We start from the raw sequence: 98,070 nt of genomic DNA, 5'->3' as shown, positions 1-98,070 counted from the left end.
CCGGTTTCCCGATTGCAAACGTAGCCGTGGGGATGCCGCCCGGCATTTGGACGATGGAAAGCAGCGAGTCGATCCCTTGCAGCGCCTTGGATTCCACCGGCACGCCGAGCACCGGAATGTCGGTGATCGCGGCGGTCATCCCCGGCAAATGGGCGGCACCACCCGCTCCGGCGATGATACATTTCAGTCCCCGTCCGCGGGCCGACTCCGCATAGGAAACCAGCTGGTCCGGCGTCCGGTGCGCACTCACGACCTCCGCTTCCCAAGCGACCCCGAAGTCACGCAAGGTGCGGGCGGCGTGCTCCATCGTCGGCCAATCCGACGTGCTTCCCATGATGATCCCGACGACTGGCGCTGCGTTCATGGTGGCAGCGTGGCGGACTCGCCGCATGGCGTCAATACGCGCCTCATCACCGAATCCGGAGGTGTGTATGGGAAGATTCGCGGCTAAACTCCCGCCGTGAACCTCTCCAACCGTTTGGAACTCGAGCTGCGCGACGGCACGCCCGTGGTCGTCCGGCCATTGACGCCGGCGGACCGGGCAGGATTGGCGGAGGCCTATCGGCGACTTTCCCCGGAAGCGCGTTACCACCGGTTCTGGACGCATACGGGCGAGGAAATCGGCGACAAAATGCTGGACCGGGTGCTCGAACAAGATCCGCTGCAACACATGGCCTGGGCCATACTCGATCCCGCTCGCAAATTTCCCGGAGTCGGCGTGGCCAGTTGGTGGAGAAATCCGCAAAATCCGGACGAGGCGGAATTTTCGGTCACCGTCCTCGACAACGACCACGGCCGCGGCGTCGGCACCTTGTTGCTGGCCGTGACGTGGCTGAGCGCGTTCCACGTCGGCGTGAATGAATTCGTTGCCTACACTCTCACCGAAAACCGCCAGGCCGCCCAATGGATGCGCGATTGCGGTGCGGAGGGAAATTGGGACGGCTACAATCTGATTTTCCGCTGGGATCTGAACAACGTCAGCCACCTCCCCCACACCCCGGCATCCAGAGATCTCGCCGACTGGCTCGCCCGGCTGGCTCCGGAAATCCTCGGGTGAAAATCACCCTTCGTTGGCTGCGCTCCACTCCGAAACGGCCTTCGCGATTTCCTCGGGCGTGACATCGCGGATATGGGTGGCGAACGACCAACGGTAGCCAAATGGATCGGCGACGCGGGCGGTGCGATCACCCCAAAATTGGTCGGCAGGTTCCTGGAGGACGGTGGCTCCTTCGTAAATCGCCTTGGTGAAAGAGTCGTCAACATCGGCGACATAAATCATGAAAGCACCGCCCGTCCCGTCGGTCGGTGCGTACGAGCCCAACGCGGGAAACTCGTCGGAAATCATCATGCGGGAATTCCCGATCTGGAACTCGGCGTGCATGAGTTTTTCCGAAATCGGATCCTCTATCCGGAACAACTCGGTGGCATTGAGCGCCCGGGTGTAGAAATCAAGCGCCGCCCGACCGTCGGCGACGGTGAGCGATGGCGTAACGGAGTGATACCCTGCGGGAGTCATGGTCGCGGAGGAGAGGGAAACAGGTGAAACTTTCCACAAACCGGCGATTTCTCAACGTGATTTTCCCTCTGATTCCAGAGGAGCTTTATTCTACCAAACCGCGCCATCAGGTTCTGAGAGAAAAGCTCGCCGCAGGGCGTAAAGCGGGCGATCTTCCTGAAGATCGCCCATGCAAAACCCTCACGATGCGGAGCACCATGAACCCAGCCGGGGCGAGGCGGTTTCGTTTTTCCTTAAATCGCGGGTACTCATCGCCCGTCGTTGGTGGCGTGAGCGCGGCGAGGCGGTCGCCATCCACGGCCGGGGAAAGGAAAACCGCGAGGCACCGGTCGCGGGTGAGGCAAAGGCGCTGATATGGACTCAGACATCGTCCGCGGAATTTCCTCTCACGGCGGGAAAAGTGCAAAACCTCCGCGCGGCCTGCCGGCAACTCGACGGTGTGGAAATCCCAGCCGGAGAGATTTTTAGTTTTTGGAAACAGCTAGGACGGACCACGCGGAGCAAGGGATTTACCGAAGGACGGGAACTCCGCTCCGGCTGCCTGGTGCCGAATCTCGGCGGCGGACTCTGTCAGCTTTCCGGGCTGCTGCACGCGGCGGCCGTTTCTGCCAGACTGGAAGTCGTGGAACGGCACACTCATTCGCGGACCTTGCCCGGTGTTCCGCTGCCGCCGGAGCGCGATGCGACGGTGTTTTGGAACTACGTGGACCTGAGGTTCCGATCACCATCGAAGTGGCGGCTGGAAACACGGCTAACCGCCACAGAGCTGGTGGTTTCTATCCGGATGGCTGCGGATTCTCCGGTCGAAAGGATAAAATCGTTAGACAAAGCCTTGGGAAGTCCGGTTCGCGCCGCTGCTGATGGAGATTGCCTGACATGCGGAGTGACTTCCTGTTTCCGCCACCCATCGGCGAATCACGATCACGCGCCCGCTTCAAGTCACGGCGCTTGGCTGCTGGAAGGCATGTGGCCGGAGTTCAACGGATGGTGCCGCCTGCACACGCATCCCGGCGATCACTGGATGACACCGCTGGACGGACATCGTTGGAAAAGACGGAACTACTCCTGGGCTCCTCCCGAGGGCATCAAGCTCACACATGCCACGTGGGAAACCCTGCGACGTTCCTGGCAGCAACGGAAGCTCCCCGGCCAAGGGGCGATCCGCCAGCGATTCCTGCTGGAGAGCCAGCGGAAACTGGCGGAAAATTTCGCCCAGCGTCTTGATCCGCAGGCGCGGCATCTTGTCATTTCTCAAACCCTGCTGCCTCATCTCTGGCAGGCCGGGCATCTCGGCGGACGGACGTTCGACGTGCTGGTGAACCGCTGGCCGCTGGCCTCGCTCCAAACCCGGCTCGACACCGCCGCGGCCCGGCATCCGCAGTCGGGAACGCTGGCCGATTTCCGCGCGGATCCGGAGCTGGTGCTGGCAGAATCGCAGGCGCTGGCCGCGGCCGGCAGGATCGTCACGCCGCACCGGGCGATCGCCGCTTCGTTCGGATCACGGGCAATATTGTTAGACTGGGAGATGCCGGTTGGGAAAAAGCGAGGCACACGGCCGGACTCCGTGCGATGGTTTTTCCCCGCCTCCGCGCTGGGCCGGAAGGGAATTCACGAACTCGCCGAAGTCCTGCGCGAAACCGGCGGCGAGTTGCTCGTTCTCGGCCGCGCCCGCGAAAATGGAGCGGATCCATTGCGGGAAATTTCACACCGCCAGGCAACCATCGGCGAACTAACTGAATGCACCGCACTGGTGATCCCGGCATGGGTCGAACATGAACCCCGGCTCGCATTGCTCGCGCTTTCGCTCGGCATCCCGGTGATTGCCAGCCGCAGCTGCGGACTGGCTGCGCATCCGCTTCTAACCGAGGTGGATGAAGGTTCGGTAACCGCCCTGCTGGCCGCGATGAATGAATGCGTGGCCTCGGGAAAATCACCAGCCGTCACTTCAGCCCGAGACCAACAATCGGCGGCGGTGTGACGTGAAGAAAAATTCGGGCCTATCCCCTCTTCGCAGCCGCGGCTTTTCGAAAAATAATGACGACAGCTCCCGCGATGAAGGCGATGACCGCCCATTTTCCGAAGAACTGCCCAGCTTGATAGGCCTCCCCCTGTGATGACGAGGTGATTGGGGAGGTTGCGGAATCCGGCACCGGAGCTAACAGCCGGAAGCTGTTCATGGCGGTGGTGATCTCCGGATCCTTGGAGGGATCCAAGTTGCTGCTGAATCCCTGAACCGAATAACCCCAGTTGCCCGTAACACCCATCATCGAAACGGTGCCGACGTTGCCAGGCTGCACTGACGAATAGAAGTGGAAGCCGACGCCGTCTATCACTTGGTCGTGTTCGTTGGTGAAAGGGAGGTTTTTCGCAAGAGCGGCGTTCTTCGCCCCGCGAACCAAACCCGTCAAAGCGTTGGTAATCTCCTCGGGCGGGATTTTGAAAGCCATGAGCACCATGCCTTTCGCCCCATCCGTGGAGCGGACTAAGGCGAGGCACTGGGGGGGTGTTTCGCCCTTGGTCCAACCGGCTGGCAAATCGATGGAAAAATTCTGTTCCTCGAACGAGGCGGGTTCCGCCAGGGAGATCTGGCAGACGGCTAGCATGAAGACCGCTGTTAAAATTTTCATCGTGCTCCTACAGTGCCCCTCGGAAGAGTGGGCGGTCAAGCTCATCGGACCGCAGTCGGCTAACGAATCTCAACGTATTCACGCGACGTTGCTTGAGACGAGCACGCGTTCTTCCAACAGCTGGACAAAGTGTTTGACGTGGTGCGATGCGGAGTTGCGCTGCCAGACGGCCCACATGTGAAAATCCAGATTCGAGTGGTTGGAGACGAGCGGAACGATGACAATGTCCTGATTTGCGAGATCCAGCACGTGGGGCAGCAGCGAAATACCCTGGTCCGCGGCGATGAGCGTGACCATCGAGTCGAAGCCTTCGATTTTCCGGTGCTTGGTGGGCTTCGTTCCCTCGGCAGTGTAAATCTGGCAGATGGCCTCCCGGTGGCTGGATTTCCCGTCGCCGCCCAGGCAGAACAGGGTTTCCCATCGCAGGTCCTTGAGGGTGACCTCCTTCCTTTCAGCTAACGGATGCTGGCGGGAAACGGCGACGCCGAAGATCGAATGGATCACACAAAGGCTGCGCAAGCTGGGCATGTTCTGCACTTCATTGCCGTAGGCGAAACCGATGTCGATTTTTCCTAACGCCAACGCGTGAAGCTGCTCCGCGGGAAGCATTTCCACGAACTCGACTTCCACTCCGGGATATTTCTGATGGAAAATCTTCAGGGTCTTCGGCAGGAAATCGGTGGCGATGATGCCCACGCTGCCGATCCGCAATTTGCCACGATGACCGGACTGGGCTTCGTTCGCGCGTTCGATGGCGCTCTCGGCATCGCTCAGGAGTTTTTGCGCGTCTTCGAGGAAAATTTCACCCGCCTTGGTCAAAGAGACGCTAACAGTATCGCGGTCCAACAGCTTGACTGCGATCTCATCCTCGAGATCCTTGATCTGTTTGCTGAGCGCGGGACGGCTGACGTGCAACCGTTGGGAAGCCTTGCGAAAGCTCAATTCCTCCGCCACCGCCACAAAGTAACGCAAATGTCTGAGTTCCATTCCGGGCGGACTGGTAACGCAAAGTTACCAGTATGGAAACATCAAAGTCATTCCGGAATTCAATTTCCGGGCGATAGATAGCCGTCTCCGAACAAGCGTTTGAGCCTTTCCCGCCCTCCCACCATGCGTCCGATCCTATTTCTTCCGATGTCCGTCATTTGGCTGCTGCTTCCGGGCTGTGGCAAAAAAACCGCCACCGCGCCGCCGCAAATGCCGCCGGCAGCCGTCACTTTCGTTCCTGCGGAGTCCGAAACCGTCACGATCACCCGGGATTTGCCGGGCCGGATCGACGCGGTGCGGGTCGCTGAAATCCGTGCACGTGTGGCGGGGATCCTGCTGAAACGCGAATTCGTCGAAGGGGCCGAGGTGGAGGCGGGTGAGGTGCTTTTCCAAATCGATCCCGCACCGCTCGAAGCTGCCCGCAACAGCGCCGCAGCCAATCTCGCCCGCGCGGAAGCTGGTGCGAAACAGGCGGAAAACCAAGTCAGGCGCTATCGAGAACTGGTGGAGGTGAATGCCGTGAGCAAGCAAACCGCGGATGATTCCGAGTCCGCCGTGACGATCGCCGATGCCGAAGTCCGCGCCGCCACCGCCGCTCTGTCCACCGCCGAACTGAACCTTGGTTATGCAAGTGTCACCGCGCCGATCTCCGGCCGGATCGGCAAGGCGCAGGTGACCGAGGGCGCGCTCGTCGGCGAAGGCGACGCGACCCGGCTGGCGATCATCCAACAGCTCGATCCGATCTTTTTCGACTTCACCCAATCCAGCACGGATCTCCTCGCACTGAAAAAATCCGGGGCGGACCAAAGCAAGGTGAAGCTGCTTTTGGAAGACGGCAGCGAATACGAATTTCCGGGCAAGCTGCTTTTCTCCGAGGCATTCGTCGATGAAACAACCGGCATGGTTTCGCTGCGGGCGGAGTTTCCCAATCCGAAACGCGACCTGCTTCCCGGCATGTTCGCGCGGGCCCGGGTCGTTCAGGCGGTGCAACAAAACGCCATCACCATTCCCCAGCGCGCCGTCATCCGCGGCGCCGGCGGAGCGGGAAGCATTCTCGTCATCGATGATCAAAACGTGGCGCAGTCCCGCACGGTGCAAACCGGCGATCTGATCGGCGACAAATGGGTCGTCACCTCCGGACTCAAAGCCGGCGAGAAGGTCATCGTGGAAGGCGGATTGAAAGCCAAACCCGGCGCGCCGGTGGTGCCCGCTCCGTTTGATCCGGCAAAATCGGCCGAGGCTCCCGCTGCTCCTGACAAACACTAATTTCCCCACCTCATGGCCCGCTTTTTCATCGACCGCCCGGTTTTCGCCTGGGTGATCTCCATCCTCATCTGTCTTCTGGGCGGCATCGCCATCACCCAGTTGCCTGTCGCGCAGTATCCCAGCGTCGCACCGCCTTCGATTTCGATCACGGCGAACTACGCCGGCGCTTCCGCTGAAACGTTGAGCGATACGGTTACCTCCGTCATCGAGCAACAACTCAACGGCATCGACAATCTGTTATACATGTCGTCCGCCAGCGATGCGAACGGCACGGCGGTCATCACGCTCTATTTCAAGCCGGGCACCAATCCGGACGTGGCCCAGGTGCAGGTCCAGAACAAGGTTCAGCTCGCGACTCCGAGTCTGCCCCAGACCGTACAACAGCAAGGTGTGGTGGTGGCCAAGGCGACGCGGAATTTCATGATGTTCATCGCGCTTTCGACCGATGACGGCAGCATGGATGCCATCGGCCTTGGAAACTATCTGGCTTCCAACGTCCTCGACCCGATCCGCCGCGTGCAGGGTGTGGGCGAGGTCATTCAATTCGGCACGCAGTATGCCATGCGCGTCTGGTTGGATCCCGGCAAGCTGGTCAGTTACAGCCTGACACCGGGCGATATTTCCGCCGCCATCGCGGCGCAAAACACCCAAGTGCCGGTGGGCCAGATCGGGCAATTGCCTGCCGTCGAAGGCCAGCAGCTCAACATCATCCTTCAAGGGCGTGCCACCTTGCGCGAGGTTTCCCAGTTCGAAAACATTGTTCTCCGCGTCAATACCGACGGCTCGCGGGTTTATCTCCGTGATGTAGCCCGCGTCGAAATGGGCGGCCAGGATTACAGCATCAAGGCCCGCATCGACGGCAAACCGACCGCCGCCGCCGCAGTGAAACTCTCTCCCACCGCCAACGCGCTCGACACCGCCGCCGGCGTCCGCGCCGAGGTGGACCGCCTGAAGGAATTCTTCCCGCCCGGCGTGAAGGTGATCTATCCGCTCGATACCTCCACCTTCGTGAAAATTTCCGTCGAGGAAGTGCTCAAGACGCTGGTCGAGGCGATCATCCTGGTGTTCCTCGTGATGTATCTCTTCCTGCAGAATTTCCGCGCGACACTGATTCCGACGCTGGTGGTTCCCGTTGCTTTGTTAGGAACTTGCGGGATGATGTCCGCGTTCGGTTTCTCCATCAACGTGCTGACGATGTTCGGCATGGTGCTCGCCATCGGGATCCTGGTGGATGATGCGATCGTGGTCGTTGAAAACGTCGAACGGATCATGAGCGAGGAAGGCCTGCCGCCTAAGGAAGCGACGCGCAAGGCGATGAGCCAGATCACCGGCGCGCTGATCGGCATCTCGCTGGTGCTCACCGCGGTGTTCCTGCCGATGGCGTTCTTCGGTGGATCGGTGGGAACGATTTACCGCCAGTTCACAATGTCGATGGTGTCGTGCATGCTGTTCTCGATTTTCCTCGCGCTTTCAATGACACCGGCGCTCTGCGCGACGCTTCTGAAACAGGTGGACGCAGGTCATCACCACGAGAAGCGCGGCTTCTTCGGTTGGTTCAACCGGACCTTCGACAAGACCACCCGCCGCTATCAGAGTTGGGTCGGAGCCTTGATCAAACGGGCCGTTGTCGGCATGCTCGCGCTGGCCGCGGTGATCGCGGGAGTCGTCGTGCTCTACAAGGCGATGCCTTCGTCGTTCCTGCCGGAAGAGGATCAGGGATATTTCCTAACACTCATGTCGCTGCCGGTGGGCGCGACCGATGAGCGGACCGGCGAGGTGCTCAAAAAGGCCGAGGAATATTTCGCGAAACAACCGGAAATCGAACACTACTTCACGGTCGCGGGTTTCAGTTTCGCCGGTAAGGCGCAAAACTCCGGCCTCGCCTTCCTCCGCTTGAAACCATGGGAAGAACGCGCGGGCAAGGAACACAAGGTCCAGGCCGTCATCCAACGCGCGATGATGGGACTCGGCGGGATCAAGGACGCGATCGTCTTCCCGCTCAACCCTCCGGCCATTCCGGAGCTTGGAACCTCGTCCGGTTTCGACTTCTGGCTTCAGGACGTCGGCGGCGTCGGCCACGAAGTGCTCAACGCGGCGCAAGGCCAGCTCCTCGGCATGGCCGCGCAAAATCCCAAGCTCGTCCAAGTCCGTCCGCAAGGCCTCGCCGATGCGGCGCAGATGAAGATCGAGCTCGACCAGGACAAGGCCAGCGCGCTGGGAGTTTCTCTAGCAGACATCAACACGACGATGCAAACCGCGTTCGGCTCGTCCTATGTGAACAATTTCGTCAACGGCCCGCGCGTGCAGCGGGTGATCGTCCAGCTCGACGCGAAATTCCGGATGACTCCCGAGGACATCGGCAAGGTATTCGTTAGAAACAAATCCGGCGGCATGGTTCCATTGTCGTCAGTGACGAAAATCAGCTGGTCCTTCGGCTCGCCACAGCTCCAGCGCTACAACGGCATCCCGGCTATCAACATCGTGGGCGGCGCCGCACCGGGCCTGAGTTCCGGTGACGCGATGATCGAAATGGAGAAAATGGCGGCCAAACTCCCTCGCGGCATCGGCTACGAGTGGAGCGGCCAGTCGCTGGAAGAACGGATCTCCGGCAACCAGGCGCCGCTGCTTTACGGCGTTTCCATCCTCATCGTTTTCCTCTGCCTCGCGGCGCTCTACGAAAGCTGGTCGATCCCGATCGCCGTCATCATGGTCGTTCCGTTAGGGATCATCGGCGCGCTAGTCGCCGCCACTTTCCGGGAACTTCCCAACGACGTTTATTTCAAAGTCGGTCTTCTCACCACCGTCGGTCTCTCCACCAAGAACGCCATCCTGATCATCGAGTTCGCGCTCGATCTGATGAAGGAAGGACGCGGGCTGATGGAGTCCATCCTCGAAGCGGTGAGACTCCGGCTCCGTCCGATTCTCATGACCTCGATGGCCTTCGTCCTCGGCGTCGTACCGCTGGTCATCAGCACCGGCGCCGGCTCCGCCAGCCAGAACGCCATCGGCACGGGAGTCGCCGGCGGGATGGTCTCCGGAACCATCCTCGCCATCTTCCTCGTCCCTACGTTTTTCGTGGTCGTGGTCAAAATCGTCAACCGGATCACCGGAAAAAAATCCACCGCCGCCCCGGTTGCGGAAACCAAAGAAGGAGAAATCCACCATGCGTAAGTCATCCGCCGCCACCCTTGCCCTGACGTTTCTATCAGGTGCGTGCTCGCTCATCCCGCCGCTCGATTCCATCAACTCGCCGGTTTCCGCCAAGTTCCCGGGAAACACCGGAGGCGAGGTCTCGGCCGACATCGGGTGGCAGAAGTTTTTCACCGATCCGCGGCTGAGGAAACTCGTCCAAACCTCGCTGGACAACAATCGCGACCTGCGCATCGCCACGCTCAACGTCGAGCAATCGCGGGCCCAATATGCGATCTCGCGGGGCGACCTTTTTCCCACGATTTCCGGCAACGGAATCGCCGAACGCAAACGCGCGCTCGGCTCGCCGGATTCCAGTGGCGGGATGCTTGAATCCGGAAACTATGGGGTTTCCGTCGGCCTGGTTTCCTACGAGCTGGATCTCTTCGGCAAAGTCCGCAGCCTCAACAGCGCGGCGTTGGAAACTTATTTCGCCAGCGATGCCGCGCGCGTCGGAGCGCAGATCTCACTGGTCGCCGAAGTGGCTAACCAATATCTCGCACAGCGCGCGCTTGAGGAGCAGATCGCTCTCTCACAGCAGACCTACGACGGTTTCAATGTCGCCTATGACATCATCAAGAAGCGCTTCGACAGCGGCACCGTTTCCGAATTGGAACTCAGTTCGATGGAGGTTCAACGGCAAACCGCGAAAGTGGATCTCGCGACTTTCCGTCAACGGAGCCAGGAAATCACCAACTCGCTCGTCTTCCTGGCGGGCGGTTCGATACCTAACAATTTACCGGCCGGCCGGTCGCTTGATCAAGTGCTGGTCGCTCCGGTCAAAGCCGGTGTTTTGTCCGACCTCATGCGCCGCCGGCCGGACATTCGCGAGGCCGAGCACCAGCTTCGTGCCGCCAACGCCAACATCGGAGCCGCCCGCGCCGCGTTTTTCCCGAGTGTGAGCCTCACCTCCGATGCCGGAACGGCCAGTCGCAGCCTGTCCGGCCTTTTTGCCAACGGCACCGGCACCTGGTTGTTCTCGCCACAGATCAACGTCCCGATCTTCAGCGGCGGCATCAACAAGGCCGTTCTCGATTCCGCGGAGCTCAGCAAGCAAGTTGAAATCGCCAATTACGAGAAAGCCATCCAAACCGGTTTCCGCGAAGTGGCCGACAGCCTAGCAGCCCGGAGCGGTCTGGCCGAACGCATCACCGCGACCGAAGGCCTGGTGGCCGCCCAACAGAAGCGCACCAACCTCGCCACCGCCCGCTTCGAAAAGGGCGTGGACAGTTATTTCGAAGTGCTCACCGCCACTCTGGATCTTTTCGACGCCCGCCAGTCGCTCATCCGCCTCCGTCTCGCCCGCGAGATCAACGCGGTGAATCTCTACAAGGCGCTGGGTGGAGGCTGGTAAGGGAGAAACCCAAGGCGAGGCGATCTCCGAATCGCCGTGGTCCATGGAAAGCCGATGAAGTGAGAGATTCGCTTACCATCGACACTTCATGGGCCGAGGCGATTCGGAGATCGCCTCTCCTTGAGAAGAATGGATACCGTTCCCGGTGTCTCTATCTGTTATCCTCATTCCAAGCTTCGGGTTGTCTCCAAGAGATCGGCTCCAACGGACGGGCGTGGGACGCTCCTTGGATCGTTTCGATGCCCAACTTGCTGGTCGGGCGGATCTTCTGAATAGACTATCGATTCAGCTTGGAGATTTTCTCGATAGGAACCAGCTCTCCTGTGTCAAGGAAGTGCACTTGTTCTAACGGGGTCGCGGTCTCGAAAATGAACTTGCTGCCAACTTCGAGGTGCTTTTTCTCCATATCACGATGAAAGCAGCAAATTTCAAATCCGACGGGCAAAGCTCCTTTGTAGGCCTCCTCAACTCGGAAAACCGTAATTATTTCATTCGACCGCTCGACTTCATTAGAATGCTTGAATTCGCGTACTTGCATGAACCACGATTTCACCACTGATACCATGATGACGTTTTCTTTTTGACCAAAGTAACGCAAGGCATGGTCTTTCAACGTGGGTTCGACAGCTGCGGCTAGCGATCCCACTAATAAAGGGAATAGTATCGCATAAAATCTCATTCTCATGGCGCTCTGACATTTAAATCTTAGCCGGAAGATCTCTAATTAAGATTCGAGATCGTCTGGAAGATCGCGGTGATCATCAGATAGGCCATCGCGCCAATGAGGCCGGCCATGATGATGAGCACGGTGGGCATGACGAGGGCCATGATCCGCTGGAGATCCTTGTCGAGTTCCTTGTCATAGCGCTCGGCGGCGCGGCGCAGGGACATGTCGATTTTCCCGGTTTGCTCGCCGACGGAAATCATGTCGATGAGCAGCGGCGGGAAAGCACCGTTGCGGATGAGGGCCTTGGAAAACGAACGACCGTCGCCGACCTGGGCGATGACCTTGTCGAGCTCGACGCGGAGCGAGCGGTTCTGTGTGGCGTCGCGGGAAAGCTCGAGGGCGCGGAGCAGCGGAAGACCGTTGCCGACGAGGTTGGCCATGGTTTCGAGGAACTGGACGTAGAAACGGCTGGTGATGACAGGACCAATGAGCGGCAGCTTCAGCTTGACCCGGTCCCATGTGGGCTTGTTCGCCTCGTTGTCCTTCCAAGCCTTGAAGAAGATGAATCCTGCGATGAGGGTGAGGACCACGACGAGCCACCACTTGCTCAGGAAATCGGAAACGGCAATGAGGATGGCGGCACCTAACGGAACTTTGCCGCCAGGCGAGCTTTCGATCAGGGCGGTAAGCTGCGGGATGAGCGTGGTGACGAAAACGATGGAAACGCCGATGCCTGCCAGCACCAGGAAGGCCGGATAGATCATCGCGAGAATCAGGCGGGCCTGCAGCTCGGCGAGGGTCTTGAGATAGTGCGCCTGGCGCTTGAGAATGACGTCGAGAGCGCCGGATGCCTCACCGGCCGCGGCCAGCGAACAATACAGCGGTCCGAAGCTCGGGCTGACTTTCTTCAAAGCGACGGAGAAATTGACGCCGTCTCTAACGATCTGACGGATCTTGAAGGAAACGGCCTTGAGATTTCCCAGCTCTTGCCGATTTTCCATCGACTTGAGCGCCGGTTCCAACTGGAGGCCGGCACCTAACATATCGGAAAGCTCCTCGGTGAAGAGCACCACTTCCTGGCGCTTCAGCTTGATCGGCCCGTCCGGAATCGGAGTTTCCTTGGTATCGGCCTTGGACTTCGAGCGGTCGGCTTCCTCGGATTTCGCCTTCGAGTTGGCCGTCGTCTTCTTGGTGGCGGCGGCAACGGCGGTTTCCTTGAGATTGACCGGCTGCAGGCCCTTTCGATCCAACAACCGCAGCGCTTCCGGGCGGTCGGTGGCGTCGATTTCCCCGGTGGTGACGGAACCGTTGGCAGCTAGGGCTTTGTAGGCGAAGAGAGGCATCGTTGGTAAAACTGAAATGCTGAAAGCAGAAATTTACTCCGCGCCACCGATATCGGAGGAGGTGACGGAAATGACTTCCTCGATCGTCGTCTCGCCCTTCATCACCTTGTGCCAGCCGTACTCGCGCATCGGGATGTAGCCGTCGCGCACGGCTTGCGCGCGGAGGGCCACGGACTGGGCGCGGTGGGCGACGAGTTCCTGCATCGGTTGGGTGAGGATGATGACTTCGTAAATCGCGAAACGGCCGGTGAAACCGGTCATCCGGCAGCGGTCGCAGCCTTTCGGCGAATAACATTGGCCGGGAAGATGCAGCGGGATGCCGAGATCGCGCTTGTCCTGCTCGCTGACCTCGCGCGGAACCTTGCAGTTCGCACAGAGTTTTCTAACGAGACGTTGCGCGAGGAACGCGCGGACGGCGGCCGAAACGAGGAACGGCTCCACGCCCATATCGACGAGACGGCTGATGCCGCCCATGGCGTCGTTGGTGTGGAGGGTGGAGAAAACCAAGTGACCTGTGAGCGACGCGCGGATGGCGATTTCCGCAGTCTCAAGGTCCCGGATTTCCCCGATCATCACGATGTTCGGGTCGGCACGGAGAATGGAACGCAGCGCGGTGGCGAAAGTCAGGCCGATCTCGTTTTTCACGGCGATCTGCATGACGCCGGTGAGTTTGTTTTCCACCGGGTCTTCGACGGTGACGATGCGCCGCTCGGGGTGGTTCACTTCCGTTAGGAACGAGTAGAGACTTGTCGATTTACCCGATCCGGTCGGGCCGGTGATCAGGATGATGCCGTTGGGCAGATGCAGGATCGACTCAATCTTTTTCAAGACGAACGGCTCCATGCTGAGCTTCGCAATGTTGAATTTCTCCTGGTTGAGGAGACGCAGGGAAACGCTCTCGCCTTCGACGGTCGGCACGGTGGCAACCCGGACGTCGATCGTCGCGCCTTCGAACTGGAGGTTGATCCGTCCGTCCTGCGGCACGCGGCGCTCGGCGATGTCGAGGCGGGCCATGATTTTCAAACGGGCAATCACGGAGCTTTGCAGCGCCTTGATGTTTTCCGGCACGGCGATCTCGATCAGGCGGCCGTCGATGCGGTAACGGATGCGGAGGTTCGTGCTGAGCGGCTCGACGTGAATATCGGTCGCGCGCTGATCGAGCGCTTCGCGGATGATCTGGTTGACGAATTTGACGACGGAGGCTTCCTCGTCGTCGTCCTGGTCAATGACGTTGGCTTCGTCCTCGCCGCTTTCGATCTGATCGTAATCGAAATCGCGGCCTTCCAGGATCTGCTCGAACGTGTCGGCACCGACCCCGTAGAGTCGACGAAGCGCTTCGTAGAGGCGCTTGCGGGACGCCATGCACCAGTCGATGGGTAGCGTGAGCTCCTGCGCTGCGGCTTGGCGAGCAACGAGGTTAAAAGGATCGAACGTGCAGAGCTTCAGTCGCTTGTGGTCCCCTTCCCCGGTGATGGCGACGGGCAACAAGCGATGCCGCAAGGCGATCCGCGGCCCACAGGCTTCGCGCAACGGCAGCGGCACTTCCGGCATTGGAATACTCTCAAGCCATTCAATACCAAGATCATGCGCCAGTTCGGCCATGTATTTTTCCTCATCGACCACGTCGGCATCCAGCACGTCGTCGATCGGTGATCGCTGGCGTTGGACTGCGGCTCGCAGGACTTCGGTAAGCGCGGGGATGTCCTCGCAACCGGTGCGACGAGCGGGTTCAATCAAAAGCTGTGACATGAGTGGCGACTTCTTGTCCCTTAAAACCTCCCCGGGCGCAATCTTGTCTCTTGAATTTGTCCAAATCGGCTGTTTCCGGGGAAATGTAGGGGCGGATGGGAGAAATTACCCTCTCCTTTCCGAAATCAGACCAACCCTTCCGCCTACCGGGAAAATCAACCATCAGTCGCCACTTTACCCGCTTGATCCTTGAGAGCCGACGAGAAATAATCCCACTCCAGATCACCCAAACTCCGACAGTGTGGAGGGAACGAAATGCGTTGTTAGGTCCACAAAAGGAAAAGATCCGGATGCTCCCATTCAAACGATTCTACAACGTTTCAGCCGTAATCCTGAGTGTCCTTGTCGCGATCTCCGTGATTGGCAGCGTCGGCTCGGGTGAGTTTGGCGTCGGCATGGCGATTATCCCGCTGTCGATTGCAGCCTTGGCTCTCTTCCCGATATTCTGGAGAGGCGGCATCCTTGCGAATCCACGCCTGTCGATCAGCATTGCTGCCCTATTCACCATCGCAGCGGGGCTCATGGTCGCGTTGGGCTTCCTGAACTTTGTGCAGACACGTGGTGGCGGGGTCGCCAATCCCCACGGTTCGCCACTTGCCGACATGATCGCTCTCGCGTTTGGAGCGGCTGTCGGCTTTTGTCCGTGGCTACTTACCACTATCCGAGGCTTGCCTCACTGGAACAATCGCCACCCGGCCTAACAATTATCGGCGGGGAAGCGACAATAAGCACTTCAATCTCAAGGTCATTTAACTCCAAAACTGAATTGGGCTTGCCGGCACTTTCCACCTCCATCTCATCTCCAACCCGCTTCGCGGGCCAAATGAATTTCGCGGTCCATTCGTGTGGCGTCACGGGGATCTGACCCGAATTTTCCCGAAAATACCCGTGCGGTTCGGCCCGCAGCGTGCATCCTCTCCGACGTGTCGTATCTGGAAATCAAGAATCTCCACACCCATTTCACCCGCCGCAGCGGGACCATTTTCTCACCGTCCAAGCAGGTCGTCCGCGCCGTGGACGGGGTAAGTCTCAACCTAGAAAAAGGTGAAATCCTCGGTCTCGTCGGCGAATCGGGCTGCGGGAAATCGACGCTGTCGCGGACCATCATGCAGCTCATTCCGGCGACTTCCGGCTCGATTATCTTGAATGGCGAGGATCTTTCGCAGCTCTCAGGATCGGAAGTCCGCAAGCGGCGGCTCGATTTCCAGATGGTTTTCCAAGATCCCTACGCCTCGTTGAATCCGCGGATGACGATTTTTTCGACCCTCGCCGAGGCGGTGCGCCAGCGCCATCCGAAGCTCAAGGGCGACGCCCTCTTCAAACGCGTGGAAACCCTCATGGCCACCGTCGGCCTCGACGCAAGAGTCATGCGGAAATACCCGCACGAGTTTTCCGGCGGCCAACGCCAGCGCATCGCGATCGCCCGTGCGCTCGCCCCCGAGCCAAAGCTGATCATCGCGGACGAACCCGTCTCCGCACTCGATGTTTCCATCCAGTCGCAGATTCTGAACCTCATCACTTCGCTACAAAAAGACCTCGGCCTGACGATGATCTTCATCTCCCACGACCTCGGCGTCGTCCACTACATCGCCGACCGCATCGCCGTCATGTATCAGGGAAAAATCGTCGAGTCCGGCCCGGCGGGAAAAGTTTTCCACGAGCCGCAAGCGGATTACACGAAGCGTTTGTTAGAATCGATTCCGAAACTGGCGGCACACGGTTAAATCCGGCGCGGCTTCACTTTTCAAAAAATTCCGCCATGAAAAAGTCTGTTCTAACCACGGTCGAAACCCGCACCGCACGCCGCCGTGCGGAATGGAAAGTCGTGGTCGCCGACAGCTTCGCCGACGCGGAGGCCGATACACGGGCCTACTGGCGCGCGGCGACTCCCGCGGAACGACTGAATGCTCTCGAAACCCTGCGCGAACCCTTCTATGGCAAAGATCAAATTGGCGGCCGACTTCAGCGATTTCTTGAAGTTGTGCCTCTGAAAAATTTGGAAGAGCTGCCCTAACGAAATTCAAGCCCGCGGCTTGCTGTGAATCTTCAGGCCGTCAGCTTCCAGCTCGTTCCGAAGCCTTCGCAGAATCGCCACCGCGGTGGGTCCGTCGCCGTGGACACAGAGGGTTTCGACATTTCCGGACCCCGCGAGGCCGATGGCACGGGCGACCGCCTCATCCACATCCTTGATCACCGCGCCGGGCTCGTTTCTTGGCATCAGCGAACCGTTCGCCAGATACCGCCGGTCGGCGAAACCTTCGGGACAAATGGTCAGACCCACCGCCTGGCCGGCTTCGGCAAGTCGGCTGTTAGGCAGGGCGTAGAGCATTGCGCGGGGGGAAATTTTTGTGATTCCGGCGACCACGGCGGCGGCGAAAAGCGCGTCGCGGTCCGCCTGATTGTAGAGTGCGCCGTGCGGTTTCACATGATGCAGCGGAGCTCCGGCTGCCTCGGCCAGCTTTGCCAGTTTCTCGACCTGCCGCGCCACCAGATCGGTGACCCGGTCCAACGGAAACGACATCGCCCGCCGTCCGAAATGTTCGCGGTCTTCGTAGCCCGGATGCGCGCCGATCGCCACGCCGGAAGCCATCGCGAGATCAATCGTGCGGCGCATCGTTTCCTCGTCACCGGCATGCCCGCCGCAGGCGATGTTCGCCGAACTGACGAGGCCGAGCAAAGCCGCATCCTCGCCACCGCCTTCACCGAGGTCCGCATTCAGGTCAATCTCTCGCATCGCGTTCATTTTAACAGCTTCAATCCGGTCCGCAACCACTTGAAATCCCGTTCTTCCCGTTGGCGCAGCTTCCACGCCGTTTCTAACGTGATTTCACGAAATCTCAAGATCGTTCCGGGCCAGGCACGCGCTAATTTCGGCAAATCCACGGAAATCACGTGGCCGATCTGCGGGTAGCCGCCGATCGTCTGGCGTTCGGCCAGCAAAATGATCGGCTGACCGTCCGGCGGCACCTGCACCGAACCACACGCAACCGGCTGGGAAACCATTTCACGCGGTTCGGCAAGTTCCAGATCCGCCCCGGCGAGCCGCGCTCCCACCCGGTCGGAGTTGGGTGTTAGCTGGTAGGCAGTCTCGCGGAAACGCCGCAACGCCTCGGTGGAAAACCAATTTTCCTGCGCACCCTGCACGAACCTCAGTTCGATCTCGGATGCTTTGAAATTTTCCGCCCGTCCGGCAAACCAATCGCCACACGGCGGAACGGATCCCGGATTTCCCACCGTCAGCCGGTCGCCTGCCTTCAAGGTCCGCCCGCCGAATCCCGCCCGCACATCGGTCGCGGCGCTGCCGAGCACCGAGTCCACCCGGATCCCACCGGCGACTGATAGATAGGCGCGGACTCCGCCGGGGAGATTCGCAAAATCCACAGTTTCGCCATCGGCCACCCGACGCGGTTTGCCGCTGGATCCGGTGAGCGCGACAGTGGCGGCTCCATGGAATTTCAAAACCGGGCCGCGCACGCAAAGTTCCAAAGCGGCCGCGTCTTCGTCGTTTCCCACCAGCAGATTGGCAAGGCGCAAGGCGTGCCGATCCACCGCGCCGCCCGGAGAAACGCCGGACGATTCATGGCCCGGCCGTCCGAGATCCTGCACTGTTGTCAAACCTCCTGGCGAAATCACTTCGATCCAGGATGAACTTGTTAGCTCAACCGCCGGCAACGATCTTCCTACCTGCACCGGTTCAATTTTCGATACCGGCACGAAGCGCACCCGGTCACCCGGCTGGAGCATGGCCGGTCTCACAGCCAGCGGATCAAACAACGTCTCCCCCACCCTTCCCAACACGTGCCAGCCGCCCGGCGAGGTGAACGGATAGATCCCGGCCTGTCCGCCCGCCACCGCCACGGATCCCGCGGGCACCGCCAATCGCGGCGTTGATCGCCGGGGCACGTTCAGGCGCTCCGGCAAGCCTAGCAAATACGGAAACCCCGGCGAAAATCCGACCGCCGCCACCGTGTAAGCCGCACCGGAATGCAACGCGATCACCTCCTCCGTGGACAACCCGACCCTTTCCGCCACTTCTTCCAGATCCCGCCCCCATTCGCCGCCGTAGCAGACCGATATCCGCTTCTCCTCACCCGCCGGAAGTTGGTCTTTTACCGTCACCGACCCGATCCATTCCCGCACTTCCACGCCATCGGCCACGCCAAAATGCACCGCCACCGAGGCGAACGAAGGCACCACGTCCAATACTCCGGCAGGTCGGTTGCTCTTCAAGGCCTCCACCAATCCGGTCACCCGCGCCAGCGCCGTTTCACCGGATAGCCCGGGAAACTCCACCAACCATGCGGAATCGCCGAGCGGCTTAAGCGTCATGGACGGAGCTTGGCACGATCCCGCAGGCTTGCCAATCCCGGCGAATGGATGAACTTTAAGGGGGAAGGGACGGCTCGTCCCCTCGCATGGACGAGACGTCCATGCCCCCTATCAGTTCCGGATGAAACCGCTCGCCGTCATTTCCCTTCTCAGCCTGGGATCTCTCGCGTCGTGTGAGAAAAACAAAAAATCCGCGCCAGCCATGGTTGAAGCCACCGCCACTCCACTTCCCTCCGACGACCGCGCGGCCGTAGCCGCCGCCAAGGTCCGCCCCGGTCTTGAGCGTGATCTATCAGCAGTGGGCCTGCATTCCGGCGATCCCGTGTTCATCCGCGCGTTCAAGCAGGAAAATGAGTTCGAGCTCTTCGTCCGCAACCGCGCGACGGGAAAATTCGACCTGTTCCGCACCTATCCGATCGCCGCCGCGTCGGGGATTCTCGGGCCGAAGCTCGCCGAGGGCGACATGCAGGTGCCGGAGGGATTTTATTTCGTCCCGCCGGACGCGATGAAGCCGGACAGCCAGTTCCACCTCGCCTTCAACATCGGATATCCCAACGAATATGACCGGGCGCATGATCGCAACGGCACGTTCATCATGGTCCATGGCAACCGCGTTTCCATCGGCTGCCTTGCGATGACCGATGAGAAGATCGATGAAATCTACACGCTGTGCGATGCCGCGCATCACGGCGGCCAGCCGTTTTTCCGCGTCCACATTTTCCCTTTCCGCATGACTGACGAGCGGATGGAAAAATCCGCCGGCAGCGGCAATGAGGAGTTCTGGCTGAATCTCAAGGAAGGCTACGACCTGTTTGAGAAAACACACGTTCCACCGGAAGTCTCGGTGGTCGGTGGACGGTATCGGTTTCAGTGAACTACGTCTTCGTAGGTAGTTCAGCCCTTTAGGGCGTCTTCGGTACGCGGCGATGAAGACGCCCTAAAGGGCTGAGCTACGAACAATAGCGGAGTCCAATACGACAACCATCTAACTCCCCCAGCTCCAGCGCTCCGGGTGCCATAGGTAGCCTTCGCCGACCGGCAGCACGTGGCCGATTCCCGGCCATGGGACGTGGAATCCGTAACAACGCGTCCGCTCCGCCGCCGCTTGCGCGAAAACCCGTTTGCGCGTTTCGATTCCTAACATCGGATCGTGATCGAAGGCGATGAACCAGTTGGGATTGTGAAACATGAATCCGTGGTGGTGCGAAAGATCCACGAAGTGCAGCAGCGATTCGTTGCCCGACTTGATCCGGAAAATCGCGTGGCCCGCGGTGTGGCCTGGCGCTGCTTCGATGGTCACCGCGCCGTTGAAAAACTGACTGCCCGCCTTCACCGGTTGTGAGACGCCCTTTAGGATTTCGAACTGATTGCGGACCTCCTTGATCATGCCCGGCAGCTCGGCGCGGTTACGCTTCGTTTTCGAGAAATCCGGCTCGGCCGCGTGCCAGAAATCATATTCCTCCGGCAGATAATAGAACGCCGCGTTTGGAAACGCCGGTTTTCCACCCATCACAAATCCTGCGAGGTGGTCGGCGTGCGAGTGGCTAAGGAAACCGGCGGTCACTTGCTCCGGCGTGATCCCCGCCTGCCGCAAGCCGTCCTGCAACCAGCCGATGTTCGCCGAGTCCCGCTCGCCGAAACCGGCATCGAAGAGGACGATTTCCTTGCCGATCCGCACCACCAAGATATTGACGTAGAGTGGGATACCGTCCATCCGCTCGCCGTGGCCTGCCAGCCAGTCGGTCATTTCCGGATGCGCTTCCGGCGGCCACATCAGATCGATTCCGCGGAAAAGCATGTGCCCATCGCTGATCGACCACGCGTCGAACTCACCTATCTTGAATTGATAGACCAGCGCGTTGGCGTGGATTTTCGGTGCCGGTGCCGGTTTCGTATCCTCACCCAACGCCACGCCACTGGCAGCCGCCGCCGCGAAAATCCCGCTTAAAAACGACCGCCGTCCGAATCCCGGTGCTGAGTTTGACTCCATGATGCGCTCCATACGAACCAATCAAGGGCCAAGTTTCGCCGGATGCAATCCCCCAGTAAGTAGGGTCTGACTCCGGCTGACCCTGCGGGACGCCGGGCTTTCAGCATTTATTTACTGCGAACTGCCGATCAAGCGGTGAATCAGGAAATACGTCCGGCGGTTCACCTTTCCCGGCTTTTCATCCCATCCCCTTCCGCACAGGTCGGCCGAAATCCGACCCTCCTTATTTCACCGCTTCGACGGTGATCAACAAGCGCCGTTCAACCGCTAGGTCGTCGCTTTTGATACCGAAGTTCATGGTGCTTCCAGAGGGCATTTCGTCCCAAATGTTAGGAAATTGTCCGGGTTCGTCGCCGAACGCGTGGCTGGCAATATTGATGAGTTTCAAATTCTTCGAAGCCATGGCGGAAACGTTCAATCCCGGGAATTCCGGCCACGGTGTGTCTTGTTCGTTCAATGGCATTTCCACGGTTTTCAGCTTACGAATTTTTGCCCGGGGATCGTTCTTGATTTTGGCAGCCACCTTGGGATCAGACGGGGTCAAACCGATGACCAATCCATCGCCGGGAGGCCTGGGGGCTTTGAGCGGGATCTCGACGAGCACCGCATTGAGACGCAACTTTCCCTTCACTAGGGGTGATGGCAAGGCCTTGGGCGGGAGATTTTTTCCGTCCGGGATACGGCCACCGGATGTAGGAATGGACTCGTTTCGGCTGCCGCCATCCGGAGCCAATTTGCCGTTCCCCTCCAGCAGTCTTCCCTCGGCATTGATGAAGTCAACATGGGCGAAAACGGTCAGAAATTTTCCGGGTTCGATTTCCCCGAGGTCGGAGCAAACGGTGTAGCCGGAGGGAATTCGGCCGTTGATGGATCGTTTCACGGCTTTGATCGTTTCCGGATTTATGTTCTCCGGCGGCTTGGCATCGGTATCGATCAAAGGTTGGTAAATTCCAGGGACGAAGCGGTAGTCCACGCTTTGTTCCAGTTCCAACATCTCCGCGGTGGGCACGAGTTCGGGCGAATCCCCAGGAACCGGACGGGGGAACTCTTCAGGAAAGCGAGGGGTAAATGTCAACGAGATGCCGACGAAAGGAACTTCGGATTTCGGTCCCCTCCTGGCGATTTGCTGGCGGGTGCCAGGGATCTCCCGAATGATTTCAATGGTTGCCGGTTCACCGGATTGAGTCGTGACGCTCGGAGCCGTGCAAAGATAGGTGCCGCGGTTTTGAGCAAAACCTCCGCACCAAGGAGAAAGGTCTTGGGAAACTGGAAAAAGGCTTAGTAGCCCTTAGAAACCCTTAGGTGACGGGGACTAGAGCGGATTTGACGGCTAACGGGAATGTAAAAAGGTTTTGTGAAGAAACCGGGCTGAAATAGCCGAAGTGGAAGAGGTTTTGTTAACTTTTCGGACAGGTTGTCGGGAAAGCGGCCATTCAGCCGGTTTACGGGACGCCCGCTGGAAATGCCGCACGGTGCGGCATTTATCTGGCAGGATGAGTGCCCTGGTCACCGAAATTCATCCAAGTGCATCCATTGAATCGAGAAGCTTCAACAGATCCATACGCAGTTTTTCAGCCTTCGCGCAAGACTCCCGCATTCGTTCAATTTCGGTTCCGATCTCGTTGCCCAGAGAAATCAGAGCAGCAAGTCGTTCTTTGTAATTCATGTCCCCCAAGAGTTCGCGCACTTCTCGTTCTGTGTCGAAGGCGATTCGGAGTCTCATTTCCATCTTCTCAGTAACCACCCTCTTCCCCTCCCTAATCTCGTAAAAAAGGGAACGGGATATTCCGACGAAGCGGCACGCTTGCGCCGTTGTGTGACGAAATCGGACACAAAAATCAGAGAAAGTGTCCAAAAATACTCGCGTCCTGTCCGATTCGTCTTGCATCTGTGTCCGATATGTCCGATTTCTTGCGTGCGAGCATGGTCGCCGGAGTAGCCCGGACCCACAAGCCCAAAGCCTTACGGATACGTGAAACAGTCCCCCACATCGCAAAGCAAAAACGCCAACTGCCGCTTTCCAGGGAGTTTCGTGGCAGCACGGCAGCTAGGGATTACTCACAACCACCTCCGCAGGGTTCTAGCAGGTGAACGCGAAAGCAAATCCCTTATGAAGCGGTGGAACGATTGGCTGCAAGCCAACCCCGAATTTCTCCTGGCCAATCAGGCCAAAGCCGCCGCCGCGAATCCAGCGGTCTAACAAAAGAACCAGAACCAACAAACTATGAAATCTGCCATGCCAGTAGTTAGCGCCGATTCCCCCCCGAGTCGGTTTTATTGGACCCTCAACCGGATGGGATCATTCGGCACCCCCGAACAAATGGAAAAATGGGGCCTTGGCCCGGAAAGGGTGAAAGCTCCGCATGAGGGCCTAACATCCGGCCCGCCGCACCCCACTGCCAAGGAACTGATGCGGGAGCTGCGTCAGAAAGGGTGGTCACCCAAACGATTCTCTGATGGATCTGGGAACACTCTCGCCAGGGTGGAAGTTTCACCCACTGGATTCAACGTCGTTAATTTCCCGAGCTATTCGGCAGCGTGTGCGGATGACTCGCGGCGTGCGGCCGTTGCGAAAGTAGCAAAGGCCGCCGCCCCCGCGTGCGGGGAATATGAATACACCAAGCCCACCACCTCGCTCCGCGAACTGGCGGCAATGGTTGTGTTAGGGGCGGAGCTTCAGAACCCGAAATTCCGGGAGTCCACCGGGATCTCTGACGCAGTGGCTGCCAAACCCGCAAAAGTGCTAGAATTTGTCCTAATGAGGCTGGCCTATTGGGGCGGTGAGGAACCAAAGGCGCTTTGGTGGGCGCTGAAAGTCCCCAAAATCAGCCTTCTGACAAAGGCGGATAGGGGCCGCTTCACGGAACGGGTCGTGAGAATAGCCCTAATGGATGGGGACACCCTGGAGAGCTTTCTAGCGGCGTATGCGAAGGTTTATCAAACCAGCCGCGCTGGATCCTCCGAACCGTCGGCAACCCTTCCTGCTTTCCACCCTTCACGCCGCCCCCGCAAGCGCAGCACCGCAGCCGCCTAACATCAACCGTTCTCAACCAGCCAAACCATGAGCACACAAACACCTCAGTATTCCGCGCGCAAAAAGCGCCGCCTCGAACTCTTCCAGGCGATCACCTCAACCCTGATCGCAGGCCATAGCATGAACACCCTGAAAAGCATTTCAGGAATGTCGGTCTCGAAAGTATCCCACGCCGTGGGGGTTTCCAGAGAACAGGGGGAACAGTGGATGAACCTTAACGACATGTTCGTCAAAAGATTCGGCAGTAAGGAACTAGCCAAGTGGGATGACACGGAAAGTGTCACCCTGAAACCTTCGCTGTTAGTCGATTTTCTCTCTCAACCAGCCATCACCTCGTTAGTTGCGGAGATCCTAGCGATCTCCGCAACTAACATTCAACGCTGTATTGCCCGAACTTAAATCATGAAACACGAGATCCTGCCCTTTAATCCCGAAAACCTTGTGTCTGGACCGGAGGCTTCCACCCTGTCTCCCCTACAAGTCGCCGCCGCCGCCGCTAGTCTGGCGAACTTCGAAACGGCCCGCGCCGGACTGTCCCATTGGTCCGCCCAAGTTAAACTCTGCGCCCGTGCCACCCTTGCCGCCACTACCATGGCGGGCCTCCACCTCCGCGCTCTCCGGGTGTTCTGCTTCGGTGATCGGACCGTTGGACGGCCGAAAAGAATGCCGCAGAGTGTTACATTTTCCAATTGGGAAACCCTTTTGACCGATGTAGCCGGAATCAGCCGGGACACAGGCGAGCGCTGGATGAAGATCGCCGATGCGGTCGAGGCCATGGCCGCGAAGGAAGGCGTCGATGTTATTTCCATCTGCCAAACAGCGCCCTGGGATTGGACGCCGGAAGAGTCCGAGAAAATCGGCGACGCCGTTCACAAACTCACCCAGGACAAGACGCAGCGGCAGTTACTCCAAGCGGATTTCATTTCCGGTCTCGGATACGTCGAACCCGAGCGGATCAACGGTTCCAATAATCCGTTGGGACACAACGGTGGCAAGAAACAGCCCGAGGCCACTGCCGAGGCGAAGGTTGAAGCAAACCGGCTCCTCGCCCGCACCGCTCTTTTCGGCCACAATTCCGAAGATCACCGCCCGCGTCCCGGCTCTCCAGCTTTCTGGATGAATGCCCTGGTCGATGCGGACGGCAAAGGCGAACTCGCCAAGCATCCGTTAGCATCCCTTTCAAAGAAGGAACTTCGGGATCTCCGTGATCTGCTTTTCAAGCCGACAATGGACGCGTTCAACAAACTTTGCGACTGACATGCCAGGCATTCCAACACGAATTATGCTCTGCGAGCTGCTAGGAGTTCCAGAAGCCTTATCAGGGAAGGCCCTTGAAACCAAGATGGCTGCTTTCAAGGCCGATCTCGCCAATCTCAAAAGCCGTGCCGCAGAAGCCGATACCCTTGAAACGGAAAACGAAACGCTCAGGGCGGAAGCCGCCCGCGTCATGTGCGCCGCCCTCAATCATGACGGCTCCAGGGAACATGATGCCAAAGACCGCTTCTCGGCTATCCACATGAAAACGCTGGCCTTGGAACATCTGAAAGGCCGTCTCCACCAGCACCCCTTGGCGTCCTTACCCAAGGAGGAACTCAGGAACATCCATACTCTTTTGATCAAGCCATTCTTCGATGCCTGGGAAGCGCTCTGCGAGTAACTCCCCCGGTCTAGCCGACAATCTCACCTAACATAAAATAAAATGATCGCACGATCCTCCGCCATTATCCCACTCACACCCCTTGCCGATCACACCAACAAGGAAGGTTATTTCATCCTCGCCACCGGAGCTTTGGTTAGTTCCGCGACTGCCACGCTGCCGCTTGGCTGCATCAGCGAAGGATTCGATATCTACGGCAAAGACTCCGTCGCCCTGCCCAACTTCGGCGGGACCGTGAAGGTCAAGCTGGGTGCCACGCCCGGCGCTGTCATCGCCGGTTCCTCGCTGGTTCTCCAGGCGGACGGAACCACCAAACTCGACCCCGGCACAGGCACGGCCCGCATTCGCGTGGCCCGCGCCCTCGAAGCCGGTGTCGCCCAGGAACTCATTGAAGCCTATCTGGTCGATCCCGCCATTCTCGCCTAACAAATCACCCTTAAATCAACGCGCTAACACAAAAAGACAATGTCTGCATCATCCGCCAAACGAAACACTTTCCTCTCGACCTACGCGAGCGGACTGGCCCAGGACCGCAAGAATTCCCTGGCCAACTTCATCGCTCCCGTCGTCGCAGTCGGGGCCGCTTCCGGGCAATATAAGAAATACAACTCCAAGAATGATTTTCAGGTTCTGGACACCTCGCGTGCCATTGCCGGTCCCCGCAAGCGCATCGAATTCCTAGCAACGGACCCGTTTTTTAACTGTCTCCCGCAAGGGCTTGAAACCGGCCTTGACGATCACGAACGCAAGCTTGCGGGTGACGGCGTGCAGGCGCTTGAACAATCCAGAATCAAAAACCTCGTCGGGGCGGCTCTCACCTCGCACGAGAAAAAGGTTTTCGACATCGTGAAGGCTGCCAAGGCCGCGACCGGTGGCGTCGGTGTCTGGTCAAACGCCGCCATTGATCCGGTTGCCGAAATCGACGCGCAGATTCTCGACATTGCCACGGCAACCGGCCAAATGGCGAACCGGATCATCTTCGGGCTCGGTGCCTGGCAGGTGTTCCGAAATCACGCCCTGGTCAAAGCCCGCCAACCTGGAGCGGAAGTCGTCGGCGTCCAAGGCGACCAGGCGATGCGGATGGTGCTCAACCCGCAGATGGACTTCCGCATCGGCATCATGTCGGCGGACGCCACCAAGTTCGGCGCGGCCGCTAACAATGTCAACATCGTCGGCGCGGAGGTCTTCGTCTTCTACTCCTCTGAAGACCCGGACCAAATGGACGCGAGCTTCGCCAAGACCTTCGCAACCACCGGCAGCATGATCGACGGCGTGCGTGAATACCGCGAGGAAAACGCGGCATCCGACATCTTCTTCGTAGACTGGACGGAAGACATCCAAGTGGTCGCCACCGAGTGCGGACGCCGCATGACGATTTCCTGATTTGGTTCCGGTTCGTGCGGCGGGCGGAAACAACGCCCGCCGCATCACCGGAACCAACTCTAACCACCCTGTCTAATCATTATGATTGATCACCCTTATCTGCCAGGCAAAGCGATCATCCTTTCACGCCTGCCTGCGCAGGATTGGTTTACGGTGGAAGAGGCGGCCGAGTACTCCGGCTGGGGCCGTTCATTCATTCGCCTCCGTGTTTTGAGCGGCGAACTTCCCGCGCAGAAAAGCATGGGCACCGATTCCAGGCATCCTCGGAAACACCTCTATTATCGAATCCATGTCGATGATCTTGCCCTTTTCATTCTCAGCAACGGCAGCGGCAAATACTCCGAGGAGAAGCCGTTCCGCGATATCGTTTCGATTGTCCGGACATGGCCGCTCTGGATGATCCGAGAGCTCCAAAAATCGTTAAACCGGCTTTTCCCGGCTCAAGCCGCGAACCCAACTAACAAACCCGCGAATGGCGGGGATGAAACTTTATCGTAAATGTCACGCCCAAGAAACCAGAAGCGAGTGGGGAAAGGATTTGTTTCGCATGGAGTGCAGTCCTTTCTCTCCGTTGTTGGATGCGGCCCGGTTGGTTTCCCGGTGGCTCGCTTCTGGTTTCTTGGGCGTGGCGAAAATCCCGCAGAATCGCTCCAAACGCCTCCAGACCCATCACGGGGGCGGATAGCAGGGGGAAACCCTCGCACGGGGCAAACCACGCGTCGCACGGGACCCTCTCGCGGCAACCTTAGATTTTCAACACACCCTCTCAAACTCCATTTCCAGAAATCACCAATCCCACCAATATGAAAACCACCCTTTCTTGCACCGGCCGCTTCCGCGATCTATCCGCCTTCAACAAGACGCCGAAGCCTTGGACCCACATCGCCACTTTGGGTGAGTTCCCTGGCACCGTGGACATTCCCGCCGGTTATGATGTTCCTGGTTACGGGGTGGCGACTGAAGACATGTCCGTCGAGGGGCTGACCGTTTTTGACAAACCCGTGTTGGAAAGTCTGGTGAAAGGATTCCAAGGCGGCATTCTGATCGACGCTGATCACTTATCCCACGACATGGCCCAAAGCACGGAGGCCTTGGGATGGGGTCAGGCCATGCGCTACGGTGCGGACGGCAAGGAATTGGAGCTGGAAACCGAATGGACGCCGCCCGGCCGGGAAAAGATCACCACTCAGGTCTATCGCTATATCTCCCCCGAGTTCTCCGGCTCCGTGCGTTATGAAAGCGGAACCTTCAAATTCTACCCCGCAGCACTAACAGGCGCAGGGCTGACCAACCGCCCCAAGCTGAAAGTGCTCCGGCCCGTGAGTGCAAACCGCGATCCTAATCCAGCCAATCCTTCAAACAACAAGGCGCTGGCTCTGCTCTGTCGGATGTTAGGAGTTCCCGAAACCACTCCCGAGGCTGAGCTTGAAACGAAATCCACGGCATTATTGGCCGACATCGCCACCGCCAAGGGACTCGCCGCCTCGATGGAAGCGCAAGTGCAAGCACTTCGCGACGAAGCCTTGTCCCGCGATCTCGAAACCTACAAGGAAGTGATCGGAGATCCGGAAGCAGCGAAGCAGCTTTTGCAAGTCAACCGCGCCGCCGCCATTAAGATCTTCGACGGCATGCTCGTGAAGCGAGTCCCCTATACGCCGCCTGAGCGGGTCTTCCAAAAGAACCGCGCCACACCTCCGGACGGCAGAAAGTTTTTCGGTGACTCTGATAGAGACGAAACCCAGTGCAGAGCCCTCGTCGCTACCGTGCAGAACCGGGAAAAATGTAACTTTTCCACCGCGTGGGAAATCGCCAAGGCTGAGAAGCCGGAATTGTTTTAACCTCGAATCGACAACATCCAAAAAAAGTTAGTTATTATGAAATTTTTCCTTAAACTTTGGCTTGAGCTCTTTGAAATGTGCCGGACGCAACATGCCATTTCCATTCAATTGGCTCGGCTGACGAACCAGAGAATCAAGGCTCTTGAGTCCATCGTATGCCACCGACAAAGCGGTGACGATCAACTGTCGGAGATTTTGTTAGATATTGAAAAAGCGGATATCGGCGGCGGGATTGAAAAAGCTCTTGATATTTTCGGAGCCTGTCAGCAGGGGCTGGATACAGCCGTTGCCGAACTTCGGGAGATGATCGAAGCCATCTAACAAACATTTGCACGGTATGAGTGATGTGAATCTGGAAATCGGGATCAATACCACTGCGCAAACAGAGGGTGCGGACAAGGCTGTCGATGCACTCAATGAGGTGAAGGACACCGCCAAAAAGACCGGAGAGGAGGCACAGAGCGCGGATCCACAGCTTGAAAAGCTAATAAACATCCAACGCGCTGAGGTGGCTTCCAAGATCGCCGCTCAGTTAGGCGCGGTAGCGTCTCGTCTCATTGAGATCGGCTCGGAGACAAAGAAAAACGCACCCGCGCTTGGCGACTCAATGATTAAGGCGGGAGAGGGTGTTCAGGCTTTGAGTGGCAGCTTGGAGGGGGCCGCTCAGGGGCTGGCTGTCGGCGGCCCGTTCGGCGCGGCGGTGGGTGCAACCGTGGGATTGCTGGCCGGGCCATTCAAAAACGCGCTCACCGGGATGATCACTGATCTTGCGAACGCTGAGGCGGCGCAGAAACGAGCGGGCGAGGGAGTGAAGGAACTCGCGGACCTGCGGCAGAAACTGACCACCCAGCTTCACAACGAAAACCTTGCCGCCTTCTTTCGTGATGAGACGAAAGCGATTGACGCCCAGGTAGCGGCTCTCAAAGCGGACGCACGAGTTGCCGCCGCCCAGCGGAATGCTGAGGCATCCTTTGGGGATGCGTCTCGCGCCGTGAACGGAGTTTCTGGAAATGGGGAGACGGCGCTCCAGGCGGAGATGAACAAGAAGCTTCTCGATATTGAAGCCGAAGTGAAGACGACCGCCGAGGTCGCCGCCGCCGCCCTCCGTCAAAAGAATATCCTGGAGGCCGCTTTAAAGTCCTTGATAGAGCGGGAGGGCGAGGACGGTCCCGACATTGCCCAGGCCCAGTCAAAGGCTTCTCAGGCGGCTGATGCGGAGGCCCAGGCGGCGCGGGACCGGGATGAAATCGCACGTAAGGCGGAAGCCCTGAGGGCAGAAGCAAAGATTGCAGTTATCAAAACGCTCGGGGAGGAAAATCAGAAGTCGCAGGCCGAATTTAGGGCCGCCATCACCCAACAGGCAACCGCTGCGCGGGATACTGCCGGTGCTGAAATTGAAAAAAGCAAGGGGCAGGTTGACAGCAATCTGCGCGGTGGCTTCACCAAGCTCAATCAATACCTTAAGGACAACATCCCGGATGAAAATCAGGTCCAAGATATTTTCAACGCAATCAACCAGATGCGCACTTCGGAAAGCGCCTTTAAAGCAAACCTGGTGGATGCGTTTGGCGACATGGGGAGCAACACGCTCGATCTCGGGAAGGTTCTTGGCGGACTGAAGGAGGACCAAAAAAAGCAAAATGCAGAGCTGGTTCGCCTCCTAAACCAGATGACCGCGAACATGAACGCGCTCACATCTTTTTCCGAGCAGCAGACTAACGTCCAGCGGGCGTTGTCGCAGCGGATTGACGGAATGCGCTTCCGCTAAATCCATCCATCGAGGTGGCAGGGAACGGGGAAATTAACAAAACCTCTTCCGATTTTTTACAGAACGTTTTTGCCGGTTACGCCTCTCATGATCATTTGTTCCTGCGAGTTGCTCAGTAAGGATGTGATCGTGAAGCGGCCTTCTTTGGACATTGGTTCCGAAAATCCTGGTTTGGAGTCGGTGATAATAAATTTTGTTCCGATTTTGATCCTACGGTTTGCCTTGGGAGGAGCGGCGGGTGGATCGGGTTGAACCGGTGTCGTGGCCGCAGGTGGCTGCGGAATCGAGGGGGTGGCGGGAATCCCATCGGACGGTGTTGGCGCAGGTTGTTGATCAACGACGGTGGATTCCGGAACCGTTGTGGAGTCGGCGACAGCTTCTTCCGCCTTGATCTTCACGCTGGAGATCATGGCGGCACACGCGATGAAAACGGCGGAGTTTAGAGCGATGAAGTTTTTGCCTGCGGGCTTTTCTGATTCGGTCGCCGCCCCTAACAGCAATGTGATGCGCTGCTTCAGTTTTCTCGCGTGAAGCCCCTTCGCCATCGTGACTGCGAGCGGCGGTTGCTTCGTGATCTTGCGGGCCATGGCGACAAGAAATTGCCCGTAGTCCACGCGGCGATCCGTATTTCCGGTGGCGTGCAGGTCGCAGAGTTGTTCGCGGGCGTCGGACCAGATAGAGGCGAGGCGGTGGGTGAGGGGATTCCACCAGTTCACGCATCGGATGACGGCAAACACGATCATCCAGCGCGAGTCACCGGCCTGCCAATGGGAGATTTCATGCCGTACGGCCCAGCGCAATTCTTCTTCCGATGCGGAAGTGAAGAGGAATTGCGGCAGGACGATTTTTGATCGAAAAAGTCCGGTAACACAGGGGCTGGCAGTGGCAGGGGAGATCAGGAAATCGTTTCTGCGGAGGATTTCCGGCGAAAGGGGGAGGAGGATTTTCCAGGCCGTATCGTCGGGGGGTGAGAGAGATTTCCGCCAGATTCGGAGTTTGAGCATGGCGCCCACTAACAATAAGAAGCCGGTGCCGGAACCAGCCGCCCACAGGTTGACGACTACGATGAGCGGATCCGGGAAAGTGAATTTTTCTGGAGCGACGCTTGCCTCTGCGAGTTTCGGAATTTGCCGGTCCATCGGCAGCGTGATGACTGTCCAGATGGGAAGGGTGGGGGACTGGGTTTGAATTTCAGGGATGGGAGTTATCACCCGTTGGGCGGGCCGCAGCGCGGTGAACCAAGGCAGCAAACCCACGGCCAACAACCCGGAGATGGCGATGACCGAGCGATAACGGGCCTGCCGAATCATCAGCAGCGCGAGGGTCGCTAAAACAGATAGGATCCCGGCATGTAATGCGACATTCAGGAAATAAGGCGTCGGGAAGTTCATGGCTGATTTCCTTTCCGGTGGGTTTCGATCAACTCATTCAACTCCGCCATTTCCTCATCGGTCAGGCCGCCGTCTTCGACAAGGCAGCGAATAAGCGACATCCCGGAGCCGCCGAAGAATCGTTGTTTGAGCTCGGTGAGGACTTTTCCGCGGCCGCCTTTTTCCGTGAGAGAGGAGCGGTAGAGCCGTGCCCGGCCCTGGTCATCGCTGAGCAGCCAGCCTTTGGTTTCCAGCCGCGTGAGCTGGGTTTGCAGGGTGCTGCGGGTGATCGGTTCGGCGCGGCCCTCGTTCACGGATGAAAGCAAATCACCGGTGGAAACCGGCTGTTTTTGCCAGATCAGGTCCATCAACGCCTGCTCGGCGGGCGACAATGGCGGGAGGGAGGATGCTTTTCCGGAACTCATGGAACCAGTTGATGACAAACGTCGTCATCGCCGTCAAGCGACAATCGCGACATTTGTCGTCAAAGCAGATCGACGATCAATTCGTGGGAAATACGACCTTCTCGCGGTCGTCGCCGTGGCCGAATTTGTCGCCGATGTCCTTGCTGGTGACGAAGAGCATCAGGGAAATGAGGGCGAGGGCGCAGATGGTCTGGAGGATTTCCAGCGGCTTGGCCTTGACCGGTCCGCCGAAGATTTTTTCGAGAATGGCGAGGACGATGTGGCCGCCGTCGAGGACGGGGAACGGCATCATGTTGAGCACGGCGAGGTTGACGTTGAAGAGCACCATGAAGGCGAGGATCCGCCGCCAGCCGTCTTCCATTTGAAGAAGTTGGTATTGGAGGGTCGCGATGCCGACCGGCCCGCTGAGGTGGCCGACGCCGATGCTGGAATCCTTGGCGACAACGCTGGTGATGGTGGTCCACATCATCCGCAAGCTGTCGGAGACCTGCTTGATCGGGCCGGGATGGATGATGCCTTTTTGCTGATAAGGCGGGCCGTCAAAGGCGAGTCCCAGCATGGGCGGGCTGTTGGCGGGAGAAATGGGAACCAGCGGGGTGGCGGTGATTTCCAGTGGTTTCCCGTCACGGGTGATGGCGATTGTGATGGGGTTCGCGCCGGTTTCCTTGACGAGCGCGACGGCTTGGTCGCGCTCTTCCACCGGATGGCCGTTCATGGAAACAACGAGGTCGCCTTCCTTGAAACCGGCTTTCGCTCCGGGACTGCCCTCGTAAACCGCGGCGATCACGACGTGCTCCGCCTCAGGCCTGATTCCGACCTGTCGCAAGCCACCGCGCTGGAACCACTTGGTCTTCTCGGTCTGAAACTCGGAGGTGAGCTTGATGGGAGCGGAGCTGCCGGGGCGCAGGACAGTGAACTCGATTTGCTTGCCCTTGCTGAGGATGATGCCCTCGGTGATGCTGTCGAGCGAGCCGGCGAAGCCATTCACCGGGTTGCCGTTGATGGCCAGAATCTTGTCACCGGACTGGATCCCGGCTTTGGCGGCGGGGCTGTCCTTGTCGACGCCGCCAATGACCTGGGTGGGGATAAAGTCGGCGGGTTTGCCCACTTCGTAAACGACGACCGCCGAGAGCAGCGCGAGCAGCATGGAAAACAACGGCCCGGCGAAGGCGACGATGATCTTGTCGAGTGGAGTGATGGGAGACAGTGTCTTGCCGTCCTTCGACCCGCCTTCGAGGGCTTCCATGGGTGCCATTTGCGGCAGGGCGACAAAGCCGCCGGCCGGAATCCAGCCAAGTCCGTACTGGACGCCGCCGATGGTTTTTTTCCAAATCGGCGAGCCGAACCAGATTTGAAAGCGGTCAATCTGCAAGCCACGCCACTTGGCGGCGAGGAAATGGCCGAGTTCGTGGACGAAAATGATGATGTTGAACCCCATCACGACGGCGAAGATCAACAGGATGACTTGGAGAATGCTGGAAACGGTGGACATGGGTGGGGCAAGAACTGCGGAAATCTAGCGTCTCCTTACCTTCGGGCAAGTTCATTAAATTTTCCAAAAAGAACCATCCGCGCATCTTCCGCTCCCACGGGCGGTGGATTCAAGGCACCGTCGTGACGCGCAATCTTGAGTAAAGTCCCGGCGATGCGGCGAGCGGTGGATCGATCACATAAACTCCGACCCGTTCCATGCCGCCGGGCAGCGCCTCGCGGCGGTTGCTCCATGCGACGACTGCGGGACCTGACATCCAGGTGCTGAGATCGCTTGAAATCTCTACGCTGTAACGCATGCCGGACGCGGTGTAGCTGGTGCCGATGTTGCCGGTGCCACCGGCGATCTGCTCGAATACAAACTCCGGCGGGGCGGCTCCTGCGGGGCGGTTGAGCGCGAGTTCCGGACGATCCGCGCCGGAGGTGGGATCGGTGCCCAATGCGAACTCCAGCAACGAGGAGAGCCCGTCCGCATCCGGATCGGGATCCGTGATGAACGTGGAGGCGAAGTATTGCATTTCCCAGGCATCCGGCAGCAGGTCGCCATCGAGATCCGGAGTGGAGGACGGGGAACCGGTGACGAACGCGGCGGAAACTTTTTGGTTGTCGAAGGAAGCGCCCACCCAGTCCGCGGAACGGGCGACAGGGGAAAGGCGGACTTCGTCGATCGAGCCGGCAAAGTAGTTGGCGGTGGTGTTTTCACTGCGGCCGATAAAGGCCTTATTGGTTTGGCCGGTGCGGAGGATTCCCGCGAGCGCGCTGGACGCCTTGAGGACTCCATCCACATACATTTTCACCGTGGCTCCGTCCCATGTGCCACACAGATGGTGAAATTGATTGTCGCTGACGGCGTCCGGCGAGGTGACGGTTCCGTTAGCGGAGGCATTGAAAGGAAGAAACTCGGGCTTCCCCGCATTGAGCCGGAACTGCCAGACGCGGTTGGTCCCGCCGCTGGTCTGATCCTTGCTGAAAATGGAGGGCGTGCCCGTGCTAACGGAAGTTTTCACCCATGCCTCGATGGAGAGGAGCGAGGGATTCAACGCGGTGCCGTTGTTGATCGCGACATTGGAGGCCGTGCCGTTCAAGGCCGCGGCTCCAGGGATGATGCCGGATGCGGCGGACGTGACGGAAGTGGCCGCCGCGCTAAGGGTGTTAGGAGACGAGTCCGTTGAAAACCCAAGAGCATTGTCGAGATGCCAGACACCATTGAAAGCGGACCAAGTGGGCGACGTCGCGGTTGCGGATTGCCCGGTTTTTCCCCACCAGACACGCAGCTTAGTGCCTTGGGAGAGCTGCGGCAGTTTCACCCACACCAAGGAAACACCGAGCGTGTCCCAGGTCTCGACTTCGTGCGGGATGACCGTTCCATCAAGCGACGAAAACCGCAGATCACCATACGGCGGAGATAACAGGCCGGCGTAAGTGAACCCGGGGATCAAAGCAGGGGAGAGCCGGAGCAGCACGGGAAAATTTGTTAGCGTGCTGGTGCCGGAATACCCGGTGATCTCGATCACGGCGGAACGCGCCCAAGATGATAGATCGCCGGAGGCATCCAGAGTCCCGCTGGCGGATGCCCATTCCGTGCCATGAACCGTGGAGACCTTGAAACGAAACTGGAGGGCTCCTGCGGGCAGCCCATCGATAGTGACGCTTTGGCTTCCCGCAGCCTTGGAACCAAGTGAAATCGAACGATCCCATGAAGCGGGGTTGGTGCCGCCATCGGATGCTCCGCAGTAGAAGACCACATCGCCCGAGGACAACGCGGCATCGCCGGGATCCAGACTGATCTGGAAAATTCCGCGTCCGCCGTAGGAACGGCTCGCCGCGGCTTGGCTGATAAAAGGAGCCAGCGACGGCAGCGTGCCTGCGGCCGAAGCCCATGCGGTGCCGTAGGTATTGGAAGCGCGGAACCGATAGAAGACCGCGTCCGAAGAGGTGGCTGGAACGGTGATTTCCAAAGGTCCGGCCGGTTGCGGTCCGAGCGGCACGGCGTGCTCCCAGTTGGATGTGATTTCTCCGCCATCGGCGTTTCCCCAATAGAGTGCGACATCCGTGGTGGCGGAAACAGGAATCGTTAGGTTTCCACGGAAGGTGATGGCCGTGCCCGCGCCGCGTGTCGATGCTCCGTTGGTAACCACGGGCGCGCCGTTTCCAGTCGTGAACGACCAAACGCGGCCTTTCGTGATGGTGGAGGAAGAACTAACGGAATCCACCCGCCAATAGTAGGTGGTGGATGGGGCGAGGGTTCCGCTGGCTCGGGTGGCCGTGCTCTGGCGGCCGAGATATACCGGAGACGCAGTGGTGGCGGCGGCGACGGTTCCTGCGTTTGTTCCCAGATAGACATCATGTTGGGCGGCTTCCTGACCGGCGGTCCACGAGAGGTCGGTGCCCGGAGTTGGAATCGTGACCCCAGTCAACGGCACGGGAAGCACTGCGGCGCGTGAAACGTGGTAATCGAGAACGTGGAGTGGCGTGGGACCGGTGCCGGAGATGTTGGTTTCCTGGGCATAGACGGAAATAATGCGGTCCGCCTCCCAGCGGGCGGTATCGTTGATGATGTTGACCGTGTTCGCCTTGCCCGAAGGTAGCGCGCCGGAGAGCGCGAGCTGCGCCCAGTCGTTCCAACTGTTAGCCGGCGATGCCTCGGGATCCGCCGCGGGATTGGCGGCGGCGATGCGGATGTTCGTCGCGTCTCCGTAGATGAGAAAGAGGCGGCCGTCGTCATCGACGGAGAGCTTGGCCCGCGTTCCGGTGAACGAGGTTTCGTTTTTCCGCCAGACGCCGTCGGTCCCGCGCCAGAAGTGGACGAAGCGGGAGGCCGATGTTAGGTCGGTGGAAAACGTTGTCTGATCGGGAGCGCTTGAAGGAAGGAGCCAGGCGACAACATGAACACGTCCCTGGCGGTCCACCGTCATGGCGCTGTTGTTGATGTAGTTGCGCTTCTGAGGAACAGACCAGCCGATAATGCCGGGTGAGTTTACGGAGATAAAGCTCGTCCCGGTGACGGCCACCGTGTTGCCGAGCTGGTTTTTCCAAGTGCGTCCGACATCGTCGCTGTAGGCGTAGAGCACGTCGTGATTGCTCGCTGCGTCCGGTGTCTCGCGCCAGCACCACGTCGCATGGAGGCGGCCGTTGGAATCGAAAATGGTGTTGTCGAAATAAGCGTTGCGGTCCACGCCGGTAGTTAGAGTGCCGGTGTAGGAACCGGTCCGGGTGGTGTATTGGCCCGGACGCGACCATGCGTGAGTGGTGCCGTCATATTCGTAAAGCACCTCGTCGCCGCCGCCCGAACTACCGAAGCGGTGGGTGAAGAGAAGTTTTCCGTTAGGAGTGGGGATGAAACGCGGATACGTCACCTGGGACATCGTCGCGCTTCCGGCGATCAGGTGGTCGGTCACTGCACCGAACTGCGCGGCGGTCCATGCGGTGGTCGTGGGATTGTCCGCCAGGCCAGAGACGGACGCGCGGTAGTGGAGATTGTTGACGTGATGGTCGAACGAGAGGTGGATCGTGCCGTCGCCGGCACAGATCCCCAGGACCACATCGTTGTGGGAGTCTACTGTGCTAAAGGTGTAGTCGCCGAGGACTAGGGTTTGCCAAGCCCCGCTGGGAAGCGGACGGCGCGCGATGGCTACTTTGCCGGTACTGTCGGAAAAATTTCCCTGATAGTAGGCCGCGTATTGCCAGCCCTTGTAGGTGGTCACGCCGTCCTGCTGGAAGCTGACGCCGTGCACCGTGGCGACGGAATAGGAAGCGGTCGGAAAATTGTGGGCCAGGGGATCAATGATCGAATCGTTCACCAAAGTGCCGGGAGCGGCACGAGCGACCGAGCCGGTCAACGCGACGGCGAGCAGAGACAGTATCAGGGATTTTCGAAACATGGAGAGATGATGACGCGGAGCCGCCTCCCGCGGTGGATTCCACGGGAGGCGGCGCTTTTCTTAGGTTAATTTCGCCCGATCAGGGCATCACGAGGAGCACTCGATAAAACCCCTTGCCGGAAAGCGGCGAAGGATCGGTGTAGCTGTTGAGTCCGGCAACGCCGGGCTGGGTGGAAACATTGGACCATGATCCATTCGCGAGTGTGGCGGAGCGTTGGACGACGAAGTTCAAACCGGCGACACCCTGCCACTGGATGGTGCTGCCCGCAACACCGGCCTTGAAGAGCGCGACACCGCTCTTCGGATCGAGGTTGAGCAGGTATTCGGCGCGGTTGCTGGTGCCGTCGTGGTCGTAGTCATCGGTGCCGGACTGGCCGAGATTCCCGAAATTCGCGGTTTCCCAGGCATCGGGAAGGCTGTCGTTGTCGGCATCCGGATTTCCTCCACTGAAGACAAACGCCGTATCGGCACGGGCGATGTCGCTCACGCGGACCTGGTCGATGAGACCTTGGAACGCACCGCTCTCGCCGCCGACGTCCCGGGTCTCGTTGCCAATGCTGAGGTCCGACGGAGTAGCGGGCAGGTCACCGTTCATCTGCGCCGAACCGATGAGGTTGGCCGCGCCCGCTGCGGAATCCACACGCGTCCAGTAGAACTTGATGTTTCCCGCGGTGGCCTGGTTTCCGTCATAGGTCACCGCGACGTGGAACCATTGGCCTTGGACGGGCATGTGGTCTCCTGTTGCGGGCGTTGCGAACTCGATGGTCTGTGGCTGCTGGCCGGCTGTTAGCGGATCGGTATCGATGTTGATGAAACTGACCCTCGGCTTGGTGTCGGTGTTGCCTTGTGCGCCGACGGGTGTGAGGGCGAATTGGAAGGTCCGGTTGGCATCCGTGGCGCCGGTGTCATCTTCCGCCGATAGAATCTGCATGCGTGCTCCTGCCAGAGTTGCCGTGGGATCGAAGTCCAGCCGGACAAGCGCCTCGTAGGAGAATGCTCCCGTGGTGCCCGCCAGTTTGGTGGTGACGTCGTCGGTGGTTAGGGCCGCCGGAGTTTTGGCGGCAAGGTAGGCACCGGCGGCGGTATTGAAACCGACGTTGGTGTTGAGCGCCGTGCCAAATCCCGAGAAGGAAGCGTTCGACAGAGTGGCACCGCCTCCCAAGGCAAGCATTGAAAGGTTGGACGGGCCATAAACCCGGTCCGTCACCGGAGTCGCCGTGTCATTGAGATCCCACAAGTGAAGGGTATTCGCATCGACGGCGTAAGGCACGCGGGTTTCTCCGGAATTTGGAGTGCCGTTGCCGTCGGTGTCATCCGGAGTGGATGCAGTTAGATTTGGATTCGATCCCGCCGTCTGCTCCTGGGCATTGGTAAAGGCGTCGCCATCGGCATTGCCGGCTCCGGTCTGGGAAGTGGTGTTGGTGAAATACTGGATTTCCCAGGCATCCACGAGACCGTCGCCGTCGAGATCGTAGGGGCGCACGTTGACGTTGTTGGGATCCGAGCCGGCGGTCTCCTCCGTCTCGTTGTTAGATCCGTCGCCGTCCGGATCGTCGAGACCGGTATAGCGGGCGATGATGGTGGACAGGTCGTTCGACGGAGTTTCACCCGGCTGGATGAAGAAATGAACCTCCCAGCCATCCGCCAGACCATCGGCATCGGTGTCCGGGGAGGAAAATTGGACGGTCGGATTCGTCTGGGTGGCTTGCTCATAGCTATTGGAGAAACCGTCGTTGTCCGGATCATCGTCGGCAGACTGTGAGGTGATGTTGGTAAAGTAGTGGACCTCCCATCCGTCGTTGAGTCCGTCGCCTGCTCCACCGTCATCGGTATCGGGCCAGCTCGTGCTGCTGTTAGGATCGGTGCCGGCGGCGTATTCGGCGGCATTGGTGTTGAAGTCGTTGTCAGGATCTCCGGCACCGTTTTGGAGAAGGTTGTTGAAATTGGTGATTTCCCAAGCATCCGGCAGTCCATCGGCATCGACATCCAGCGGCGTGGAGGCGGTGTTCACGGGATCGGATCCGGCGGCATACTCGGCGGCATTGTTATAGGTGTCGCCGTCGGGATCACTCGTGCCGCTGTAGCGCGCGAGGATGGCGGCCTTGTCGGTCACGGGATTTTCGCCGGGGAGGATGAAGTAGAGGATTTCCCATGAATCCTGGAGGCCGTCCGCATCGGTATCGTTGTTGACGAAAATGAAATCGGATGGGGCGCGCGCGACTTTGGAAACGCGGACCTCGTCGATCAGACCGCGAAGGCCCTCAGAGGACTTGGAATTTCCGCCCGTCGCGCGGGCTTCGTTTCCGATCACAAGCGGAGCGCTCACCGTTCCCAAAGTGGTCTCCGTGTAAGGCGGGGTGCCGATTTCATTCGCGGTGATCACGCTGGGATCAATTTTTGTCCAATAGAACTTCACGTCATTGGTGGCGCCATTGAAGACCAAGGCGACGTGAAACCACGTGTTAGGCGCGAACGCATGCACGCCCGTGGTGGGAATGCTGGCGAGGACCGCCGCTGTGGCCGTGCCGATAAAATTAAACTCAAGGCGCTTGTCAGTGGTTGAACCGTTGATGCGGAACTGGAAGCCGCGGGTTGCCAAGGAATTGTCCGTGCAGAAGATCTCATAGGTGGATGTGCCGATCGCGACCGGCAGGTTGATCATCGCCTCCAGCGTGAATGAACCGTCGGCCCCTGCCAGCGACGAATGGAGGATCGCATCCGCAGAGGCAGCGGCATCCGCCCCCATCTGGAAACCACCGCTGCTGTTGGCATCCACACCGAGGCCGAAATCCGCTGCAGAAATATTGGCGGAAGTTCCGAATCCGGCTAGACCTGCCGCACCCAGGATCGTGGTATTGACCGGCTGCGCAGCCGTCGCGTTATTGGCCGAAGGATCGCCGTCGAAGGCGATCGCCGGAAAGCCCGCGGAACCCGCATTGACCGCGGATGTCGAAGCCGCCGTTTCATTCAGGTGGTAAAGGTAAACGGTGTTGGCATCGGCCGTGTAGGGGCCTTTGATGTCGGCATTGCAAATGCCTGTGGTCAGCGCAACAAGGCACGCGACCCGTTGAGGGGTAATGATGGGTTTCATGAAGTGATGGAGTTTTCAGGAGTCCGCAGGATCGGGAACCTTAGTGGCACGTTTCCTACAAGCACCTCCGGGAGACAACTCCAAAGCACCTTACCTATATCAAAGGACGGTGCGTCATCACCCGCCCAAATACTTCACCGCCGCCTCCGTGCGCGTCCTCACGTGCAGCTTTCGATAGATGTTGTTCAGGTGGTAGCGCACCGTGACGATGCTGATGTCCAACTGCTCCGCCATTTCCTTATACAGCAGGCCTTTGATCAGGAGATCCAATACTTCAGTCTCCCGAGATGTTAGATCGTGATCCGGCGGAGCGGTTTGCTCGAACTTCTGAAAATGCTGGACCACCTTGCGGGCAATGGCGCTGGACATCGGAGAACCGCCCTCCAGCACGTCGGTCAGGGCTTCCAACAAGCGCAGCGGGACGTCGCGTTTCAAAAGATAGCCCGATGCTCCGGCCGCCAGCGCTTCATAGACGCGGTCCGCATTGTCATACACCGTCACCATCAGGAACTGCGTCGCGGGGAAGAGCGGCTTGAGCCGCCGCACGCATTCGATTCCGGAAATGCCGGGAAGCTGGATATCGACGATCACCACGTCCGGCGGCGCGGCCTCGATGGCCGGCATGGCGGTTTCCGCACGGGCATACGAACCGGCGACCTTCCATCCGCTGGCGGAGGCGAGCATGTCCCCGAACAAGCCGCGGAGTTCCGAATCATCTTCTATCAGGACGACCGTGTGTGGCGGGTTCATCGTTCGATTTTAGTGTTAGATAAATTCCGCACGGGACAGCACAGCGTGACCACCGTCCCCCGGCCGGGGGTTGATTCCACATGGCAGGAACCGCCAAGCTCGGCAAGGCGGGAATGAAGGTTCAGCAAGCCGTTGCCCTCGGCGGGCCGTGCGGCATCGAAGCCACGGCCGTCGTCCCGGACAATGGCGATCACCTCGCCAGCATCAGTGCGGATTTCGAAATGGAGCGCGCAAGGCCCCGCATGCTTGAGCACGTTGTGGAGCGACTCCTTGACCGCGAGCGAAAAGTGGTGCCGGAAATCCGACCGCAGTTGTCCGGGCGGAAAACCGGTAGGCACGTCGATCCGCAGGCGCACTCCGGTGTCGCGGAACATTTCCTGCGCCAGTCCAGTTAGATGCGATGCGAGCTGGTCGAGACTGTCGTTGGCCGGGTCCACCGCCCACACCAGTTCCTCCATGGCTCCCACCAACTCGCGCGAGGACGAACCCAGACGCAGAAGATGACGGCGCGCGGCCTCGCTGTCCCGCTCGTAGTCGCGATCTAACAAAGATACACTCATGATCAGGCTGGAAACCCGCGTCCCGAGATCGTCGTGGAGATCCATGGCGATGCGCGTCCGATCGCGCTCGAGCGTATGCTGCAAGCGCAATTTCGAGAGCCGGACCAAAGACCGGCGCCGGTAGGCCTGCAGAATCACCAGACCCGTCAGCCCCATCAAGACAGCCGCCGCCGCGGGACTGAACCACGGCATTTCCCAAATGGGACGGCGCACTGTCACCGCCAGTTCCATATCGGCCGCGCCGGGCTTAGGCTTTCCCGTTACTGCGATGGCCCGAAATTTATATTCCCCCGGCGGGACATTCTGATAGGTCGCGCGGTAGGAATTCCCACCAATCACGTTGTAGGATTCCTTCCAGCTCAGCAGCACGGTGGCTCCACCGGCCGGCAGCGAAGGAAGCGCCGCCACCGCGGTCCAGGAGGCGGACGCTTCCTGATTTCCGTCCACCAATCCGAGGGCCTTGCCCTCATTTCGCTGCACCACGCGCGCGATGGCCGGATCATCGCCCGCCCTCTTCCATCCTGTGGGCACGCCGCTCATGGTATCCAGCAAGACGCCTTCGTTGAAGTCGCCATTGGGCCATAGAGAACCCGCCGGCTGCGACGCAAGATTGACGGAGAGATTGCCGATAATGAACTGCCCGGTGGAATCAGGAGCTCCCGAGGAAAGCGTGATGCGCAGCGACTTCGCTCCGGACGGAACGAACAGCGGTTCGAGACGGGCACCAAGGCGAGACTCGTTAGGATCTCCTTCCCAACCCTGGCTCTGGCCTACGGCGGGGAAGGAAACGCTTGAAACCACCTCTCCGCCGACGTCCAGCGTCTCGCAAATCAGGACCATGCCTCTCGCCGCAGGTCGCCAGGAATCTTCGAACCCACCTAACAGGCAATTCACCGCCAATGTTTCCACAGGCGTTCCGGGCGGAAATCCATAATCAACATCGATGCGGTGCAGCCCCGGGCGGATCGTCAACGGACCGGAATTCGGGATCGTCTGCGGTACTCCGTCCACCAGCACCCGGTTGAGGCGGAGTTGGAAATCCTGCGGTTTGGAAACATCACGCCCCTTTTTCCCGGCAGCCAGGTTCCTCGCTTCCGGTGAAACGAAGAAAAAGTCAGCAGGTTCCCGCGCGATGCCGCTGATGCGCACCTCGTCGATGACTCCCGGAAATGGATTGCACTCCCGGTGCCCGTAAATGGTACGACCGGTATTTCCGATCACGAAATCGCCGAGATTTGTCGATAGATCGGACGCGAGCGTACCGCTTCCTAACAAGCATGCCGATTTCAACCCCGGAGCCACCTTCGTCCAGTAAAGCTTGAGGTTTCCCGGCGTGCCTTCGTTTCCATCATAGGACACCGCCACGTGAAACCAATCCTCCGTATTGATCGCATTGGGCCCGGTGAGCGGAATCGCCGCCAGCCCCCCGCCGCGTACGGTGTGCCCGGAAAACGGGATAAAGCTGAGAAAACCCGGCTTCTCGATGCGGAAATTGAAAACCCGCGTATCTCCCTCTCCGTCCATGCTCACGATGTCATTGGCGACTCCCGGAGCATCGGTGGGCAACACTTCAAACCTTACCAACGCCTCAATGGTGAAGGCTCCTTCACTGCCAGCGATGGGAAACGGCGGGGTCACATCGTCCTCCGGACCATCAGCCGATTTCGGCATCGCGTGGAGCAACGCGCCGGCATAGTCCGCTGTCAGGGGATTTCCACCGGTGTGATGATTGAACGAGACGGCACTCACCATGCCCGGCAGCGACGGCACACCGGCCGCCGCTCCGTTGAGAAGTCCTAACAAAGGTTTGGGGGAAAGCCCGCTGTCGGCGAAGGGCGGTGCTCCCTCATCCAGATGCCACAGATGCAGCGTATGTTCGTCGACGGTGTAGGGCTCCGCGGCCCGTACCTGTCGGTACATCATCGCAAAGGCGACCCCCATCGCGATCCATGGAATCCCGCGGCTCATGGAGCAAAGCCAGCCGGAAACTCCCGGAGGGCGGACAGCCACGACGGCGTTCTGAAGTTCGGATTCTGCATGAAGCGGGTTTTTGAAGGCCATAAAATCCTGCGCTGCATCCATGCCCCGGTCAACCCTTCCAACCCGCCGTGAGCCATACCTATCCTAAAAGACGGGTTCCAACTTCTTGCCGCATGAACACGCTCCTGCAAGGTTCCATCTGCTTTCGAAAGCATTTCCCTTTCCTCTATGAAACCCACGCCAACCTTTTTTCTACTCGCCGTCTTGGGAAGCCTCAGCAACTCGTTGTGCCGTGGTGCCACCGTCCTCGTTGATGATTTCTCAGACCTGACACTCACCGAATACACCCAGACAAGGATTCTCGATTCAACGTTCGCCAATGTGAACATTTCGTTTTCCGCCTCCACCGGGGCTCTTGGCGCATCCTATTCGGGAACCCCCAACGCGGCGGAACAGGTGGTGATTCTGCGAGACGACTACACTCTCGGGGTTGGAGAAACCCTAACGGTTGACGTTTCCCAAGCGACGAGCACCTCCGATCTCGATTTAGGCATCGTGGTGGCCACTACCAAATCCCCGACCGCCGTATCTTCCTTAGATCTGGATACCCGCGACACGATGCAATGGGCCTCCGTCTATATCCGGCCTAACCAAAATGCGGTGCGCTCCCTCTCCTACGACGGCACCACACTGGTAAGCGGAACCGGAGTCCTCACGGCTGATGAAACCACGGTGGCGAAACTCTGGATCAAGCGGGACTCGGCCAACACCTTCTCGCTCGGCTACATCAACACGTCCGCTACCAGCTTCACTTCGAAGACAGTGACCATGGGTTCCAGCAGCGTGGGTGCGGCGATCGGATTCTACGCCGATCTCCGTGTAGCCGGCGGAACGCTGGGCACCCTGGACAATCTCACCATTATCCCCGAGCCCTCGACTGCAATCCTCGCCGGTCTAACCGCCATCGGCCTCGGTTTCCGCCGCAAGCGCTAACACCGTCTCCACGAGAGAATCATCGGGCGTTCAGCGCAGGCCGACAGGCTTATCCAAAATCTCACGCATGACGAAGGCGCGGCGGACCTCGGCGGGATTTTTGAGACGGGCGCGGAGGGAGAGGGGAATCTCCTTGGAAGACTTGGCCTTGCCTTTGGAGGCGATGCGGGCGCGGGTGACGGCGGCTCCGCCGGTGGTGGTTGCTTTGTTATCGTGGAACTGTTGGAGATGCGCGACAAGGTCCTGCTGATGCTTGAGAAGCTTGGCGGTTTCGTCGGCCGCAGTCGCCACAGCCCCGGGAATCGCAGGATAGGAGGTGAAAACCGGCGGCGGCTGGGTGGGCCGTTGAGTCGGTATATTTGTCCGGGCAAGCGGCGGCGGAACAGACGGCGCGGGCCGCACCATTTTCTGATAGCTGCCATCCGGCTTGTCGCGTTCTCCGAAATCGGCGGCGGTTTCCTCTTCGGTGGCTTCCTTGGTCTTCGCTTCGAAGCGTGATTTCAAGATGGAACCCACCACCAGGGCGATGATGACGACGAATTTGAAATGTTCGAGAATCCAGTCCATGGCGGTGATTCCGGTGATTGAATAAGGGGATCAGGCGCCTTCCGTTTTCGAAATGTTAGTGCGCATTTGGGTGTCGGATTTCACATTTTCCATTTTGTAATAATCCATCACGCCGAGGTGGCCGCTGCGGAATGCTTCGGCAATGGCGAGCGGGACCTGGGCCTCGGCCTCGACGACCTTGGCTTTCATTTCCGCGACGCGGGCGATCATTTCCTGTTCAAGGGCAACAGCCGCGGCACGGCGGATTTCGGCCTCGGCTTGGGCGATGCTTTTGTTGGCCTCGGCCTGGGCTTCCTGAAGCTTGGCGCCGACGTTCTCGCCGACGTCCACATCGGCGATGTCGATGGAAAGGATTTCGAACGCGGTGCCGACATCAAGTCCACGGTGGAGGACGACTTTGGAAATGGAGTCCGGCGATTCGAGGACAACTTTGTAAGTTTCCGCCGAACCGATGGTGGTGACGATGCCCTCGCCGACGCGGGCGATGATGGTTTCCTCCTTCGCGCCGCCGACGAATCGGTCGAGATTGGTGCGGACGGTAACGCGAGCCTTCACTTTCACCTGGATGCCGTCCTTGGAAACGCCGTCGATGGTCGTGCGTCCGGATGCGGGGTTCGGGCAATCGATGACCTTGGGATCAACGGAAGTGCGGACCGCTTCAACAACGCTTTTTCCGGAGCCTTTGGTGGCGAGGTCGATCGCGCAGGTGCGGTTCCAATCGAGGACAATGCCGGCCTTCTGTGCGGCAATGAGGGCTTGGATGGACGGGATGACATTTCCGCCCGCGAGGTAGTGGGCTTCGATGTCGTCGATGGGGATTTCAATGCCGGCCTTTTTCGCGGTGATCCGGGCGTCCACCACCATGCCGTAGGGAACCTGGCGGAGACGCATGGCGACGAGATCGGTGAAACCGACATAAGCACCGGCCAGCCAGGCACGCAGCCAGACGCTGAAGAAGGAAATGATGATGCCGAAAAGCACAAGGCCGGCAATGGCGATGACAACGAGGATGATGGTGGGAAGCATGACGTGTTATTTTAGTTAGATTTTGGAACGCTGGGTGACGATGAGGCGGAAATTATCCGCGCCGATGATTTCAAGAATCGAGCCGACGGGAGCCTGGCCGGATTGGCAGAATGCTTCGTAGCGCTCGCCGTCCACGCGGACGTAGCCACTCGGTGAAAGCAGGGTGAGGGCCTCGGCGGATTTTCCGACCAACTCGACTGCTTCTTTACCAACCGCGGCGGTGACACCGGTGACTTGCGCGGTGAGGAAGGCCCGTTTGCCCCATTTGGTTTTCGGGAGATAGCTGAACTCGAAATACAGAACCAAGCCACCCAGGGTGAACGCGGTTATAACAGCGATAAGTCCGCCGATGCTTCCAAAGTCCATGAATGCGCGAACACAGCCGCCGAACATCAGGAGAGCGCCGAGGACGCCAAGCACACCACCGGGCACCACGACCTCGGCGGCGATCAGCAGGATGCCGACGGCAAAAAATAGAATCAGAGCGGTCATGATAGAACCTCCACTGTCAGCCCGAATTCCGCCACGCCGGTGACCTTCACCGGCGTGCCGACATTTGCGTATCCCACGGCGAGCTTCGCCTCGTAGCGCCTGCCGCCGATTTCCACCTGGCCACTCGGGAAGAGCGCGGTGGCGGCGATTCCGCTTTCTCCGATCAAACTGGCCGCAGCAGGTTCATCGACTCCGCCCCCGACCAGCGCGCGGGCCAATCCCGGTTCTCCGCCGACAACCGCATCCAAAACCATATGGCCCCAGAGCCCTCCGCGAGGAAGGAATCTGAGGAGGGCGAGGAACAACACCACCGCGAGGATGACGCCGCCCATCACGGTCGCCAAGGGCCGGAAAAACACGCCGCTCGCGAATGGAATCGGTTCACGCGGCCACAAATCAGTCATCGCCCACACCAGCGACACGAACATCAGCAGTGCTCCGGTTAGACCAAGTGCCAGCGTGCCTGGAAAGAGGACCAGCTCGATTGCGAGCAGGCTGACGCCGAGCATGAAAAACAACACCGGCTCGTGACCGGACAACCCGGCGACGAACTGGCTGAGGAAAACAACGCCTAACAAAACAATGCCGGTGATCCCGAAGACGCCGAATCCCGGTGTCTTGAATTCGATGAACAGCGCCAGCAGCCCCAAGGACATCAACACGGGAGTAATCGCAGTCAGATACTGGGCGGCCTGCTCCGACCAGGTGACTTCCAGCATTTTCACGGAGTAGTTGCCGTGGCCCTGGAGTTTGTCCAACAGATCGTCGAGATTGTCCGCGATGCCCGCCCCTAACAACGGCTGGGCGGGATCGCCGTAGGTTTTCATCGCTTCCAGCGCGGTGAGCGAAAGCAGCCGGCCCTTCTCCTTGATGACCTGGTCGCCGATCTTGAATTCGGAATCGCTGTCGATCATCGCGGAGATCACCTCGCCACGGTAGCCTTTGCCCTCGGAAATCGCACGCATCCGAGCGGTAAGGTAGCTGACAAGTTTTCCCTTCATCGTTTCCCCGATATCGCCGCCGTCGGAAAGGACGGGAGCGGCCGCGCCGATGACCCCGCCGGGGGCGAAATAGATTTCATCGGTGCCGGCGGAAATGATCGCCCCGGCGGACATCGCCTCGCGGTTGATGTAGGAAACGGTTTTGCCCGGGAATTTTTCCAGCGCCTTGAGGATTTCGAAAGTGACGTCGAGCTGGCCACCGGGCGTCTCGATGTCGAGCACAACGGTATCGACCTTTTCCTCGATGGCTTCCTTCAACCCGCGACGGATGATGTAGAGCACCGGCTTCGCGATTTCTTCGTGAATGGGAATCACCACGACTTTCGACCGGACCGGTTTTTCCACGATCTCGCCGGCCCATACGGAACCGCCGGATAGAAATCCCAGAACCGCCGCGAAGATGCCGGTAAAACCACGTATCACGAAAGCAACATGACCGGATCCCGATGGGCACGCAAGCCTGCCGTCGTTGGAACATCGGAGAAATTTTCCAACAGCCGACCGCTTAATTCCGATGCTGGTCGAGGAGCCAGCGGAACAGCGCCGGGTCATCATAGGTCCGGGTCCAGGAATCGTGTTCGACGCCGGGATAGTAGGTAGCCTTGGGTTTCCCTCCGGCCTTTTCCAGTGCGGAAATCATCTCCTGCGTGGTTCTCACCGGGACCACCGGATCGGCTTCGCCGTGAAATGCCCAAATCGGGACTTCCTTGTATGTCGCAGCGAGCGATGAATCACCACCACCGCAAATGGGGACCGCGGCGGCGATCTTGTCCGGAATACGGCCTAACACATCCCAGGTCGCGAAGCCGCCCATCGAGATGCCTGTCAGATAGAAGCGCTTGGAATCGACCGGCTGTGTGCGGGTGGTTTCATCCACCAATGCCAGCACGCCTTCCAGCAAGGGGTTCGGCTGACCTGCCGCGGACAGGCGCATTTTTTCCATGTCCACGGGAGTCCACCAGCGTTCTTTCGGGCATTGTGGTGCGATCAGGAAAACCGGTTGGTCGAGCTTGGCCATGCCCGTCAGAATCGAATGAACGCCGTGCTTGAGTTGCGCGGTATTGTCATCGCCGCGTTCGCCCGCACCGTGGAGAAAGAGGACGAGCGGATAGGTTTTGCCCGGCTCGATTTTCTCCGGCGCGCTCCATCGGTATTTGACGACGGTGCCGTCCTTGGCGGTGAACTCGCGGACTTCCAATTCCGCTCCCAGCGACAACAGGTTTCCCAACAACGAAACGACCAGAATTCCTAACGGATTTTTCATTGCGGGATGATTTTTAAAATCCGCGGGAGCCGGACGGATGCTCTGACTTCCCGCGGGTAAAGGTGAAAAACGATCAGGCCTGCTTGGCTTGGCCGCCGTTGCGGATGCTTTCGAAGGTTCCTTCGATGAGGGTCTTACCTTGTTCGCCGATGTTGTTATAGATCGTGGACATCGTCTGGATAGTGCTGGCGGCAGGGCCGGCGAAGGTGAACTCGCAGTTGACCACTTCGCATTTGTTCAGGGCGAACGCACCGTAGCCGAGAACGACGAAGCGGCAGTTGGTGAAGTTGCAGCCCTCGTATTCGTGGAAATCGAGGATTACTTCTTCGTTGGTGAAATTGTTGTTGGAGATTTTCATCAGTATTTTTATGGGTTGAAATGACGTTCGCTGTCTGGAACGCGGAGATTCAAGGGGTGTTGTCAAATTTGTGCAATGCGATAAACCGATGATTCTTGAAACAATGGCGACAATAGCGTCACCTACCGGCTGTCTAACCGAAAAACCTGTCCCGAAGTGTGGGGAAGCTGCTCATGAAGAAAGCGAACGAATCCGGCGACCGCGGCAGGAGTATTGAACCGGCCGAGATGATGGGAATCGAGAATTTCATCCCGTCGCTGTGGCGACACCAAGCGCGTCATCCGGGTTTCCAGAAACCCGGGCAGGATGGCATTCACCCGGATGTCGTGGGCTCCATGGCGACGGGCGAGTGATTCGGTGAGGCCCAGCAACGACGCTTTCGCCGCCGCATAGGCGGCTTGCCCAACCGGGGGATGAATCGCCGAATAGCTCGAAATGAAAACGATGTGGCCTTTTCCCTCCTCGATCATGCGGGGCAATACCGCATCCGCACAAAGCGCCGCGCCGTGGTAGTTCACGGCTAGCACTTCGTCCCAAGCATTTTCAGTCACCGCGAGCAGGCGACCGTCGCGGGTAATTCCGGCGGCACAGACCAAGAGGTCGACCGGACGGGATTTAAAAAATCCGCGAATGGCTTTGGAATCCGCGACATCGAGTTCGGAATGGCTCGGTGCGGAGATGTCCCACTCCGGCGTGGCAAACACATCGACGATCGCGCTGCCCAAGCCGCCGCTGCCTCCGGTGATGACCAAGTGATTCACGTCCCGGAAGATTGGCCCGGTTCAAATCCTCCCGACAAGCACGGGCATTTCGAAGAACTTCGGAAAAGGCTGGGAATAACATCCGAACGGCCGGGCGCAATCCCGATCGAAGCTGAAAATCCATGAGTCATTGAGAGGTCATACAGCTTGTTGCCCAACTTGTTCTTCCCGTGGAACCCGCATGGTGAAGCTGGGGAACAGCCCTTTTCCCGACTTATGCCCACTATGAAGAAGAAGATCTTATAGGTTCAAAAAACAAGAAATCATCAAGAGAAGAGCAAGCAAGGGGTAGAAATAGATAGGTCCCATAAGTCGCACGAGACCTATAGGACCTATCTGGATGAGCTTGGCTGTAAAGGCTCAGAGCAGCATCAGGGCGGGCTGTTCGATGAGTTTCTTGACCTCGTTGAGGAAAGCAGCGCCGACGGCTCCATCGACGACGCGGTGGTCGCAGGAGAGGCCGAGGTTCATCCGCATGCCGGGAACGATCTGGCCATTTTTCACGACGGGCTTTTCGATCGCGGCACCGACCGAAAGGATTGCGGCTTGTGGCGGGTTGACGATGGCGTCGAAGGATTCGATTCCCCAGGCACCGAGGTTGGACACAGTGATGGTTCCGCCGTCGAATTCATCAGGTTTGAGTTTCTTGTCCTTGGCGCGGACGGCGAAGTCTTTCACGGCGCGGGAAATAGCCAGGAGCGATTTGCTTTCCGCTTGTTTGATCACGGGGGTGACGAGTCCGTCTTCGACGGCGATGGCGACTGATAGTCCGACGTGTTTGAATTTCACGATGTGATCGCCGGCGAAGGAGGCGTTGACCGCAGGCACGGCTTCGGTGGCGTTGATGACAGCCTTGAGGATGAAATCGTTGACCGAGTATTTGTTGCCGTGGGTTTTCTCGGCTTGGGCGTTCACTTGCTGGCGGAGAGCCATCAGCGGAGCGGCATCCACTTCGACGTGAAGATAGAAGTGGGGAATCGTGGTCTTGGAAGTGAGCAGCCGGGAAGCGATGATCTTCCGCATTGAGCTCAGTTCGATGCGCTCGTCGCCTTCCTTTGCGACCGGGAGAATAGCTGGCGCTGCCGAGGCTGGGGCGGCTGCCGGTGTTGCGGCTTTGGATTTGATGGAGGCGGCGAGGGCTGCGGCGGCTGATGCTTCGGATGAGGGTGCGGTGCTGGTTTTTGCTGGCGAGCTGGCAGCGGCTTCGACATCACTTTTCACGATGCGGCCGGCAGGACCAGACCCGGCGAGACCTGCAAGGCTGACACCCGTTTCCGCGGCGATCTTGCGGGCGAGCGGGGAAGCCTTGATGCGATCGCCGTTTACCTCGGCGGTCGCGGCAGGCGTGCTAACAGGAGCGGCGGTCGCTGCCACCGGACTTGCGGGAGTGGCGACGGCGGCTTGAGCGGCTGGCGCTGCATCTCCGGAGTCGCCATCGAGAACAGCGAGGACCGAGCCGATGTTCGCTTTTTCCCCTTCCTTGATCAAAATCGAAGTGATCACGCCTTCATCGAAAGCTTCCATTTCCATGGTTGCCTTGTCGGTTTCGACTTCTGCGAGGATGTCGCCGATTTCGACGGTGTCGCCGACTTGTTTGTGCCATTTGATGAGGGTGCCCTCGGTCATGGTATCCGAGAGTTTAGGCATTTCGATGTTCACAGACATGATATTGATAGGGAATGGAGTCGCAGGGAGAATGGGAAAAAGTCAGGGTATTTCCAGCCTTTTTACCGGGAGAATTGGAAACAAAAAAGCGCGGGGAGCTTGAGACTCCTCCGCGCTTGGAAAAATGACGGGATGATCAACTTACGGGGTCACCACCACGGGGCCGAGTGGCAGCGGTTTCATGGTTGGAATCAGACCGATGTTCGGGCTGCCAACGGAGCCTTGGGCACTGGCCATCCGCATGGTGGATTCGGAAGTGCTGCCGCAGCAATCCTTCTTCGGGCAGTAGTAACGGGCGCAAATGCCGCATGGGATACGGACCTTTTTGGTCACTGTCTTGTAGCGGGGAACCTTCTTCTCAATGGTCTGGACCATTCCGCCCTTGCCGCTCTTCGAATCGCCAGGGGTGTAAACTTCCTCGGTGACGACATCATACGCGCAGGTTTTCACCTGATGGGTTTCGGTGCGGTAACCGGCACTTTGCGTCAGTGATCCGAACATCGAGCAGCATGAGGAAAAGCCGAGGGAGACGGCCACAAGTGAAACGAGAAGAAGGAGGTTTTTCATGTGAGGTAGTGGTTAGTGGAAGAGAGGGATTTAGGATTTTTTACATGCAGCAGCAGGAAGTCAAACTGAGAGCGAACGCAGCTGCGGCAATGATGGTTGTTAGACGAAGGAACATATCGAAGATGCTAGGAAGTGGGAAGACGATGGCAATAAAAAAGACGGTCTGGTTTTAATGATCGTCAAGTGGACGGTTATTCGGACCGGTTGGATTCAACGCATTGAAAGAACCTTTTCCACGATCCGCCTTGGATTTGGAAGTTGTTCATTTTCAATGTGTGGTGAGTAAATCGCGGGAGCATCGATGGTCGTGACCCGTTTGATTGGAGCATCCAGATAGTCGAAGGCATGTTCCTGGATGAGATGGGACACCATGGCGGATACACCACCGAAGCCTTTGGATTCGTCCACGAGAACCACACGATTGGTTTTCATCACGGTCTTGAGGATGGCTTCCTGGTCGAGCGGACGGATGGAGCGGAGGTCGAGAACTTCGGCATTGATGCCGTGCTCGCTCTGGAGGGTTTCCGCAGCGGCCAGTGCCTGGATGACGGAACGGCCGTGGGCGATGATGGAGATGTCCGAGCCTTCACGCTTGATATCGGCGAGTCCGAGGGGAACCACGTGATCGCCGGCGGCGGGATCCGGCACCTCTCCGGTCATGCCGTAGAGAAGGGTGTTTTCCATGACGTAAACCGGATCGTTGTCACGGATGGCCGCCTTGATGAGGCCCTTGGCATCGGAGGGTGTCGCAGGCACGCAAACCTTGAGACCCGGAAACGCGGCGAACAAACCTTCCGGAATGTGCGAGTGGGTGGCGCCAACTCCGGTTCCGCCGTTGGCGGGGCCACGGACCACGATGGGGCAGTTGGCAAGACCACCGGACATGTAGCGGACGCAGGCGGCGTTGTTGACGAGCTGGTCGAAAGCAACCGAATGGAAGGACCAGAACATCAACTCCATCACCGGGCGGACGCCGAGCATGGAGGCACCGATGCCCATGCCGATGAAGCCGGCTTCGGAGATGGGGGTGTCGACAATGCGTTTGTCGCCCCATTTTTGCCAAAGGCCTTCGGTCACCTTGTAGGCACCGTTGTATTGGGCGACTTCCTCGCCCATGACGACGACGTTCGGATCGCGGGCGAGTTCTTCATCGAGGCCTTCGCGGAGGGCTTCACGGTAGGTGAGGATGCGTGACATTGAAATGCGTGCGGGGAAAATGGATTGCAGGAAAAGGAGTGCTGGCGAGGGAATCAGTCGTTGAAGAAGTGACGGCCGATTTTTGAGGCGGGCGTGTTGTTATCGGTTTCCCAATAAACGTCGGTGCTGATGTCGGCGATCGTAGGAGCGGGCGACTCTTCCGCGAAATGGACGGCGTCGGCAGCTTCGGCATTCGCGTCCTGCTTGATCTTGGCAGCGGCGTCCTCGGTGAGAACCCCTTCGCCAATGAGGCGGCGGAGGAACACGGCGATGGGATCGTGGTTCTGCTTGTAGTTGGTGATTTCCTCGGGAGTCCGGTAGCCACCCTTGTGCTTGGAGTCGGCGACGCTGTGGCCGTAGTAGCGGTAGGTGTCGATTTCCAGAACGGTGGGGCGGCTCAGGTTGTGGGCTCGCTCGACAGCAATCTGGGTCTTGGCGCGGACCTCATAGATGTCGGATCCGTTTACCACGTCCCATTCCATGTCATAACCTTCCGCGCGTTGGGCGAGGCATCCACGGTAGGAGGAGGAACGCTTTTGGGATGTGCCCATCGAGTAGCCGTTGTTCTCGATGATATAGATAACCGGGATGTCGAAGAGAGCGGCGATGTTGAGGGATTCGTGGAAAGCACCCTGGTTCACGGCACCGTCGCCGAGGTAGCAAAGGCAGCAGCCTTTTTTGCCGAGGTATTTGACCCCGTAGGCAAGACCGAGGCCGAGCGGGGTCTGGCCGCCAACGATACCGTGGCCGCCCCAGTAGTTCTTGTCCGGAGCGAAGTAATGCATCGAACCGCCCTTGCCCTTCGAGCAGCCGGTTTGCTTGCCGTAGTTTTCCGCCATGCACTCCCGCATGCTCATGCCGGAGGCCAGGCCATGACCATGGTTGCGATAGGCCGTGATGACGTGATCATCCTCCCCGCAAAGGGAAATGGTACCGACCGCGACGGATTCCTGACCGATGTAGAGGTGGAGAAATCCACCCATTTTGCCAGCGGTGTAGTATTTGAGCGATGTCTGTTCGAAAGCCCGGATGCGGACCATCTGGGTGTAGAGCTCGATCTTCCGCTGTGGAGTCAGCGATTGGTTGATCGGCGAGCTGGCGAAATCAAGGCTGGAGGAACTGGCGCTGGTCATGATTGGCGTTGAGAGAGGAAAGAAAAAGGGGAGGGATCACTTGGCGAACACCGGGTCGGAAACCGCGGTCGTCGGCTTGGGCATGCGAAGTTGTGCAACGGCGAAGATTCCGGTGAAAAGAACATTGGCGACGGTCAGATTGCGGAGGAAGACCCAGGACGGAAGGACATCGCCGGGAGCGCCTGTCCAGAGCGACTGTGTGAGGCCGGTGAGGGTTTTCGCATAGCGTGGATCGGTGAGCCAGGCACCACTACAGGTGATGAAGTGGAAGGCAAGGGCGGCTGCTGCCGAGCCGAGCAGGAGGGTCGGGATACCGCGCTTGGAGAGGGATTTTCCCAGGAAGAAAGTGCCCACGATGGCGAGGCCGGTGGTGAGGAAATCGAGTGGGTTTGCCGTGTGGCCGAAACCGAGGGGAAAGGTCACCGCCCAAATCCCGAAAGGAATCGCGAATCCGCGCCAACCAGGGGCCAACAGGGCACCGCAAAAAAACAAGGCAAGCAGCGGTTGGAAATTTGGCAGGGATTCAGGGAACGCGCTGCCCACCATGCGAAAGGCAATGAGGAGCCCCACGATCAGGACGAGCGGCAGATAACGGTTCATGACGGGGGGAGAATTGTGGATTTTTTGAGGCGCGGCTAGACCAAAATCCAGCTTTGTAAAAGGTTTTTCATTTCCGAATGAACGTCATCCCGCTACCGTTTTGAAATGAATTGGGACACCCTGGTCGATGCGGCATGGCAGGCACGCGAAGCAGCCTACGCTCCATATTCAAATTTTGCGGTGGGAGCCGCCCTACTTGCCACCGACGGACGGGTCTTTACCGGCTGCAACGTGGAGAACATTTCCTACGGGCTGACCAACTGCGCGGAGCGGGTCGCCATTGGCGCGGCTGTGGCCGCCGGCGTTCGGGATTTTCTGGCTGTCGCCGTAGTGGCGGACACGGGTGTCCCGATTTCACCCTGCGGAGCCTGCCGTCAGGTGTTGGCGGAATTCAGGGTTCCCAGTGTGATGCTGGCCAACCGGACGGAGCGGCTGGAGTTCACCTTGGAAGAACTGCTTCCTCGGGCATCCTCAGGGATTCTGGATCGTCCGGAGTGAAAATGTTCCACGTGGAACATCAAAGTTTCCAAGCTTGAGCGTCCGTGGCGTTGGACTACATTGCGCGTCCCACGATGTTTCGATTTCCCAAGACCTATGATGTGATTGTAATCGGTGCCGGCCACGCCGGTGTCGAGGCCGCCATGGCCGCCGCCCGTCTCGGTGCCGAGGTAGCCATTCTCACCCAAAATCTGGATACCATCGGCCAGATGTCCTGCAACCCGGCCATCGGCGGACTCGCGAAAGGCCATATGGTCCGGGAGATCGACGCCCTCGGTGGCATCATGGGACTCAACACCGACGCCACCGGCATCCAGTGGCGCATGCTCAACGCCTCCAAAGGCCCGTCCGTCCGCGCCCCGCGTGCCCAGTGCGACAAGAAGGCCTACCAATTCCGCATGAAGCGCGAACTGGAAGCCATGCCTGGCGTCGAGATCCACCAGGGAAACGTCGCTGATATCCTTGTCGAAAATGACCGCGTCATCGGCATCGCCACCTCGCTCGGCATGGAAATCGCCGGAAAAACCGTGATTCTCAGCGCCGGCACCTTCATGGGGGGCCTCATGCACGTCGGCTTGAAGAATGAAAAGGGCGGACGGATGGGTGATGCCACCTCGATGGTTTCCGAATCCCTCAAACGCCTCGGCTTCGAGGTGGAGCGTTTCAAAACCGGCACGCCCTGCCGCCTCAACGCCCGTTCCATCGATTTTTCCAAATGCGAACGCCAGGACGGAGACACCCCGGTCCCCAAGTTCAGCTTCATGGCCGACACCCTCCAAAAGGGCGAAAACGACCTCTTCACCCTGAACCCATGGGGCGACCCGATGTTCCACGTGGAACAAATGCCCTGCTGGATCACCTACACCAACCCCCGCACCCACGAGATCATCGCGGGAAATCTGCACCAATCGCCGATGTATTGTGGTGTGATCGAAGGCGTCGGCCCACGCTACTGCCCGTCCATCGAGGACAAGGTCGTCCGCTTCGCCGAAAAGGACCGCCACCAAGTCTTCCTCGAACCGGAAGGCCGCCACACCCTCGAATACTACGTCAATGGCGTCTCCACCTCCTTGCCTTACGAGGTACAGCTCGATTTCCTCCGCTCCATCGTCGGTTTGGAGAAATGCGAAATTCTCCGGCCAGGCTACGCCGTGGAGTATGATTACTGTCCGCCGACCCAGCTCCGCCCGACGCTGGAAACCAAGAAAATCGAAGGTCTCTACTTCGCCGGCCAGATCAACGGCACCTCAGGCTACGAGGAAGCGGCAGGGCAGGGGCTCATCGCCGGGGCGAATGCCGCCCTCAAAGCCCTCGGCCGACCCGAGTTCATCCTCGGCCGCGACGAAGCCTACCTAGGCGTCATGGTCGATGACCTCGTCACCCGCGGCTGCACCGAGCCCTACCGCATGTTTACCAGCCGGGCCGAATACCGCCTGCTGCTCCGCCAAGACAATGCCGACCTTCGTCTCACGCCCCGAGCTGCAGCCATCGGCCTCGCCAGCGGGGAACGAGTCCGCCGGGTGGAGGAAAAGCTTGCTGCGCTGGAAAAGGCTGACCCCTTCGTCCGCCAGACCACCCATGAGGGCGTCAAACTCGACCAATGGTTCCGCCGGACTGAGAATTCATGGGAAACCCTGCCTGAGAACGTCCTCGAAATGTTCCACGTGGAACTTTGGCCGCTCATCGAGACAAATTTCAAATATGAAGGGCACCTCGGCCGCCAGCAGATGCAAATCAATCGCATGGCTCGCCAGGAAGGCAAACGCCTGCCCGCCGACCTCGACTACACCACCATCCGCGGTCTCAAAAAGGAAGCGCAGGTCCGTTTCTCCGAGATCCGACCCGCGACCCTCGGACAAGCCGGCCGCATCCCCGGGATCACTCCTGCAGACCTTGCAATGCTGGTGGTCTGGTTGGAGAAATTGGAACGCGAGGCGGTTTCCGAAACCCCGGTTCCCTAAAAGCGCCGCAGTTTCATCCCGTGACAGTCCGCGCAGGTTTCCACTCCCGGTAAGAACAGCCCATGACAGCGGGGGCAGTAGCTCACAGCCTCAGGCTCCGATGAACGATCCGGTGCCGTATCGAACTCCTCAATCTCGCGACCGCAGCGAGCGAGCGCACGGACGAGGGGAATTCGCAGTGCATTGGCACGTCGGTTGTCACCGGTGACGCCGGACATGGGATGCAATACGCGACGCACAAAACCACCGAGCCAAGGGTTGTCGAAATCACCTGACGACAGAATCAATCCCACCGGATGGGTCGTCCCCACGGCATGCACCGAGGCCATCTCCATGGCCCGCATCGCGTGAAAAGGAACGATCAACGCCAACAGCGCATCCGTCCGCAGTGCTGATCGTGCGCCGGGATACACCCGCTTCCCGAGCCACCACAAATGGCAACCTGTCCAAGCCATCACGCACCACAGCCACAGCGCTAGTACCAGCGTCGGCAGAGTGCCCAGTTTCACGTAGGCCAGTGGCAATCCTGCGAAAAACCCCAAAGCGAGAACCGGTCCGTAGATTCGCAAAGGACTGGATACCAATCGCCAACGCTTCCACTCGCGGGCTGCCCGGCTAGGAGAGAAAGCCAACCACATCGCCTGGCGGGCCGCTGCTTCCGGGGCTTCCCCGCGCTGCTTTGCCCGTCGCAGGATCTCGATGCAGCGCTTGGAGGTGATCCGAATTTTCCGGTTGCCGACGAGGAGATGATGGGTGTCCTCCTTCAGATCTTCCCAGCCGATGCCGTCCAGGATCTCAATCCGACCATCCGTTGTCTCCAGAAAAAGCCCATTTTCATCCGCGAACAGGGAAGGGGCTTGGCAAGGGGCGAGCCCGAAATCCGGAGGAAACGGCAGCATCGGCACCAACCCGATCTCGCGGGTAGCGATCAGACTGGTGGGATCCAGCGCCTTCCAACGATTTCCAAACCACCGCTTTCTCAGCGCGATCCCGCGCAACGGCAGCCACAGCGTGGATTCCCAAAAATAGAGCAGGATCGCCACCAAGGCGAACTCAACGAAGGCCGGCATTGATGGATCCGGATTAAATCGACTCCTTGGTCTTGCCGACGAAGATGCGCTTCAGGAAGGCGCCGATTGCAAGCACCCCGACGATGATGGGCTTCAACAGCTTGCCCAACAGCCCGGATTTCGCCGCGACCAATAGCCCGCCGCCCACGATCAGTCCCGTGAGACCATATTTCGCGATCTTGTCGCCGCTGGTGAACGAGGCGTAGGACTCTTCCTTTTTGTAGCTGAATCCCGTGAGCAGCTTCTGGTATTCCGTCACGACCGTAGGCAATTCCGCCTCGCTGCACACAAGCACCACATCCATCACCCCGCGGCGACCGAGAACCTTGGTCTTGTAGTTCACCACCTCACCACCCGACCCGCTGCGCAGGCGGATCGCCCATTCCAAATTGTGGGTCGTCGGGTTGTAAAACGGCGGAGTCTGCCACCCCAGAACCTCCAGAGTGGGCATGCCGCGCTCGGTGAGCTGCTTGTTTGCCTGCACCTGGCCTTCCTTCAACTGCTCCAGGATTTCGTTGGCATCGAGCTTGTCCTTCTCATCGTCCTTCACGTAGCCGATGTCATCGAACTCGAAAACCGCGAACCAATCCATGTTGAGCGGCGAAACGTAACCAAGCTCCGTGCCACTCGTCAGGTTGCCGAAAGCTTCCATCAGCTTGACTGTTCCTTGCGTTCCCGTAAATCGATAACCCGTTGGAACATTGAGGGTTGCGAGACTTCCAAGCGATCCCGCCCCCTCGGTTTTCCAGTCGATGCTTTTGACGAGTTTCACGAACTCGTCGTTCTTCGCTTCTTGCGCCGGAGTGGCTTCAGGCGCTTCGGCCGGTGCTTGGGCGACGGCGGAAAGACTCGCGGCAATGGCGAACGTGGCGCCACACAGGATGAAATGGAGTTTGGACAACATGGTTTCGGGCGCTTGTTAGTTTTTGAGGTGCGACCCGTTGGTTATGTCCGGTTTACTATCAAATGGCAAGAAGCAAGGGCTCATGCGGCGCATTTTCCGTCGCACTGGCTACGAGGTTGAAATCTGTCCGAGCGAACTTGCTCTACCTGTACTTCTATCAGGTCGATCTCCACGAAACGTGATTTCCCAGACCTCTAGTCATTTGTTTCGCCGTTCATCCGGCGCAGCGATTCGAGGTAGGCGTTTTTCGGTGCGTGTTTCACCGGAAGCTCTTCCGCATCCAGCATCGTCTTTACCCGTTGCTGGCTCTCGGCGATCAGGCTCTTGATCAACGACGCCTCGGGCAGGTTTTTCCAATATTTATTCGGCATCTCGGACCGCATCGCGTTCACTTTAAGCCGTGCGGGATTGAAGATGCTGCCGTAGTAGGCGCGCCACAGATCATCCAAAGCGTCTTCGTCCGGCGCGGTTTCCTTGGAGACTCCCGGCGTGAAATGCAGCGTGCCTCCATCCCAATGCGCGCACTCGTGCGGCGTGAGAATCGACCAGTCCATGCTGGCGAAACGTTTCACAAAAAACGGCGAACCCAACCGGATCGTCTGATAGACCGGCTCGAACCACGCGACAAACTGCTCGCGTCCCGTTTCCTCATCCACACCCACCCGCCGGAATCTAACGAAAGCGTGCATCTTGTGAATCTCCCGTCCCACCGCCTTGCACCATTGCTGGACGAGCCGCGTGTCCGGGTCGGTCGGAATTTCCAGCAGGCGTTTCTCTCCACCATGCGTGATCCGCCACGCGATGCGATACAGCACGCCCCACCTCCGCGGATCGGTGTGGGCCGCGGCGCTTTTTGCGATGTCAAAAAACACCGCCGGAACTTTCGGAGCTTTTCCCGGCACCGGTGAAACTTGGGTATTATCACCAAACAACGAAACCTCCGCCGCATCATCACACCAAAGGACGTCGCCGGGATTCACCGCCGCGGCCAGCAATCCCCGGGCGGCATCGCGCCAGGATTCGAAGGTCGGCTGGATGGGGATGCTGCGCATGCGAGTGTCAAATCTCCCCGCTGATCACGGAGGCGGTGTCCGCCTGGGTGGGCGCGGGATTGTCGAAGTCGAGTTCGAGCTGTTTCGGCGGCGGCAGGAAACGCTGGCGGAGCGAGTCGCTGTCGAGCCCTAACAAGGTGGGCGTGTGGTCGGCGGCGATGATGAATGGCAGGACCTTCTTCATCGAGAGACGCAACAGCACCAGATCGGCGAGACGCAGCCGGGTGAAACGCCGGGCTCCGAGGATGCGTTCCACATTTCTAACACCGAGACCGGGAATGCGCAGCAGTTGCTCGCGGCTGGCGCGGTTCACGTCCACCGGGAAGGTGTCGCGGTTTCGCAAGGCCCACGCGAGCTTCGGATCGAGCGCAAGGTCAAGATTGGGCGCGGTGGGATCGGTGATTTCATCCACCTTGAACCCGTAGAAACGCAGCAGCCAATCCGCCTGATAGAGCCGATGCTCGCGGACGAGCGGTGGAGGCTTGAGCGGCAGGAGGGACGATGGTTCCGGGATGGGGGAAAACCCGGAATAATAGACGCGGCGGAGTTTGAACCCGGTGTAGAGCGTGTCCGCGCGCTGGAGGATCACCGAGTCCGTGGAGTCATCCGCGCCTACGATCATCTGGGTGCTCTGCCCGGTCGCGAAGGGCGGTGGTTTGACGGAGCTGCTGGAATTTTTCTTTTCCTCGAAGCGTTCGTCGATCTTCGTGCGGATATGGGCCATCGCATCCTGGGTGCGGGCGAGATTTTTCTCCGGCGCGAGCGTGGCGAGGCTTTTTTCGCTCGGCAGCTCGATGTTGATGCTGATGCGGTCCGCATAGCGCCCGGCCAACTCGATGAGCGCGGGCGAGGCTTCGGGAATCGTCTTAAGGTGGATGTAGCCGCGGAAATGGTGGACTTCCCGCAGCGTGCGCGCCACCGCGATGACCATCTCCATGGTATGATCCGCGCTGCGGATGATGCCGCTGCTGAGGAAGAGCCCCTCGATGTAGTTCCGCTTGTAGAAATCCAGCGTGATCTGGACGACCTCCTCCGGCGTGAATCGCGCGCGTTGCACGTTGCTGGAGCGGCGGTTGATGCAGTAGTGGCAATCGTAGATACAACCGTTAGTGAGTAACACCTTGAGCAGGGAAACGCAGCGGCCGTCCGGCGTGTAGGAGTGGCAGATACCCATGCCGCCGGTGGAGCCCACGCCTTTTCCGCCGAGCGAATCCTTGCGCGCCGCGCCGCTGCTGGCGCAGGAAGCATCGTATTTCGCGGCGTCCGCGAGGATTTCGAGTTTGCGGATGAGTTCCATCAGAGGGTGGCGAGAAAGAATTCGGCAGCGCGGCGGTGGGCGGCTTGTTTGGCGGGTGGCATTTTCATCCAGGTCCGCGCCATCATGGACAACCGCGGGTTTGTTAGGAAAAACTCCGCGTGATCCGCGATGAAGGTCCAGAACAGGCCATCCCAGATTTCGCACCACCAACCCTTCGATTCATCGGACATTTTCAGAACGTAGTTGGAGCCGGAGAGATAGGGTTTGGTGGTGAAAGTGCCGCCATCGGCGAACTGGGACATGCCGTAAATGTTAGGCACCATCACCCAGTCATAAGCGTCGATGAAAAGTTCCATGAACCAGCGGTAAACATCGTCGGGCCGGATCCGGCAGAGCAGCATGAAATTTCCGAGAACCATCAGCCGTTCGATGTGGTGGCACCATCCGTCCGCAAGCAGTTGGCGGATCACGCGGTCCACCGGCGGGATGCCGGTGGTTCCGTCATAAAACGACGCGGGCATCGGCCGGTCGAAGTTCCAGAAGTTCCGCGTGCGGATGGCGGGACCGCGGTGCTGATAGATCCCGCGCATGAACTCGCGCCAGCCGATCACCTGCCGGATGAAGCCTTCCAGCGAGTTGAGCGGAACGTGGTCGCGGCGGTCGAGGACCCGGCGGATCACGTCCTGCGGATCGAGCAGGCCGATGTTGAGCATAGGCGTGATGGCCGAGTGATAGAGGGTGGCGTGTTCGGTGGAGATCGCGTCTTCGTAGAGGCCGAAATTCTCGAGACGCTCGTCGAGAAACCGCTCGAACCACGCCGAGGCATCCGCCCGGGTGACCGGCCAGCGGAACGCCGTCGCGGTCCCGTGGCTGTTAGGAAAGCGGCGTTTCACATACTCCGCGGCCTCGCGGGTGAAACGGTTGGGGCTGGAAACCGGCTCCGGCGGCGGGACGTGGCGCTTCGGGAGTTTGGCGCGGTTTTCCGGATCGAAAGACCACTTGCCGCCCTCGGGCGTGCCATCGGGAGCGATGAGAATTTCCATGCGTTTGCGCTGGGCCTCGTAAAACCGCGCCATGAACGGCTTTTTCGGCCGCCCGGTGTGGTGGTGGAGGAAATCCGACGGAGTGAGGAAATTCGGCGATTCATGGACGATCAACCCGATGCCCCGGCTCGCGGCGAAGCGGCGGATGCGCGTCATCAACACGTCATCCACCGGATCCGCGAGGTGCAACGCACGCACGGTCTCCGGCACGACGGATTCTAGCAGATCAGTGCTGGAAATTTCCGATGTCTCGGGCGCATCGATGTAGCGGACTTGATGACCGTATTCCGCCAACTCGGCTTCATAGGCTTTCATCGAGGCGCGGTGCAGCATCCGTTTTTTCACGTGAACCGACAGCGGCCAGCGCGGGTCGTTGCCGAAAACGAGCGGGTCTTCGATCAGCAACACCAACCGCCCCGGTTGGACGGCCGGGTGGGGGTGAAACAACTGGTTCGGATAGACGAGAGCGGCTTCCATGATCCTGCTAGAAGGTGCGGACCGATGACAGCCCGCCGTCCGGGCGGAGGATCTGGCCGGTCATGAATTTCGATTCTTCGGAAAGCAGGAAAGCGGCGAGTTTCGCGATATCCTCGGGATCGCCGATTTGTTGGAGCGGGTGACGTTTCGCCGCGGCCTCGCGTTTCGCATCGGTATTCAGCAAGTTTTCCGCGAGTGGGGTGGCGGTCAGCGAGGGGGCGATCACATTCACGCGGATCTTCGAAGCGAGTTCGGCGGCGAGGGAAAGCGCGAGACCCTCGACCGCGCCTTTCGCGGCGGAAATCGAGGCATGGAACGACATGCCCTGCGCCACGGCCACCGTGGAAAAAAGCACTACCGAGGCGCTCGGCGCGGCATTCATGGCGGGCAACGCGGCTTGGATCGCATGGACCGCTCCCAGGCAGTTCACCTGATAGTCATGCAGGAAATCCGCAGCCGTTAGGCGGTGGAACGGTTTCAGGGTGATGCTGCCGGGAAAGTAGATCAGCCCGTCGAGCACCTCGGGAAGATCCAGCGACCCCGGGGACAAAGCATCGAATGGCTGCACGGAAATTCCCATCCCGGCGAGCGGCCCGGCCGTCCGGGCGGCGGCGGTGATGCTGTGCCCGGCGGAAACCAGCAGGCGCGCGGTGGCCGCGCCGATCCCTGAATTTCCGCCGATGAGGAGATAGCTTCTTGGCATCCCGGAATCTGGGTGGCAATCCTCCCCGGTCAAGGTGGTGATTTTCTCTCCCAAGGAAATGCGGGGCCAGTGCCCCGTAGCACTACTCCTCACCAGCCGAACTCGGGGATCTGGCGGGATTTGTAGAGGTGCTCGTTGTTGAATTGGAACGAGTAGTAGGCGGATTTCCCGTTCGGCGCGGTGAGCAGGATCGGCTGGGTGGCGAAGGCGGGGTCTTCGTTGCCGGAGCCGTAGGTCTGGATTTTTTGGCCCATGACGGTGACGAATTCCTGATCCTCCGTCCGGACCCGCGGGTTGTCCTGGCCGTGATAGAAAACCTCCACCACATCCTTCGGCGAGCCGTCCTTCACATAGCCGACGCGGCTGTAACCGGTGACATCGAGGAACGGCTTGCCATCGCCCTGCACATGCCAGCCCGGAGTGATCACGCGCGGCAGCGTGGCGGACTGCGCTTCCTTTTCCCGCTCTATCACAAGGTCCTTGCGGGCGGCGGCCGGGTCCGGTGCCACGCAGGAAACGATGCAAAGGCCTAACGCGGCGGAGAGAACTAACAGTGGCGTGTTTTTCATGATGGGCTGTTTCGTTAGGAGTTCAAGCTTCAGCATGTCTTCCATGTGCTGCTTGCGAAGAACAAGCTAAAGCTTGGACTCCTCAGTTAGTTGGCGACGATGTTGAAGATCTTGCCGGGGATGAAGACGATCTTGCGGATGGTCTTGCCTTCGAGATGTTCGCTCACCTTGCTGCTGGCGAAGGCGGCGGCTTTCGCGCCTTCCTCGTCGATGTCCTTGGACACCATCAGGCGGTCGCGGAGTTTTCCGTTCACCTGCACGACGAGTTCGATCTCGCTTCTAACGAGCGCGGCTTCGTCGTAGGCGGGCCAGTTGGATTCGGAGAGCTGGGGAGCGCGGCGACCGGTGATCGCCGCCACGCGGGCGTTGATCTCTTCCGCAAGGTGCGGGGCGAAGGGATTGAGCACGGTGAGGAATTCCGTGAACTCCTTCAACGGCACGACCGCCGCCTGGGTGAAGGCGTTGGTGCAGATCATCATCTGCGAGATCGCTGTGTTGAAGCTGAGTTTCTCGATGTCCTCGCCGACTTTCTTGATCGTCTCGTGGACGACGCGGAGCAGTTCCTTGTCGGTGCAGGGGAAGTCCTGGATCTTGCTGGAAATAGTGAGTTCACCGTTCTCCTGCTCGTCGAAAGCGACACGCCAGACGCGGGCGAGGAATCGGGAAACGCCTTCAACACCTTTCATCTGCCACGGCTTTACCTGTTCGAGCGGGCCCATGAACATTTCATAAAGGCGCAGCGCGTCGGCTCCGTATTCGGAAACGACGTCGTCGGGGTTGACGACGTTGCCGCGGGATTTCGACATTTTCTGGCCGTCCTCACCGAGGATGAGGCCTTGATTGACCAGCTTCTGGAATGGCTCGGGCGTTCTAACGTGCCCGAGGTCGAAAAGGACCTTGTGCCAGAAGCGGGCGTACAACAGATGCAGCACGGCGTGTTCGGTGCCACCGACGTAGAGATCGACCATTCCCGATTGATGATTGTCGATTGATGATTGTTGATTGGAAGATGTCCAATACGCCTCGGCTTCAAGGGAGATGAAGCGGCCAGTGTTTCCGGGATCGCAATAACGCAGGTAATACCAGCACGAGCCGGCCCATTGCGGCATGGTGTTCGTTTCGCGCAGTGAGCCGTCCGGCAGCTCGACCCAAGCGGTGGCTTTGGTGAGAATCGGTTCGGGAGAGCCACTCGGTTTGTAGTCGTCGAGCGGCGGCGCGAGCAGCGGAAGTTCGCTTTCGGAAATGGCGAAGTGATGGCCGTCTTTCCAAGTGATGGGGAATGGTTCGCCCCAGTAACGCTGGCGGGAGAAAAGCCAGTCGCGGAGTTTGTATTGGATGCGGCGCTTGCCTTTGTTATTAGTTTCCAGCCAGTCGATCATCTTGGCTTTCGCTTCGGCGGTGGGGAGGCCGTCGAGGAAGCCGGAGTTGATGGCCGTGCCGTGATCCGGGAATGCAGTTGCGAAATTTGAAACCTGATTTTGATAGAACGTGATCGCTTGTTTCCTAAATCTCTCTTCTTTCTCAGCTTGGACGATCAACTCTGGGAAAGTCCAACTGAGTGACGGTTGAGTTTCATTCTCAATCACTTCTACTTCTAAGTGGCCTCCGTTCTGTTTGAGCCACTTCAGATCAGGGGTAACTACTGCCTTTTTCGGAAGCCCATATTGGATTGCAAACTCAAAGTCCCGCTCGTCATGCGCGGGCACTGCCATGATCGCGCCTGTGCCATAGCCCATCATCACATAGTCCGCGATCCACACCGGGATCTGCTCACCGTTCACCGGATTCGTCGCGTACGCACCGGTGAAGACGCCGGACTTGTCTTTGTTCAACTCGCCTCGATCCATGTCGGATTTCGAGGAACAGGCTTTCTGATAGGCTTCGACCGCGGCTTTTTGTTCGGCGGTGGTGATTTCCGGGACGAGCGGATGCTCGGGTGCGATGACCATGTAGGTCGCGCCGAAGAGGGTGTCGGGGCGGGTGGTGAAGACTTCGATCTGAGATTTGAAATTTGTAATCTCAAACTGGACGGAAGCGCCGTCCGAGCGGCCGATCCAGTTTTTCTGCAACAGCTTGATGCCTTCCGGCCAATCGAGCGTGTCCAGTTCGTCGATCAGACGTTGGGCGTATTTCGTGATCCGCAGCATCCATTGGCGCAGCGGGCGGCGTTCGACGGTGTGGCCTTTCGATTTCCACTCCTCGACTTCCTCGTTCGCTAGCACGGTGCCGAGGTCCGGCGACCACCAGACCGGCGTGTTCGCGACGTAGGCGAAACGCACTTCGTCGATCTGCTCGCGGGTCCAGCCCTTCGCTTCGAGTTCGGAAACGGGCTTCGCTTTTCCGGCCTCGTCGTCGTAGTAGGAGCCGTAAAGCTGGAGAAAAATCCACTGCGTCCATCGGACGTATTCCGGGTCGGTCGTGGCGATTTCGCGGTCCCAATCGTAGCCGAATCCGAGCGATTTCAACTGCCGCCGGAAATTCTCGATGTTCGCCGCCGTGGTGATCGCCGGATGCTGGCCGGTCTTGATCGCGTATTGCTCCGCCGGCAGACCGAAAGAGTCATAACCCATTGGATGCAGGACGTTGAAGCCTTTCATCCGCTTGTAACGACCGATGATGTCCGTGGCCGTGTAACCTTCCGGATGGCCGACGTGCAGGCCCGCGCCGCTGGGGTAGGGAAACATGTCGAGCACGTAGTATTTCGGCTTCGAGGCGTCGAAATCCGCATCGCCCGGACCGGGGGTGCGGAAGGTTTTTTCGGTCTCCCAGCGGGCTTGCCATTTGGGCTCGAAATCGCGGAAAGGGAATGGTTTGCGGGCGTCGGACATGGTCGGGAAAGGGGACGGAACGTGGCGAGTCTTGTTCACAATGAAAAGAAAAACCCTGAGCCCCCACCTTGACCCTCTGGCGGGAATTCCGCTTCAACTCCATCATTCCGCCATGAACGAGAACCCTCGCAACGACCACAAAGCTGACTCCGAGGGAGCCGCAAACAGGCCGGAGCATCTCAGATCCACTCCCGCCGCCACACGCAACGGCGTCTCCCTCCTCCCTAGCCGCGGAGAAAAAGAGACGGTGTCACACGTGCGGGAAATCTTGGAAGAAGACGGGATCTGACCGGAGCGTGATCTTCCTTTGACCCTATTTCTTAACCGCTTTTTTGCTACTTCTCCTGCGATTCGTCGGTTAGGTTGGATTTCATGAAAGTCCTGTTCCTCGTTCTGATGTGCCTGGCGACCATCCGCGCTTCCGAGATCAGCTGCGGGGAAATCGGCGGGGCGAAATTCACCATCGCCACCCCGGATTCCTGGCAGGGCAGGCTGGTGCTCATCGCGCACGGCTTTCGGCCGGAAAACGCGGCGCTCGGCGCGGATCTCGAGACCTCTGACGATTTCACCGCTCCGCTACTCAAGCAGGGCTGGGCCGTCGCCATCACCAGCTACCGCCGCAACGGATGGATCGTTGACGACGCCATCCTCGACCTCAAGGCGCTGCGCGATCACATCGCGGAAAAACACGGAGCTGTGAAGCGGTGCGTGGTCATGGGAAATTCGATGGGTGGCCTCATCGGCACGCTCATCGCCGAAGGCGCGATGGATGGCGTACAGGGCGTGGTCAACATCGGTGCCTATCTGGGCGAAGGGCAGGGGGAGGAATTCAACCACTCGCTCTCATGGAAGCCGAAAGTACCGATCCTGTTCCTAACAAATCAGGATGAGCTGGCACATCCGAAGCATTATCGCGGCAAGGCCGGACTGGAAATGACGGCGCTGTGGGAGGTGAGCCGCAACGGTCATTGCAACACGTCGGACGCCGAGAACCTGCAGGCCGTGCTTGCGGTGAACGATTGGATCGATGGAAAACCTCCGGAGAAGGAAAAGAACGGCACCATCGCGCCTCCGGATCGGCCAAGCACCGCGAAGAAGGACGATGACGGCTTGTCAGGAGACATTCGAAACGTCTCCGAGTCTTGGGGCAACATTTCGTCCGCGTTCGTCGCCGCGGATCTCCTCGCTCTTGGACTGAAGATTGGTGATGAGGCCGTTGTTTCCAATGGCTCCAACAAACTCGCCGTCAAAGTGGTCGGCTTCCGCAGCGATGCGGAGCAGGGCAAGGGCGCTCTCTATCTCACACCCAACGGCTGGATCGTCGTCACGATCAACAGCGGCAACGCCGCCAAGATCCTTGGTGTGAAAGGCGGCGACAGGGTGCGGCTTTCGAAGTGAAGGCCGTCAACCGCACTCTGCGCGGATCCAAGGCGAAACGGCCGCTATTTCACCGGGAAATGCAGTATGGTGACGAGTTCGTTCTCCGGAACGGCGGTCGGATCGTTCTCGTAAACCTCAAAGGCATCGATCTTCTTGTCCGGCGTGTAAACCTTCGCCCTGCCGTGCATCACTCCGGCGGCCCATGCATTTCCGAGAAAACGATAGGGGCCGGTGTGGCGGACTTGATAGACCTTGCACGCCGGGACCGCGCCCGAAACGAAATCATTGGATAGACCTGTGGGCGTGGTGGTGAACGGAAACGCCAGCGTGTAGTCGGTAGTGCCTTTGCCGAGATCCCATTTGTGGCAGATGCTGAAGGGTTTTCCGGATGGCTGGTGGCCGCTGGTTCCCAGCCATTGCGTTAGTTTCGCCATGTCCCGCTGCATGTTGGCCGCGATGTCGGCAATCGGGCAGCGGGTTTTCACGCCGACGTAGTGGAATCCTGGAAATGATTTCAAGCCGATGAAATCCAGCTTCGAGGGATTCGATCCGGTTTCGATGACCGCCTTCAGCATCATCAGCCCGCGCTGATAGTCGGCACCCACGTAGCCGGCCATCATCGACTTCATCCAGAACATGAAAAACGGCAGCGAACCTTCCATCGTCCAGGTCACCTCGGTGCCGCCATTTCTATCAGCGAAGAGGAATCGCGCTGAGTTCACCGATTTCCACGGCTTGAGAAACGTGAGCTGATAGTCGATGGTCTGGGGGTTCTCGCCGATGATTTTCATCTCGCCGCTGCCCGTGATCTTTCCATCCCACGCGTAGCTTTTTCCATCGGCGGAGTAGTCCATACGGCTGTCCGGCTCGGCGATCAGCCACGGCGACCATGCGGGCCATTGCTTGAAATCGCGGACGGAGTCGTAAACCCGCTTCACCGGTGATTCGACGAAAATGGATTTGTGGACCTGGAACTTTGGCATGATGATGGAGATTCCATTACCGGTCAGCCGGGGAAATGACGAGACAATTGGGCTTGATCCCGCATCTTTCCGGCAGAGGCCTTTTTCTGAGTCCGGTGGCCGGAATATCCGCTTTATTGCGTAAGTTGACGAAAGGAGAGCAACTTTTTTGCGCGACCCGAATTGATAGTCTGATGCCAATGATGACCCCCCTGAATCCAATCACCTTCTTTGCGATCGCGGCAGCTTCATGTCTCGCGGTTTCCTCCGCCGCACCGGCAGGCCCGGCGGGTATTTTCGTGATTGGCGACACGCACGCGGTTGTTGGTGAAGTTGCGAAGTTCGACCTGCCCCACGTGGCCGGCTATACGCTGCGGGTGCCGTGGACCGACATTGAGACATGGAATTCCTCCACGCAGGCGGTCGAATACAATTTCTCCCGCCTGGACACCACGCTCGAGGAGCTGCGTGCCCGCGGCAAGAGGATGACCTTGGAAATATTCATCAACAAGGCGCCGGACTATCTAATGGCTCTGCCGGGCATTACCACCTGGACCAACCCGAATCCCAACCAAGGTGGGGTCCAGCCGCTCCCTTGGGATACGCTCGCACTTGCTGCCTATCAGGCGATGATCACGGCATTGGCCAATCACACGGTCCCCGGCACGTCGTGGCGCGTTGCGGATCATCCCTCGCTCGAGTCGGTGGACTCGTCCATTGTCGGCCTTCAGGGACTGCGCGAATTATCAAACACACTGGTCAACCATCCGGGCTACACCCGCGCCCGTTTCAGTCAGGCGGTTGTCGATTCAGTCACGACCAGCCGTTCCGCGTTTTCCGGGAAATTCGGATTCTTTCCGATATTTGCGATGTCGGATAATGAAGCGGGCATTCCGTTGGATCAGGCGATCTTCGAACGGCTGCAGATGGAGTTCAATGTCCCAGGGAAACCAACCTTGGGTTACTTCCAGGAAACTTTGAGCGATGCCGGACCTCGGACTGATACTCTCGGTTTGCTCCTCCACACGGCATCGCCACAAACCTATGTCATGTTCCAAGCCCTGCGTCCGTGGACGCTTCGCGCCGGAGAGTCGTTGCCAGTGGAAATCGCCAGCGGCACCCCGGTTACCGGGATCAGGCATGCGTGGAGGAATTACCGCTCGACGTATGTCGAACTTTACGGAGCCGACATACTCGCGGCAGCGAATGCGGCCCCATTGCTGGCATGGAACCATTTCTTTCTCGCGGTGAAGAATGCAAGAGAGGGAAGGGACGTCCCGACGCTCGATCTTGCCGGGACCCAATCCCAGCGACTCATCTGGCAGAAGGATGGCCTGCTGGACTATCGCATTTGGAAATCGCCGGACCTGGCCGCGTGGACGCCGGTGCAGTCCACAGAAACCATGGATGGAGATGTATTGCTACCGTCGTCACCAGCGGAAGTTTCTCATTATTACCGCATGGAGATCCTCGAACCGGCGAACTCTATCAGTCCATGAGATGGCCGTCACGGTCGCCCGGTGGTGAATTTGAAGGATCCCGGTGTAAATGGGGTCGCGAGGTTTCAATTCGATGTTCCGGCGTTCGATTCCTTCATTCGATGCGTGCGGATTCTCCTGTCCGCGGCATCATTCCGCTGTGAGCCAGATGAGGGAAATCGCGGAGCGGGTGTTGTTTGCGGACACGCTTGAGGAAAAACTGCGGCTCGGGCCGACCGGTGCGGCCGACCATGCTCCGGGCCCGGCGATCGCCCTGCCGGATGCTCCGGGCCGGCCGCAGGAACTCCGAGTGCGGGGCGACGGCGTGCGCGTGGATTTCCCCGGCATCCACCGTTTGGACGATGATCGCGAACGCGGGGTGATGCTGCATTTCCTGGCGAACCACGAACTGTTAGCTGCCGAGCTGATGGCGCTGGTGTTGCTGCGTTTTCCGGATGCGCCGAAGGAATACCGGGCCGGAGTCTATGAAGCGATGCGTGAGGAGCAGGCGCACGCGCTGATGTATGTCCGCCGGATGAAGGAGTGCGGCATCGCGTTCGGCGAACTGCCGGTGAACGATCATTTCTGGCGGCTCGTCGCACCGATGGAAACACCGCTGGATTTCGTCACGCGGCTCAACCTAACATTCGAGCAGGCGAATCTGGATTTTTCTAAACACTATGCGGGGCTGTTCCGCCAGGTCGGCGATACCGCGACGGCGGCGGTGTTGGAAAAAATCCATCTCGACGAGATTGGCCATGTCGGCCACGGCTTGAAATGGTTCCGTCGTTGGAAAAAGCGGGGCGAGACCGATTGGCAGGGCTATCGCCGCTGTCTGCATTTTCCACTCACTCCCGCGCGGGCAAAGGGCCTCGCACCTTTCAATGCGGAAAGCCGCCGCCTTGCCGGATTGGATGACGATTTCATCCGCCATCTGGAAGTCTGCGAGCACTCGCGCGGGCGCACGCCGGTCGTTCATTGGTTCAACCCGAACGCCGAGTCCCACGCCCGCGCCGCGATGATCGGGAAACCGTGGCAGCCGGACAAGACAGCGTTCGCTCTTGAGAACGATCTGGAGGCACTGTTGTTAGGCTGCTGCCGTCGTGACGATGCGGTGCTGATGCGCCGCCCGCCGTCGATCGATCATCTCACGCGACTGAAAAATGCCGGCTATGAACTGCCCGAAATTCTAACCGTCGGCAGCCCGGCGGGTCGCAAGCTCGGCGGACTGCGGCCGTGGGCATGGTCGCCAGACGCGGTGGAACAACTCCGTCCTTACGCGGACGATGTTTCGCCGAACATGGATCAGCCATGGCGCGAGGCGTTGCCCTCGGAATGGTTCTCGAAGGAGATCGGCCTGCGTGTCGAACAGGCGCTCGGTCCGGTGTCGGAAACAGGCGTGCTGTTTCGCGATGCCGTCTCCATTCTAGCGGAAATTGACCACCACCTCACGACCGGCCAAGCTCTTCTCAAAGCCCCGATGTCCCACGCCGGCCGCGGGCACCTGCGGGTGAACGTCGCGGGCGATCCGGCGAAAACCCTCGGCTGGATCGACAACATTCTCGCCAGCCATGGTTCGGTCGTTGTCGAGCCATGGTTGGACCGGGTGCTGGATTTCTCCGCGCTCTACGAGATGAAGCCCGGCGGTGTGATTTCGCTTGTTGGCCTAACACGAATGGAAAACGATGCTGCGGGACGTTTCCTCGGCATCCGCGTCAGCCCGAAATGGGGGACGATGCTGGATCCGGAAATCGCCGCCTTCCTCTTCCGCGAGGCGGGCGTCATGGAGATCTATCAGGATAAAATTCCGAATCTCCTCCCCGATTTGCTTCCCGGCTATATTGGTCCGTTGTGTGTCGATGCCATGGTTCACCGCCGTGCGGACGGCTCGCTCGCGCTCAAGCCGGTGGTGGAAATGAACGTGCGTCTGTCGATGGGTCGCATCGCGTGGGAATGGATGAAACGCCGCCCCGGCAGCAGCGGTGGCAGCCTGCGCCTGCTGCGCCGGCAGGATCTAACATATGCGGATCTTGCCGTGCTGGCGTCGGGGTCCGGAATTTTTCTCAATGACCCCGCCAGCGCCATCACCTTTCTGGCTCACTGGCAGCCAACTGCGGCCGGAGATCACGGTGTCAGTGTGATGCGATAGAAACACTGCGTTCCGGTCGCGGATGGATCGGTGAAGGTCAGCGTCTGATTGTTGGTCGCCGGACTTTGTGGAGAGCCGACGTTGATCCAGTTGGCAGGCGAAAGCGAATTGGCACGCTGAAATTGATAGACGTGTCCGGGATAGCCTTGGATGGTCGCAGTGAAAGTCACGCCACTCCTCGACGCGCTGGTGCAACGGACGAGCGAACTATCGAGCACGACGCCGTGGTTCACAAAATTCGCGGGAAGCGATTGCCCGCCGGTGAGGAGGTCGAGCGTGCCGTTGTTGATGAACGCGCCATTGGCGTTGAGGGCCGCGCCGCCGGTGAGGCGCATGAGGCCGTTGTTGGTGACGTCGCCGGTGACGGTGAGCGGACCGGTGCAGTTCACGGTGCCGTTGTTAGTGAGGTCGCCCGCGACGGTGCCGACGCCTGTGAGCTGTCCGCCGGCTGCGACGATCATTTCCTCGGTGGTGAGAGTATTGCCGAGCTGGATGATGGCGCCGGCGAGCACCTCCGTGGTGCCGCTGCATGTCAGCGGGCCGGAGAGGATGACGCGGCCCTGTTGCGCGGTGAGCGTGCCGGTGTAGCTCGATGTGCCGCTGAGCGTCCAGGTGCCGGTACCGACTTTGACGATATACAGTCCGGTCTGGTCGCCGCCGCTGTCGATGTGGCCGGCAAAGACAGCGTCCGTGTTTCTTCCGCCGATGAGATAGGTGCTGGTGGAGGTCGCGGTGCTGCCGCTCTGGCGGCCTTGGAGGGTGGTGTTAGACCCGCCGCTGATGGCTCCGAATTCGACGGTGATGTCGCCATTGCGGTTGCAGAGCTTGGCGATGCCCGTGCCAAGGTCGAAGGCGGCGGTGGGGCTGCCGTAGGTGGCGTTGATGTTGCCGTTGAGCCGCAAGGTGCCGGCGCTGGTGCCCATGTTGATCGTGCCGAGGAAGCTGTCCATCGGACCCTGGATCGTTAAGAGGTTGGAGGGGATGGAGCAATTGATCACGGAATTCGCGTCGCCGGACATTCTGTTAGCGGTATTGCTGACCAAGCTTACGTTGCCACTGGTGGAAGCCACGACGCTGGTTCCGCTGAAAACGACGGAGTTCGGCACCGAGCGGGCGACACCCAAATGCAGCGTGCCGCCGTTCACATTTACCACGCCGGTGCCGAGTGGTGTGGCGACCGCGGTATCGAGCATGAGCGTGCCGGCCGTTAGCGTGGTTCCACCGGTGAAGGTGTGGATGCCGGTGCCGCCGATGGTGAGTGTGCCCGCGCCGGTTTTCGACAACATCGCGGCACCACCAAGCACGCCGCTGCCGGAGAAGGTGTAGGCGGTGGCGGAGTTCGAAACGGTGGCAAGGTAGGGAGCCAATGTTCCGGTTAGGTTGACGGTGCCAATGGCGGACGCGTCGGTGAAATTCACCGTGTCGAGGTTGTAGAAATTCGCGGAGGCCGCACCGAGGAGCCAGTTGTTAGCAGTGGTGTTGAGGTCCCAGATTCCGCTGCCGGCACCGGTCCAAGCCAGGGTGCCTGCGTCGTTTGCGACGACGAGGCGGATGTAGCTGGGATTTGAACCCGCCGAGGGACGGGATAGGCTGAATGTCTGGCGCGTGCCCGTTGGAAAATTGTGGGTCATCGTCACACTGCTCGCGGAGCTGTTGGTTGCGCCGATGACGAGATCGTAGGTGCCTGCCCCGAGCGGCCCGGTGAGGGGCAGGAATTGAAAATTGATCGCTCCGGTCAGCGCCAGCGTGCCGCTGCTCATCACGATTTTATCGCTCACGCCCGCAGGGGTGTTCGCCATGTCCATGTAGATCGTGGGGTTGTTGAGCGTGAGGCCGGCACCGACATTCATCACGACGGGAGCTGAAGCCGCCGCGCCCGGCGAAAGGATTCCGCCTGCGCTGTTCGCGACGGTGCCGGTGACGGCGTTCGCGGCGAGGGTCGCACCGCTGGCAATGGTGACCGCGGAACTCGGGAGCGTGCCGGGGACCAGAAGCTTTCCTTGATTCACCGCCGTGGTGCCGGTGAAGGTGTTCGTTCCTGTTAGCGTGAGCGCGCCGCTGCCGGTTTTAATGATGTTGGTTTTTGCTGAAGGACCGAAAGTGCCATCCTTGATGCTTCCGGAAAACGTCATGCTTCCGCCAAGCGCGCCGATCGAATAGGTGCTTGCGATGTCCACGCTCCCGGCACCGAGAAGCTGGGTGTTAGGACCACCGGCTAGCGAGCCCAGATCAATGGTCACATTGCCGTTGCGGTTGTAAAGTTTGCCCGATCCGGTGCCGAGGTCCCAGTCGGCGAGCGGGCTGCCGAGGCTGCCGAAGAGCCGCAGGTTGCTTGAAGTCGCACCGAGATTCACCCTGCCTGCGAAGGCCGAAGTGTTGCCGGTTAGCGTCCAGAGGGCGGTTGCGTTGACATTGGCTGTTCCGGTGCCTGACCACGCGGCTCCGTGATTGTGCTGAGTGGTGACACTGATCGTCGCCTCGCCGTCGATGGCGAGCGGGTTCGAAATAGTTAGATTGGCCGGTGGCGAAAAAACGAGAGTGCCGCTGGTGAGGGAGATGGGCGCGGAGCCCGCCGCAGTGATGCTTGGCAAGGTGAGCGTGCCTTCATCGAGATCGACGCTGGCAAAGCTGTTCGCGGTGGTGTTGGCGAGGGTGAGTGAACCGGAGCCGCTTTTCACCAGCGGCCCTGCAGTGAGCGCGCCCGTGCCGCCGAACGTATAGTTCTGTGCGGAAGCCACCGTGACCGCTCCGGCGACGAGAGTGCTCGTGAGATTGACTTGCGGTGAGGATGACCCGCCGTCGGCAAAGAGCGCGTTGTCGCCTGCGGCAAATGTCGCCGCCGCGGCGCCGTAATGCCAGAGGGCCGAGGAGGTGTCCCACGGATTGGTCGTGCCGTTGCCGACCCACGAGAGATCGTGCGGCAGGCCGGTCGAGGCGACGAGCACGTTGAACGTCTGGACCCACGAGGTGCCTGCCGAATCAGTCACGGTGAAGTCAAATTTCGCGCGGCCCGCAGTGTCCACCGTCGGCACGAAATGCATGAGTGCGTTGCCCGTGCCTGATAGAGTCACTGCTCCGCCGATCACATTGCTGACGGCAAATGTCGGCGACGCGGTGAAACCACCCGTGTAGGATCGCAGGTCCACGTCGATCGAGGTCGGCAAGAGGGCGGTGTTTTTCGACATCGTGGCGTGTGGCTCCGACATGAAGTGGAGATACTCGTCCATTCGCGTGTAGCCGGACGGGGAATTGTTAGGCAGAAAGGTCGTGCCGGTCACGATGGATCCGTTGTTAGCGAGTGCCGTGTTGTGGTCGATGCTGGCTGCATTCCACCCGAGCGCGGTTTCATAAGCGTTCGGCATGCCGTCGCGGTCGGTGTCTACGGGTGCCGATCCGGAAGCCAGTGTGCCGAGTCCGCCATTTCCCAAGCCGGTCTGATTCTCGTGGGTGTAGAGGTCGCCGATGGTGCCCGCCGTTTTCCCGGCGGGTCCGCTGCCCAACGTTTTGACTTGGCTGACAACCAGGGAATCCACCTCGTCGCGCGGGAGTGCTCCGGCGGTCGAGACGTTCTGTTTGTAAGCGGCGGCCGGGGTGAGCGTGGGAATGGTGCTGGTGGTTGGCGACCACGGCGAGGCAAGTGCGATCGCGCCACCCGGCATGCCGATCCCGCTGCCGTTCAGAGTTCCGTCCTTGTTCGTGTCTAGCAGGTTTCCGCTGACGTAGAAGCTTTGGTTGCTGGAGGTCTGGAAATACTCGTTGCCGCCATTCGCCGCGCGGATCCAGTAGTTGTTGATCACGTCATGTTTGAAGGCGGTTCCGCTGTGGGCGTTGTAGGAGGATTCGTAATCGTAGATGACGTTGTTGACGAAAATCGTGTGGACCTTCGCCATCGGTTGGCGTCCGTGGCCGTTGGCCCAGATGTTGCGGATCCAGGTCCATGTCCCCTCGACGCACTCGATGTGCCCGCCGAATTGCTGATAGGTCGGGTTGGCGACGATGGAATTTTGAACGGTGATGTCCTTGACGGGTTTCGTCTGCCAATTGTCGGAGGTCCCGCTGAGATTGTTCCAGTTCGCGAACTCCACCGAGATGTGGTCGAGGATGGTATTTTTGCCGTTGGTGAGGCTGAGGCCGTTGTCCTCGTTTGGCGAATCCGCGCCGGGGCGGAACCGCATGTGGCGGATGATGATGTTGCTGGAATCGTTGGTGGAGGAGGCGCGTCCTTTGATGCCGATCCCGCCGCCGGGCGCGGTCTGCCCGGCGAGGGTGATGTTGCTCTTGATGGATAGCTTGCTGGCCAGCGTGATATAACCGCCGACATCGAAAACCACGATGCGCCCCGCCGTGCCCACCGCATCACGGAGCGATCCGGTGCCGGAATCATTCAGGTTGGTGACGTGATAGACCGAGCCGCCGCGCCCTCCTGTGGCGGCGGCTCCCAAACCCATGGCACCGGGAAATGCGGGCTGGGCAACGGCCGGGACTGCCGCGAGGCATGCGCAAAAAAATGCCACCGCCGTGGTTTGCGCTGCGTGGTAACCTAGAAATTGGCACGAGGAAACAGAAGCGACAGCGACGCGACCGCTCAACTGAATGATCAGGGGACGAATATTCATAGGGGTGATTCGGGCCGATGGATTTCCTAGCAAGATGGGCGATTCCCACGAGCAGCCCGTTTTGGCATCACATTTTTATCACCCAAAGACTAAAGCCGTATATCCGGTCTTCTGCAAATGATGTTGAAATCCAAGCGGTTTCCACCCCCCGCTTTGGCAGCAAATGAAACGAAAAAACCCCGCCGCGGCGTGAAGCCGGGCGGGGTGGGTGATTGAGAAGGTCGGGAAAATCAATCGAGGTCCTTTTTCACAAGCGCCTCGTCGAGATGTTTGAGAAAGAGATCGATTTTCGGATAGTCCACCGCGAAGAAGCGGGTGAATTCCTTGCCGTCGGGCTTGATGAGAATGACGTGGGGGAACTCGTTCACTGAGTACTGCTTCACATACTTCGTGTTCTTGTCCTCAACATCCTCCCCGGTCTCGTCTTTGGTGACGCCGCCGAACGGAATATCGAGTTCCACCAGAATGAACTTCTTCTTTGCGGCGTCCACGAATTCCTTTTTCGAGAACACGTTCTTGGTCATGATGACGCATTGAGGACACCAGGTGGAGCCGGTGAATTCGAGGAGGATCGGCTTGTTTTCGGCCTTTGCTTGGACAAACGCTTTTTCAAGATCCGTGGACCAGCCATCGGGGGCCTTGGCAAAGGCGGGAGCGCTGAGCGCGGCGACGCCGATCGCGAGGGAGGCGAACCAGTGGAATGCTTTCGTCATGCCCATAAGTGTCGCGGAAGGTGGCATTATTCAAAATTTTTTTCGCCAGGTTTCGCCAAACCCATTAGCGAAAGCCATGCAACCGTTGCCTCGCCTGATCATCGCCACCCGGAATTCCCACAAATCCGCCGAGATCCGGGCGATGATCGGTGACCGGTTCGAGGTCGTGGACGCGACGGCGTTTCCGGATTTTCCGGAGATCGAGGAAACGGGGACGACGTTTTTGGAAAACGCGCGGTTGAAGGCGGAAGGCATCAGCAGCCGGGTCGCGGGGTGGGTTCTGTCGGATGATTCCGGGCTCGAAGTGGATGCTCTGGGCGGCGCGCCGGGGGTGTGGTCATCGAGTTTCGGCGGCGAGGAGGGAAATCACGCGAAGAACAATGCCAGGCTGCTTGCGGAAATGGCCGGTAAAGCCGATCGCGGCGCGCGTTTCCGTTGCACGATGGTGCTGGCCCGCGATGGAGCGGAAGTGGCGAATTTCAGTGGCGCGGTGGAAGGACGGCTGGTGGAGGCGCTCCATGGAGCGGGCGGGTTCGGCTATGACCCGCTTTTCATCCCCGAAGGTTTCGACCGGACGTTCGCCGAATTGGGTGACGATATTAAAAATTCCCTGAGTCATCGCTCCCGGGCTTTGCAGCAAGTCGTGGTGTTCCTGAATGCACAGGAGATAAAATAATTTGCATTTCTTAACAATTTTTGAAAAAGTCCACGCCGTGAAAGGCTTTTTACTCCTGCTGACCGTCATCGTGCCCATCTCCGGTGGGCTCGTTTCCTGCTCCAGCCAGGTCAAGGCCCGCCAGCCGGTTTCCTACCACTTTCAATACGGCCGCACCGCGATGTTGAAAGACGGCATCGCCTACGCCCCGAAAAACGCGCCCGCCGCCGTCAAGCGCGCCATCGCCGCTGGCAATCGCCTCCAAAACATGCCCTACAAATGGGGTGGCGGCCACGCCCATCTCGCCGACTCCGGATACGATTGCTCCGGGACGGTCTCCTATGTGCTGCGTGAAGCCGGGCTGATGAAAGGCTGCCTGCCCTCCAAGGATTACTTCGGCTATGGCAAAAAAGGCGAAGGCAAATGGATCACCATCTACGCCCGCAACGGCCACGTCTTCATGACCGTCGCCGGCCTGCGCCTCGACACCGGCGGACCCGGCGGAGAAAGCGGCCCGCGCTGGAAAACGGCGACCCGCCAAGGAGTCGGCCACGTGATGCGGCATCCGTCGGGATACTGAAGAGCGAACGTTGAACGCTCAACATCGAACGTCGAAGTAGTCCGCTTCGCTCTGGACAGTCCAGAGCGCGGTTGCCTAGACTCTGGCGTTAGACGTCTCCAATGAATACCCATGCCACTGAATCCGCCATCCAATGGCTGACCTATGGGCAACGTTGCTTGAGTCTCAAGCTCTGAAAAGCGCATGATGATCATTCGGCGGAAAGGTATAAAAACCTAGAACCGGCAATGAAGATCCAATCCGTTCGCATCAAGAACTTCCGGGCGTTGAAAGACGTGACGATCCCCTTTGATTCCGTCACTACCTTCATAGGACCGAACGGTGCCGGCAAGTCAACTGTGCTTCGTGCGCTCGACTGGTACTTTAACGGCAAAGTTGGTTTGCTGACAGAGAAGGACTGCTCCTGCGGGGCGACTGACGAAGATATCGAGGTTCAGGTCACATTTGCTGATCTCACGGCTAAAGATACGAGCGTGCTTGGCAAGTATGCTCCGACAGGAGTCAATACCTTCACCGCGTGGAAGCGTCGCGGCCCAGACGGGGCTGAAAGCCTATCTGCTAACTCAAAGAGCTACACGCCGTTCAACGACATCCGCGGCAAGGGATCGGCTGCCGACAAGAAGGACGCTTACAACGATCTGAGGAACCAGAAATCCGTGCTTGGTCTCCCCGCATGGAGCAGTGTCGACGCAGCCAACAAAGCTATGACGACCTGGGAGGCTGGTCACACCGACGAACTTGTTGAAGCGCCGGAGTCCTTGCAGACCAACTTTTTCGGCTTTAACAGCGGCGGTAAAATGAGTGGTCTTTTCGACTTCGTATTGGTCACTGCTGACCTTCGTGCAAGCGAGGAGTCGATTGACGGTAAGTCGAGCATCATCGGTCGAATCCTTGAGCGTTCAGTCGATCGTGCTGCTGCCGATGTCGAGATCGCGAATATCGTCGAGGAGTCGCGCGCGAAGCAGCAGAAAGTCTACGAAGAGAAGTTCAAGGAGCAGCTTGAGACCATGACGACACAGCTCAACCAGGTCGTCGCATCCTACTCTCCTGGTCGGGCTGTCACGATTTCCCCTGCCGAAGTTGAACTCAAGGCCCCTCGCACGACGTTCGACGTGGCTGTGCTGGACGGCACAACCGTGACGGAAGTGGAGCGACAGGGGCATGGCTTTCAGCGCACGCTTCTGATCTCGGCTCTCCAACTCTTGGCCCAGTCGGGATCGGCGTCAGCAGAGGGTGTAATCTGCTTGGCGATCGAAGAACCCGAACTCTTTCAGCATCCGATCCAAGCCCAGACGTTCGCGAAGGTACTCCGATCGCTCGCAGAGGACGCCGGTAAGCGCATCCAAGTGACCTATGCGACTCATAGCCCTTACTTCATTGAGGCGCGTCATTTCGACCAAGTCAGGCGGCTGACGAGATCGCCTGACAGGACTCCTGTGGTCACTGTCCATCTTGCCACTGTCGCTAGCGTGAAGGCCAAGCTGAACGGGGTAATGAAAGCTGATACAGTTGATCGCCAGCTCGACGGCATCGTGGCGAATGAGCTTGCCGTGGCTCTATTCGCACATCGCGCTTTCCTCGTAGAAGGCACGACAGAGTCGTCGGTGTTCTACGGCATTGGTGATAAGAACTCTCTCGGTTCGCTTGAGGCCGCTGGCGTCTCTATCGTCCCCGTCGGAGGTAAGACATCGATTCCCCTCGCGCACGCGATCTTGACTTCGGTCGGCATCCCGGTCTACGCACTCTTCGATGCGGATGGCGGGTTTGAAGCGCGTGCCAAAGCCAATGGAAAGGCGCAGGACAAGATTGATGAGGAGCGGAAAGGCCACGCAGCATCAAATCGCATGGCGTTGAAATACTTTGGTCGACCTGAGGAGGATTTTCCATCTGCCATCGTTGATGAAAAGGTAGCGATCTTTGAAGATCATCTGGAAGCTTTCCTGACGACAAACTGGCCCGAATGGATCACAGCTTGCATCGACGTTGAGGCGGCAGCAGGTATCAGCCTCGCGAAGAATCAACTCGCGTACCGGTCGGCGACACTTAAAGCCGAGGGATCAGTGCCTGAGATACTCACGCAGATCTTGGCCAAGGCAGAGAGAAAATAGTCATGCATGAAATCATCTGCCCGCACTGCGGGAAAGCGTTCAAGATCGACGAGGCCGGATACGCGGACATCGTGAAGCAAGTTCGCAACAGCGAGTTCGAGAAGCAGTTGCACGAGCGACTCGAACTTGCCGAGCAGGACAAGCGGAACGCCGTCGAACTCGCCGAAACCAAGGTCGCCAGCGAATTACAAAAAGTAGCCGTCGCCAAGGATACCGAGATCCAGGAACTGAAGTCTCGGCTCGATGCCGGTGAGGTCGCACGCAAGCTCGCCGTGACCGAAGCCCTCAGCGCCGTGGAAAAAGAGCGTGACGCTCTCGCGAACGAACTCGAACAGGCGAAGCATGACAAGCAAGCCGCTGCCAAGCTAGCCGAGGTGACGCTCGGGAACGAACTGCAGAAGGCAGCCGCTACGAAAGACGCGGAGGTTCAGGGACTGACGGCCAAGCTCGAAGCCGGGGAAGTCGCACGGAAGCTCGCTGTCACCGAAGCCCTGAGTTCCGTGGAGAAAGAACGTGACGCTCTCGCAAATGAACTCGAGAAGGCGAAACACGAAAGGCAAGCCGCTGCCAAGCTAGCCGAGGTAATGCTCGGGAACGAACTGCAGAAGGCCGCCGCTACGAAGGACGCCGAGGTCCAAGGTCTGCAGGCCAAACTCGACGCCATCGAGGTTGCAAAGAAGCTCGCAATAACCGAAGCCGTCAATGTCGTCGAGAGGGAGCGTGACGACCTGAAGAGCGGCCTCGCAAGGGCAGAGCTTGAGAAGCAACTCGCTGAGAAGTCGCTCAAGGACAAGTACGAGACGCAGATCAAGGATCGCGATGACGCGATCGAACGCCTTCGGGACATGAAGGCTCGCCTGTCGACCAAGATGGTTGGCGAAACGCTCGAACAGCACTGCGAGACCGAGTTCAACCGCATCAGAGCTACGGCGTTTCCGAAGTCATATTTCGAAAAGGACAACGACGCGCGGACTGGCAGCAAGGGTGACTACATTTTTCGCGACTCGGATGAGGCCGGTACTGAGATCGTCTCGATCATGTTCGAAATGAAGAACGAGAGCGACCTAACTGCAACGAAGAAAAAGAACGAAGACTTTCTGAAGGAGATCGACAAGGATCGCACGGAGAAGGGGTGCGAGTATGCAGTGCTGGTCTCCATGCTGGAGCCCGACAGCGAGCTCTACAACATTGGGATTGTTGATGTATCCCACCGCTACCCGAAGATGTACGTCGTCCGCCCGCAGTTCTTCATTCCAATTATCACGCTGCTCCGGAATGCGGCGATGAACTCGCTCAAGTACAAGTCGGAACTCGCGCTGGTTAAGGCGCAGAACATCGACATCACGAACTTTGAAACCGAACTCGAGACATTCAAGACCGGATTCGCGAAGAATTACGACCTTGCCTCCAGACGCTTCCAAACGGCGATTGATGAGATCGACAAGTCGATCGACCACCTTCAGAAGACGAAGGAGGCTCTGCTCGGCACTGATCGAAACCTTCGTCTTGCGAACGACAAGGCACAAGACGTGACGATCAAGAAGCTGAATCGGGGCAACCCGACGATGGCGGCCAAGTTCGCCGAACTCAAGAGTCAAGAGCCTGCCGATGAGGGATGATATAAGTGGGCTAATTTAAAAAACGTATCATCGGTGGGCGAACTTTGATGCTGCCGGCTAACAATTCGCTCCAGCAGAGAGCCCTGTCGGGCAGCTGCTGAGCTCGACCTTTCGAAGGACTTGAACCTGCCAGTGGTAGGCAGCTACCCAATTGCTGATGCCAACAATTCCATCGACGGGAAAATCCGGTCCGCAGTGGAAAAATCCAACCCGGACGTTACCCGGTTAGGCACCACCCACACCGTCATTCCCGCGGCCTTCGCGGATTTCACGCCGTTGAGCGAATCCTCGATTACCAGACAATCGGCGGGATCTAACGCGAGTCGGCGCGCGGCCTCCAGATACAGATCCGGCGCCGGTTTGATCCGTTCCGCATCGCCGCGGCAGACGATGGTTTCGAAGTGATTTGCGAACGCCAATTTCTCCAGCCAGCCGTCCACCCAATGATGAGAGGAACTGGAAACCACCGCCCGCCGGATTTCACCGCGCGTGAGTTGTTCCAGTAACGCGATCACGCCCGGCATCGTGCCTTCGTGAGTCAGTTCGCTCAGGATTTCCTCCTGCCGGCGCGCGTCCAGATCGTGCCAGTCGAAGGCCATTCCCGTGAGTTCCTCCAAGTGGGTCTTCGGCGACCACGTCGCGAAATCCGAGCCGATGCAGTGTGTGTAAACATCCAGCGGAAGATCGTGTCCGTGGGTTTGGAAGGTCCGCAGCCACGCCTGATAGATCGCCCACTCGGTGTCCACGAGGACACCGTCGAAATCAAACAAAACCGCGGAAAATGCCATGCGCAGGACATGCCCCGGTCATCCGGTCGCGGCAAGCCGGGAATCCCGATTCTTGGGGGTTGCGTAAGAAATCGCGTCGATTTAGGGTAAAGGCACCGCAACCAATCAACTCCATGCACAAATTTCTACTCCCTCTCGTTTTCACCGCAGGTTTTTCCATGATCGCAGCCGCCGATGAGGCCGAAACCGCCAAGCTCATGGAAACCGGGAAAATGAGCTTCATGACCTGCGCCGCCTGCCACGGCATGGACGCCAAAGGAGTCCAAGCGGGCCCCAGCAAAATGGCACCGCCGCTCATCGACTCGAAAATCGCACTTGGTGACCCGTCGATCATGGCGCTCGTGGTGCTCAAGGGCATCCAGAAAGAAGGCACGGAATATCTAGGCATGATGGCACCTCTGGGAGCCGCATTGGACGATGAGAAACTCGCCGCCGTGATGACCTACGTTCGCGGTTCCTTCGGCAACAAGGCCGCACCGGTTTCCAAGGAAGATGCCGCGAAATACCGCGAGCAATGGAAGGACATCACCGCCCCGGTCACTCGCGCGAAGCTCGCCGAGCTTGCGACTAAGAAATAAGGGAATAAAGCGCCTGCGGAGTCACTCCCAGAGTAGCGGCCGCCACCCGCGGGATCACGGTTTGTTCCGGGATTCCGCGTTTTGCTTCCATCCGCCGCCTTTGAATTTACCGCCATGAAAACCATCGCCTGCTTGCTAGGAATCGTGCTTCTGCCTGTCGCCGCATTTGCTGCGGAAAAGAAATCCAAAGCGCCGGTCCCGAACGCATCTCTATCAGATGTCAAGTGGGGCAAACCGGTGAATACCGCGGGCTTCGACAAGAACACGCTAACAGGAAAGGTTGTTGTCGTGGAGGAATGGGGGGTCAACTGCCCCGAGTGCCTCGCCGGTTTGCCGAAACTCGCGAAGATGGCGAAGGCCGGCGCGGACAAGGGGTTGGCCGTCATCGGCTTTGAATGCCAGAACGGGACAAAGGAAAACATTCTCAAAGTATTGAAAAGCACCCGCGTCGAGTATCCGATCCAGACTTGGGGCTCCGCTCCGGGAAACACCGAGGGCAGCATCCCCTACGTTTGTGTTTTCGATGTCACCGGCAAGCTGGTGTTCAACGGCAGCCCGTCGGAAGATGGTTTCGAAGCCGCGGTGAAGAAGGCGCTGCGCGACGTGAAGTCTAACTGATCGATCGCAACCGACGGAGGAAGAAGTCAGCCGCAAAAAGGAGAAAAAGGGGCGCAGAAATCATTTCCTTCTGGCGATTGATAGACCCACTGGCAAACGGCTTAAAACCCATCAGTTCCATTTTTGCGTTTCTTTGCGCCTTTTTGCGGCTGAAATTCTTCGAATGATTTAAAACGTCATTCCCCGTGGAAAGTCGTCCCGCCAAACGGTTTAATTCACCATCCCGGATTCTGCTGACGCACCGCTTCATAGAGCACGATCGCCACGGCCGTCGAAAGATTCAGGCTGCGTGTCCCGCCGGGAGCCATCGGAATGCGCAAGGCATTCTCTCCCGCCTCCTCGATGATCTTTTCTGGCAACCCCTTGGTTTCGCGGCCGAAGACCAGATAGTCGCCTGCTGAAAACCCCGCCTGCCATGGCGAGCGGGTCGCCTTGGTGCTGAGAAACCAGAATTTCGCGGAAGCATCCGCCGAGGCGCGCAGTTCCTCGAACGACTTCCAGACGTGCAGCCTCACATCCTGCCAGTAATCCAACCCGGTGCGGCGGACATATTTGTCCTCCAGTGAAAACCCTAACGGCTCAACGAGATGCAGGTCCGAGTCCGTGGCCAGTGCCAGCCGGCCGGCGGCACCCGCATTGTGCGGGATTTCAGGTTCGATGAGGACGATGTGGAACATGGCTGCGGTTCACATGGGCTCCTTGCGCCGCGCCAAGGTGATCGAGAGGCCGAGCACACCGACAAAAACCAGATAGCATCCTAACAATTCCAGATAGCTTTTGCAGATTTTCGGAATCTCCGGCGAGATCGAGGTGCCGAGCGAAGCTTTCCAGAACTTCGAGCTGCCGATCACTTTGTTGAACACGTAAATGATCAACAACGCCGCGCCGATGAAGCCGGAGCCCGCGTGATTTCCCAGAGTGGAGATGAAATGCAGCATCACCCGCCGGTTGCGCAGGGCGGTGACCAGCGCGGCCAACAGGATGGTGCCTAGAACCCACGCTTCGGGAATCTTGAGCTTGAGAATGCCGGAAAGGAAATCCTCGATCTCGGCAATGAACGCCGCGATCAGCGTGATGGCGATCACCCGGCAAACCGGACGATTGTATCCGGCGTGGGAGGATGCCCCGAGCATCACCGCGGCGGATGCGGCCAGCAGCACCGCCTGCAATAACTCCACCGTCCCGCGCTCGATCGGGACCGATCCTCGGTTAGGAAGCCATGCCGGGAGCAAAATCGCCACCGCACCACCGCAGATCAGGGTCGAGCGCACCAGCGTCCGCGACCAGGATGAGTTCCGTTGGGTATTGAGGTTTCCGCCCGCCATCAGCTTGTTGCGTAAGGCTTCCGGCGTCTTCATGCAAGACTGATCAGTCCCGCCGGACCTATGAATCCGCTGTTGCCAGGCTGGAAACCATCGCCCGGTAGAGCCTGAGTTTTCCATAACTGATGCGCCCTTCGAGTTGTTCGAAAACCGGCTTCAGCGCGGGTTCGTCGTAGCCGTCCATGGCGGCTTGCATCAGGCGCTCTTCCTCCTCGGTATAAAGCCCGCGCGGGTCGAGCCGCTCGCCGTTTTCCATGGCTTGGGCGAGGTGGCTTTCGATGGTGGACTCGGCGAGGTTGCGGGCTTGTGCGATTTCCGAAACGGATTGTCCGCTTTTGAAGAGTTCGAGGGTGACCGCCGCTGTTCCTACGGTGATTCCCCCCGGGCGGGCGAGGGGAGCGGTGACGGTCTCAAGCGGAGAAAATTCCAGTCGCTCGTTTTCCGAGAGCCAGTCGCGGATCACCTCGGTGAACGCGCGGCCGTAGTCATCGAGCTTCTTTTCGCCGACGCCGGGGACGCGCAACAGCGCGGCGTCGTTTTGCGGATAGTCGCGGCTGAAGTGGCGCAGCGTGACATCGGAGAAAACGACGTATGGCGGGACATTCCGGGCATCGGCGAGTTCCTTGCGCAGCATGCGAAGGCGCTCGAACAATCCGGGATCGCAGGGGATGTCGCCGGTGCGGACGGCTTTCGATTTCGGCATGGCGAGTGACCGGGTGAGCATCACGGTTTCGCGCTTTTTCAGAGTGTCGATCCCTTGCTGGCTGACGGCGACGGTGGGAAACTTGTCCTCGCTGCCGGCTAACAGACCAAGCCGCAGCAGTTGCCGGCCGAGGTCCACCCAGTAGGGGCGCGGCTGGTCCTTGCCGATGCCGTGGGTGGTGAGCTGGTCGTGCTTCCAGCGGAGGATTTTCTCGGATTGGCCGCCGGTGAGGACTTCGGAAACGTGGTTGAGGCCGACGCTGAAATTCCCCGCCTGGCGGATCCGCAGCACGCAACTGAGGAGCTTTTGAACGTCGGTGGTGGCGTCCCATTTCTCGCGCGGGCTGAGGCAGTGATCGCAGCCGCCACAGTTTTCCTGCGTCCAGGTTTCACCGAAATAACCTAACAAACTGACACGGCGGCAGATATCGCTTTCGGCGAAATGCGTCATCTGGTCGAGCTGGTGGTGGGCGACGGCGCGGGCCTGTTCGTCCGGGATATCGTCGAGAAATTTGAGGTATTTCATCACGTCGCCGCGGGAAAACAGCAAGAGGCAATCGGCGGGCAGGCCATCGCGGCCGGCGCGTCCGGTTTCCTGATAGTAGCCCTCGATGTTCTTCGGCAGATCCGCGTGGATGACGTAGCGCACGTTCGGTTTGTTGATGCCCATGCCGAAGGCGACGGTGGCGCAGACGATCTTCGCCTCATCTCGGAGGAAGGCGTCCTGGTTTTTCGCACGCTCCTGGGCATCGAGCCCCGCATGATAGGCGACGGCGGAAAATCCTTGGGCGCGCAGCGTGGCGGCGAGGGCTTCGGTATTCTTGCGCGATTGGCAATAGACGATGCCGGACTCGTCGGGCCTGGCGTTGGCGAAATTGCAAACCTGCGCCGCCGCTCCGGCCTTGGCGATGACCTGGTATTTTAAATTCGGGCGATTGAAGCTCGCGAGGAAAACCGACGGGTCGCGGAGTTCGAGCTGCCGGACGATGTCCTCGCGCACGCGCTCGGTCGCGGTGGCAGTTAGGGCGAGGATCGGGATGTCCGGAATGAGTTGCCGGACTTCTTTCAAGCGGCGGTATTCCGGGCGGAAATCATGGCCCCACTCGCTGATGCAGTGCGCCTCGTCCACGGCCAGCGCGGCGATTTTCCAGCCTTTCAGCCGTGACAGGAAATCCGGCAGCATCAACCGCTCCGGCGCGACATACAGCAATTGATATTTTCCGGCATTGAGTCTGTCGATGCGGCGGCGGGCTTCGTCTCCATCCAAAGTCGAATTGAGAAAAGTTGCCTCTACGCCGCTGGCTTCGAGCTGGTCCACCTGATCCTTCATCAACGCGATGAGCGGTGAAACCACGACGGTCAGCCCCTCGCGGACCAAGGCAGGAAGCTGGTAACAAAGGCTTTTTCCCGCGCCGGTCGGCAGGATGGCAACGGCGTCGCGGCCAGCGAGCGAGGCCTCCATGATTTCCCGCTGCAGCGGGCGAAATTCATCGTAGCCGAAAGTCTGCTTGAGGCATTGGGACAATTTTTGAACACTCACGACATCCTTTTATGGGTGATCTTTTGAACAGGTCAAGCATTTCATCGGCTGCTGACCAATTTTGCTTTTGCGGGCAGTTTGCAATTGCGCCTATCGTTTGCCAGCGCCTCACGGACCTCCTGACCCTTCCTCCACTTCGATGAAATCCAGCGTTTCCCTCATAGCCTTCCTCGGCAGGGCGTGTGCGGTTTCGCTGCTGCTCGCGGTTTCCGCTTTCGCCCAGGAAGCGACGCTTGAAAGCCTGATAGGCGGTTCGCAGGCGGCGATGAAAGAGAAGAACTGGGAGCAGGCGCTGGAACTCAACACGCAGGCGGTCACTCGATTCGGTGGCGAGCAACCGCTCCGCAAATACGGTCCCCAGTTCGGGATCATTTTCTATCGGAAAGGTCTCTGTGAAATGAAACTGAAGCGGTGGAAAGAGGCGATGCTTTCTTTCGAATCCTGTTACCGCGATTTCCCGAACGGAGCCGCGGCGAGGGATACCGGCAACATCTATCAGAAACTGGCGCTGCTCAAATGGGGCGAGTCCGCCATGGGTGCCGAGGATTGGGAACTGGCGCTCACCCGGTTTGCGAAATTCATCGAGGAGCGCGACAAGATCCGCGACAAGTTTCCGCAGGGATCCTATCAGGTGAATCTCGCGATCTGTCACTACAAGCTCGGACACATTGCGCAGGGCAGCGAGAACCTCGAGATCGCCATCAGGAACAAAGCGAACTTTCCTACTCCGGACACGGGGATCATCGCTGGATTCCAAGCTCTTGTCAGCGCGGTCATTGAGAAAGGAAACGAGCAGGCGCTGTTGGATTTCATCGGGAAAAACCGCGGAGGACTTTGCATCGAACCTTACGAGATGTACCGTTTTTCGCCAGCATTCATGAAGCTTGCCGGTGATGCGATAGGCGTCGGCATGAGGCGCGCGGCGATGGAGTTGTATCAATTCGTGCCGTCCACCGATGTCGCGATCGACGACGTCCGCGCGCGGCTGAAAGCGATGGGCACCGCCAGCCAGATCGAGGACAGCGGAATGACTTACACCCGGACCGAACTGGAAGAAGACCTCACGACCTTCGAGGCGGATCGCCGGGGAAAGCGGGCGACGGAAACGATCAAGCTCGCAGCCGTCGCGTTCCTGCACGAGGCGGGCGGGAATTTTACCGGAGCCTTCGCCGCCTATCAGCAATTGGAGATTTTCTATCCGGGGGCCGAGAAGCGGGAGGAAAACCTGTTCAATCTGATCCGCGTGGCGTCGCGGGCCGGACGGGGTGCGAAAGTCCGGAAATACGCGGACACGTTTGTGAAAACGTTTCCGGAATCCACCAGAATCACGGACGTGCGGCGGCTGATCCTGTCCACGCTTTATGAAGAAGGCGATTCCGCGGACTGCGTCGCGGTGGGTGGTCCGATGCTGGAGTTGTTAGCAAAGGGCACTTCGGAACACGATCTTTGCCTGTTCATACTGGGCGTGTCGTACTTCAACTCCGGTATGTACGACAAGGCGGGTGAGTTGCTTGATCTGCATGTGACCGCCTATCCGCGGAGCGAGCATGCCGTTGAGGCGGCCTTTTACCAGGCGTCCAACGCGGCGAGGCTCCGGCTGCGGGACAAGTCCGCCGCATTGTTCGACGCGTTTCTAGCAGCCCACCCGTCCGGCTCCTACGTTGCTCCGGGCCTTTATGAACGCGCGGCCTGTCATTTCGCCGCGAACGAGATGTCCCCTGCGCTGGAAAAAATCCGTCGTCTGACCACGGAGTTCCCGGACAGCGCGGTGGCGGCTCAGGCGTTCAACCTTCAAGGCAATGTGGAACTGGCATCGGGACATCCGGCTGAGGCGGAAAAAGCCTATTTGAAGGCATTGGAGATTGCATCCGCCCGCAATGACCGGAGCGTTGTCGGCGACACGCTTTGCGAGCTGGTGGAATTGTTAGGTGGAAATGGAGACGTCGGGAAAATGAAGGCGGCGGTTTCCCATGCGGATCGGTTTTGGAAGGAGTATGCCGAAGGATCACCGTGGCAGACCCGGGTGGCCGTGGCCCAGGTGCGTCCTTTTGTCAGTGCCGGTCGCGGCGATGAAGCGCTCGGACGTTTGCACGGGATTATCGCCAAAGGCGTGAGTGATCCGGGAGAAGCCGCCTTATTGATCGATTCCTATGCCGTTGCTTTTCTTGGCAAACACAGTCCGGAAGAGCTTGCCCAACAGCTTGGAAATTTTCCAGGAATCGATCCGGCGAACAAGAGCCAGCTCGCGCATCTCCGGATGGCGGTGATCACGGCATTCGAAAAGGAGGCTCGCGATGCGAAGGAAGAGGCACGCAGGCTGGAGGCGGCGGCGATGGTGAAAACGCTCTATCAGAAAATCAAGACCGACTTCACGCCGAAGGATCTCGACACGCTGACATTGATCCGCCTCGGCGATCACCTCCGCCTGACCACTTCCACGCCGCGGGAGGCGCTGGTCTTTTACGATGAGGCGATCGGCCGGGATGATCCGGCGCTGCGGACCAACGCCTTGTTGGGCCGGGCCGATGTCCGGGCCCGCTCCACGGTTGCCGCGGAGATCGATCTGGGTATTGGGGATTTCAAAAAGGTTTATGAGGATTCCAAGTCCGGGTGGGAGCGTGGCTATGCCCTTTTCCGCATCGTCGAATTGTCGATGGCCAAAGGGGATTTCGCAAATGCGGTCGAACAGGCGACGGTCTATCTGAATCGCGACAAATCGCAGTCCGCGGATTTCGTTCCGCAGGTGAGCCTGATGCTGGCCAGGTCCTATCAGGAGTTGAAACGCACCGACGAGGCGATCAACGAATACGCCCGTGTCTGGTCGATGCACACGGAGGATCTGGGAATATCGGCTCCGGCGATGAACAACTGGATGCAACTGCTGTGGTCGCGGAACCGTGACGCCGTCGATGGTGCCGGCCCTTCCGACCGGCAGACCGCTTACAAAGGCGGAATGAAATATCTCGACCGCACCCGTGGATCCGCGGCGGCGCTTAAGGAAGAGGATCTCGGGCCGTGGCGTGAAATCGAACAAGCCGTCAAAACATTCGCAACAAGTCCGGGCATCAAGCCGACGGTCGCCAACGACGGATCCACACCGACAAAGCCATTGCAACAATGATGCGAAAAACCATGGTATTCATGATGGTGGCGGCGACGTGTCATGCGGCACCGGCCGTGAAACCGGAATTCAAGACGGACGGATACCTGATAGAAAAAAACACCCCGCCGCGGAGGATCGAACTGGTGGCGGCGACGAGGACGTCGATCCGCTATCGGATCCCCGGCGGCTCGAAGGACGTGTTGGATTTCGTGCTTCAGGACGGTGCTTCGGTTTTTGTCAGCGAGCCCGCGGATTTCGCGGTGGCGATGAATCTCTATCAGGCACGGAAGTATGGCGAGGCCGAGGCGAAATTCGTTACGGTGAAGGAGCGCTTCCGGCCGGTCGAGGGACTGGAGGACAGCTATTCGACGCTGGCGGCGTTCTATGAAATGGAATGCCTGCGCAAGAAGGGAGATCTGGACGGTCTGGCCGCCGCGTTGCAGAAATTCTCGAAAGGACCTCTTTCCCGCGAGTATCAGATGAGGCAGTTGGAATTGTATGTCTTTTGGGATGCGGTCCGTACGAAAAGCTGGGACCGGCTGGACGCACTCGCGAACGAGCGGTCTAACATGCGGCTTCCCGGCGACCAGCGCGCGCAGATCGAGTATTGCCACGGACTCGCTCTCGAAGGGTTGGGCAGAGCGGACGAGGCGCTGATTTCCTACAACGCCGCGATCACTGCGGATGGAGGAGCTTCGGAAGAAATCACCCGTCAGGCGGCGTTGCGGATTCTTGGAATTTATCACAATGACGAGGACGTCAAAAAAGCGATCAAACTCCGTGGCAAGGCGAACGAAGAGGTGTCGTTGAAAGCGCGGATGAAACTCGGCGAAGCGGAATCAGTGGCGACGTTGTTCGAGGTTTCGCTGGGAGCCGGGATGCCATTGCCGGCGGATTTCAGGGAGTTTCTCAAATCCACCAGGGGTAAATAGTATTGATATTACGGAGATCTTAATAAAGATATCCGGGTGACTCACGAGGAGCGGGCAAAACAGATCAAGAGGATCTTCTTTCTGGTGTTGGCTGTGGCCATCATCGCCGGAGTCTATTTTTATCCCGCGCCGGTGGACAAGAAGCCGGCCACCGCGGCGAAACAGGATGATCGATTGGTCATTTATCATTTTCATCTTCCAAAAGATCCGGCCAGCGAGCAGATCGCCGACACCCTCAACAAGGTTCAGACGAAGTATGAAAAATACGTGATCGTCAACCGGGTGGATTTTCAGCAACACCCCGAAATCGCGAAGCAGCAGGGTGTTACCAAGCCGCCGCATGTCGTGATTTTCGCGGGAACCCAGAAGGTTTTCGAATTCCAGGGACTTTGGAGCCAGGTTCAGGTTGAGCGCAAAGTTGAGGAAATCCTCCGCGGTCTGAAGCGAATCGACAAGAATTGGCGTCCCCCGGTTGCGGGTATGAAGCCTGCAGGAGGCTAGTTTCCTGAAGGATCCTCCCCCGGATCCATTTTCCCTAACATTCCCCATTGCATCCCCCTTTCGACCCATGAAGTTCCCCGGACTTCTGCTGGTGGTCGGGCTGTTTTTCAGCTCCGGCTGTGAACGTGTGCGCAAATTGGCCGGGGAAATCAGCAAGCCCGGGGCAGCGGGCGACGCCGTTCCGGTGGTTTCCGGACCGAAGATTGTGAATCTCACCGAAGACGATCTGGGATCGTTCTGCCGCCAGCGGGGGAAGCTGACCATCGTGGAGTATTATGCGAATTGGAACGGGCAATCGCTGCAACTGGTTCCCGTTTTTCAGACCCTCACCGAGGAGTTCGGCGGGCGGGTTCTGGTGGGCAAGATCAACATCGAGACATCGCCGAAATTCACGGTCGCTCAAGAGGTCAAGAGCACGCCTGATCTGAGATTTTACAGCGACGGAATGCTGGTGGATCGGATTGTCGGGCTACCGGAAGTCGATGAAATCCGCCAACGGATCGCGGCGCAGGTGAAAAAGCTTCCCGCGGTGACGTCGGTTGTCGCCGCGCCGCCAGTGGAAAAGCAGCTCGCCGCACCGATGAAAAAGAACTGGCTTCCCCCCGGAATGAAGCGGCGTTGAGCGGGTGGTGAAATGTCGGGGCGTTCGGGGTTGATCCTTGCGGAGAGGCTGTTCAATCTTCCGGCATCCCACCCTTTACAAGGCGCGGGAACCCTGCCACACACCTCGAAATTTAGCCGCGCCGACGGCCATTTCCCGAACCTTTTCACGACCATGCCCAAAGACACCTCGATCCGGAAAATCCTCGTTATCGGCTCCGGCCCCATCGTCATCGGCCAGGGCTGCGAGTTCGATTATTCCGGCGTCCAGGCTTGCAAGGCACTGAAGGAAGAGGGCTACGAGGTGGTGCTGGTGAACTCGAACCCGGCGACGATCATGACGGATCCGGAGTTCGCGCATCGCACCTACATCGAGCCGATCACCCCGGAAGTGGTGGAGAAAATAATCATTCGTGAGAAGCCGGACGCATTGCTCCCGACGCTCGGCGGCCAGACGGCGCTCAACACATCGATGTCGCTGCACAAGTCCGGCGTGCTGGAAAAATACGGCGTGCGGATGATCGGTGCGAAGCCGGAGGCCATCGACAAGGGCGAGGATCGCCAGCTTTTCAAAGAGGCGATGATCAAGATCGGACTCGACATGCCGCGCTCGGGCATCGCCCACACGATGGACGAGGCGAAGAAGGTTGCTGAGGAAATCGGCACATTTCCCCTCATCATCCGCCCGGCTTTCACGCTCGGCGGCCAAGGCGGCGGCATCGCCTACAACCGCGAGGAGTATGAGGAAATCATCACCCGCGGGCTCGACCTTTCTCCGGTTTCCGAGGTGCTCATCGATGAATCGCTGCTCGGCTGGAAAGAGTTCGAAATGGAAGTCATGCGTGACTGCGCGGACAACTGCGTGGTCATTTGCTCGATCGAAAACCTCGACCCGATGGGCGTGCACACCGGTGACTCCATCACCGTCGCGCCGATCCAGACACTCACCGACCGCGAATACCAGATCATGCGCGACGCGTCCTTCGCCGTCATCCGCGAGATCGGCGTGGAAACCGGCGGCTCGAACATCCAGTTCGCCACCGACCCGAAGACCGGCCGGATGATCGTCATCGAAATGAACCCGCGCGTTTCCCGTTCATCCGCGCTCGCCTCGAAAGCGACCGGCTTCCCGATCGCGAAAATCGCCGCCAAACTCGCCGTCGGCTACACGCTCGACGAGCTTCCCAACGACATCACCCGCGAGACTCCCGCCTCTTTCGAGCCGACCATCGACTACGTGGTCACCAAAATCCCGCGCTTTACGTTTGAGAAATTTCCGACCGCTAACGCCGTTCTCACCACGTCGATGAAATCCGTCGGCGAAGCGATGTCGATCGGCCGTACTTTCAAGGAATCGATGCAGAAATGCCTCCGCTCGCTCGAAACCGGTCGTTGGGGCTTCGGCTTCGACAACAAGGATCCGCACAGCCCGACCAAGGACGAAATCACCCGCAAACTCCAGATTCCCAATGCCGAGCGCATTTTCTGGCTGCAAACCGCGTTCGTGAACGGCTGGACGCTGGAGGAAATCCAAGACGCCACCGCCATCGATCCTTGGTTCCTTGGCCACCTCCAGCAGATTGCCAAGGAGGGTATGGAACTCGCCACGATGGACCTGAAGCGCGCGAAGAAAATGGGCTTTTCCGATCGCCAGATCGCCAAGGCCCGCGCTGCTTCGCCGCTCATCCACGACGCTTCGATCCACGGTGAGAAAGACCAGCCCGCTGGTGCTCCGCCCCGCGCTGAACCCGAAGGTGCCGTCGTCGATGTCCCGACCGAGGACACGATCCGCGCCGAGCGTAAGCAAAAAGGCATCATTCCGACCTACCGCCTCGTCGATACCTGCGCCGCCGAGTTCGAAGCTTACACGCCTTATTTCTACTCCACCTACGGCGACGAAAACGAAGCCCGCCAGTCGGACAAAAAGAAGATCATCATCCTCGGTGGTGGCCCGAACCGCATCGGCCAAGGCATCGAGTTCGACTACTGCTGCGTCCACGCCGCCTTTGCGTTGAAGGAGTTGGGTTACGAAACCATCATGGTCAACTCGAACCCCGAAACGGTTTCCACCGACTACGACACCTCGGACAAACTCTTCTTCGAACCCCTCACACTCGAAGACGTCCTCAACATCTGCGATCAGGAAAAGCCCCACGGCGTCATCGTCCAATTCGGCGGCCAAACCCCGCTCAACCTCGCCGCCGACCTCGAACGCCACGGTGTCCCGATCATCGGCACCTCGCCGAAGTCGATCGAACAAGCCGAGGATCGCAAGTTCTTCTCCGCGCTGCTCGACAAGCTCAATCTCAAGCAAGCCGAAGCCGGCACCGCGACCAACGAAGCCGAAGCGCTCGTCATCGCTAACCGCATCGGCTACCCGGTCCTCGTCCGTCCGTCCTTCGTCCTCGGCGGCCGCGGCATGATGATCGTTTACTGCGATTCCGAACTCACCCGCTACATGCGCGAGGCCGTCATCGCCTCGCCGGAGCGCCCGGTCCTCGTCGACCGCTTCCTCGACAACGCGACCGAAGTGGACGTGGACTGCATTTCTGATGGAGAAACGTCCGTCGTCGGTGCGATCATGGAACACATCGAGCAGGCCGGCATCCACTCCGGCGACTCCGCCTGTGTCATCCCCGCGTTTTCCCTATCAGATTCTATCAAGGCGGAAATCACCCGCGCCGCCATTGACCTCGCCCGCGAGCTCAAGGTCCGCGGCCTGATGAACATCCAGTTCGCGGTGAAAGACGAACAACTCTACGTCATCGAGGTCAACCCGCGCGCTTCCCGGACCGTGCCGTTTGTCAGCAAGGCCACCGGCGTTTCCCTCGCCAAGCTTGCCGCGAAAGTCATGGTCGGCGAAAAACTGAAGGACATGGGCTACACCCAGACCA

Annotated in this window: 83 protein-coding genes; 37 read left to right on the top strand and 46 right to left on the bottom strand. The window is 59.1% G+C overall.

Annotation, left to right across the window (positions count from 1 at the left end; genetic code table 11):
• Window positions 1–364 (bottom strand): 5-(carboxyamino)imidazole ribonucleotide mutase (purE, locus tag ABIQ96_RS05705; protein ID WP_348213596.1); only part of this gene is annotated, 364 nt, incomplete at its 3' end.
• A gap of 96 nt (window positions 365–460) precedes the next feature.
• Between purE and ABIQ96_RS05700 the strand changes: the two genes are divergently transcribed.
• Window positions 461–1,057 (top strand): GNAT family N-acetyltransferase, encoded by a 597-nt coding sequence (locus ABIQ96_RS05700; RefSeq protein ID WP_348213595.1) that lies wholly within the window; start codon window positions 461–463, stop codon window positions 1,055–1,057.
• Between the two features lie 3 nt (window positions 1,058–1,060).
• Here ABIQ96_RS05700 and ABIQ96_RS05695 read toward each other — a convergent pair whose 3' ends face one another.
• Window positions 1,061–1,516 carry a VOC family protein gene (locus ABIQ96_RS05695; protein ID WP_348213594.1) on the bottom strand — a complete coding sequence of 152 codons (456 nt, stop codon included), beginning with the start codon at window positions 1,514–1,516 and terminating at the stop codon, window positions 1,061–1,063.
• Between the two features lie 169 nt (window positions 1,517–1,685).
• Here ABIQ96_RS05695 and ABIQ96_RS05690 point away from each other — a divergent pair, with 169 nt between their 5' ends.
• On the top strand, window positions 1,686–3,494 hold the full coding sequence (locus tag ABIQ96_RS05690; protein ID WP_348213593.1) for a VanW family protein: 1,809 nt from the start codon (window positions 1,686–1,688) through the stop codon (window positions 3,492–3,494).
• 19 nt (window positions 3,495–3,513) lie between these two features.
• On the opposite strand, the gene ABIQ96_RS05685 is transcribed toward ABIQ96_RS05690, so the two are convergent.
• A complete protein-coding gene (locus ABIQ96_RS05685; protein WP_348213592.1) occupies window positions 3,514–4,143 on the bottom strand; it encodes a hypothetical protein in 630 nt (209 codons plus the stop codon).
• Between the two features lie 78 nt (window positions 4,144–4,221).
• Window positions 4,222–5,130: a LysR substrate-binding domain-containing protein gene (locus tag ABIQ96_RS05680; protein WP_348213591.1), complete on the bottom strand. Its 909-nt coding sequence runs from the start codon at window positions 5,128–5,130 to the stop codon at window positions 4,222–4,224.
• Window positions 5,131–5,253: 123 nt separating this feature from the next.
• Between ABIQ96_RS05680 and ABIQ96_RS05675 the strand changes: the two genes are divergently transcribed.
• Genes ABIQ96_RS05675 through ABIQ96_RS05665 form a run of 3 tightly spaced genes read left to right on the top strand, consistent with a single transcriptional unit; the run spans window position 5,254 to window position 10,939 of the window.
• Complete coding sequence (locus ABIQ96_RS05675) at window positions 5,254–6,396, top strand: efflux RND transporter periplasmic adaptor subunit (RefSeq protein ID WP_348213590.1); 1,143 nt, start codon at window positions 5,254–5,256, stop codon at window positions 6,394–6,396.
• A 12-nt stretch (window positions 6,397–6,408) separates the two neighbouring features.
• Window positions 6,409–9,567 carry an efflux RND transporter permease subunit gene (locus ABIQ96_RS05670; protein WP_348213589.1) on the top strand — a complete coding sequence of 1,053 codons (3,159 nt, stop codon included), beginning with the start codon at window positions 6,409–6,411 and terminating at the stop codon, window positions 9,565–9,567.
• Window positions 9,560–10,939, top strand: coding sequence for an efflux transporter outer membrane subunit (locus tag ABIQ96_RS05665; RefSeq protein WP_348213588.1), 1,380 nt, complete (start codon window positions 9,560–9,562; stop codon window positions 10,937–10,939). Before ABIQ96_RS05670 ends, ABIQ96_RS05665 begins: the two co-directional genes overlap by 8 nt.
• A gap of 277 nt (window positions 10,940–11,216) precedes the next feature.
• Here ABIQ96_RS05665 and ABIQ96_RS05660 read toward each other — a convergent pair whose 3' ends face one another.
• The 3 genes from ABIQ96_RS05660 to ABIQ96_RS05650 all read right to left on the bottom strand — a co-directional run bounded on the left by ABIQ96_RS05660 (window position 11,217) and on the right by ABIQ96_RS05650 (window position 14,698).
• On the bottom strand, window positions 11,217–11,552 hold the full coding sequence (locus ABIQ96_RS05660) for a hypothetical protein (protein ID WP_348213587.1): 336 nt from the start codon (window positions 11,550–11,552) through the stop codon (window positions 11,217–11,219).
• A 107-nt stretch (window positions 11,553–11,659) separates the two neighbouring features.
• The gene (locus tag ABIQ96_RS05655) at window positions 11,660–12,949 is read right to left on the bottom strand and encodes a type II secretion system F family protein (RefSeq protein ID WP_348213586.1); all 1,290 of its coding nucleotides are present in this window, start codon (window positions 12,947–12,949) and stop codon (window positions 11,660–11,662) included.
• A 33-nt stretch (window positions 12,950–12,982) separates the two neighbouring features.
• Window positions 12,983–14,698 (bottom strand): GspE/PulE family protein, encoded by a 1,716-nt coding sequence (locus ABIQ96_RS05650; RefSeq protein WP_348213585.1) that lies wholly within the window; start codon window positions 14,696–14,698, stop codon window positions 12,983–12,985.
• Window positions 14,699–14,793: 95 nt separating this feature from the next.
• Here ABIQ96_RS05650 and ABIQ96_RS05645 point away from each other — a divergent pair, with 95 nt between their 5' ends.
• From ABIQ96_RS05645 to ABIQ96_RS05635, 3 genes are all read left to right on the top strand, one after another.
• Window positions 14,794–15,399 (top strand): hypothetical protein, encoded by a 606-nt coding sequence (locus ABIQ96_RS05645; protein WP_348213584.1) that lies wholly within the window; start codon window positions 14,794–14,796, stop codon window positions 15,397–15,399.
• Window positions 15,400–15,621: 222 nt separating this feature from the next.
• Window positions 15,622–16,422: an ATP-binding cassette domain-containing protein gene (locus ABIQ96_RS05640; RefSeq protein WP_348213583.1), complete on the top strand. Its 801-nt coding sequence runs from the start codon at window positions 15,622–15,624 to the stop codon at window positions 16,420–16,422.
• Window positions 16,423–16,457: 35 nt separating this feature from the next.
• On the top strand, window positions 16,458–16,712 hold the full coding sequence (locus ABIQ96_RS05635) for a hypothetical protein (protein ID WP_348213582.1): 255 nt from the start codon (window positions 16,458–16,460) through the stop codon (window positions 16,710–16,712).
• A gap of 6 nt (window positions 16,713–16,718) precedes the next feature.
• On the opposite strand, the gene ABIQ96_RS05630 is transcribed toward ABIQ96_RS05635, so the two are convergent.
• Window positions 16,719–17,432 (bottom strand): 5-oxoprolinase subunit PxpA, encoded by a 714-nt coding sequence (locus ABIQ96_RS05630; RefSeq protein WP_348213581.1) that lies wholly within the window; start codon window positions 17,430–17,432, stop codon window positions 16,719–16,721.
• A gap of 5 nt (window positions 17,433–17,437) precedes the next feature.
• Window positions 17,438–19,027, bottom strand: coding sequence for a 5-oxoprolinase subunit PxpB (gene pxpB, locus ABIQ96_RS05625; protein ID WP_348213580.1), 1,590 nt, complete (start codon window positions 19,025–19,027; stop codon window positions 17,438–17,440).
• A 121-nt stretch (window positions 19,028–19,148) separates the two neighbouring features.
• Here pxpB and ABIQ96_RS05620 point away from each other — a divergent pair, with 121 nt between their 5' ends.
• Window positions 19,149–19,901 (top strand): murein L,D-transpeptidase family protein, encoded by a 753-nt coding sequence (locus ABIQ96_RS05620; protein ID WP_348213579.1) that lies wholly within the window; start codon window positions 19,149–19,151, stop codon window positions 19,899–19,901.
• A 111-nt stretch (window positions 19,902–20,012) separates the two neighbouring features.
• Here ABIQ96_RS05620 and ABIQ96_RS05615 read toward each other — a convergent pair whose 3' ends face one another.
• From ABIQ96_RS05615 to ABIQ96_RS05605, 3 genes are all read right to left on the bottom strand, one after another.
• Complete coding sequence (locus tag ABIQ96_RS05615) at window positions 20,013–21,017, bottom strand: MBL fold metallo-hydrolase (RefSeq protein WP_348213578.1); 1,005 nt, start codon at window positions 21,015–21,017, stop codon at window positions 20,013–20,015.
• A 223-nt stretch (window positions 21,018–21,240) separates the two neighbouring features.
• On the bottom strand, window positions 21,241–22,026 hold the full coding sequence (locus ABIQ96_RS05610; RefSeq protein ID WP_348213577.1) for a hypothetical protein: 786 nt from the start codon (window positions 22,024–22,026) through the stop codon (window positions 21,241–21,243).
• 507 nt (window positions 22,027–22,533) lie between these two features.
• Window positions 22,534–22,683: a hypothetical protein gene (locus tag ABIQ96_RS05605; protein WP_348213576.1), complete on the bottom strand. Its 150-nt coding sequence runs from the start codon at window positions 22,681–22,683 to the stop codon at window positions 22,534–22,536.
• Window positions 22,684–23,253: 570 nt separating this feature from the next.
• Here ABIQ96_RS05605 and ABIQ96_RS05600 point away from each other — a divergent pair.
• The 10 genes from ABIQ96_RS05600 (at window position 23,254) to ABIQ96_RS05555 (ending at window position 30,697) form a co-directional block, all read left to right on the top strand.
• Complete coding sequence (locus tag ABIQ96_RS05600) at window positions 23,254–24,051, top strand: hypothetical protein (RefSeq protein WP_348213575.1); 798 nt, start codon at window positions 23,254–23,256, stop codon at window positions 24,049–24,051.
• A 27-nt stretch (window positions 24,052–24,078) separates the two neighbouring features.
• Window positions 24,079–24,450, top strand: coding sequence for a hypothetical protein (locus ABIQ96_RS05595; protein WP_348213574.1), 372 nt, complete (start codon window positions 24,079–24,081; stop codon window positions 24,448–24,450).
• Between the two features lie 3 nt (window positions 24,451–24,453).
• Window positions 24,454–25,308, top strand: coding sequence for a hypothetical protein (locus tag ABIQ96_RS05590; protein ID WP_348213573.1), 855 nt, complete (start codon window positions 24,454–24,456; stop codon window positions 25,306–25,308).
• A 1-nt stretch (window position 25,309) separates the two neighbouring features.
• Window positions 25,310–25,708 carry a hypothetical protein gene (locus ABIQ96_RS05585; protein WP_348213572.1) on the top strand — a complete coding sequence of 133 codons (399 nt, stop codon included), beginning with the start codon at window positions 25,310–25,312 and terminating at the stop codon, window positions 25,706–25,708.
• Between the two features lie 42 nt (window positions 25,709–25,750).
• Entirely contained in the window at window positions 25,751–26,134 is a 384-nt protein-coding gene (locus ABIQ96_RS05580; RefSeq protein ID WP_348213571.1) for a hypothetical protein, read from the top strand.
• Between the two features lie 39 nt (window positions 26,135–26,173).
• Window positions 26,174–27,091 carry a hypothetical protein gene (locus tag ABIQ96_RS05575; protein ID WP_348213570.1) on the top strand — a complete coding sequence of 306 codons (918 nt, stop codon included), beginning with the start codon at window positions 26,174–26,176 and terminating at the stop codon, window positions 27,089–27,091.
• Between the two features lie 81 nt (window positions 27,092–27,172).
• On the top strand, window positions 27,173–27,589 hold the full coding sequence (locus ABIQ96_RS05570) for a hypothetical protein (RefSeq protein WP_348213569.1): 417 nt from the start codon (window positions 27,173–27,175) through the stop codon (window positions 27,587–27,589).
• 305 nt (window positions 27,590–27,894) lie between these two features.
• Window positions 27,895–28,929, top strand: coding sequence for a phage protease (locus ABIQ96_RS05565; RefSeq protein ID WP_348213568.1), 1,035 nt, complete (start codon window positions 27,895–27,897; stop codon window positions 28,927–28,929).
• 36 nt (window positions 28,930–28,965) lie between these two features.
• The gene (locus ABIQ96_RS05560) at window positions 28,966–29,250 is read left to right on the top strand and encodes a hypothetical protein (RefSeq protein ID WP_348213567.1); all 285 of its coding nucleotides are present in this window, start codon (window positions 28,966–28,968) and stop codon (window positions 29,248–29,250) included.
• Between the two features lie 16 nt (window positions 29,251–29,266).
• Window positions 29,267–30,697: a hypothetical protein gene (locus tag ABIQ96_RS05555; protein WP_348213566.1), complete on the top strand. Its 1,431-nt coding sequence runs from the start codon at window positions 29,267–29,269 to the stop codon at window positions 30,695–30,697.
• Window positions 30,698–30,753: 56 nt separating this feature from the next.
• Here ABIQ96_RS05555 and ABIQ96_RS05550 read toward each other — a convergent pair whose 3' ends face one another.
• The 7 genes from ABIQ96_RS05550 to ABIQ96_RS05520 form a co-directional block, all read right to left on the bottom strand.
• Window positions 30,754–32,088, bottom strand: a complete 1,335-nt coding sequence (locus ABIQ96_RS05550; RefSeq protein WP_348213565.1) for a M56 family metallopeptidase — start codon at window positions 32,086–32,088, stop codon at window positions 30,754–30,756.
• Window positions 32,085–32,492 (bottom strand): BlaI/MecI/CopY family transcriptional regulator, encoded by a 408-nt coding sequence (locus ABIQ96_RS05545; RefSeq protein ID WP_348213564.1) that lies wholly within the window; start codon window positions 32,490–32,492, stop codon window positions 32,085–32,087. The genes ABIQ96_RS05550 and ABIQ96_RS05545 overlap by 4 nt, the downstream gene beginning before the upstream one ends.
• Window positions 32,493–32,568: 76 nt before the next feature.
• Complete coding sequence (gene rseP, locus ABIQ96_RS05540) at window positions 32,569–33,984, bottom strand: RIP metalloprotease RseP (protein ID WP_348213563.1); 1,416 nt, start codon at window positions 33,982–33,984, stop codon at window positions 32,569–32,571.
• Between the two features lie 109 nt (window positions 33,985–34,093).
• Window positions 34,094–37,864, bottom strand: a complete 3,771-nt coding sequence (locus ABIQ96_RS05535; RefSeq protein WP_348213562.1) for a BNR-4 repeat-containing protein — start codon at window positions 37,862–37,864, stop codon at window positions 34,094–34,096.
• Between the two features lie 79 nt (window positions 37,865–37,943).
• Complete coding sequence (locus ABIQ96_RS05530) at window positions 37,944–40,955, bottom strand: LamG-like jellyroll fold domain-containing protein (RefSeq protein WP_348213561.1); 3,012 nt, start codon at window positions 40,953–40,955, stop codon at window positions 37,944–37,946.
• A gap of 117 nt (window positions 40,956–41,072) precedes the next feature.
• Window positions 41,073–41,705 (bottom strand): response regulator transcription factor, encoded by a 633-nt coding sequence (locus ABIQ96_RS05525; RefSeq protein ID WP_348213560.1) that lies wholly within the window; start codon window positions 41,703–41,705, stop codon window positions 41,073–41,075.
• A complete protein-coding gene (locus tag ABIQ96_RS05520) occupies window positions 41,702–44,326 on the bottom strand; it encodes a histidine kinase (protein WP_348213559.1) in 2,625 nt (874 codons plus the stop codon). Before ABIQ96_RS05520 ends, ABIQ96_RS05525 begins: the two co-directional genes overlap by 4 nt.
• Before the next feature lie 147 nt (window positions 44,327–44,473).
• Here ABIQ96_RS05520 and ABIQ96_RS05515 point away from each other — a divergent pair, with 147 nt between their 5' ends.
• Entirely contained in the window at window positions 44,474–45,238 is a 765-nt protein-coding gene (locus ABIQ96_RS05515) for a PEP-CTERM sorting domain-containing protein (protein ID WP_348213558.1), read from the top strand.
• 30 nt (window positions 45,239–45,268) lie between these two features.
• On the opposite strand, the gene ABIQ96_RS05510 is transcribed toward ABIQ96_RS05515, so the two are convergent.
• From ABIQ96_RS05510 to ABIQ96_RS05455, 12 genes are all read right to left on the bottom strand, one after another.
• Window positions 45,269–45,805: a hypothetical protein gene (locus ABIQ96_RS05510; RefSeq protein WP_348213557.1), complete on the bottom strand. Its 537-nt coding sequence runs from the start codon at window positions 45,803–45,805 to the stop codon at window positions 45,269–45,271.
• A gap of 30 nt (window positions 45,806–45,835) precedes the next feature.
• The gene (gene floA, locus ABIQ96_RS05505) at window positions 45,836–46,831 is read right to left on the bottom strand and encodes a flotillin-like protein FloA (RefSeq protein WP_348213556.1); all 996 of its coding nucleotides are present in this window, start codon (window positions 46,829–46,831) and stop codon (window positions 45,836–45,838) included.
• 15 nt (window positions 46,832–46,846) lie between these two features.
• Window positions 46,847–47,323 (bottom strand): NfeD family protein, encoded by a 477-nt coding sequence (locus ABIQ96_RS05500; protein WP_348213555.1) that lies wholly within the window; start codon window positions 47,321–47,323, stop codon window positions 46,847–46,849.
• Window positions 47,320–48,747, bottom strand: a complete 1,428-nt coding sequence (locus ABIQ96_RS05495; RefSeq protein WP_348213554.1) for an NfeD family protein — start codon at window positions 48,745–48,747, stop codon at window positions 47,320–47,322. The genes ABIQ96_RS05500 and ABIQ96_RS05495 overlap by 4 nt, the downstream gene beginning before the upstream one ends.
• An 82-nt stretch (window positions 48,748–48,829) precedes the next feature.
• On the bottom strand, window positions 48,830–49,588 hold the full coding sequence (locus tag ABIQ96_RS05490; protein WP_348213553.1) for a dienelactone hydrolase family protein: 759 nt from the start codon (window positions 49,586–49,588) through the stop codon (window positions 48,830–48,832).
• A 73-nt stretch (window positions 49,589–49,661) separates the two neighbouring features.
• The gene (locus ABIQ96_RS05485) at window positions 49,662–49,946 is read right to left on the bottom strand and encodes a hypothetical protein (protein WP_348213552.1); all 285 of its coding nucleotides are present in this window, start codon (window positions 49,944–49,946) and stop codon (window positions 49,662–49,664) included.
• Window positions 49,947–50,068: 122 nt separating this feature from the next.
• The gene (locus tag ABIQ96_RS05480; protein ID WP_348213551.1) at window positions 50,069–50,707 is read right to left on the bottom strand and encodes an SDR family NAD(P)-dependent oxidoreductase; all 639 of its coding nucleotides are present in this window, start codon (window positions 50,705–50,707) and stop codon (window positions 50,069–50,071) included.
• A 360-nt stretch (window positions 50,708–51,067) separates the two neighbouring features.
• The gene (locus ABIQ96_RS05475) at window positions 51,068–52,372 is read right to left on the bottom strand and encodes a dihydrolipoamide acetyltransferase family protein (RefSeq protein ID WP_348213550.1); all 1,305 of its coding nucleotides are present in this window, start codon (window positions 52,370–52,372) and stop codon (window positions 51,068–51,070) included.
• Between the two features lie 141 nt (window positions 52,373–52,513).
• On the bottom strand, window positions 52,514–52,939 hold the full coding sequence (locus ABIQ96_RS05470; protein WP_348213549.1) for a hypothetical protein: 426 nt from the start codon (window positions 52,937–52,939) through the stop codon (window positions 52,514–52,516).
• A gap of 210 nt (window positions 52,940–53,149) precedes the next feature.
• Window positions 53,150–54,136: an alpha-ketoacid dehydrogenase subunit beta gene (locus tag ABIQ96_RS05465; protein WP_348213548.1), complete on the bottom strand. Its 987-nt coding sequence runs from the start codon at window positions 54,134–54,136 to the stop codon at window positions 53,150–53,152.
• 53 nt (window positions 54,137–54,189) lie between these two features.
• On the bottom strand, window positions 54,190–55,269 hold the full coding sequence (locus tag ABIQ96_RS05460; protein ID WP_348213547.1) for a thiamine pyrophosphate-dependent enzyme: 1,080 nt from the start codon (window positions 55,267–55,269) through the stop codon (window positions 54,190–54,192).
• A 36-nt stretch (window positions 55,270–55,305) separates the two neighbouring features.
• Window positions 55,306–55,869: a DUF6580 family putative transport protein gene (locus ABIQ96_RS05455; RefSeq protein ID WP_348213546.1), complete on the bottom strand. Its 564-nt coding sequence runs from the start codon at window positions 55,867–55,869 to the stop codon at window positions 55,306–55,308.
• Between the two features lie 105 nt (window positions 55,870–55,974).
• Between ABIQ96_RS05455 and ABIQ96_RS05450 the strand changes: the two genes are divergently transcribed.
• Window positions 55,975–56,367, top strand: coding sequence for a cytidine deaminase (locus tag ABIQ96_RS05450; protein WP_348213545.1), 393 nt, complete (start codon window positions 55,975–55,977; stop codon window positions 56,365–56,367).
• Window positions 56,368–56,441: 74 nt separating this feature from the next.
• Window positions 56,442–58,328: a tRNA uridine-5-carboxymethylaminomethyl(34) synthesis enzyme MnmG gene (gene mnmG, locus ABIQ96_RS05445; protein WP_348213544.1), complete on the top strand. Its 1,887-nt coding sequence runs from the start codon at window positions 56,442–56,444 to the stop codon at window positions 58,326–58,328.
• Here the strand turns inward: mnmG and ABIQ96_RS05440 are convergent.
• The 8 genes from ABIQ96_RS05440 to ABIQ96_RS05405 all read right to left on the bottom strand — a co-directional run bounded on the left by ABIQ96_RS05440 (window position 58,325) and on the right by ABIQ96_RS05405 (window position 68,232).
• Window positions 58,325–59,374 carry a hypothetical protein gene (locus ABIQ96_RS05440; protein WP_348213543.1) on the bottom strand — a complete coding sequence of 350 codons (1,050 nt, stop codon included), beginning with the start codon at window positions 59,372–59,374 and terminating at the stop codon, window positions 58,325–58,327. The genes mnmG and ABIQ96_RS05440 overlap by 4 nt on opposite strands.
• 37 nt (window positions 59,375–59,411) lie before the next feature.
• Complete coding sequence (locus ABIQ96_RS05435; protein ID WP_348213542.1) at window positions 59,412–60,302, bottom strand: DUF2167 domain-containing protein; 891 nt, start codon at window positions 60,300–60,302, stop codon at window positions 59,412–59,414.
• A gap of 194 nt (window positions 60,303–60,496) precedes the next feature.
• A complete protein-coding gene (locus tag ABIQ96_RS05430; RefSeq protein ID WP_348213541.1) occupies window positions 60,497–61,354 on the bottom strand; it encodes a TIGR03915 family putative DNA repair protein in 858 nt (285 codons plus the stop codon).
• 7 nt (window positions 61,355–61,361) lie between these two features.
• Window positions 61,362–62,651 carry a putative DNA modification/repair radical SAM protein gene (locus tag ABIQ96_RS05425; protein WP_348213540.1) on the bottom strand — a complete coding sequence of 430 codons (1,290 nt, stop codon included), beginning with the start codon at window positions 62,649–62,651 and terminating at the stop codon, window positions 61,362–61,364.
• Entirely contained in the window at window positions 62,651–64,132 is a 1,482-nt protein-coding gene (locus ABIQ96_RS05420) for a cryptochrome/photolyase family protein (protein ID WP_348213539.1), read from the bottom strand. The genes ABIQ96_RS05425 and ABIQ96_RS05420 overlap by 1 nt, the downstream gene beginning before the upstream one ends.
• 7 nt (window positions 64,133–64,139) lie before the next feature.
• Window positions 64,140–64,835: an SDR family oxidoreductase gene (locus ABIQ96_RS05415; RefSeq protein ID WP_348213538.1), complete on the bottom strand. Its 696-nt coding sequence runs from the start codon at window positions 64,833–64,835 to the stop codon at window positions 64,140–64,142.
• Window positions 64,836–64,924: 89 nt separating this feature from the next.
• On the bottom strand, window positions 64,925–65,404 hold the full coding sequence (locus ABIQ96_RS05410; RefSeq protein WP_348213537.1) for a hypothetical protein: 480 nt from the start codon (window positions 65,402–65,404) through the stop codon (window positions 64,925–64,927).
• Between the two features lie 86 nt (window positions 65,405–65,490).
• The gene (locus tag ABIQ96_RS05405; protein ID WP_348213536.1) at window positions 65,491–68,232 is read right to left on the bottom strand and encodes a class I tRNA ligase family protein; all 2,742 of its coding nucleotides are present in this window, start codon (window positions 68,230–68,232) and stop codon (window positions 65,491–65,493) included.
• Window positions 68,233–68,344: 112 nt separating this feature from the next.
• Between ABIQ96_RS05405 and ABIQ96_RS05400 the strand changes: the two genes are divergently transcribed.
• Window positions 68,345–68,521 (top strand): hypothetical protein, encoded by a 177-nt coding sequence (locus ABIQ96_RS05400; protein WP_348213535.1) that lies wholly within the window; start codon window positions 68,345–68,347, stop codon window positions 68,519–68,521.
• 83 nt (window positions 68,522–68,604) lie between these two features.
• Entirely contained in the window at window positions 68,605–69,630 is a 1,026-nt protein-coding gene (locus ABIQ96_RS05395; RefSeq protein ID WP_348213534.1) for an alpha/beta hydrolase, read from the top strand.
• Between the two features lie 44 nt (window positions 69,631–69,674).
• Here the strand turns inward: ABIQ96_RS05395 and ABIQ96_RS05390 are convergent, their stop codons facing one another.
• Entirely contained in the window at window positions 69,675–70,595 is a 921-nt protein-coding gene (locus ABIQ96_RS05390; RefSeq protein ID WP_348213533.1) for an SRPBCC family protein, read from the bottom strand.
• Between the two features lie 179 nt (window positions 70,596–70,774).
• Here ABIQ96_RS05390 and ABIQ96_RS05385 point away from each other — a divergent pair, with 179 nt between their 5' ends.
• Both ABIQ96_RS05385 and ABIQ96_RS05380 read left to right on the top strand, forming a co-directional pair.
• Complete coding sequence (locus ABIQ96_RS05385) at window positions 70,775–72,073, top strand: hypothetical protein (protein ID WP_348213532.1); 1,299 nt, start codon at window positions 70,775–70,777, stop codon at window positions 72,071–72,073.
• 148 nt (window positions 72,074–72,221) lie between these two features.
• Window positions 72,222–74,201 carry a DUF455 family protein gene (locus ABIQ96_RS05380; protein WP_348213531.1) on the top strand — a complete coding sequence of 660 codons (1,980 nt, stop codon included), beginning with the start codon at window positions 72,222–72,224 and terminating at the stop codon, window positions 74,199–74,201.
• Here the strand turns inward: ABIQ96_RS05380 and ABIQ96_RS05375 are convergent.
• Both ABIQ96_RS05375 and ABIQ96_RS05370 read right to left on the bottom strand, forming a co-directional pair.
• Window positions 74,177–78,817, bottom strand: a complete 4,641-nt coding sequence (locus ABIQ96_RS05375; RefSeq protein WP_348213530.1) for an autotransporter-associated beta strand repeat-containing protein — start codon at window positions 78,815–78,817, stop codon at window positions 74,177–74,179. The genes ABIQ96_RS05380 and ABIQ96_RS05375 overlap by 25 nt on opposite strands.
• Before the next feature lie 230 nt (window positions 78,818–79,047).
• The gene (locus ABIQ96_RS05370) at window positions 79,048–79,530 is read right to left on the bottom strand and encodes a thioredoxin family protein (RefSeq protein ID WP_348213529.1); all 483 of its coding nucleotides are present in this window, start codon (window positions 79,528–79,530) and stop codon (window positions 79,048–79,050) included.
• A gap of 76 nt (window positions 79,531–79,606) precedes the next feature.
• On the opposite strand from ABIQ96_RS05370, the gene rdgB reads away from it, so the two are divergent.
• From rdgB to ABIQ96_RS05350, 4 genes are all read left to right on the top strand, one after another.
• Window positions 79,607–80,206, top strand: a complete 600-nt coding sequence (gene rdgB, locus ABIQ96_RS05365; protein WP_348213528.1) for an RdgB/HAM1 family non-canonical purine NTP pyrophosphatase — start codon at window positions 79,607–79,609, stop codon at window positions 80,204–80,206.
• Between the two features lie 37 nt (window positions 80,207–80,243).
• The gene (locus tag ABIQ96_RS05360; protein ID WP_348213527.1) at window positions 80,244–80,765 is read left to right on the top strand and encodes a peptidoglycan endopeptidase; all 522 of its coding nucleotides are present in this window, start codon (window positions 80,244–80,246) and stop codon (window positions 80,763–80,765) included.
• 227 nt (window positions 80,766–80,992) lie between these two features.
• Entirely contained in the window at window positions 80,993–82,873 is a 1,881-nt protein-coding gene (locus ABIQ96_RS05355; protein WP_348213526.1) for an ATP-dependent endonuclease, read from the top strand.
• Window positions 82,874–82,875: 2 nt separating this feature from the next.
• Window positions 82,876–84,492: a DUF2130 domain-containing protein gene (locus ABIQ96_RS05350; RefSeq protein ID WP_348213525.1), complete on the top strand. Its 1,617-nt coding sequence runs from the start codon at window positions 82,876–82,878 to the stop codon at window positions 84,490–84,492.
• Between the two features lie 143 nt (window positions 84,493–84,635).
• Here ABIQ96_RS05350 and ABIQ96_RS05345 read toward each other — a convergent pair whose 3' ends face one another.
• Window positions 84,636–85,280, bottom strand: a complete 645-nt coding sequence (locus tag ABIQ96_RS05345) for an HAD family phosphatase (protein ID WP_348213524.1) — start codon at window positions 85,278–85,280, stop codon at window positions 84,636–84,638.
• 113 nt (window positions 85,281–85,393) lie between these two features.
• On the opposite strand from ABIQ96_RS05345, the gene ABIQ96_RS05340 reads away from it, so the two are divergent.
• Entirely contained in the window at window positions 85,394–85,858 is a 465-nt protein-coding gene (locus ABIQ96_RS05340; protein WP_348213523.1) for a cytochrome c, read from the top strand.
• A gap of 114 nt (window positions 85,859–85,972) precedes the next feature.
• The gene (locus tag ABIQ96_RS05335) at window positions 85,973–86,476 is read left to right on the top strand and encodes a TlpA disulfide reductase family protein (protein ID WP_348213522.1); all 504 of its coding nucleotides are present in this window, start codon (window positions 85,973–85,975) and stop codon (window positions 86,474–86,476) included.
• 215 nt (window positions 86,477–86,691) lie between these two features.
• Here the strand turns inward: ABIQ96_RS05335 and ABIQ96_RS05330 are convergent, their stop codons facing one another.
• From ABIQ96_RS05330 to recQ, 3 genes are read right to left on the bottom strand one after another with little or no spacing between them, the layout of a single operon-like run.
• Window positions 86,692–87,153, bottom strand: coding sequence for a tRNA (cytidine(34)-2'-O)-methyltransferase (locus ABIQ96_RS05330; protein WP_348213521.1), 462 nt, complete (start codon window positions 87,151–87,153; stop codon window positions 86,692–86,694).
• A 9-nt stretch (window positions 87,154–87,162) separates the two neighbouring features.
• The gene (locus ABIQ96_RS05325; RefSeq protein WP_348213520.1) at window positions 87,163–87,834 is read right to left on the bottom strand and encodes a hypothetical protein; all 672 of its coding nucleotides are present in this window, start codon (window positions 87,832–87,834) and stop codon (window positions 87,163–87,165) included.
• A 25-nt stretch (window positions 87,835–87,859) separates the two neighbouring features.
• Window positions 87,860–90,040: a DNA helicase RecQ gene (recQ, locus tag ABIQ96_RS05320; RefSeq protein ID WP_348213519.1), complete on the bottom strand. Its 2,181-nt coding sequence runs from the start codon at window positions 90,038–90,040 to the stop codon at window positions 87,860–87,862.
• Window positions 90,041–90,179: 139 nt separating this feature from the next.
• On the opposite strand from recQ, the gene ABIQ96_RS05315 reads away from it, so the two are divergent.
• The 5 genes from ABIQ96_RS05315 to carB form a co-directional block, all read left to right on the top strand.
• Window positions 90,180–93,161, top strand: coding sequence for a tetratricopeptide repeat protein (locus tag ABIQ96_RS05315; protein ID WP_348213518.1), 2,982 nt, complete (start codon window positions 90,180–90,182; stop codon window positions 93,159–93,161).
• Window positions 93,158–94,075 (top strand): hypothetical protein, encoded by a 918-nt coding sequence (locus ABIQ96_RS05310; protein ID WP_348213517.1) that lies wholly within the window; start codon window positions 93,158–93,160, stop codon window positions 94,073–94,075. Before ABIQ96_RS05315 ends, ABIQ96_RS05310 begins: the two co-directional genes overlap by 4 nt.
• A gap of 36 nt (window positions 94,076–94,111) precedes the next feature.
• Entirely contained in the window at window positions 94,112–94,576 is a 465-nt protein-coding gene (locus tag ABIQ96_RS05305; RefSeq protein WP_348213516.1) for a thioredoxin domain-containing protein, read from the top strand.
• A 67-nt stretch (window positions 94,577–94,643) separates the two neighbouring features.
• The gene (locus ABIQ96_RS05300) at window positions 94,644–95,198 is read left to right on the top strand and encodes a thioredoxin family protein (protein WP_348213515.1); all 555 of its coding nucleotides are present in this window, start codon (window positions 94,644–94,646) and stop codon (window positions 95,196–95,198) included.
• A 153-nt stretch (window positions 95,199–95,351) separates the two neighbouring features.
• Window positions 95,352–98,070, top strand: a 2,719-nt coding sequence (gene carB / locus ABIQ96_RS05295) for a carbamoyl-phosphate synthase large subunit (protein WP_348213514.1), incomplete at its 3' end; no start/stop codon positions are given.

The sequence above is a fragment of the Luteolibacter sp. genome (assembly GCF_039920825.1).
Lineage (GTDB): Bacteria > Verrucomicrobiota > Verrucomicrobiia > Verrucomicrobiales > Akkermansiaceae > Luteolibacter.
Note: the sequence above shows the minus strand (reverse complement) of the source record. Positions and strands in the feature narration are given on the sequence as shown.

Bases quoted from the DNA above. Each gene is read 5' to 3' on its own strand.
- ABIQ96_RS05695 (WP_348213594.1), bottom strand. From the start codon at position 1,516: ATGACTCCCGCAGGGTATCACTCCGTTACGCCATCGCTCACCGTCGCC.
- ABIQ96_RS05690 (WP_348213593.1), top strand. From the start codon at position 1,686: ATGCAAAACCCTCACGATGCGGAGCACCATGAACCCAGCCGGGGCGAG.
- ABIQ96_RS05685 (WP_348213592.1), bottom strand. From the start codon at position 4,143: ATGAAAATTTTAACAGCGGTCTTCATGCTAGCCGTCTGCCAGATCTCC.
- ABIQ96_RS05680 (WP_348213591.1), bottom strand. From the start codon at position 5,130: ATGGAACTCAGACATTTGCGTTACTTTGTGGCGGTGGCGGAGGAATTG.
- ABIQ96_RS05675 (WP_348213590.1), top strand. From the start codon at position 5,254: ATGCGTCCGATCCTATTTCTTCCGATGTCCGTCATTTGGCTGCTGCTT.
- ABIQ96_RS05670 (WP_348213589.1), top strand. From the start codon at position 6,409: ATGGCCCGCTTTTTCATCGACCGCCCGGTTTTCGCCTGGGTGATCTCC.
- ABIQ96_RS05665 (WP_348213588.1), top strand. From the start codon at position 9,560: ATGCGTAAGTCATCCGCCGCCACCCTTGCCCTGACGTTTCTATCAGGT.
- ABIQ96_RS05655 (WP_348213586.1), bottom strand. From the start codon at position 12,949: ATGCCTCTCTTCGCCTACAAAGCCCTAGCTGCCAACGGTTCCGTCACC.
- ABIQ96_RS05650 (WP_348213585.1), bottom strand. From the start codon at position 14,698: ATGTCACAGCTTTTGATTGAACCCGCTCGTCGCACCGGTTGCGAGGAC.
- ABIQ96_RS05645 (WP_348213584.1), top strand. From the start codon at position 14,794: ATGGGAGAAATTACCCTCTCCTTTCCGAAATCAGACCAACCCTTCCGC.
- ABIQ96_RS05635 (WP_348213582.1), top strand. From the start codon at position 16,458: ATGAAAAAGTCTGTTCTAACCACGGTCGAAACCCGCACCGCACGCCGC.
- ABIQ96_RS05630 (WP_348213581.1), bottom strand. From the start codon at position 17,432: ATGCGAGAGATTGACCTGAATGCGGACCTCGGTGAAGGCGGTGGCGAG.
- pxpB (WP_348213580.1), bottom strand. From the start codon at position 19,027: ATGACGCTTAAGCCGCTCGGCGATTCCGCATGGTTGGTGGAGTTTCCC.
- ABIQ96_RS05620 (WP_348213579.1), top strand. From the start codon at position 19,149: ATGAAACCGCTCGCCGTCATTTCCCTTCTCAGCCTGGGATCTCTCGCG.
- ABIQ96_RS05615 (WP_348213578.1), bottom strand. From the start codon at position 21,017: ATGGAGTCAAACTCAGCACCGGGATTCGGACGGCGGTCGTTTTTAAGC.
- ABIQ96_RS05605 (WP_348213576.1), bottom strand. From the start codon at position 22,683: ATGAATTACAAAGAACGACTTGCTGCTCTGATTTCTCTGGGCAACGAG.
- ABIQ96_RS05600 (WP_348213575.1), top strand. From the start codon at position 23,254: ATGCCAGTAGTTAGCGCCGATTCCCCCCCGAGTCGGTTTTATTGGACC.
- ABIQ96_RS05595 (WP_348213574.1), top strand. From the start codon at position 24,079: ATGAGCACACAAACACCTCAGTATTCCGCGCGCAAAAAGCGCCGCCTC.
- ABIQ96_RS05590 (WP_348213573.1), top strand. From the start codon at position 24,454: ATGAAACACGAGATCCTGCCCTTTAATCCCGAAAACCTTGTGTCTGGA.
- ABIQ96_RS05585 (WP_348213572.1), top strand. From the start codon at position 25,310: ATGCCAGGCATTCCAACACGAATTATGCTCTGCGAGCTGCTAGGAGTT.
- ABIQ96_RS05580 (WP_348213571.1), top strand. From the start codon at position 25,751: ATGATCGCACGATCCTCCGCCATTATCCCACTCACACCCCTTGCCGAT.
- ABIQ96_RS05575 (WP_348213570.1), top strand. From the start codon at position 26,174: ATGTCTGCATCATCCGCCAAACGAAACACTTTCCTCTCGACCTACGCG.
- ABIQ96_RS05570 (WP_348213569.1), top strand. From the start codon at position 27,173: ATGATTGATCACCCTTATCTGCCAGGCAAAGCGATCATCCTTTCACGC.
- ABIQ96_RS05565 (WP_348213568.1), top strand. From the start codon at position 27,895: ATGAAAACCACCCTTTCTTGCACCGGCCGCTTCCGCGATCTATCCGCC.
- ABIQ96_RS05560 (WP_348213567.1), top strand. From the start codon at position 28,966: ATGAAATTTTTCCTTAAACTTTGGCTTGAGCTCTTTGAAATGTGCCGG.
- ABIQ96_RS05555 (WP_348213566.1), top strand. From the start codon at position 29,267: ATGAGTGATGTGAATCTGGAAATCGGGATCAATACCACTGCGCAAACA.
- ABIQ96_RS05550 (WP_348213565.1), bottom strand. From the start codon at position 32,088: ATGAACTTCCCGACGCCTTATTTCCTGAATGTCGCATTACATGCCGGG.
- ABIQ96_RS05545 (WP_348213564.1), bottom strand. From the start codon at position 32,492: ATGAGTTCCGGAAAAGCATCCTCCCTCCCGCCATTGTCGCCCGCCGAG.
- rseP (WP_348213563.1), bottom strand. From the start codon at position 33,984: ATGTCCACCGTTTCCAGCATTCTCCAAGTCATCCTGTTGATCTTCGCC.
- ABIQ96_RS05535 (WP_348213562.1), bottom strand. From the start codon at position 37,864: ATGTTTCGAAAATCCCTGATACTGTCTCTGCTCGCCGTCGCGTTGACC.
- ABIQ96_RS05530 (WP_348213561.1), bottom strand. From the start codon at position 40,955: ATGAAACCCATCATTACCCCTCAACGGGTCGCGTGCCTTGTTGCGCTG.
- ABIQ96_RS05525 (WP_348213560.1), bottom strand. From the start codon at position 41,705: ATGAACCCGCCACACACGGTCGTCCTGATAGAAGATGATTCGGAACTC.
- ABIQ96_RS05520 (WP_348213559.1), bottom strand. From the start codon at position 44,326: ATGGCCTTCAAAAACCCGCTTCATGCAGAATCCGAACTTCAGAACGCC.
- ABIQ96_RS05515 (WP_348213558.1), top strand. From the start codon at position 44,474: ATGAAACCCACGCCAACCTTTTTTCTACTCGCCGTCTTGGGAAGCCTC.
- ABIQ96_RS05510 (WP_348213557.1), bottom strand. From the start codon at position 45,805: ATGGACTGGATTCTCGAACATTTCAAATTCGTCGTCATCATCGCCCTG.
- floA (WP_348213556.1), bottom strand. From the start codon at position 46,831: ATGCTTCCCACCATCATCCTCGTTGTCATCGCCATTGCCGGCCTTGTG.
- ABIQ96_RS05500 (WP_348213555.1), bottom strand. From the start codon at position 47,323: ATGACCGCTCTGATTCTATTTTTTGCCGTCGGCATCCTGCTGATCGCC.
- ABIQ96_RS05490 (WP_348213553.1), bottom strand. From the start codon at position 49,588: ATGAAAAATCCGTTAGGAATTCTGGTCGTTTCGTTGTTGGGAAACCTG.
- ABIQ96_RS05485 (WP_348213552.1), bottom strand. From the start codon at position 49,946: ATGAAAATCTCCAACAACAATTTCACCAACGAAGAAGTAATCCTCGAT.
- ABIQ96_RS05475 (WP_348213550.1), bottom strand. From the start codon at position 52,372: ATGTCTGTGAACATCGAAATGCCTAAACTCTCGGATACCATGACCGAG.
- ABIQ96_RS05470 (WP_348213549.1), bottom strand. From the start codon at position 52,939: ATGAAAAACCTCCTTCTTCTCGTTTCACTTGTGGCCGTCTCCCTCGGC.
- ABIQ96_RS05465 (WP_348213548.1), bottom strand. From the start codon at position 54,136: ATGTCACGCATCCTCACCTACCGTGAAGCCCTCCGCGAAGGCCTCGAT.
- ABIQ96_RS05460 (WP_348213547.1), bottom strand. From the start codon at position 55,269: ATGACCAGCGCCAGTTCCTCCAGCCTTGATTTCGCCAGCTCGCCGATC.
- ABIQ96_RS05455 (WP_348213546.1), bottom strand. From the start codon at position 55,869: ATGAACCGTTATCTGCCGCTCGTCCTGATCGTGGGGCTCCTCATTGCC.
- ABIQ96_RS05450 (WP_348213545.1), top strand. From the start codon at position 55,975: ATGAATTGGGACACCCTGGTCGATGCGGCATGGCAGGCACGCGAAGCA.
- mnmG (WP_348213544.1), top strand. From the start codon at position 56,442: ATGTTTCGATTTCCCAAGACCTATGATGTGATTGTAATCGGTGCCGGC.
- ABIQ96_RS05435 (WP_348213542.1), bottom strand. From the start codon at position 60,302: ATGTTGTCCAAACTCCATTTCATCCTGTGTGGCGCCACGTTCGCCATT.
- ABIQ96_RS05430 (WP_348213541.1), bottom strand. From the start codon at position 61,354: ATGCGCAGCATCCCCATCCAGCCGACCTTCGAATCCTGGCGCGATGCC.
- ABIQ96_RS05425 (WP_348213540.1), bottom strand. From the start codon at position 62,651: ATGGAACTCATCCGCAAACTCGAAATCCTCGCGGACGCCGCGAAATAC.
- ABIQ96_RS05420 (WP_348213539.1), bottom strand. From the start codon at position 64,132: ATGGAAGCCGCTCTCGTCTATCCGAACCAGTTGTTTCACCCCCACCCG.
- ABIQ96_RS05415 (WP_348213538.1), bottom strand. From the start codon at position 64,835: ATGCCAAGAAGCTATCTCCTCATCGGCGGAAATTCAGGGATCGGCGCG.
- ABIQ96_RS05410 (WP_348213537.1), bottom strand. From the start codon at position 65,404: ATGAAAAACACGCCACTGTTAGTTCTCTCCGCCGCGTTAGGCCTTTGC.
- ABIQ96_RS05405 (WP_348213536.1), bottom strand. From the start codon at position 68,232: ATGTCCGACGCCCGCAAACCATTCCCTTTCCGCGATTTCGAGCCCAAA.
- ABIQ96_RS05400 (WP_348213535.1), top strand. From the start codon at position 68,345: ATGAACGAGAACCCTCGCAACGACCACAAAGCTGACTCCGAGGGAGCC.
- ABIQ96_RS05395 (WP_348213534.1), top strand. From the start codon at position 68,605: ATGAAAGTCCTGTTCCTCGTTCTGATGTGCCTGGCGACCATCCGCGCT.
- ABIQ96_RS05390 (WP_348213533.1), bottom strand. From the start codon at position 70,595: ATGCCAAAGTTCCAGGTCCACAAATCCATTTTCGTCGAATCACCGGTG.
- ABIQ96_RS05385 (WP_348213532.1), top strand. From the start codon at position 70,775: ATGATGACCCCCCTGAATCCAATCACCTTCTTTGCGATCGCGGCAGCT.
- ABIQ96_RS05380 (WP_348213531.1), top strand. From the start codon at position 72,222: ATGAGGGAAATCGCGGAGCGGGTGTTGTTTGCGGACACGCTTGAGGAA.
- ABIQ96_RS05375 (WP_348213530.1), bottom strand. From the start codon at position 78,817: ATGAATATTCGTCCCCTGATCATTCAGTTGAGCGGTCGCGTCGCTGTC.
- ABIQ96_RS05370 (WP_348213529.1), bottom strand. From the start codon at position 79,530: ATGACGAAAGCATTCCACTGGTTCGCCTCCCTCGCGATCGGCGTCGCC.
- rdgB (WP_348213528.1), top strand. From the start codon at position 79,607: ATGCAACCGTTGCCTCGCCTGATCATCGCCACCCGGAATTCCCACAAA.
- ABIQ96_RS05355 (WP_348213526.1), top strand. From the start codon at position 80,993: ATGAAGATCCAATCCGTTCGCATCAAGAACTTCCGGGCGTTGAAAGAC.
- ABIQ96_RS05350 (WP_348213525.1), top strand. From the start codon at position 82,876: ATGCATGAAATCATCTGCCCGCACTGCGGGAAAGCGTTCAAGATCGAC.
- ABIQ96_RS05345 (WP_348213524.1), bottom strand. From the start codon at position 85,280: ATGGCATTTTCCGCGGTTTTGTTTGATTTCGACGGTGTCCTCGTGGAC.
- ABIQ96_RS05340 (WP_348213523.1), top strand. From the start codon at position 85,394: ATGCACAAATTTCTACTCCCTCTCGTTTTCACCGCAGGTTTTTCCATG.
- ABIQ96_RS05335 (WP_348213522.1), top strand. From the start codon at position 85,973: ATGAAAACCATCGCCTGCTTGCTAGGAATCGTGCTTCTGCCTGTCGCC.
- ABIQ96_RS05330 (WP_348213521.1), bottom strand. From the start codon at position 87,153: ATGTTCCACATCGTCCTCATCGAACCTGAAATCCCGCACAATGCGGGT.
- ABIQ96_RS05325 (WP_348213520.1), bottom strand. From the start codon at position 87,834: ATGAAGACGCCGGAAGCCTTACGCAACAAGCTGATGGCGGGCGGAAAC.
- ABIQ96_RS05315 (WP_348213518.1), top strand. From the start codon at position 90,180: ATGAAATCCAGCGTTTCCCTCATAGCCTTCCTCGGCAGGGCGTGTGCG.
- ABIQ96_RS05310 (WP_348213517.1), top strand. From the start codon at position 93,158: ATGATGCGAAAAACCATGGTATTCATGATGGTGGCGGCGACGTGTCAT.
- ABIQ96_RS05300 (WP_348213515.1), top strand. From the start codon at position 94,644: ATGAAGTTCCCCGGACTTCTGCTGGTGGTCGGGCTGTTTTTCAGCTCC.